The sequence below is a fragment of the uncultured Pseudosulfitobacter sp. genome (assembly GCF_963976325.1).
Taxonomy (GTDB): domain Bacteria; phylum Pseudomonadota; class Alphaproteobacteria; order Rhodobacterales; family Rhodobacteraceae; genus Pseudosulfitobacter.
The window spans coordinates 57,672-142,521 of record NZ_CAXBJW010000006.1 but is presented as its reverse complement, the minus strand read 5'-3'; the positions used below and the strand labels follow the sequence as shown (position 1 = coordinate 142,521).

80 protein-coding genes, 1 pseudogene and 1 other annotated feature (1 of these 82 running past the window's edge) are annotated in these 84,850 nt (G+C 59.7%); of the genes and pseudogenes, 43 read left to right on the top strand and 38 right to left on the bottom strand.

The annotated features are described in order from the left end of the window. Positions 1-85 precede the first annotated feature (85 nt). Positions 86-1,132: a tyrosine-type recombinase/integrase gene (locus AAC077_RS15280; RefSeq protein ID WP_339771105.1), complete on the top strand. Its 1,047-nt coding sequence runs from the start codon at positions 86-88 to the stop codon at positions 1,130-1,132. Positions 1,133-1,137: 5 nt separating this feature from the next. Here the strand turns inward: AAC077_RS15280 and AAC077_RS15275 are convergent, their stop codons facing one another. After that, positions 1,138-2,262, bottom strand: coding sequence for a ParB/RepB/Spo0J family partition protein (locus AAC077_RS15275; protein ID WP_339771096.1), 1,125 nt, complete (start codon positions 2,260-2,262; stop codon positions 1,138-1,140). 3 nt (positions 2,263-2,265) lie between these two features. Beyond that, positions 2,266-3,561: an AAA family ATPase gene (locus AAC077_RS15270; protein ID WP_339771094.1), complete on the bottom strand. Its 1,296-nt coding sequence runs from the start codon at positions 3,559-3,561 to the stop codon at positions 2,266-2,268. Positions 3,562-4,090: 529 nt separating this feature from the next. On the opposite strand from AAC077_RS15270, the gene AAC077_RS15265 reads away from it, so the two are divergent. From AAC077_RS15265 to AAC077_RS15245, 5 genes are all read left to right on the top strand, one after another. After that, on the top strand, positions 4,091-4,771 hold the full coding sequence (locus AAC077_RS15265; RefSeq protein ID WP_339771092.1) for a DnaA N-terminal domain-containing protein: 681 nt from the start codon (positions 4,091-4,093) through the stop codon (positions 4,769-4,771). Positions 4,772-4,832: 61 nt separating this feature from the next. Further along, positions 4,833-5,075, top strand: a complete 243-nt coding sequence (locus tag AAC077_RS15260) for a type II toxin-antitoxin system ParD family antitoxin (protein WP_339771090.1) — start codon at positions 4,833-4,835, stop codon at positions 5,073-5,075. After that, positions 5,065-5,373: a type II toxin-antitoxin system RelE/ParE family toxin gene (locus AAC077_RS15255; protein WP_339771088.1), complete on the top strand. Its 309-nt coding sequence runs from the start codon at positions 5,065-5,067 to the stop codon at positions 5,371-5,373. The genes AAC077_RS15260 and AAC077_RS15255 overlap by 11 nt, the downstream gene beginning before the upstream one ends. An 88-nt stretch (positions 5,374-5,461) precedes the next feature. Continuing rightward, positions 5,462-5,731, top strand: coding sequence for a hypothetical protein (locus tag AAC077_RS15250; RefSeq protein WP_339771086.1), 270 nt, complete (start codon positions 5,462-5,464; stop codon positions 5,729-5,731). Beyond that, on the top strand, positions 5,731-7,074 hold the full coding sequence (locus tag AAC077_RS15245) for a hypothetical protein (RefSeq protein ID WP_339771084.1): 1,344 nt from the start codon (positions 5,731-5,733) through the stop codon (positions 7,072-7,074). Before AAC077_RS15250 ends, AAC077_RS15245 begins: the two co-directional genes overlap by 1 nt. Here AAC077_RS15245 and AAC077_RS15240 read toward each other — a convergent pair. Genes AAC077_RS15240 through AAC077_RS15220 form a run of 5 tightly spaced genes read right to left on the bottom strand, consistent with a single transcriptional unit; the run spans position 6,972 to position 12,528 of the window. Further along, positions 6,972-8,144 (bottom strand): hypothetical protein, encoded by a 1,173-nt coding sequence (locus AAC077_RS15240; protein WP_339771082.1) that lies wholly within the window; start codon positions 8,142-8,144, stop codon positions 6,972-6,974. The two genes, AAC077_RS15245 and AAC077_RS15240, sit on opposite strands and share 103 nt — an antisense overlap. Continuing rightward, complete coding sequence (locus tag AAC077_RS15235; protein WP_339771080.1) at positions 8,141-9,460, bottom strand: oligosaccharide flippase family protein; 1,320 nt, start codon at positions 9,458-9,460, stop codon at positions 8,141-8,143. Before AAC077_RS15235 ends, AAC077_RS15240 begins: the two co-directional genes overlap by 4 nt. Further along, complete coding sequence (locus tag AAC077_RS15230) at positions 9,457-10,473, bottom strand: acyltransferase (RefSeq protein WP_339771078.1); 1,017 nt, start codon at positions 10,471-10,473, stop codon at positions 9,457-9,459. The genes AAC077_RS15235 and AAC077_RS15230 overlap by 4 nt, the downstream gene beginning before the upstream one ends. Further along, the gene (locus AAC077_RS15225; RefSeq protein WP_339771076.1) at positions 10,460-11,833 is read right to left on the bottom strand and encodes a hypothetical protein; all 1,374 of its coding nucleotides are present in this window, start codon (positions 11,831-11,833) and stop codon (positions 10,460-10,462) included. The genes AAC077_RS15230 and AAC077_RS15225 overlap by 14 nt, the downstream gene beginning before the upstream one ends. Further along, positions 11,830-12,528 carry a sulfotransferase family 2 domain-containing protein gene (locus AAC077_RS15220; RefSeq protein WP_339771074.1) on the bottom strand — a complete coding sequence of 233 codons (699 nt, stop codon included), beginning with the start codon at positions 12,526-12,528 and terminating at the stop codon, positions 11,830-11,832. Before AAC077_RS15220 ends, AAC077_RS15225 begins: the two co-directional genes overlap by 4 nt. Before the next feature lie 169 nt (positions 12,529-12,697). On the opposite strand from AAC077_RS15220, the gene AAC077_RS15215 reads away from it, so the two are divergent. The 4 genes from AAC077_RS15215 to AAC077_RS15200 all read left to right on the top strand — a co-directional run bounded on the left by AAC077_RS15215 (position 12,698) and on the right by AAC077_RS15200 (position 15,766). Further along, positions 12,698-12,946, top strand: coding sequence for an AbrB/MazE/SpoVT family DNA-binding domain-containing protein (locus AAC077_RS15215; protein WP_339771073.1), 249 nt, complete (start codon positions 12,698-12,700; stop codon positions 12,944-12,946). After that, positions 12,943-13,344: a type II toxin-antitoxin system VapC family toxin gene (locus AAC077_RS15210; protein WP_339771072.1), complete on the top strand. Its 402-nt coding sequence runs from the start codon at positions 12,943-12,945 to the stop codon at positions 13,342-13,344. The genes AAC077_RS15215 and AAC077_RS15210 overlap by 4 nt, the downstream gene beginning before the upstream one ends. Before the next feature lie 104 nt (positions 13,345-13,448). Continuing rightward, positions 13,449-14,630 carry a glycosyltransferase gene (locus AAC077_RS15205; RefSeq protein ID WP_339771070.1) on the top strand — a complete coding sequence of 394 codons (1,182 nt, stop codon included), beginning with the start codon at positions 13,449-13,451 and terminating at the stop codon, positions 14,628-14,630. Next, positions 14,627-15,766: a glycosyltransferase family 1 protein gene (locus AAC077_RS15200; RefSeq protein WP_339771068.1), complete on the top strand. Its 1,140-nt coding sequence runs from the start codon at positions 14,627-14,629 to the stop codon at positions 15,764-15,766. Before AAC077_RS15205 ends, AAC077_RS15200 begins: the two co-directional genes overlap by 4 nt. 145 nt (positions 15,767-15,911) lie before the next feature. Here AAC077_RS15200 and AAC077_RS15195 read toward each other — a convergent pair whose 3' ends face one another. Continuing rightward, complete coding sequence (locus AAC077_RS15195; protein ID WP_339771066.1) at positions 15,912-16,667, bottom strand: metallophosphoesterase; 756 nt, start codon at positions 16,665-16,667, stop codon at positions 15,912-15,914. 140 nt (positions 16,668-16,807) lie between these two features. Here AAC077_RS15195 and AAC077_RS15190 point away from each other — a divergent pair, with 140 nt between their 5' ends. The 3 genes from AAC077_RS15190 to AAC077_RS15180 are packed head-to-tail and all read left to right on the top strand — an operon-like array spanning position 16,808 to position 20,897. Beyond that, positions 16,808-18,880 carry a YjbH domain-containing protein gene (locus AAC077_RS15190; protein ID WP_339771064.1) on the top strand — a complete coding sequence of 691 codons (2,073 nt, stop codon included), beginning with the start codon at positions 16,808-16,810 and terminating at the stop codon, positions 18,878-18,880. Continuing rightward, a complete protein-coding gene (locus AAC077_RS15185) occupies positions 18,877-19,506 on the top strand; it encodes a YjbF family lipoprotein (protein WP_339771062.1) in 630 nt (209 codons plus the stop codon). The genes AAC077_RS15190 and AAC077_RS15185 overlap by 4 nt, the downstream gene beginning before the upstream one ends. A 32-nt stretch (positions 19,507-19,538) precedes the next feature. After that, positions 19,539-20,897 carry a polysaccharide biosynthesis/export family protein gene (locus AAC077_RS15180; RefSeq protein WP_339771060.1) on the top strand — a complete coding sequence of 453 codons (1,359 nt, stop codon included), beginning with the start codon at positions 19,539-19,541 and terminating at the stop codon, positions 20,895-20,897. A gap of 227 nt (positions 20,898-21,124) precedes the next feature. Here AAC077_RS15180 and AAC077_RS15175 read toward each other — a convergent pair whose 3' ends face one another. Next, positions 21,125-22,189 (bottom strand): HWE histidine kinase domain-containing protein, encoded by a 1,065-nt coding sequence (locus tag AAC077_RS15175; RefSeq protein WP_339771058.1) that lies wholly within the window; start codon positions 22,187-22,189, stop codon positions 21,125-21,127. 401 nt (positions 22,190-22,590) lie between these two features. Here AAC077_RS15175 and AAC077_RS15170 point away from each other — a divergent pair, with 401 nt between their 5' ends. Then, positions 22,591-23,304, top strand: a complete 714-nt coding sequence (locus tag AAC077_RS15170) for a phosphatase PAP2 family protein (RefSeq protein ID WP_339771056.1) — start codon at positions 22,591-22,593, stop codon at positions 23,302-23,304. A 135-nt stretch (positions 23,305-23,439) separates the two neighbouring features. Here AAC077_RS15170 and AAC077_RS15165 read toward each other — a convergent pair whose 3' ends face one another. The 13 genes from AAC077_RS15165 to AAC077_RS15105 all read right to left on the bottom strand — a co-directional run bounded on the left by AAC077_RS15165 (position 23,440) and on the right by AAC077_RS15105 (position 38,263). Beyond that, complete coding sequence (locus AAC077_RS15165; RefSeq protein ID WP_339771055.1) at positions 23,440-24,210, bottom strand: tetratricopeptide repeat protein; 771 nt, start codon at positions 24,208-24,210, stop codon at positions 23,440-23,442. A gap of 82 nt (positions 24,211-24,292) precedes the next feature. Then, positions 24,293-26,071, bottom strand: a complete 1,779-nt coding sequence (locus AAC077_RS15160; RefSeq protein ID WP_339771054.1) for a pilus assembly protein TadG-related protein — start codon at positions 26,069-26,071, stop codon at positions 24,293-24,295. Then, entirely contained in the window at positions 26,061-26,483 is a 423-nt protein-coding gene (locus AAC077_RS15155) for a TadE/TadG family type IV pilus assembly protein (RefSeq protein ID WP_339771052.1), read from the bottom strand. Before AAC077_RS15155 ends, AAC077_RS15160 begins: the two co-directional genes overlap by 11 nt. After that, positions 26,480-27,439 (bottom strand): type II secretion system F family protein, encoded by a 960-nt coding sequence (locus AAC077_RS15150; protein WP_339771050.1) that lies wholly within the window; start codon positions 27,437-27,439, stop codon positions 26,480-26,482. The genes AAC077_RS15155 and AAC077_RS15150 overlap by 4 nt, the downstream gene beginning before the upstream one ends. Further along, entirely contained in the window at positions 27,432-28,400 is a 969-nt protein-coding gene (locus AAC077_RS15145; RefSeq protein ID WP_339771048.1) for a type II secretion system F family protein, read from the bottom strand. The genes AAC077_RS15150 and AAC077_RS15145 overlap by 8 nt, the downstream gene beginning before the upstream one ends. Then, positions 28,397-29,941, bottom strand: a complete 1,545-nt coding sequence (locus tag AAC077_RS15140; RefSeq protein ID WP_339771046.1) for a CpaF family protein — start codon at positions 29,939-29,941, stop codon at positions 28,397-28,399. Before AAC077_RS15140 ends, AAC077_RS15145 begins: the two co-directional genes overlap by 4 nt. Beyond that, positions 29,934-31,175, bottom strand: coding sequence for a hypothetical protein (locus AAC077_RS15135; RefSeq protein ID WP_339771045.1), 1,242 nt, complete (start codon positions 31,173-31,175; stop codon positions 29,934-29,936). Before AAC077_RS15135 ends, AAC077_RS15140 begins: the two co-directional genes overlap by 8 nt. 1 nt (position 31,176) lies before the next feature. After that, a complete protein-coding gene (locus tag AAC077_RS15130) occupies positions 31,177-31,737 on the bottom strand; it encodes a CpaD family pilus assembly lipoprotein (protein WP_339771043.1) in 561 nt (186 codons plus the stop codon). 2 nt (positions 31,738-31,739) lie between these two features. Then, positions 31,740-33,011, bottom strand: coding sequence for a type II and III secretion system protein family protein (locus AAC077_RS15125; protein WP_339771041.1), 1,272 nt, complete (start codon positions 33,009-33,011; stop codon positions 31,740-31,742). A 105-nt stretch (positions 33,012-33,116) separates the two neighbouring features. Continuing rightward, positions 33,117-34,037 (bottom strand): Flp pilus assembly protein CpaB, encoded by a 921-nt coding sequence (gene cpaB / locus AAC077_RS15120; protein WP_339771039.1) that lies wholly within the window; start codon positions 34,035-34,037, stop codon positions 33,117-33,119. A 25-nt stretch (positions 34,038-34,062) separates the two neighbouring features. After that, entirely contained in the window at positions 34,063-34,257 is a 195-nt protein-coding gene (locus AAC077_RS15115; protein WP_339771037.1) for a Flp family type IVb pilin, read from the bottom strand. A gap of 459 nt (positions 34,258-34,716) precedes the next feature. Beyond that, positions 34,717-35,733, bottom strand: coding sequence for a GSU2403 family nucleotidyltransferase fold protein (locus AAC077_RS15110; RefSeq protein WP_339771035.1), 1,017 nt, complete (start codon positions 35,731-35,733; stop codon positions 34,717-34,719). A 379-nt stretch (positions 35,734-36,112) separates the two neighbouring features. Further along, positions 36,113-38,263 carry a polysaccharide biosynthesis tyrosine autokinase gene (locus AAC077_RS15105; protein WP_339771033.1) on the bottom strand — a complete coding sequence of 717 codons (2,151 nt, stop codon included), beginning with the start codon at positions 38,261-38,263 and terminating at the stop codon, positions 36,113-36,115. A 198-nt stretch (positions 38,264-38,461) separates the two neighbouring features. On the opposite strand from AAC077_RS15105, the gene AAC077_RS15100 reads away from it, so the two are divergent. The 5 genes from AAC077_RS15100 (at position 38,462) to AAC077_RS15080 (ending at position 42,617) form a co-directional block, all read left to right on the top strand. After that, the gene (locus AAC077_RS15100; RefSeq protein ID WP_339771031.1) at positions 38,462-38,755 is read left to right on the top strand and encodes a hypothetical protein; all 294 of its coding nucleotides are present in this window, start codon (positions 38,462-38,464) and stop codon (positions 38,753-38,755) included. A 213-nt stretch (positions 38,756-38,968) separates the two neighbouring features. After that, positions 38,969-39,484 carry a hypothetical protein gene (locus AAC077_RS15095; protein ID WP_339771029.1) on the top strand — a complete coding sequence of 172 codons (516 nt, stop codon included), beginning with the start codon at positions 38,969-38,971 and terminating at the stop codon, positions 39,482-39,484. Between the two features lie 293 nt (positions 39,485-39,777). After that, the gene (locus AAC077_RS15090) at positions 39,778-40,755 is read left to right on the top strand and encodes an NAD(P)-dependent oxidoreductase (RefSeq protein ID WP_339771027.1); all 978 of its coding nucleotides are present in this window, start codon (positions 39,778-39,780) and stop codon (positions 40,753-40,755) included. A 139-nt stretch (positions 40,756-40,894) separates the two neighbouring features. Then, complete coding sequence (locus AAC077_RS15085) at positions 40,895-42,145, top strand: WcaI family glycosyltransferase (protein ID WP_339771025.1); 1,251 nt, start codon at positions 40,895-40,897, stop codon at positions 42,143-42,145. A gap of 232 nt (positions 42,146-42,377) precedes the next feature. Next, positions 42,378-42,617, top strand: a complete 240-nt coding sequence (locus tag AAC077_RS15080; RefSeq protein WP_339771103.1) for a transposase — start codon at positions 42,378-42,380, stop codon at positions 42,615-42,617. A 151-nt stretch (positions 42,618-42,768) separates the two neighbouring features. Here AAC077_RS15080 and AAC077_RS15075 read toward each other — a convergent pair. Beyond that, positions 42,769-43,313, bottom strand: a pseudogene (locus AAC077_RS15075) (transposase); the annotation flags it as partial. Next, positions 42,910-43,026, bottom strand: a sequence feature (AL1L pseudoknot). (Overlaps the previous pseudogene by 117 nt.) Positions 43,314-43,768: 455 nt before the next feature. Between AAC077_RS15075 and AAC077_RS15070 the strand changes: the two are divergent. From AAC077_RS15070 to AAC077_RS15040, 7 genes are all read left to right on the top strand, one after another. Continuing rightward, positions 43,769-45,040, top strand: coding sequence for a hypothetical protein (locus tag AAC077_RS15070; protein WP_339771023.1), 1,272 nt, complete (start codon positions 43,769-43,771; stop codon positions 45,038-45,040). Continuing rightward, positions 45,033-46,376, top strand: a complete 1,344-nt coding sequence (locus AAC077_RS15065) for an O-antigen polymerase (protein ID WP_339771021.1) — start codon at positions 45,033-45,035, stop codon at positions 46,374-46,376. The genes AAC077_RS15070 and AAC077_RS15065 overlap by 8 nt, the downstream gene beginning before the upstream one ends. 170 nt (positions 46,377-46,546) lie before the next feature. Next, complete coding sequence (locus AAC077_RS15060; protein ID WP_339771019.1) at positions 46,547-47,509, top strand: glycosyltransferase family 4 protein; 963 nt, start codon at positions 46,547-46,549, stop codon at positions 47,507-47,509. Positions 47,510-47,753: 244 nt separating this feature from the next. Then, positions 47,754-48,656 carry a glycosyltransferase gene (locus AAC077_RS15055; RefSeq protein ID WP_339771017.1) on the top strand — a complete coding sequence of 301 codons (903 nt, stop codon included), beginning with the start codon at positions 47,754-47,756 and terminating at the stop codon, positions 48,654-48,656. Further along, the gene (locus tag AAC077_RS15050; RefSeq protein ID WP_339771015.1) at positions 48,653-49,888 is read left to right on the top strand and encodes a polysaccharide pyruvyl transferase family protein; all 1,236 of its coding nucleotides are present in this window, start codon (positions 48,653-48,655) and stop codon (positions 49,886-49,888) included. Before AAC077_RS15055 ends, AAC077_RS15050 begins: the two co-directional genes overlap by 4 nt. Next, on the top strand, positions 49,885-51,051 hold the full coding sequence (locus AAC077_RS15045; RefSeq protein WP_339771013.1) for a glycosyltransferase: 1,167 nt from the start codon (positions 49,885-49,887) through the stop codon (positions 51,049-51,051). Before AAC077_RS15050 ends, AAC077_RS15045 begins: the two co-directional genes overlap by 4 nt. 736 nt (positions 51,052-51,787) lie before the next feature. Beyond that, entirely contained in the window at positions 51,788-52,702 is a 915-nt protein-coding gene (locus AAC077_RS15040) for a glycosyltransferase family 2 protein (protein ID WP_339771011.1), read from the top strand. 535 nt (positions 52,703-53,237) lie between these two features. On the opposite strand, the gene AAC077_RS15035 is transcribed toward AAC077_RS15040, so the two are convergent. Continuing rightward, on the bottom strand, positions 53,238-53,918 hold the full coding sequence (locus AAC077_RS15035) for a sugar transferase (RefSeq protein ID WP_339771009.1): 681 nt from the start codon (positions 53,916-53,918) through the stop codon (positions 53,238-53,240). A gap of 1,007 nt (positions 53,919-54,925) precedes the next feature. After that, a complete protein-coding gene (locus AAC077_RS15030) occupies positions 54,926-55,591 on the bottom strand; it encodes a TetR/AcrR family transcriptional regulator (protein WP_339771008.1) in 666 nt (221 codons plus the stop codon). A gap of 118 nt (positions 55,592-55,709) precedes the next feature. Between AAC077_RS15030 and AAC077_RS15025 the strand changes: the two genes are divergently transcribed. From AAC077_RS15025 to AAC077_RS14995, 7 genes are all read left to right on the top strand, one after another. Then, positions 55,710-56,588: a shikimate dehydrogenase gene (locus AAC077_RS15025; protein ID WP_339771006.1), complete on the top strand. Its 879-nt coding sequence runs from the start codon at positions 55,710-55,712 to the stop codon at positions 56,586-56,588. A gap of 9 nt (positions 56,589-56,597) precedes the next feature. Continuing rightward, positions 56,598-58,481, top strand: coding sequence for a TIM barrel protein (locus AAC077_RS15020; RefSeq protein WP_339771004.1), 1,884 nt, complete (start codon positions 56,598-56,600; stop codon positions 58,479-58,481). A gap of 102 nt (positions 58,482-58,583) precedes the next feature. Further along, positions 58,584-59,579, top strand: coding sequence for a TRAP transporter substrate-binding protein DctP (dctP, locus tag AAC077_RS15015; protein WP_339771002.1), 996 nt, complete (start codon positions 58,584-58,586; stop codon positions 59,577-59,579). A gap of 82 nt (positions 59,580-59,661) precedes the next feature. Then, positions 59,662-60,177 carry a TRAP transporter small permease subunit gene (locus AAC077_RS15010; RefSeq protein ID WP_339771000.1) on the top strand — a complete coding sequence of 172 codons (516 nt, stop codon included), beginning with the start codon at positions 59,662-59,664 and terminating at the stop codon, positions 60,175-60,177. Continuing rightward, entirely contained in the window at positions 60,174-61,469 is a 1,296-nt protein-coding gene (locus AAC077_RS15005; RefSeq protein WP_339770998.1) for a TRAP transporter large permease, read from the top strand. The genes AAC077_RS15010 and AAC077_RS15005 overlap by 4 nt, the downstream gene beginning before the upstream one ends. Positions 61,470-61,487: 18 nt before the next feature. Continuing rightward, a complete protein-coding gene (locus tag AAC077_RS15000; protein WP_339770996.1) occupies positions 61,488-61,931 on the top strand; it encodes a type II 3-dehydroquinate dehydratase in 444 nt (147 codons plus the stop codon). Beyond that, a complete protein-coding gene (locus AAC077_RS14995) occupies positions 61,885-62,709 on the top strand; it encodes a hypothetical protein (protein ID WP_339770995.1) in 825 nt (274 codons plus the stop codon). The genes AAC077_RS15000 and AAC077_RS14995 overlap by 47 nt, the downstream gene beginning before the upstream one ends. Before the next feature lie 39 nt (positions 62,710-62,748). Here AAC077_RS14995 and AAC077_RS14990 read toward each other — a convergent pair whose 3' ends face one another. From AAC077_RS14990 to AAC077_RS14980, 3 genes are all read right to left on the bottom strand, one after another. After that, the gene (locus AAC077_RS14990) at positions 62,749-63,402 is read right to left on the bottom strand and encodes a GntR family transcriptional regulator (protein WP_339770993.1); all 654 of its coding nucleotides are present in this window, start codon (positions 63,400-63,402) and stop codon (positions 62,749-62,751) included. Between the two features lie 200 nt (positions 63,403-63,602). After that, positions 63,603-64,223, bottom strand: a complete 621-nt coding sequence (locus tag AAC077_RS14985; protein ID WP_339770991.1) for a TetR/AcrR family transcriptional regulator — start codon at positions 64,221-64,223, stop codon at positions 63,603-63,605. A gap of 91 nt (positions 64,224-64,314) precedes the next feature. Further along, positions 64,315-65,259 carry a nucleoside hydrolase gene (locus tag AAC077_RS14980; RefSeq protein WP_339770989.1) on the bottom strand — a complete coding sequence of 315 codons (945 nt, stop codon included), beginning with the start codon at positions 65,257-65,259 and terminating at the stop codon, positions 64,315-64,317. A 108-nt stretch (positions 65,260-65,367) separates the two neighbouring features. Between AAC077_RS14980 and AAC077_RS14975 the strand changes: the two genes are divergently transcribed. The 5 genes from AAC077_RS14975 to AAC077_RS14955 all read left to right on the top strand — a co-directional run bounded on the left by AAC077_RS14975 (position 65,368) and on the right by AAC077_RS14955 (position 70,361). Then, complete coding sequence (locus AAC077_RS14975) at positions 65,368-66,375, top strand: 2OG-Fe(II) oxygenase family protein (protein ID WP_339770988.1); 1,008 nt, start codon at positions 65,368-65,370, stop codon at positions 66,373-66,375. Between the two features lie 56 nt (positions 66,376-66,431). Beyond that, positions 66,432-67,289 (top strand): ABC transporter substrate-binding protein, encoded by an 858-nt coding sequence (locus tag AAC077_RS14970; RefSeq protein ID WP_339770986.1) that lies wholly within the window; start codon positions 66,432-66,434, stop codon positions 67,287-67,289. Positions 67,290-67,346: 57 nt separating this feature from the next. Next, positions 67,347-68,297: an amino acid ABC transporter permease gene (locus AAC077_RS14965; protein ID WP_339770984.1), complete on the top strand. Its 951-nt coding sequence runs from the start codon at positions 67,347-67,349 to the stop codon at positions 68,295-68,297. After that, positions 68,290-69,096 (top strand): amino acid ABC transporter ATP-binding protein, encoded by an 807-nt coding sequence (locus AAC077_RS14960; protein WP_339770982.1) that lies wholly within the window; start codon positions 68,290-68,292, stop codon positions 69,094-69,096. The genes AAC077_RS14965 and AAC077_RS14960 overlap by 8 nt, the downstream gene beginning before the upstream one ends. Positions 69,097-69,164: 68 nt before the next feature. After that, positions 69,165-70,361: an aminotransferase class I/II-fold pyridoxal phosphate-dependent enzyme gene (locus AAC077_RS14955; RefSeq protein ID WP_339770980.1), complete on the top strand. Its 1,197-nt coding sequence runs from the start codon at positions 69,165-69,167 to the stop codon at positions 70,359-70,361. 244 nt (positions 70,362-70,605) lie between these two features. Here AAC077_RS14955 and AAC077_RS14950 read toward each other — a convergent pair whose 3' ends face one another. From AAC077_RS14950 to AAC077_RS14915, 8 genes are all read right to left on the bottom strand, one after another. Further along, on the bottom strand, positions 70,606-70,959 hold the full coding sequence (locus AAC077_RS14950; protein ID WP_339770978.1) for a cupin domain-containing protein: 354 nt from the start codon (positions 70,957-70,959) through the stop codon (positions 70,606-70,608). Positions 70,960-70,979: 20 nt separating this feature from the next. Beyond that, on the bottom strand, positions 70,980-72,089 hold the full coding sequence (locus AAC077_RS14945; protein ID WP_339770976.1) for a mandelate racemase/muconate lactonizing enzyme family protein: 1,110 nt from the start codon (positions 72,087-72,089) through the stop codon (positions 70,980-70,982). 6 nt (positions 72,090-72,095) lie between these two features. Then, entirely contained in the window at positions 72,096-73,697 is a 1,602-nt protein-coding gene (locus AAC077_RS14940) for a GMC family oxidoreductase N-terminal domain-containing protein (RefSeq protein ID WP_339770974.1), read from the bottom strand. A 4-nt stretch (positions 73,698-73,701) separates the two neighbouring features. After that, positions 73,702-74,520: an ABC transporter permease gene (locus AAC077_RS14935; protein WP_295512411.1), complete on the bottom strand. Its 819-nt coding sequence runs from the start codon at positions 74,518-74,520 to the stop codon at positions 73,702-73,704. Beyond that, a complete protein-coding gene (locus AAC077_RS14930) occupies positions 74,520-75,404 on the bottom strand; it encodes an ABC transporter permease (RefSeq protein WP_339770972.1) in 885 nt (294 codons plus the stop codon). Before AAC077_RS14930 ends, AAC077_RS14935 begins: the two co-directional genes overlap by 1 nt. Continuing rightward, positions 75,405-76,490: an ABC transporter ATP-binding protein gene (locus tag AAC077_RS14925; protein ID WP_339770970.1), complete on the bottom strand. Its 1,086-nt coding sequence runs from the start codon at positions 76,488-76,490 to the stop codon at positions 75,405-75,407. 66 nt (positions 76,491-76,556) lie between these two features. After that, positions 76,557-77,597, bottom strand: a complete 1,041-nt coding sequence (locus AAC077_RS14920) for an ABC transporter substrate-binding protein (RefSeq protein ID WP_339770968.1) — start codon at positions 77,595-77,597, stop codon at positions 76,557-76,559. Between the two features lie 50 nt (positions 77,598-77,647). Further along, positions 77,648-79,024, bottom strand: a complete 1,377-nt coding sequence (locus AAC077_RS14915; protein WP_339770966.1) for an FAD-binding oxidoreductase — start codon at positions 79,022-79,024, stop codon at positions 77,648-77,650. 123 nt (positions 79,025-79,147) lie between these two features. Between AAC077_RS14915 and AAC077_RS14910 the strand changes: the two genes are divergently transcribed. From AAC077_RS14910 to AAC077_RS14890, 5 genes are all read left to right on the top strand, one after another. Next, positions 79,148-80,050 (top strand): LysR substrate-binding domain-containing protein, encoded by a 903-nt coding sequence (locus AAC077_RS14910; RefSeq protein ID WP_339770964.1) that lies wholly within the window; start codon positions 79,148-79,150, stop codon positions 80,048-80,050. Positions 80,051-80,290: 240 nt separating this feature from the next. Continuing rightward, positions 80,291-81,433, top strand: coding sequence for an SRPBCC family protein (locus AAC077_RS14905; RefSeq protein WP_339771101.1), 1,143 nt, complete (start codon positions 80,291-80,293; stop codon positions 81,431-81,433). Next, positions 81,430-81,846: a RidA family protein gene (locus tag AAC077_RS14900; protein WP_339770962.1), complete on the top strand. Its 417-nt coding sequence runs from the start codon at positions 81,430-81,432 to the stop codon at positions 81,844-81,846. Before AAC077_RS14905 ends, AAC077_RS14900 begins: the two co-directional genes overlap by 4 nt. Next, positions 81,843-82,517 (top strand): DUF1028 domain-containing protein, encoded by a 675-nt coding sequence (locus tag AAC077_RS14895; RefSeq protein ID WP_339770960.1) that lies wholly within the window; start codon positions 81,843-81,845, stop codon positions 82,515-82,517. Before AAC077_RS14900 ends, AAC077_RS14895 begins: the two co-directional genes overlap by 4 nt. Before the next feature lie 46 nt (positions 82,518-82,563). Next, on the top strand, positions 82,564-83,490 hold the full coding sequence (locus AAC077_RS14890; RefSeq protein WP_339770958.1) for a LysR substrate-binding domain-containing protein: 927 nt from the start codon (positions 82,564-82,566) through the stop codon (positions 83,488-83,490). On the opposite strand, the gene argE is transcribed toward AAC077_RS14890, so the two are convergent. Both argE and AAC077_RS14880 read right to left on the bottom strand, forming a co-directional pair. Continuing rightward, positions 83,487-84,641: an acetylornithine deacetylase gene (argE, locus tag AAC077_RS14885; RefSeq protein WP_339770956.1), complete on the bottom strand. Its 1,155-nt coding sequence runs from the start codon at positions 84,639-84,641 to the stop codon at positions 83,487-83,489. The two genes, AAC077_RS14890 and argE, sit on opposite strands and share 4 nt — an antisense overlap. After that, a protein-coding gene (locus AAC077_RS14880) for an NAD(P)/FAD-dependent oxidoreductase (RefSeq protein WP_339770954.1) crosses the window boundary here: on the bottom strand, positions 84,628-84,850 show its 3' end. It continues 1,040 nt past the right edge of the window; the window shows 223 of its 1,263 coding nt (coding positions 1,041-1,263); its start codon lies off the right edge, out of view; it ends in the stop codon at positions 84,628-84,630. Before AAC077_RS14880 ends, argE begins: the two co-directional genes overlap by 14 nt.

The window sequence follows — 84,850 nt, the reverse complement described above, 5'->3', positions numbered from 1 at the left end:
GGCAAAGCCTTGAAAACAAATGGCACGCAGTCTCAAGAATTCCAACAGTCCGACACCGCGCTCGGGCGCATCCAACGCCGCGTCGATGTCTCGGGACGACACGCGCGACCCACATGCGGACCAAACCCTCAGCCTGCCCTCTGATGTTGCCGGGTCCGGCGCGCTTGACCGGCTGGTCGATACAGCGCGTGACTATGCCCGCGCGGCGGCGTCGGACAACACGCTGAAGGCCTATGGAAAAGACTGGGCGCATTTCACACGCTGGTGCCGGATGAAGGGCGCCGATCCATTGCCGCCCTCTGCCGAGATGATCGGGCTTTATCTGGCCGACCTCGCCGCCGGGTCGGCCAAGGCCCCTGCCCTCTCGGCTTCGACGATCGACCGCCGCCTGTCGGGTCTGACCTGGAACTACGCCCAGCGGGGGTTCGCCCTGGACCGCAAGGACCGTCACATCGCGTCGGTGTTGGCCGGGATCAAACGCAAACACGCGCGCCCGCCGGTGCAGAAGGAAGCGATCCTGGCGGAAGATATCCTTGCGATGATCGCCACCCTGCCCTTTGATCTGCGCGGGCTGCGGGATCGGGCGATGCTGTTGTTGGGCTATGCAGGCGGGCTGCGCCGTTCTGAAATTGTCAGCCTTGATGTTCACAGGGACGACACGCCAGACAGCGGCGGCTGGATCGAGATCCTCGACAAGGGGGCCCTTCTGACCCTCAACGCCAAGACCGGCTGGCGCGAGGTCGAGATCGGGCGCGGATCGGCAGACCACAGCTGTCCGGTCCATGCGCTTGAGCAATGGCTGCACTTTGCGCGCATCGACTTTGGCCCCGTCTTTGTACGCACCGCGCGGGACGGCACGCGGGCGTTGCAGGCGCGGCTGAACGACAAACACGTGGCGCGGTTGATCAAGCGCACGGTGCTGGACGCGGGCCTGCGCAGTGACCTGCCCGAGGCGGATCGGCTGGCGCTGTTCTCGGGGCATTCGTTGCGGGCCGGTCTGGCATCGAGCGCTGAGGTGGACGAGCGTCACGTGCAAAAGCAACTGGGCCACGCCAGCGCCGAAATGACCCGCCGCTACCAGCGCCGCCGCGACCGGTTCCGCGTGAACCTGACCAAGGCGGCAGGGCTGTAAGGCCCCTACCCGTCCCCGTCCAGCGTCGCCAGAAATGCCTCGATCCCGGCCTGAAGGCGCGCCCGTGGCACGGCGGAAAAGTCGCGGTCAAGCCGCAGTTCGACCTTGCCGTCCGATGCGGTCACCCGCGCCTCGCCCTCGGGGCGGCCCAACCGCAGCGATGTTTTCGACACTGATTTCTGAACCAGAGGCTTGGCCTTTTTCTGCGGCACAAGGCTGTCGCGCAGCACGCGGGTCTCGGCGGCGGCGTCGCGGTCGGGCATGTCCATTAACGCGTTCATGATGCCCCCCGCCCTGTCCGGCTCGGCCTCCAGCAGTTTGTACACGTCCAGTCCCAGCGCGCGCGGGATCGCCTCGGGGTGGCGCACGGTGCCATCCAACGCTTCAAGAACGCGGGCGAACTGGCGGATGTAGGTCCGCTTTTGCTTGAGCGCCGACGCATAGAGCGTCGACACAGCCTCGCCTGACGGGATGCTTTCGTCGCGGGCATAGGACAGCGCAAGCTGGGCCATTTCGCCGAACGACAGGTCTTTGCGGATCAGGTTTTCGTCGACCATCTTGCGGTACAACGCGACCAACGGTTCCCCGCGGGGAACCATCGCCGCCGGAATGCGGGTGTACCGCGGATCGCCGGTTTCCTCGGCCAGCTCGCGGAAAGCGGCCAGACGGCGAAAGCCCTGGATCAATTCGAAACCATCCGAAGTCTGTTCCACACGGATCGGATTAGAGAGACCAACCGCCTTGATAGACTCTTTCAGTTCGGCCAGTTCGGGGTCTAAATTGGCCGACCTGTCGCGCGTCAGTTTCGACGTCAGCACATCCGCAGTCTGGATCAGATCGGTGATCAGCCCCAGCTTTTTCAGCCGAACATGCTCGTGCGCCAAGGCGTCGTTTTCAGCGCGAATGGCGGCTTCGGCTTCGGCGCGCTCGGCCGTTGCGTCCGCCGTTTCGGCAATTGCGCTGGCCATCGGACCACGGCGCGGCGCGGACAGATCGGTGATCCGCGGCTGCGCCGACACATCAAGTGACTTGGTTTCCGGCGCACGCTGGTTCCCCGCGGGGAACCCTGCGGCGTCTTCCTCGTCCTCCAGTTCAAAGTTGATATCAAAGACAGAGCGTTTCTTAGCCATTCATCAATCCTCCAGCTTATCCCACGCAGCAACCAGCGTGGCTTGGAATTCATCGTAGGCGCGGTCGAACGACATGCGCGCCCGACGCCAGGTTTCGCGGGTCATCTGGCGGTAATCCATTTCGTAGATCGACGACAGAAACCGCCCCGACTGTTCAACCGCACGGGTCATTTCGATCGGGTGCTCGGCAACGTGTGACTTAAAAACCTGACCAAATGCTGTTTGCATCGCACGGTGCAAATCGTTGTTCGGCTCGAACCGGGTCAGCAGAAACCGGATATCGGCAAACACTTTGTCAGGGTTGGTGCCCGACGGCAGCCGTCCGCGAAAACGACCCAAGTCCTCTAGCGCCTCGGAGAGCTGACCGATGAAACTGGTGGTGCTGTCATATTCCCAATAGCCGGGGCCCGAGGGGACATACAGAACGTCAGCGGCGAACACCGCGTTCATCGACTGATAGCCGATGGCAGGGGGGCAGTCGAAAATAATCATGTCATAGGCGTCTGGCGGGATCTGATCCAGATAGCGCGACACCGCCGCAAAGAACGACCATTCGGGGTTCAGGTGCCGGTACTGCGCGCTGGCAAATTCGACAAAGGCGGCGTTGGCACAACTGGGAATGATGTCGATGGTGGGCCAGCTGGTCGGCTTGATAAAGTCGGTGACGCGCAGATCGTTCAGCCCCATGCCGGTCACCGACGCGGGCAGTTTGCGCTGGGGCAGGGCGGCGCCGCTTTCGGCACCGGCGGCGGCGGCGTTCATCCGCTCGGTCTCGCGGATCAGGTCGCGGGCCATGATGCCCCAGACGGTCACCTCTTCCGAGACATCGGACAGTCCCATCGAATGGCTGAGCGTCGCTTGGGGGTCGAAGTCAACGGCCAGCACACGGTAGCCGTCCAGCGCGGCGGCGTGGGCGAAATGCAAGGCGACGGTGGATTTGCCGGCACCGCCCTTGAAGTTGGCAATCGCCGCGCGGATCGCCCGCTTGCCCGCGGGGCGTTTGGGCATCAGCGACTTGCCTTTGATCTTCAGCTTGCGCCGCAATTCGTTGATCTCTTCCAGTGTGTACCACCGCTGGCGGCCGTCTTCCTCGACCAGCCCTTCGGGCAGCGACGGGTCGGCGGCAAGGCGTCCGCGAAAGGTCGACGGGTTGATCTTGAGGATCAGCTCGGCGACCTCCCAGCTTGAGAACCGGCGCAGGGTTTTTTCCAGCTCGGGGGAATATGTCTGCTTGCGGATGAACCCCTGCATCTTCAGCGACTGCGCTTGCAGCTTTGCCAGATCGGTGTGCGTGTACATTATAGAGACCTCGGATTGTCGGTTGCTGCCCGGTTGAGACACGGGTTCCCCGCGGGGAACCGATGCGAAACAACAAACAGAACGCTAATTCTTGTTCTTTCTTGGTTTAAGCTGAACTTGCATCGTAAAGAAAGTGATATATTCTGATTTCGGGAAATCTGTGTTCCTGCGGGACATGATCCTGCGGCAGAGATTCGCGGCCGCATCTAAGAACACGGCGGGGCTGCGCATAATCCCACGATATAGCGGGACACCATCTGGCCCCCAGCTAAGTATTGGGGGACAAAAGTGGCCCATTGGGGGACGCCCAGGATGACCCCCAATACCTATATACCAAAAATTCTATTTTGAATGATTGGGTTTGAAGGGGGGACCGAGAAACTGCCCCTTGACAGAATCGCATGTTTGGACGCAAATCAGGGACGAGGCCGGAAAGGCGTTGTCGCCATTCTACCCAACACAGGGTCCGCCAAGAGATCCTACGTCGAGGCACAGTATACCTGCGCGCTTTGCGCAGGAAAGGGCATCCATGCACATTGTCAAACCCGCACGTCAACGCGACGCTGCGCGCAAATATGATATTATCACGGCCCTGGGCGCATATGCGCTGGCGCGTGACAAACATGACCAACGGTTGGTTCTGCGGCTGATCACGCTGATCACCGCACGCTATAACTGGGCGCGTGACGAGCTGGCCGTGGGCCAACGCGAGATCGCGCGGATGTGGTCGGTGGATGAACGCACGGTCAAGCGCGAGATGGCCAAGCTGCGCGGCCTTGGTTGGCTGGTCGTCAAGCGTCAGGGTGCGCGGGGGCGGGTGACGGAATACGGCATGGACTTTGACCGGATGCTGGCCATGACGGAAAGCGATTGGGCAAATGTCGGCCCCGACTTTGATCTGCGCATGAGCGGCAAGCCCGAGGAGACGCCGGTGGTGTCGTTGCCGCTGAAAGGGGATGTGCCCGCACCCGATGTCAGCGCAGGGACGGAATGGGTGTTGGCGCAGGCGATCCTGCACGCCGAGGCACCGGACCTTTACGGCAGCTGGCTGCGCAATCTTGAGCGCGTCGGCAGGGCAGGGGGGCGGCTGACCCTGAAAGCGCCCAGCCGGTTTCACGGCACCTATGTCCAGACGCATCTGGCCCGGCGGGTTCTGGCGGCCTGTCAGGCGGTGGATGCGGATGTCACAGATGTGGCGATTGTGGTCTGATGGGGGGGGCGCCTTGATTGTTGGCAATCTTTGCCATAGTTTCACGATAAAGGAGCCGCCAATGGTCACCATGAATATATCCCTGCCTGATCCGATGAAATCCTGGGTCGAGGAACAGGCCAGATCCGGGCGTTATGCCAATTCGAGTGACTACGTGCGCGACCTGATCCGGCGCGATCACGCCCGCCAGGACGCCATCGCAGAAATTCAGGGCGCTGTGGATGCAGGGCTGGCGAGTGGGCCGGCAGCCCCGTTTGACCGTGCGGCGTTCAAGGCCGGGATGCGCGCGAAATATGGCAAGTAGCGGTCGTTGGTCGCTGCGTCCTGCGGCGCAGGCCGACATTGCGGACATCTGGCAACATGGCGCTGCAAACTGGGGTGTCGATCAGGCGGATCGTTATGCCGATGGTCTGTTCGCCGTTTTTGACCTGATTGCCGATTTCCCTGAAATGGCCAGCGAACGTGTGGAATTCACGCCGCCGGTGCGGATACATCCGACGGGCGCGCATCTGGTGATTTACCGCGCGGACGGGCAGGGCGTCGAGGTTATCCGCCTGCGGCATGCCGCGCAGAACCTGACGGCATTTCTGCTTGACCGGTAAGCGCCTGCCGGGGCCACCGCACGGTGTATTCTGGTTCGGTTAACGCCTGCCACGGATGCTAAGGCCTCATTGTTCAAAGGAGGCCGCGATGCCCATTTCCGATTCTTTCACGAGCTATCAAGACGGGCTGACAGGCCCCATCTGCGACGGTTTTGACATCACCCCTGCTGATGCCACGGACCTGAGCGATGTCACGCGCGCGGTCATGGTGGGCTCTGCCGGCGATCTGGCGGTGGTGTTGAAAAACGGCAGCACGCTGACCCTGCCCAGCCTGGCGCCCGGGGTGATTTATCCGGTGCGGGTGCGGCGTGTGCTGGAGACCGGCACCACGGCGGCGGGCATCAAGGGGCTGTTTTGATGCTGGGGCTGGCGGTGGGAATGACACCGCAGTACCGCGGCAGGGTTCCGGTGCCCTTTCCCGCCGGCTTTGGCTGGGACACGGGGCGGTTTGATTTCGACATCTCGCAAAGTGGCGGGCGGTATCAGGCCGAGATCAACCCCCGCGATCTGGTCGATCCGGCGATCTGGACCGGGCCCGCGCTGCATGTGGACGGGGCGACCGGCGATGACGGCAACAGCGGGCTGGGTGCGCAGGACGGTGATTTTTCCGATGCCAAGCGGACGATTCACGCCGCCTTTGTCGCGGGCAATGCCACGGGCGCGCCGTATCGTGTGCTGGTCAGGGCGGGGATTTACGAGGAATCCGCCTTTACCCGCAACGGCAATGACGAACCCACACAGGCGGTTGCGGTCATCGGCTGGGGCGGGGCGCTGCGGTATCGCACGGGGCCGTTTTCGGTGGTCTGGACGGATGCGGGCGGCACCTTTTCCGCGCCGGAAACCTCGGTGCGGCGGGTGTTTCGCTGTGACGTGCAAACCCCCGAGGGGCTGCATTCCGAGCTGACACAGGTGGCGGATGTGGCGGCCTGTGCCGCCACGCCGGACAGTTGGGTGCAGGACGGATCGCTCGTGCATGTCAACATCGGCGGCGCGCCGGGGCCCGAGGATATTGCCGTGATCCGGTCGTTTCACGGGGCGCGGTTCATGTCGCATGACAAGGATTTCTACCTTGAAAACGTCCATGCCGAAGGCGGGATCACCGGCGCGCTGCATTTCGATGCGGTGGCGGCGCGCAATATTGTCGGGGTGAACTGCACCTTTCGGTACAGCGCGCCGTCGAACCCCACAGCGCCAAAGGATGCGGTTCAGGTGCGGCGCACCGACGGGTTGGTGGCGTTTTTCGGCTGCGACGCGTCCAACGGGGCCAAGGACGGCTGGTCGTTCCACGAGGACGGGGCGGACGGTATGCATGTGCTGTTGCAGGATTGTACCGGCTGGCGCAACGGGATCGACGGCGCGACCTCGTGCAATGGGTTCACCACCCATGACGGGGTGCGGGCGATCCTGTTGGGCGGCGACTATGGCCTGTCGCGCAACGGGACCGAGGTGCATGTGATCCAGTCTACACGGACATGGGCGGCAGGCAGCCGCGCGGTGGCGCGGGATATTGATGGCACTTCGGTCGCGTTCAAATGTTCCAACGACGCGGTCCTGTGGTTGCAGGATTGCGTGGCCGATGCGGAGGGACCTGCGGAAAACTATGCGCTTGAGGCGAATGCGGGGACGGTGTTCACCCGCGGCTTCGTCGTCGTCGCGGGCGGGATCGAGGTGTCGCCCGAAGGGTCCGTCACACCGTTCTGAGACAGCCGCCGCGCCAGATCCAGCCAGTCCGGCACCGCTTCGGCTGTGCCGGACCAGGTTTCGCAGCGCGTCAGGGCGTCGGGGCTGTTGTAGCCGATGATCGACGGCAGCGCCGGATCGCACAGCCGGTCGGGGCCCAGAGTCGGCAAACCGTGATGACGATACAGCAGGATGCGGTTGGAATTGGTCGTTTGGTATTCGACGCCGGGTGCGTCGCGGTAAGGGGCAAGGCCGATGTCGGCGTGGGCGATATGGGCCAGCGTCGTGGCAAAGGGTTGTTCGCCATGCCAGGTGATGTTGGGCAGCGCGGGGGGCGTTCTGCGCAGCCTGCCCAGAACGTGGATCTGCCAGTCGGGCCGTTGCCGTGCGATGCGGATCAGCGCCGGAATATCAATCAGGGTCGTGCCGGCGCAGACGGCGACGGGGCCACGGCGCGGCGTGGGGTAGGGATCGGGCGTGCGGATATCAATCTGGTCGTGCGGGATGCCAACGGGGTCGATCGTGACATTGGGGTGGCTGGCAAAGCGGGCGGCGATGCGCGGGCTGGCGGTGCTGATGCGGGTGAAATGATGGTGCGCCTGTTCCGCGCGCAGCAGCGCATCGGGCGCGTTCAACAGGCGGATGTCATCGGACACGCGGTAGATGCGCGCGGCCTGCGGGGCCTGCTTGGCCAGAATGGGCGCCAGCAGGACCGGCGGGCCGCTTTCGCATATGACCAGATCGGCGCGGGCCAGCGGGGTGCGCAGACGGGGGCGCCAGTGGTTAGTGAACAGGGGATTTGCAGTCTCTAACAGGCGATTCGCGGCGCTGTTTCGGGTTTTCACCGGATGGATCGGGGGCAGGCTGTAGATCGACGTCAGCGTCGGGCTGCGCTGGTAGGTGCCGCGATGGGGCGGGTTGTCTAGCGCACGCAGGCGGACATCGCCAAAGAGCGCGGACAGCCAGCTATAGCCGACCGTGATATGCGTCATGTGCCAGCCTGCCGCTTGCAGATGGTCGGACACCCACAGCATCGAGGGGCGGCGGTGTTGGTGGGGAAAGTGGCCTGTGATCAGGACGGCGCGTTTCATGCGGGGCTTCTTTTGATGGGGGGCAGGAGGATGGCGATATAAAGCGTGCTGCCCAGGGCGATTTCGATGAACAGGGGCAGGGGCGGGGTAAGCGCGAAGGCGCCCAGCATCAGCGTGCCGGCGAAAAGGGGCGCGCAAAGTGGGCTAAGGTCGCGCAGGCCGAGGCCAAGGCGCGGCAGCGCGCGGGTGAGGTGCCACAGTGTGGTGAGCAAGGCCGCGCTGCTGAGGGCGACGGCGACGCTTGTGGCAGAGAATGCCAGCGCGGGCAGGGTGCAGAGCGCCCCCAAGGCAATGAGCATGGCGGCGCGTTTCAGCATCAGGCCGGTGTGACCCTGCGCGGTCAGCGCCTGATGGATCGGCATCGTCAGCGCCGAGAGCAGGCCAAACCCGCCAAGGCCGATAAGGACCGGCGCGGTGGTGGCGGCGTGGTCCGGTCCGATCAGCAGGGCAAGGATCTGCGGTGCGGCGACACAGGTGCCGGCCCAGATCCAGACAGCAAGGCTGGCCGACAGCCGCAGGTGATCGGCAAGGGCGCGGCGGAAGTGGGGGCCGCGCAGTTGCGGCAGGGCGATGAACCGCAACGGTGCCAGCGTAAGCGCGTCGATCAAGGACAGCACGCGGGTGGCGATCTGAAACGCGCCGGCGGCGGGCAGGCCAAGGGCAAGGCCGACGGCGAGTTGTGTCAGCGGGATCAGGGCGGCGGTGAGGAAATCCCGCGCCGCGATCTGGGCGGTTTTGGGCCATATCAGAGCCTGATACCGCCAAGCGGGCAGGGTGGCGGGCCGCCAGCGGGCGAGGTTAAGGGACAGACCCGCCGTCAGTGCCGCATTGGCAATGGCAAAGCCCACCAGTGCCCAGGCCTCCGCCCCGTGCAACAGCATCCACAGGGCGAGGGCGGCGGCGGCGGACTGGCTGGCCAGCGTCCGCAAGGCAAGCGCGCGCAGACGCAAAGACTGGCGCAGGATGCCCTCGGACACCGCGCCGATGCTGTGGATCAGGGGGATCATGCTAAGCGCAAGAAGCAGCGGCGCTTGGGCCAGCACGGCGATGGCCCCGAGGACCAGCGTGACGATCAACCCCGCGCCCACCGACAGCGCAAACAGCGCATCCTGCCTGCGCTGGCTGCGGCCAAGGATGATGACGCTTTCGCAGATCCCCGCCTTGTGCAGCCCCTGGGTCATACGGATCGGGGCAAATGCGGTGGCAAAGGCGCCGATTTCGGCCAGCGTCAGAAACCGCGTGGCGATCAGGAACAGGGCCGCGTTGATGCCCACGCGGGACCATTGCAGGACAAAGGACCATCCCCGCGTGCTCATGCCGGGGCCGCCTGTTTGCGGCGGCTGAATCCGCGCATCAGGGGGCGTTCAATCGCGATATGGGTGAGGATGCCGACGGCCACTGCCAGCGCGCAGACGGTCACCACATAGACCCACGCGCCTAGCGCCGTGGCCGGCAGCAGCGGCAGCAACACCAGCGTCGCGGCCCGCAGGGCAAAGCGGTGCGACAGATACAGTGCATAGGACGCATCGCCCAAAAGCTGACCGGGCAAGGGGCGCTGCGGGCAAAACAGGGTGCCGCCCGCCACGATCAGCGCAGCAGGCAGGCCCGCGGCGATGAAACGGGGCAGGGGGGTCGGGTCAAGCGCGATGAGCAGGGCAAAGCCCATCACCAGTGCCGCGATGCTGAGCGCCATATCAGGGCGGGACCAGCCGCGCTGCCACAAACGGGCGAGCGCAATGCCAAAGAGGAATTCAAGGATCAGCGGATTGGTCCAGAAGGTGAATTGAGCTGTGGTGAACCCGACCACAAGGCCCAGCAGCGCCAGCGCCATCAGCATCCCCGCCACCGTGACCAGCGGGCGGGGCAGGGCAAGGCACAGCGCCATCAGCGCGTAAAAGAACATCTCGTAATTCAGGGTCCAGCCCAGCGACAGAACCGGTGCGATGCGGCCATCGGCGCGGGCATAGGGGAAGAACCCGTAAGAGCTGAGGATCTGGGCGGGGTCCAGGGTCGTATCCTTGGCCCCGCCGGGCAGGACCAGCAGCGCGGCGACCATCAGCGTGGTGAACAGGTAATACAGCGGCACAACCCGCAGGATACGCCGCCACAGAAAGGCCCCCGGCTGGCCGGCATAGCGGCTGGCCGACAGGGTGATGACAAAACCGGAAATCACAAAGAAAATATCGACGCCGCGTGTCCAGGGCACCGCGTCACCGGGCAGTTGCAGGGCAAAGTAATGTTCCGCCTCGGCCAGCACATGGCCGATCAGCACCATGACGGCGGCGACCCCGCGCAGCGCCTGAAGACCAAGGAGCCTATGCGGGTTCATCGTGACGCTCCGGCACAGGGGCCGCGTGGCGGCGTTGGGTGGCAAAGACCGCCATATGCCGCATGACGCTGTCGGGCAGGGGCGGCGGTTGCTGCGCCGGTTTGCGGCGCGACCGGAACAGCGGCAGCGCGGCCGGCTGCCCAAGCGGGGCACTGCGGCGGCGCATCGACAGCAGCACGACCAATGCGATCAGGGCCAGCGAAAACAAGAAATTCTGATGCGTGAAATAGACCGAGTGGCTGGAAAACAGCAACGCGGCCCCGATCTGGGCATAGACCACCGCAAAGCCAAGCGACCGGCGCGCGGCGATAAAGACACGTCGGATGACAAAGGCCACCACCGCGATGAACAGCGCCCCCAGCACCGGACCGAAATCCACATAAGCCGCCGTCAGAAAGGGAAATTCGCCCCCGCCCAGCACCGCGTCCAGCGCGTCGGTGCGCGGGGTCAGCAATCTGGCGAAATAGCCGTCGGTGAAGGTCAGGAACATCACCCCCTCGAAATTCAGCCCGCCCCAAGTGTGGGGAATGTTGACCATCAGCGGGGCAAAGGCGTTCCACATGTCATTGACCACGTAAAACGCCAGTTTTTGCAGCCCGATGTCGAGCGCCGAGCGGTTGAACATCGGGTTGGTGATCGCCTCGCGCGCCAGCCACAGGCCCAGGAACAGCCCCACCGCCAGCACCATCCAGCCAAAGCCCAGCAGCCGCCCGCGCACGAGGCAGGCCACGATATAGGCAGAGAGCAGCAGTTGTAGCAAAAGCAGCCGCTGGCTCATCACTATGGGCAGGACAAACAGCGCCAGCGTGTTGCAGACCAGCGTTGCCACCATCATCACCCGCGCGCGTCGCGGCAGGGTGCCAAGGGCCAGCAGCGCGGCGGCCATGCAGGCGGTTGCAGGCAGGGCGGCGTAGAACAGGCGCATGCCAGTGAACAGCTTGTTTTCCAACAGGATGTCGCGGGTGGTCAGGCTGTCGATATAGGCGGCCGCGGCCAGGTTGATCAGCCCGCCCGCCTTGGCCGCAGCGGTGACAATCCACAAGGCCGTGACCCCCAGCAGCACCATGTTCAGCGCAAAGGTCAGGTGGGCCGCGCGGGTCGGATTCAGGTGGCCGCCAGAGGGGACCGGCCTGCGCCGGGAAAAGCGGCCGGCAGTGTCGCCCACCGCATAGACCAGCAGCGCCAGCAGCAGCCACGCCAGCCCGGCACCGCCAAAAACCGAAGGGTCAAGGTGTTCACGCAACATAAAGGTTTGCACCAGATCCAGACGGTGCAGTTGCGCCAGGGTCACCGCCATGGCCGCGCCGGACAGCCCCCAGCACAGCAGCAGCAGCGTCAGGGGGGACAGCGCATGCCTCATGCGGCGGCACGGCGCGGGTGCAGGGCGCGATACACGGCGATATCCGGCGCGCACAGCTGTTCGATGCGCGCGCGCAGGCTGTCGGGGATGTGCGTCGGTGCGGGGGCGGCGTTGCGTTTCCAGCGCGGCAGGGGCGTGCGGATCAGCCGTTGCAGATCGGCGGCAAAGGCGTCTGGCCGCGCCAGATCGCCGACCACGTCAAAGCGTTCCAATGCCGCCACGGCGCGGGCAATCAGCGGGGCGGGATCGCGGCCTGCGGTCTGGCTGTGTCCGGCGAAATAGAACAGGTATTGCGACGCGATGCGCAGGGCGTCGGGCGTGTCCAGAAACCCCGCCAGCGTTGGGGGACGGACAGGCGACGGATGACGGCGTTGCAGGTAGTTGTAATGCGACACGAAACGCGCCACCGGATCGCGCAGCAGCGTGACAAAGGCATATCCCCGCGCGGGACCGTCGTGCAGGTCCGCATCATATTGCACATGGCCCGCGATCATCCGCACCCCGCGCCCGACCTCGGCGTGCAACTGATCCCGCCGGCGGGCGTAGTCGTCCAATATGCGCACCTCGCCCCGCAGTGCCTGATCGCCCTGACCCAGCGCAATCGTTGTCTGTGACATCAGGTGCCGCAACCGCAGCGCCGCACCAAAGCTGGAGCCGCCGCATTTTGGCACGTGGATGTAGATGATCCGGGCCATGGGTTCCCTTGCGCAAGTCAGGCGGGGGATGCCCCGCGCGTTAGTCCTTTGGAAAGGATTGCACGGGGTGGTTAACGCGGGATTAACGCCGGCTGGCCCCGTGACGCTTGAAAGCAACACTCGAAAGTAATACCTTAGAAATATCATTCCTTACCAACGGGAGGCACCCATGCAAACAACCGTGACATCCAAGGGTCAGGTGACCATTCCCAAGGCGCTGCGCGACCTGCTGGGCCTGCATGCGGGCAGCAAGGTCAGCTTTCGCCGCACAGCCGATGGCCGGGTCGAGCTGGTGCCGCAAGAGGCCGCACCGGAGCAAAGCAGCTTTGCCCGCTTTCGCGGCCATGCCGGGGCGGGGATGGACACCGACGCGATCATGGCGCTGACCCGTGATGTGCCCGCGGGACCGGATGATTGACCCTGATAGACACCAATGTCCTGCTGGATCTGGCGACGGACGACCCGAGGTTTGCCGACTGGTCGATTGCCCAGCTTGAGGCTGCGTCGCTGACCGGACCGCTGCTGATCAACGACGTGATCTATGCCGAGCTTTCGGTGCGCTATGAGACCAAGGAGGCATTGGACGCCTTTGTAAATGGTATCGGGCTAAAGCATGTGGCGATACCGGCGGCGGCGCTGTTTCTGGCGGGCAAGGTGTTTCGCCAGTACCGCAAGGCTGGCGGCACGCGCAGCGGTGTCCTGCCCGATTTCTTTATCGGCGCCCATGCGGCGGTGGCGCAGACGCCTTTGCTGACGCGGGATCTCGGGCGTTACAGGCGCTATTATCCGACGGTCAGATTGATCACGCCAATTTAAGGCAATTCAGAAAAATGTTTCGGGTTAGGGTTTTGGTAACAATTTTGACCTGATGGTTAACCTCGAGGGACCGGTGGTGGGGCACTGACTTTCGAGGAGACCACATGCGTATCATTCACCTTGTGACACGGCTCTTGCGGGCCGGATCCGAAGAAAACACCTTGGACACCTGCCGTTGGCAGATCGCCCAGGGCCATGACGTGGTGTTGATCCACGGCGCGGGCCCCGATCCCTATTGGGACACCCATCTGCCGCCCGGCCTCATGCGGATCGCGCTGCCCGAGATGGTGCATCCGGTGCATCCCTTGCAGGATTTTCGCGCGGTCAAACGGTTGCGACAGGTGTACCGCAGCCTTGGGCCGGACGTGATCCACACCCATCAAAGCAAGGCAGGCGTTCTGGGACGGCTGGCGGCGCGCGCCGTGCCCGATGCGGTGGTGGGCCATGGCATTCACATCGTCCCGTTCGAGGGCGTCAGCCCGGCCAAACGCGCGCTGTATATCGCGGCGGAACGTCTGGTGTCGCGGCAAACGGATGTGTTTATCGGCGTGTCCGAAGCGGTGGGGCGGTCGTATGTGGCAGCGGGCATCACGCGGCGCGGTCGGGTGCATTGCGTGCGCTCGGGCATGGACATCGAACGGTTCCGCAACCCGGCGTTGCCTGCGGACTGGCGCGCGTTGCTGGGGGTTCAAAGCGGCAATGCGCGGCCGCGTGTGGCGCTGATGATGGCCGCATTCGAGCCGCGCAAGCGCCACGTTGCCTTTTTGCGCGCCTTTGCCCGCGTGGCCCACACGATGCCTGATCTGAAACTGTTGTTGGCCGGCGCGGGCCCCGAAGAGGCACGGGTGCGCGCGGCGGTGCGCGGGCTTGGGCTGGATAAGACGGTGGTATTCTGCGGCCACCGCCCGGACCCCGAGGCGCTGTTTGCGCTGGCCGATCTGTCGGTGCTGACCTCGGCCCGCGAAGGATTGCCGCGCGTGGCGGTGCAGTCGGTCGCGGCGGGCTGCCCGATGGTGGTGCAGCAGCTTCCGGGGATCGACGAGGTGATCGACCATGATCGCAACGGTCTGATCGTGGATGCCGACGACATGCGCGGCGTGGTGCGGCAGATGTCGGCGCTGTTGCGCGATGACGCCCGCCTGAACCGTCTGCGCGCGGGCGCGCAGGCCACCGATGTCAGCGCCTGGGCGCTGGATGCGCTGGGGGCACGGACGACGTCGCTTTATGGGTTGCCGGTGCGCCGTCCCGTGGGCCGCCCGGCGTTGGCCGGACTGGAGCCCGCATGACCACCTATATCAACGGCCGTTTCCTGACACAGCCGCTGTCGGGTGTGCAGCGCTATGCCCGCGAGATCACCCGCGCGCTGGACGCCGAGCTGGCCCGGTCGCAGCGCCCGCAACATCAGCTTGGCCCTATCGAGGTGCTGCTGCCGCACGCGGCCCCGATGCCCGACTGGCAGGTGTTGCGCCCCCGCGTGATCGGCGGCGGGCGTGGCCATCTGTGGGAACAGGGCGCGCTGTGGCGGGCCAGCCGCGACGGCGTGCTGATCAGCCTGGGCAATTCCGGCCCGCTGCGTCACCGCGCCCATGTGCTGTGCCTGCATGACGCCAACCTGTGGGAGTTCCCGCAGGCCTATGGGTGGCGCTACCGGATGCTGCACCGCGTCTTGCGGCCCCGTCTGGCCCGGCGCGCGGCGGCGCTGATGACGGTCAGCCGCCATTCCGCACAGGCCATCGCGCGACATCTGGGCGTGGATGCCGCAGGGTTTCGCATTGTCTCTAACAGCGCCGATCACGTGCTGGACCTGCCTGCGGGACGTGACGTGCCCGCGCGCTATGGCCTGACGCCGGGGGGCTATCTGCTGAGCGTGGGCAACCGCAGCCCCAACAAGAACCTGTGCCGCCTGATCGCCGCCCATGCCGAATGCGGCGATCAGGTGCCACCGCTGGCGTTGGTGGGCGGCGGCGTGCCGGGGATTGTCGCCGACACCGCGGGGCCGGGCACGCGGGTCAAGATGCTGGGACGGGTGCCCGATACTGATCTGCGCGGGCTGTATGAGGGGGCTGCCGGTTTCGTCTTTGCCGCGCTGCACGAAGGTTTTGGCATTCCGCCGTTGGAAGCGATGCGCCTGGGCGCGCCGGTCCTGTGCGCCCACAGCGGCGCGATGCCCGAGGTGCTGGGCGATGCCCCGCTGTGGTTCGATCCGCGTAGTGGCGATGACATGCGCGCCGCGTTGATCAGGTTCGCACGAATGGAGAGCGGTGTGCGTGCTGCAATGATCCATGCCGGACACAGGCAGGCGGCGCTGTATAACTGGCGTAAGAGTGCGCTGGCGCTGGCCGAAGTGGTGGGCGAGGTTCAGCGCAGAGGTGCGGGCGATTTGATCGAGGCAGGGGCCTTGGTTCCGGTGGTCCCGTCGTGACGTGCGGGGTGAGAACCTGAACGACAGGCACACAGGTCGCAGATTCGTCAATTTCCGGGGGACATCTTGTCAGGCGACACGGCCCGCGCGGCTATCTGTTGGAAACATGCGCTTTTGACAACACCGGGATTCAGCACCCAAGGGGTCAAACCGCCTCAAACTCCACGCCGTCCTCAGAAACCAGCGCCGCAGTCAGGCGGCCGGTGGCGTAGGCGCCGGTGTCGATCGAGATGCGGCCGCGGTCGGCGGAGGGGGCGTCGACGATGGTGTGGCCATGCAGCACCCAGATGTCGTCCTGGCGGTCGACGCGATCAAAATCCGCGTGGCCCCAGTGCAGGGTCTGGGTGGTTTGCGCGGGCATAGGCAGCTTTGGATCGGCGCCCGCATGAACCACTGCAACGTTGCCGGATTGCCAAAAGGTCGGGCGGTCGCGCAGCCATTGGATCAGGTCAGGGCCGATCGCGGTGCCAAGCGCCTTGGCCAGTTTGACAAGCTCGGCCCCGTTGCTACCCTCGCTGGCGCCGGCGACGCCGAAGCTGGCCAATGTCTGAAGCCCGCCGTAGCGCAGCCAGCGGGGGCCGAATTTTTGCGGGTTATCGAGGAACCCCAACATCATTTCTTCGTGGTTGCCGGACAGGCAGATGATGTCGGGCCGGGCCTGTAGCATGGCCAGAACCTCGGCGCTGTGGTCGCCGCGGTCGATGTAGTCGCCGACACAGACGATCTGGCAATCGGGCACCTTGGCCAATGCGCGCTCCAACAGGTCGGCGCGCCCGTGCAGATCGCCAAGTGCGACAAAGGGTGCCTCGGGCGCGGGGGGCGCGAAGGGGGCTTTGGGCGTGATAAGCCCCTTGATCCAACTGCCCAGCATTTTGGCGCATTCATCCTGAAAGTGTTGCATTGGGACCGCAGTGCGGGACTAATTGCTATGCGTTTCCGCCGGTGATGTGAAGTCCTGTCACGGGCCTGTTATGCGGTTTGAAACATTTGGGTGGCTTTGTTTTGATGCACTACGGCAATAGATTGATCTGCGCAATTATTGTGGCGCTTGGGTGGGGCGGCGCTGTTCAGGCACAGACGTTGTCGACATATGGCACACCGGGTCTGATCGACATGCCGACGGCGCAGGTGCTTCCGGACGGCTATGTGGGGATCACGACCAGCCATTTTGGCAAGGTCAGCCGGAATACGTTGATGTTTCAGGTGCTGCCGCGTGTCTATGGGACGTTCCGGTATGCGATCCTTGATGATTTCGATCCCGGTGGCCCTCAGGATGGAACGCGGTTCGACCGCAGTTTCGACCTGCACTATCAAATTAGCGATGAAACCGCTCGTCTGCCCGGTCTGGCGGTGGGATTGCGCGATTTCGGCGGCACCGGGGTTTATTCCGGCGAATACCTTGTTGCGACCAAAACTTTCGGTTCAAAACTGCGGGTAACCGGCGGCATGGGGTGGGGGCGGTTGGCGCAACGCGGGTCGTTTTCCAACCCGCTTGGCGTGTTTTCGGATCGTTTCGAGAACCGGCCGAACGCGGCTGCCGGAGGCGACACCGGGCAGCTGGACTTTGGCTCGTGGTTTCGCGGTCCTGCTGCGCTTTTCGCCGGGGTTGAGTATCAGGCGACGGACAGGCTCAGCTTTCAGCTTGAGTATTCTTCGGATGCTTATGACCGTGAATCCCGCGTTGGCGTCATCGACATCAAGACCCCCATCAACGTCGGCATGAACTACACATACCCCAGCGGGTCGAACCTGCGCGCGTTTGTCATTGGCGGGTCCGAGATCGGCTTTCAATACAGCCTAGTGCTGAACCCGGCCAAGCGCCGCGCGCCGGGGGGCATGGATGCCGCGCCGGTGCCATTGGTGCCGCGCAGCCAGGCGGTGTTGTCAGGCTACGACCTGCGCCAGCCGGACGCCAAGGCACAGGCAGACCGGACGCTAGAGGCGCTTTTGGCCCAGGAGGGCATGGAGCTTCAGGCGTTCACCGTGAACGGTCGGCGTGCGCAGGTGCGGTTGCAGAACAACCGCTGGGACATCGAAGCACAGGCGGCTGGCCGTGCGGCGCGGGCGATGGCGGTGGCCCTGCCTGCGGATGTCGAGGTGTTCGACATCACATTCCAGACCAATGGCGTGGCCATCAGCACAATCACCGTCGCGCGCAGCGACATCGAGGAACTTCAGACAGATTACGATGGCGCCTGGACCACTTTGGCGCGGTCGCGCATCACCGATGCCGTGCCCGACGGACGTGCGGGCGAGCTTCCCGATGCCTTTCCGAAGTTCACTTTCGGGCTTGGCCCCTACCTTGCCCTTTCCCTCTTCGATCCCGACAGCCCGGTGCGCTATGACGTGGGGGCCGAACTGACGGCGGCCTATCGCCCCAGCCCCGGCCTGACCTTCGCGGGCACCTTCCGTTATCCGCTGGTCGGCAACATCGACGAGGCCACGCGGCGGTCCAACTCGGTCATCCAGCGTGTGCGCTCTGACGCTGCGCTTTACGCCATTGAATCAGAGTTTGAGATCAACAGGCTGACTGCCGAATACATGTTCCGCCCCGGCCAGGATCTGTTCGGGCGCGTCACCGTGGGCTATCTGGAAGACATGTACGGCGGCGTCTCGGGCGAGCTTTTGTGGTTCCCGGTCGCCAGCCGTCTGGCTCTGGGGATGGAGGTCAACTATGCCAAACAGCGTGATTTCGACATGCTGTTTGGGTTCCAGGATTACGATGTGCTGACGGGCCATGCCTCGGCCTATTACGATCTGGGCAACGGGTTCACCACGCAGGTGGACGTCGGGCGCTATCTGGCCAAGGATTGGGGGGCGACCTTTTCCGTGGACCGGGAATTCAACAACGGGTTCAAGATTGGCGCTTATTTCACGCTGACCGACGTGTCCTTTGACGATTTCGGCGAAGGCTCGTTCGACAAGGGCATCAAGGTCAGTATACCGCTGTCCTGGCTCACCGGTAAGCCGTCGCGCAAAACCGTGGACCGGACCATTCGGCCCGTGACCCGGGACGGCGGCGCGCGCCTGAACGTGGACAACCGGCTTTATAACGTGGTGCGTGACTATCGCGCGGACAAGCTGAGCGACGGTTGGGGGCGCTTTTACCGATGAAATCCTGGTTCCTGATCCCCGTTCTCGCCCTGCTGATCGGCTGTGGCACCTCGCAGGAAAACGATTCTCTCTTTGACCAGGCTTTGGGTGGACTGCGCGGCAGCGAATTCGTTCCGCGTTTTACCGCGCTGCTCAAAGCCGAGGCACCCGCTTTGCAGATCGGCTTTGTCGAACGTCAGGAGGGCGGCACGCTGCTGCTGGAACGGCGCGATGGCGGTTTCGACTACTGGCTGTCCCCCGACGGTGTGCAGATTATCCTGCAAAACGGTATGCTGCATGGCACGCGTGGTCTGGGCGAGGGGTTGCTTGCCTCGGAGCTCAGCCAGCCGCTGAGCCATGTGCGCGGGCTGACATCCGGCTATTCAGACCGGTTTCACACCTATCTCGATGGCAATGATCAGGCAGAAACACGCACCTATCGCTGCCTTTTCACGGTCGGCAAGCAAAGCGAAGTTGCGCTTCGCAGCAAGACCGTGCAAACCGTCCAGATGCGCGAAAACTGTCGCAGCCTGGATCAGGAATTTACAAATATCTATTGGGTCACGCCCGAAACGCGCCGCATCGTACAGTCCCGACAATGGGCTGGGCCGTTTGTTGGGGCGCTGTCGACACGGGTTGTCGAATAGGGACCGCACAAAGCAATAAGGAGACTGGGGTGTTGAAAAAACTTATCATGCTGGTGGCACTGACCGCCGTTGCGGGCTGTGGCGCGGTCTATCGGACGTCGTCGGTGGTGCCGGGGGTGGGTGATGGCACCAACGTCCGTGTCGTGCCATTGACCGCCGAAACCGTGGTGCAGGCCAACCGCGCACCCTTCGAACCCAAGACATTGCCCGCTGTGTTTTCGATGACAGCAGGCGGCGGCTCTGGTCTGCGCGGGGCCGGTGCGTTGCCCGAACCGACGTTCGACCTTGAATCGCGCCCCGGTGCATTGGCCCTGCGGGCGCCACCAGCGGCCAATCCGGGCGCTTATGAAATTGGCGTCGGTGATGTTGTCCTGTTGTCCACGCCCAGCACCGGATCGACGGTTGAACAGCTTTCCGGCCTTCTGGCCGCCCAGAACGCCCGCCAAGGGTATACCGTGCAGGATGACGGTTCGATCAACATTCCCAACGTCGGTCGCGTGCGCATTGCCGGGCTGACCATCGAAGACGCCGAGGCGGCGCTGTTCCAGAAACTGGTAGAGAACCAGTTTGACCCGACCTTCAGCCTGGAAATCGCCGAATTCAACTCGCGCAAGGTGTCGATCGGCGGCGCCGTGGGCACCCCTGGCGTGGTGCCGGTTTCGCTGACCCCGCTGTATCTGGGCGATGCGCTGGCCGCTGCGGGCGGTGTTTCGGTCGAGGATCAGGATTTTGCCTCGGTGCGTATCTACCGCGATGGCACGCTGTACCAGATCCCGCTGACCACCCTTTATGAACGCCCCGACCTGCTGCGCACCCGTCTGATCGACGGCGATGCGGTGTTCGTGGATACCGAATACGAACTGGGGCAGGCGCAAAGCTATTTTGAACAGCAAATCACCCTTGTTGGCGCACGCCAACAGGCCCGCGCGGCGGCCCTGAACGAATTGCAACTCGAAGTGGACCTGCGCCGCAGCGAGCTGAACGAGGCGCGCACCAACTACCAAAGCCGGATCGACCTTGGCGCCGATAATCGTGATTATGTTTACTTGACCGGTGAAGTCGGCAAGCAATCACGCTTTGCGCTGCCTTATGACCGCAAAGCCAACCTGGCCGATGCCATGTTCTCCGAAGCCAGCGGCGTGACGGTTGAAACCGGCGACGTCTCGCAGATCTATGTCCTGCGCGCCTCTTCGGACCCGCGCGAGTTCGGCGCAGTCACCGCCTGGCACCTCGACACCCGCAATGCGGCCAACTACGCGCTAAGCACCCGTTTCGAACTGCGCCCCGACGACATCGTCTTTATCGCGCAACAGCCCATCACCAAATGGAACCGCGCCGTGGCGCAGCTTGTGCCGTCGCTGATTAACATTACACGTGCGGCAAGTGATTAAGGCGGCGTAACTTGATTTAACGGTAATGCGGCCCTGAATGCTTCGCCTATATTTGGCCCGTGGTGTGACAGATGCGGGCGTGCATACCGCTTCCGCATCGGGTGCTCGCACAGTGTGAATCGCCCCGGGTTTGTCGGAGACCATCAAATTTAAGTAGGGATGATGGTCTTCGACAAAGTGCAAAATGGCACATCGTTACCCGCCTTAGGTCCGCGCCCGCGCGGACCTTAAATCTTGCCGCGCAGGCGATAGCTCACACCCTCAGGACAATATTCGATGTTTCCGGCGCCAAAGAAATAGCCCGGTCCAACCTGATGAAGCAGTTGAGAGCCAAACCCGCGCGAAGACGGCGGGCTGACGGTTGGTCCGCCGCTCTCCTGCCAATCAAGCGTGAATTGTCCGTCGTCCGCGCAGTTCCAGCAGATGCTGACGCGACCTTCTTGCAGGGACAGGGCACCATATTTGAGCGCGTTGGTTGCCAGTTCGAACAGGATCAGCGACAGGCCAAGGGCTTGATCCGGTGCCAAAACAATCGGCGGACCCGTGAGAGAGAGCCGCTCGTCGTGATCCAGGTGCGCAGTCAGGGAACGATTGATCACCTCGGTAATGTGAATCGCCGCGTCCGCTTGCAGCAATTGTTGGGCCTCTCCAAGCGCCCTGATCCGCGCCGCCACGGTTTCACGCGCGTGCTTCAGGTCCGGCGAAGCGCGCAGGCTGGACGAGACGACAGAGGATGTAACAGCAAGCATGTTCTTCATGCGATGGGACAACTCTGTCCGCATAGCATCCTGAAGCGCCCGTCCCTCGACATTCTGGGTTTCGTCGAGAGCAACATTGATCATCCCGCAAATCGTACCGTCATCGTCGTGAAGCGGGCTGTAGGAAAATGTCCAATAGGTTTGCTCATCATAGCCATTTCGCGTCATGGTGAGCGGCAGTTCCTTGAAAAATGTCCCCTCACCGTCCAGTGCCTTTTCGACGAATGGCAGGATATCTTCCCAAACGTCCGGCCACACCACTTTGGCAGGTTTGCCAAGCGCATCGGACTGGCGCGCCCCGAGGATGGGGGCATATGCGTCGTTGTAAAGCAGCGTCATGTCCGGACCCCAGAAAATGCAGGACGCATGCTGTTGGCCAAGCATTATGCGCACCGCTGAAAGCAGCGATACCGGCCAGGTCTGGATTGGGCCCAACGGCGTCGTGCGCCAATCGAACGCAGAAATATGACGCGCCATCAAGCCGGTGCCGATCACCGGCAAGGATTGTTCAGAAGGCCGTAGGTCGTGTGACATTTTTCCAGCCATTTCATGTGACAACGTCCCGTTTTATCCGCATTTTCGACCGGTTGAAAAGGCACTTTCTAAGGCCTTCTTTTTCCGCCGCGAAGCGTGCCGCATCAGTCTGCCGAGCGGCGCACGCTAGGTGTTTGTTCCCACGGCTTGACGGTGCGGTCCTTTCTTCGAAATGGAAGGGAGCATTAAGGGACAAGTCCGTCACGACCACGCCCGCCGTCAGAGTGGCGATTTGCCATTTTGCTTTTTTGTCGGTGACCATCATCCCTACTTACGTTGACGGTCTGCGACAAACCCGGGGCGGTTCAGATTTCTGGCGCTCCTTACCTTGCCGGATCAGGTCGGCCGGCTAGGTTAAGAGGTCACGTTTCCACCGCAAATCCCGTTAAAGGCGAGGTCCGATGCCATTTCCAGCAGCGATTGCAGTTCTGTTCCGCCGGGTTGAAGCCGCCACCTTGATCGTCATTCTGGTCATCGGTGCAGCACTCTGGGCCTTTGTCGCCCTCGCCGCCGAGATGCTGGAGGGTGATTTGCATGCCTTTGATCAGGCGGTTCTGCTGGCGCTGCGCACGCCGGGCGATACGGCAAACCCGATCGGGGGACGCGGTCTGGAAATCGCAATGCGCGATATCACGGCGCTTGGGGGTGTTACGGTTCTGACGCTCATAACGGCCCTGGTGCTGATCTTTCTGATCTTGCAGCGCCAGCGTGCCACAGCGATGTTCCTTGGCGTCGCGATCCTTGGGGGGCAGATGCTGTCACATCTGATGAAATCCAGTTTTTCGCGGCCACGTCCCGATCTTGTGCCGCATGGTGTCGATGTGGCAACCGCGTCTTTCCCCTCGGGGCATTCGATGATGGCCGCGGTCACCTATTTGACGCTGGCCGTGATTTTGGCGCGGGCAGAGAAAAAGACCAGCATAAGGGCGTTTTATATCGTGACCGCTGCGTTCATCGCCATCTTGGTCGGCATCAGTCGCGTCTACCTGGGTGTCCATTGGCCGTCTGACGTTCTGGCAGGCTGGTCACTTGGCGCGGCATGGGCGCTGACGGTCTGGATTGTGGCGCGCATGATGGCGCGCCGGGGCCAGATCGAGCCGGATCGGCAGGGGTAGTTTCACCGCGGCGCTGGGACAGGAGCTGGCCGTTTCAGAAATGGGTCAACGCCTCGTAAATTCAACACATCACGAAAACTGGCCCACTCCTAAAATCTCACTGACACGCAGGCAGCGCAGACTGGCCAATCTGTCTCAGGCGAATACCAGCGATCCGATGGGGTTGCCGTCCAGCATCATCCGGCGCAACGCGCCGTAGATCGCGATGTTCTCTTCGATTTCCTGCGCGTTCATATCCAGCGAGAGTGTCGCCCGGGCCTCGTTTTCAAGACCGGCCAGACCGTAAACCAGCGCCAGGTTATCGCGGACATGGGGGGCGGCGTTCGGGTCGCGCACCAGCTCCTGAAGAATGCTGATCGCCTTGGCCGAGTTGTTCGTCAAAGCGAGGGACAGCGCGTAGTTGCTGCGCAGGATGAAGTTGGTGGGATAGATCGACAGGCCGTCCTGATAGACCTTTTGCGCTTTGAGGTGTTGGGACATTGTATCAAGGGCAACGCCCTTGCCAGTGATGGCCGAGATGTTCTTGCCGTTAATGCGCAATGCCTTGTCGTAATACTTGACCGCTTCGTCGGGGCGTTTTTGCGACAGGCTTACCCGGCCGAGAATGTTCAACACGTCGTCATTGCCGGGCGCCAGTTCGTGCGCGCGCAGCAACACGGTTTCGGCGCGCCCGTGCTGACCCATCCGCGAATAACTGTCCCCTGCCCCTTTCAGCGCGGCCACGGAATCCGGGTCACTCGCCAGTACCTTTTCGTACAGCCGCGCCGCATTCACGTGATCGCCCGATTCTGCCGTGGCCTGGGCCAGACGCAGCGTGCTGGAAACGGCCTCGGGGCGGTCGTTCGGATTGCCTTCCTGAGCGGTCGGCACAGAACAGGCGGAGAGGCTGACAACGGCAACCAGCAAACAGACGCAACGGATGTGGGAAAGCAGAGAGGTCAATTTAGGCTCCGTTCGGAATATGTAGGAAAGTATACAGGCAGCGCGGTCATCGAACCAGTACGATCCGCCCGCAGTGGGCTTTGTGAAGGGTCAGGTCCGCCTCGCCGACACCGATGCCAAGTGTCTTGAGTACAGAGTCGAGCAGGCCGTCAACCGGCAACAGAACAGCAGACAGGACGGGGGTCAGCAGGTTCGTGACAAGGGAAAGCGCACTGTCCAGTGCAGTGACAACATTGCCCAGCAGCAAATTGATCACGCCCTCTTTGGGGGCCAGACGTATCTGGGCATTGGCCACAAGCGTGCTTACAGCCGACGTCAGCAGCCCCCCGGAACCATAGGTCTTGGTCGTGCCTTCTTCGACACGGGTGAAGGTTGTTTCAGACACTTCGGACACGCCGACGGATGCATGGGATTTCACCATAACATCCGTGCCAAGATTGATTGGAAGGCCCAGCAGGCTTGTGACGCCGATGTTCAGCCCCAGCAGCTTGGCGTCTGTCAAGTCGTTCTGATCCAGCGGTGTGGTTTTGTCCTCGAACGTGGGGGCGGGAAAGTTGCCCAGGAACAGTTCGGCCACATGTGTGCCTGTCACCCCCGTCAGCGGGTCGGTGCCGGTGTCAAAGGTGGCCAGCGGCTCAGTGTCGCCTGCCCCGCAATCCAGCCCTGTCAGGGTTGCCGTTGCGCTGGCGATTTCCAGATAGACCGGCAGTTCGACCGAAACGATGTTCAGCGTCGTCGAAATGCCGGACAGGATATTGGTATCAAATGTCAGGTCCAACTTCAGACGTACCTGCGCGGTGTGGGCTGTGGCGCCCTGTTCGGCAAATGTGATCCAGGCCGGGCGTTCCCCCACAATCAGTTGCAAATTGGTAGAGGTCAGATTTGGAATACCCAGATCAAGCGGGGTTTCGATAAAGTGGTTCGCGGTGATCACATCGACAGATGACATCAACACATCCAGCGCGGAAACCGTAACCGTGGGCAAAACATCACCCATCTGAATGCCCACGTCATCGCCGTCGATTGCGATCATCCTTTCGGCATCAACCGTGGCACCTGTGGCCGATGCCAGGATCGCATCCAGAACCGCGGTTGATCCCTGAACAGCCCCCGTGTCCAGAAGCGCACCCGCGATGTCCAGCAGTTCAATGTCACTGGTCAGCAGCTCTTCATATGTCAGCGCGGTCAGACCGGCGCGTGTGGCCAGCGCATCCGAAAAGGTCAAAAGGTCGACATCGGCATCTGCCAGCGCTTCGTAGTCCAGAACGGACAGTGACAGCGTGCTGCCTGTGGCCTCGGACAGCAGTGCATTCAGCAGCCCGGCGTCCAGTGAAAGCAAGCGCGACCCCAGGCTGAAAGACGCCAGATCAAACCGCGCGGCTGTCGCGGTGGCGCCCAGTTGGGTTGTGTTCTGTTGCAGGAAGGTGCGCGCGAAATACAGTGGGGCCGCTTCCTGCAACCGGACGGTCGCTGCATTGACGTCCGGTGCGGTCAGTTCGCGGTCGGTCAGCCGTTCATCAATCGCGACCGAGATGTCGCGTTGGTAATGACCAAAAGTGACGCTTGTCATCGCGTCTTCGCCCAGCCCGTTGCCCAGCACGGTCACAAGGGCGTGGTCGGCTGGTTCATCGCGCAGGTTGTTCACGGCGCTGATTGCCGCAAGGTCCGCGCGGGTTTGCAGCGTTTTCTGCCGGAAATACAGCGAACTGAGATCGACGCCCAGGGCGACAAAGCCCAGCATGACGGTCAACACCAAGGCGAAAATGATGATGACGGCGCCCCGTTCGTCGGCCCAGAACGCCAGAAGCTTGTCCTTAATACGCAAGGTAGCTGCTCCGTGTCAGGGTCGAGACATCAAAGCCGACAAAACCGCCTGCCAGATCCACGGCAGAGCCTTGAAGGTCGTAAGACAATGACACCTCTATGCCGTGTGGCTCTGACGCCGACAGCATGGTGATGGTTTCGACGACCTTGTCCGGCCCCAGAAAGGTAAAGCGTGCGCCTGCGTTGGTGATGAATGTTTCGGCAAGTGTCCTGCGCTCGGCTTCGGTGATCCCCATGGCAGAGGAACGCGCGGCTTCTGCGGCCAGTTGTTGCAGGCTGTTGGCGATGGCAAAGTACTGGCCGAAGCAGATGATCCCAAAGATCATGGTCAGCAAGATGGGAAGGACCAGCACGAATTCGACGGCCGTGGCACCGCTTTCGTCCCTGATGAAGGCCCGCGTGAGACGTGTCATCCGAACCCTCCGTCCATGATGTTGTCGAGAATGCTCAGGACCGCGGGGCCGATCAGGACGATGAACAACGGGGGCATGATGAATAGGATCAGCGGGACGGTCATCAGGGCGGGTGCGCGGCCGGCCTGTTCCTCGATCTTCAGCAATCGGCCTGCGCGTTCGTCGCGCATCAGGGTACGCATGGCCCCTGCAAAGGGGGTGCCGTAGCGTTCGGCCTGTATCAGCGCGTTGGAAAAGATGGTGATTTCGGTCATCGGCAGGCGCGTGCTGAAATTGCGCCATGCGGTGTCGCGGTTGGGCAGGATGCTGAGTTCGATCACCAGTTGGTGCAACTCGGTGGCCAGCGGTGGGCAGAAGGCGCGAATTTCGGTCGCCACACGGCTGAGCGAAGGATTGGCGCTAAGCCCGGATTCGCTGGCGATCACCAACAGTTCCAGCATGTCGGGAAAGCTGCGGCGCACCTGTTTGAAACGCCGGTTGCGCAGATGCGTCAGGATAATGTCCGGCGCCATGGACAGGCCAAGGGCCACACCACAGGACCAGATCAGGACCACCCACCAGCGCGTCGTTTCATCGCGGGCGATGGCGAACCACAGTACGGTCAACAGCAGTCCGGCGACGGGCAGAACCAGCTTGAGAAACGCGTGGACCAGTACCGCGTCGCGGCTGCGAAATCCTGCGGCGCGCAGCAAGGCGGCAGAAGCTTCGGCTTCGCCGCCGCGCATGACCGAGACCCGTTCCAGCGTCAGTTGCGCAACACGGCGGAAGATCTGGCCGATACGCTGGGCCATGGTCCGGCGGGCAGCGGTGCTGCGCACGGGCAACCGCCCCAAGGTGCGTCCGATCCGGGCGGCGCGGGCGTTGCGGTCAACAAGGTTCAGCACCAAAAGCTGAAGCGCGGTCAGCACAGGCACGGCAAGGGCGATTTGCAAAAGGATGGGCGGAATATCAAACATCTATGCGTGACAGTCTGTACATGCTGAAAATGCCCATACCCAGGCTGGCCAAAGCGGCCATCGCCATGATCTGCCCGCGCGGGTCCGTGATCAGCGGGTTCAGATATCCGGGGTTCATGAAATAGAGCGTCGCTGCGACCACGAATGGCAGGCTGGACAGGATCACCGCGCTGACCCGGATCTCGGCCGTCATCGCCGCGGCCTTCTTGCGCAGCTTTTTGCGGTCGCGCAGCAGTTCGGCAAGGTTTTCCAGCGTCTCGACCAGATTGCCGCCCGTCTCGGCCTGCAAGCTGGTGGCCACGGTGACGAAATGCGCCTCGGGCGAGCCGATCCGCTCTGCCATTCCGGTCAACGCGCGGATCAAAGGCACGCCCAGCTTCAGCTCTTCGCAGCAGCGTCTGAATTCTTCTTGCGCGATGCCTGACGCGTGTTGGGCAACAACCGTAAGGGCGGCTGGTATCGGCTGCCCTGCCCGCAGGCCACGGGCAAGGATGTCCAGGCAGTCGGGCAATGCCTCGTTGAATTGCCGCACCCGACGTGCGCTCAGAATGTTGAGGAAAATGTTAAACACAAGCCAGCCAGCGCCTGCCCCGACGGCCAGAGCCAGCGGCAGGGGAAACAGCCCGACGCCCCAAATGCCCAAAGCCGCGCCGCCGGCAATCAGCGCGATTACAGCGACGGCGGCGGCGGCTGTGATTTCGATCCCGGCTTCTTTCAGGCGCACCTCAAGCAGACCCATGATCCCACCGCGCGTGCGGCGAAGCCCACCCTTTTCGGCGGTCTGAACCGCCTCGATCCGGCGCATGACCCGTGCCGAAGGTCTGTCGGGGTGATCGGTGCTGAACCGGACCAGGCGCGCGCGGCGGATGCGGCGGGACCGGTCCAGCAAAAGAATTCCGGTGAACCCCAAACAGGTGCAGATCAGAAAGGTCAGCACGAAATATAGGGTGACGGGGCTCATCCGTTGCCCACCAGAATGTCGCGGATGGCATCGTCCAGCCCGTGCTCTTTCGCGCGGTCGATAAAATGCGGCATGGCGCGCGAGCTTTGGAATTCTCCGACGATGTCTTCACCGACCCGCCCGTCGGCGCGTTTGAACACGAACAGCTCTTGCATGCTGATGGTGTTGCCTTCCATGCCCACGACTTCGGCGATCGAGGTCACCCGCCGGACGCCGTCGTGCATCCGCGAAATCTGGACAACCAAGTGCAGTGCCTCTTTCAACTGGTCGCGGACAAAGCCGGTCGACAGTTGCACCCCCGACATCGCAATCAGGTTCTCCATCCGCGTCAGTGCCTCGCGCGGGGTGTTGGCGTGCAGCGTGCTCATCGACCCGTCGTGGCCGGTGTTCATGGCTTGCAGCATGTCCAGCGCCTCGTCGCTGCGCACTTCGCCGATGATGATCCGGTCGGGCCGCATCCGCAGGGCGTTGCGGAACAGGTGCCGCATGGTGATCTCGCCCGTGCCTTCCAGCGTGGGCGGGCGCGTTTCCAGCCGCACCACGTGGGGCTGTTGCAAGCGCAGCTCGGCGGCATCCTCGATGGTGACGATGCGCTCGTTCGCTGGAATTTCGCGCGACACGGCATTCAACATCGTCGTCTTGCCGGCACCGGTGCCGCCCGAGAACAGGATGTTCAGCCGCAGGTAGGCGGCGATGCGCAGCAGCTCGGCCATCTGTGGCGACAAGGTGTTGCGGCTGGCCAGATCCGCCAGCGTCAGATCCTCTTTGGGAAATTTGCGGATCGTGATGGTCGGCCCGTCCACCGCCAGCGGCGGAATGGTCACGTTGATCCGGCTGCCGTCCGCCAGTCGCGTATCGACCAGCGGCGTGCTTTCGTCGACGCGGCGGCCGGCGGCCGACACGATTCGGCTGGCGATGTTCATCACATGCTGGTCGTCGCGGAACGACACGTCCGTCAGCTCCAGCTTGCCGCTGCGTTCGACATAGACCTTTTGCGCCCCGTTCACCAGAATGTCCGAGACATCGTCGTCGGCCAGCAGGCGTTCCAGCGGGCCGAACCCCATCATGTCGTCAACCACATAGCCCACCAGATCGGCGCTTTCGGCGCCGTTCAGTTCCAGCTTTTGCTTGGCGCAAATGCTGAGGACCGCGTCGCGGATGGTGTCACGCTGTGCCTCTACGGGCAGTGCGGACAGGGCCTGAAGGTCCAGCAATGTCAGGGCCTCGGGCAGTATCTGTCGGCTGAGCGCGTTCAGACGCCTGGCAAATCCGGGCATATAGCTGGTTTTGGCAATGCGTTCGTTTGTGAGCTTCTGCGACAGGGTGTCGGCCTGTGCGAGAGGGGCAAAATGCTGCAACAGCTCGCGCTGCATTTCGCGCGGTACGGTCTGGCCGGTGTGCGCCTCGTGCCAGTCAATCGCGCTGCTGATCTCGTGCAGCCCCACGGGACCGCCATCCAGCGCAAGCTGGGACAGCCGCTCTTCGATGCTTGTGCGCAAGCGGATGAGGTTGTTCAGGGGCAGAACCACGCCTTCAGACATGGGGCGTTACCTTCTTTCTGCGCCAGAAACCGCGTTTGGCGTCGACGGGCTGCGCCGTGGTGTTTTCCAGTCGCGTCAGCAACTTTCCGACCGCTCTGGCATAGGTGCCGCGTGCCGACAGCCTTTGCAGGGGCTTGCCCTTGACCGAAGCCCGCGCCAGATCGGCGGCACAGTCCGGCAGGGTCAGGTCGATCTCGCGGCCCAGGGCGGTGGAAATCTCGGATTTGCGCAAGCCTGCATCCCGTCGTGTCTGTGACATGACACAGGAAATACGCGGCCCGTTTGCCCTGTCGCCGATCCGGTGCAGCAACCGGCTGGCGCTGCGGATTGATCCGAACCCCGGTCCCAGGACCAGAACCAGTTCGTCCAGATCATCGGCCAGCCCGGGGTTTTGCGCCAGCACCGTCCGGGGCAGGTCGACGACCACGGTGGGATAGTCTGCCTTGATCTTTTGCAACAGCGCCGGAAGGCCGGCCTCGTATTCCGGCAAACGACCCGCTTCGTTGGCTTCGGCCGAATAAACCGCGAGCCCCATAAGCGGCAAGGACATCGTTGCATTCAAAAACGTGCCGTCCACGCGTTCGGGCGCCAGCAGCGCCTCAAGCAGGCCCGGCGTGGTGTCGATATCAAGATCAACCGCCAAAGACCCAAAGCTAAGGTCCGCATCTATCAAAGCGACATTGCCGTGATTGTCGCGTGCCAGTGTGCCCGCATTGGCACGATCCAGAAAGCCGACCGCCAAATTGGTCGCCAGAACACTGGCGCCGACCCCACCGGTGACACCGCAAATGCCGATCACCCGCGAACTGGCCGCTGTCGGTGTCCGCGTCACCTGTGTTTGCCCCAGCCCCAGAGCCACCTGAGTGTCAGGTTCGACCGGCAGCACCAGATAGTCGCGCGCGCCTGCGCTGATATAGCTTCTGTAGGTTTCCACGTCATTCTGGCGGCCCAACAGGATCACCTTGACCCCTTCGGCGGTCAGCTCGGCGATCTCTGCCAGATTGGCCGCCTTGTCCCCGGACCCCAGTTCCGCCACCAGAATATCGCCAAAGCTTGTCATACCCGCCAGACGCGCCGCCGTGGACAGCGTGCCGGAGTGATAGTTGACAACACCATCGCGTCCGATCTGGCGCTGGATCAGGTCAAGGGCTGCTTTGGCATCCGTGGAATTGATGAAAGCCTCGACCTTTATGGCGGTGTTGCGGGTCAGGACTGTGATCAGGGGGCGGTTCACATCACTCTCCTTGGTCGGGCGTCCAACGCGGCGCCGTTCTGGCAGTTTCCGCCGGGGCCAGAACGTCGCCGGGTTCGTGGATCATCACGGCAAGATTGATGGCGTTCGCACAGCCCAGATCCTCGACACCCGGCTGGCAATCGACCTGAACACCCTTGGCCCGGACGACACGGATCAGGCCGGTTTGTTGACGCACGGTGGGATATGGCGAAAAGCTTTGGTCCATCCCGATGCGAATACGCGACGGAACGCGCGCAAACACCGCGTGCATCGTCTGGACGCGCTGCGTGTCGGTCTTGGGCGATCCGCTGGTGGGAATGGTTACGATCACCGCGTCGCCCCCGCGCAGCGCATGACGGGCCAGAAAGCTGTTGATCGCGGCACGTTCCGACCCCGACAGGGACGGCGATTTGGCCGCAAAGCGGTATTGATGCTGTGCCTCGACATAGGGCGCGGACAGCCTGTCAACGACACCGACGGTTGGCTGGGGCGTACTGCACGCCGACAGGACGGTGCTTGCGGCAAGCAGGGCGGTTGCGACGGCACGAAGGGGAAATTGCATGCTCATTGAAGAAGAAGCCCCGCTTTTCCGTTGATGCCCTTGACCGAAACCGTCGCGCGGCCGTCGTCAGGTGTGCCAAAGGTCAACTCGCCTGCGATGGCGCGGCTTACGCGGTCCGCAGGTGCGAATCTGTCCAGCGGCGTCTTGAACTTGCCCGGCGCACCCGGGGTCACCAGATAGGGGGTGACGATGATGACAAGCTCGGTCTCGCCCTTCTGGAAGCTGGTAGAGCGGAACAGCGCCCCCAAAAGGGGGATCTCGCCCAGTCCGGGGATCTGTTTGATGTTCTGTTGCGATGTCGCCTTGAACAGCCCCGCAATCGCAAAGCTCTGGCCGCTGCTGACCTCGATCGTCGTGGCGGCACTGCGTTCGAGGATCAGGGGCAGGTTCTGCAGGTCTGTCGTGCTGCCCTTGGAGAAATCCAGTTCGCGGATCTTTGTGTTTACGACCAGCTTGATCTTGTCCGAGCGTTGCACCTCGGGTTCGAAATCCAGCTCGACGCCAAAGGGTTCAAAGACCACGCGCACCTCGCCATCACCTGCCTGGGTTTGATAGGGGAACCGCCCGCCGGCCAGGAAGGACGCCTTGTCACCCGAACGCGCGGTCAGGTTCGGCTCGGACAGGATGGTCACAAGACCCTCGTTCATCAATGCTTCGAGCGTCACACCCTGAAGCGAGCTGCCGACGTTGAACTGCGACGACAGCGAATAGCCCCCCGCCACCGACGTACCGCCGGTCAGCCCGTTGCCTGACAGCGATGTCCAGTCTGTGCCCAGATCCTCGGTCACGGTGCGTGAAACCTCGGCGATCTTGACCTGAAGGTTGACCTGCGGCGGGGTGTTCAGCGACAGCCCGTTGACGACCGGCACCGCATCACCCGCCAGACGTTGCACGACATTTTGAACCTGTTCCGCGTCGCTGATGGTGCCGACACGACCGGTCAGGACCAGCGCGCCATCAACTTCAAGAACCGAAAACGATCCACCCTGAACCGATGCATGGGCGGCGCTGTTCAACGCTTTGACATTTGTTGAAACCTTGACCGAGCTGGCGACAGACACGTCGTCATTTGCGTCAATCACGAACAGGGTCGTTTCGCCCATGGCCTTGCCGTAAATGTAAAGAAGGTTTGGCGATTTGATCTCGACGTCCGCGATCTCGGGGTCGGCCAGAAACACCGTTTGCGACGGGGTATCAAGCTTCAGCAGCTTGCCTTCGCCTGCAAACAGGCTGACGGGGCGGCCGGTGGCTTCGATCATTGTCTGTGCGGGCATCGGGGTGGGCAACGCCGTGGCACCGAAGCCGAAAAGGAAAATCGTCAGATACTTGGAGGGTGAGGGCAGCACTCTTAAAAGCATGGGGGTCCTAGTTAAAATTGGCTACGGATTGGCACCTGCCGCAGCTGGAGGACGATTCTGCGCGATCGGCTCTTGCGCCGATATGATCTGATCCTTGCGGCCGGAATTGCCGCGAATGATACTGACGCTGGGCGGCGTGGGCGATGGTGCAGCACGTTGTGCCGGAACACCGGAAATCTGGGTGGACAGCATGGGCGCATCGTCGGCGATGACCGGCATATCGTCGTCATTCTGATCGCCGAGCACCAGGATAAGATCCCCGGTATGTTTGGCCAGCGTCAGCATTTTCGCGCCCTCGGGGTGCAGTTCCAAGGTGATCGTGCGCGGCAAGGCCGTGCTGGATTGTCCGGCCGGCTGATCGGTGCCAATCACGCGCACATTGCGCAAAACCGTGCGGACGGCGCGGACACCTTCCGAACTGTTGTAGGACACCATCACATCAATCTTGTCCCCCGTGCCAATAAGCCCCGCAACGGCTGTTTCACCGCTTACGGGCAGGGCGATGGCGCGCATACCCGGTCTGAGAGAGTCCGCGGGACCAACCGGTTCGGGGGCCGCGACGATTGGATCGGGAACAACCTTAACGGGTATTTCTTTCGCGGGGACAAGGTCCGCTTTGACAAAAGGCGTGCCGCCGGGAATGATCCGATTGGCGGTTGCCTTGATTAAAACGGCCCTGTTTTCCGGGGTGTCGATAATAAGCTCTTTCCCGGCCTGTTCTGTTTCTATTTCCACCGGTATTAGAATATCTGCGGAAATAGACGTCCCCAATTCTATTGTTTGATTTGAGAACAAATAGGCCTCTTTTGGCACAACAGGAACAACCGTTGCAGCGACCGCTTTGGGGGGCGTTGGTTCAGGCGTATTGTTCGCCTGAACGCCGACCCACGCGACACCGGAAGCGATAGCAAAGGAGATCAATATCACAGCAAAAGTGCGCATTTAGATCACCATCAGTTGTTGAGGCTCATTCAGGGATAGTGATTCCCGCATCCGTAAACTCGGTACTTACTGTCGTGAAGCCCGTGTTAATCTGAATGCCAAGCCCTGCGACTGTTCCAACAATCACCGCCGCAACCAAAGCCGCAAACAGACCGTATTCAATTGCTGTCGCGCCATCTTCGTCGCGCGCAAATCTTTTCAGGAATTTAAAAGTCTTCATGATCATTAATCCTTACTCTTTAGGTTTCTTTAAATGACCGGCTCGTCATTTTGCAGATCATTATATGTCGGCGGCGATCCGCCTATACCCATGTAGCGCACAACCTAAGCGGTCTCGCAACAACTAATGAGAACAACTTAACGGAATTTTAACTTTAGTAGATACTTTCACTGAATGGTGGCAGTACTGCTACATTAATAAGTATATTAAGCATTATACTAAAGTGGTGTACTATATCTTTAAGTATGTACAAGGATCGCCCTCGAGCAGTGCGATTATGCGAAACGGATTCATTTTCGAACCGCATCCGCTGCCCGGCAGCGTCTGTCTACATGCGCGAGAGGTGAGATGCCGAACCCGTGTTGTCGCCGAAATGCGGACCCGCCCCTTAGAACGCTCGCACGAAGAAGGGCAGCCCAGAGATTTCTGGCTGAGGGTGGAAACAGCCAAATGCCACGTTTAGCTGTCAATGTTGTCCAATATGGCCTTTGTGTTCGGCATCCGCGCCAACGAGTTCGCTATGCGTTCACGCCACCGTGGGCCAACCTTTAACGCGGCAGCGTAGGCCCCGGACAAGTCATCAGGCCGGTCCTCGGCCAGGGCTTCGATCAGAAACGCAGCCTGTTCCCTGTCCTTCGACGCCTTGAGGCTGCCCGACCCGTCGCGCCGCCGGTCGGCAACGATCAGCTTGTGAATCGCAAATCGCTCGGGCCGGGGCACTTGAACAAGTACGCCCGACCGATAGAGAGCCGCGGCATGGATCGGTTCCGCGATCAGGAAGTTGAGGTAATTCAGCGCCTGCGCGTTGACCCCTAACGCTGGCAAGTCGCGGATGGATTCATCTCCAAATGCAGGTGTCAGGAACTCTACCAATTGACCACTGCCACCTTGCACCCACCGCCATGTGCGCCCCCGTTCCAGTCCCGGCACTGGGGCAAATTTCAGCTCCGAGAATGTCTCGGTCAGGCCCGGATCGACCTGGTCCTCCAAGGCGACGCTGAGTTTTTCAAACTGGGCAATGTCGATGTCGCCGGTGTTTGCCATTCCCCCCAAGGGCAGACGAATGCCAAGTTCGCCTTCATACAGCCGAAACGCATTTGTCCCGATGATGGTGCCGCCCAGCCGAAATGTCCCGGCCGCCGCCATGGCGGACAGGATGGACCCCGTCGCACGGTCGGTCGGCGTCAAACCCTCTGCACGCAACAGCCGGACCAGCCGCGACCGCACGGCCTGCCGTTCTTTGGCTGTCTCACGCAGTTCCTCGATACGATCAATGCGCGCGCGCATCTCGTCGGTGTCTTCGCCAATATAGATGAAACGCATCTCGGTTCCGATGCGACGCGGCGCATACCAATAGGCTTTGTCACCGCGCCGTTTCAGTGTCGGCTTGCCGGTGACACCGGACAGGGCGTCGTCCTTCAGAAGCCTTACCAGATCGGTATACGCGCTCATTGCAATGCTGCTAAGGGGGGTCATGCCTATCGTTTCCAAGTTTTGCTAGGCACGGATATACCTATCAAAAAGATAAATTGCTAGGCATAAAGCCTCCGACCGCAACACTGGCTTGGCAACGGCCAATCCATCCGGCGCCAATCCGGTGAACCTTGGGATCTGTTCCGGAAGCGGTCCAAAGCAGCACTTCGGTCAGACCTTTGTCAGGCGACCCGGGGCGGCGAGACTGCTTCTTGGCGCAGTCGCGTGGGCAAGGGGTTATGCTTTGATCCGTTGACCTGTTTTGACCGACGGCGGGGAAAGAAGGCGGGGGCACTTGTTCGTCTGCACCCTGCCCGTTCCATCAAACCATTATCCAAACGCCAGCTTCGGCCCCCGATGCCCGCAGGCCGGGGCCGCTGCTCTAGTTCGTATAGTATTTGGCGCCATACCCGGCGTATGCGCCATAGGTCCCGCCATAGCCGTAGCGTTTCATACCCTTCGCGCTGATCTGGCTCAGCACAAGGCCGGTGATCCGCTGGCCCGAGTTGTGGAACATCCGCAGGGCTTCTTCGACCTGGGGTTTGCTGGTCTGGTCCCATTGAACCGTAAAGACAATCGCATCGGCGACTTCGGCGATGATGCGGGCATCGGGCACGACCAGGACGGGCGGCGTGTCGATGATGATCATGTCATAGCTGGCGCGCGCCTCGTCGATCAGGGCCCGGAAACGATCCGACGCAAAAAGGTCGGCGGCGTTTGTGCTTGATTTTTCACCGCCCAGAATGTCCGCGCCAAAATCAGGGGTGCGATGCACCGCCTCTTCCAGCGTCAGTTCACCGCTCAGCACCGAAACGATGCCCTTTTCCGGCATGTTCGCGAAATACTGGTGCAATGTGCGGCGGCGGATATCGCCCTCGACCAGCAGCACGCGTTTGCCCAGCCCCAGAAGGTTCTGCGCAAGGGCAAGTGAATTGGTCGTTTTGCCTTCACCGGGTACGGAGGACGTTGAGATAACCACCTTTGGCGGGTTGTCCACATTCGACAACATCAGCGATGTCCGCAGGTTGCGCACCGCTTCGGCGGCGGCAGAGGTTGGTTTGTCGTGCAGATATTGCAGCACCTTCGTCCGCGATCCGGCTGGCATCGCAGGGATCTGGCCCAGCACGGTATAGCCGGTGGTGCCTTCCAGCTCGCGCGCCGTGCGGAAGCTGTTGTTGCGCATTTCGCGCAGCAGGATCAGGCCGACGCTGAGCATCAGCCCAAGGATTGCCGACATGGCAAGGATCAGCGATTTGCGCGGTGCAGAAGGGACGTTCGGGACGACAGCGTCGGACAGGATGCGGCTGTCCGCCTGTTGAATGCCCTGTTGGGCAGATGTCTCGTTCAGGCGCGACAGGAAATATTCGTACAGCACGCGCGTGGCCTCGGCCTCGCGGGTGAGCTGTTGGAGGGTAATCAGATCTTCGCCCTGTTTGGCAACCTGCCGGTTCAACTCGGCTTCGGAGTTGCGCAAAGCCTCAAGCTGTTGATCCGCACGTATCAGGTCCTGCTGGTTGCGCTGAAGAACAATCTGCAAGCGCGTGTCAAAGGCGGTGGCCATATCCGGGTCTGTTTCTGCCCGTGGCAGCAAACGTGTCAGCGTGGCGTCATTGGAAATCTCGGCCTGCGCCGCTCGGTCTTCAGCGGACTCAAGCGTTGCGATGCGTGCAGCCAGTGCGGCGCGGCTGGCTTCGGCGGATGCAATCCGGTCACGCAGCTCCTTGATCTGCCGTTCAAGCGCGCGCAGCCCTTCGACAGAGACAAGTTCGGTCGAGGCATTGAATTCCGACGCTTTCGCTTCGGCGGTCTCAAGCTTGCCCTGAAGCGCCGCAACCCGCTCGCTCAGCCAGATGGTCGCCTGTTCGGTGGCCTCGAATTTCACTTCGATCTGGTTCAGGATGTAGAGGTCAACGATGGTATCCGCGATCAAGGCGGATTTCCGGGCGCTTTCGGTTTCGACTGTGACCTGAAAAACCAGGCTGAGTGGCACGTTGCGCACGGTGACGGCATTCAACAAAGACGAAATGACGGCGTCACGCGTGCGCTTTGCCTGTTCCTCAGGCGGCAGCTCAACCTCGTTGGCGCCCAGCCCAATCATCGACTTAACAGCAGCCTTCGATCGGTCTACAAAGGAAGGCGACCGAAGCGCCCCGTTAAACTCGGGATCTTTGGTCAGATCCAACCGCTCCACCACTTTGCGCATCAGGCTGCGGGCGCGCAAAACCTCGACCTCGGAATTCACTTCAGAGGTGTCGCCGGACAGCCCGCCAACCACGCTCTGTAGATCAACAATCTGGTCCTGATTGGTCTCCAGAATCACCACTGCGGTTGACCGGTACATTGGTGTCGCCACCACGTAGGCGTAGTAGCCGCCGATCAAAATCGCGAGGGCAACGCCAAGCGCAATGAGCCACTTTCCGCGCCAAATGGTGGCAAAAAGGGCACCAAGATCAATTACGTCGTCTTCCACAGCCTGGGCGGACGGTGCATTCTGATTGCCTGACTCCCGCCCTATTCCCCGTGAAATTTCCATAAAATCAATACCCTAAGCCAATGACAACACGCGATGCCGCAACGCGGCGTGCAGACTATATCGGCCACACGCACGGGTGATGCAACAATCTTGGGCATCATATGCGATTTTTTCTCATTCGCCACCAATTGTCAAAGACACGGCTTCAACTTGATGTCGAATTGTGCCATACCGGAGAAAATTCATTTGGAGGCTATCATGTCCATCACGAAAATACTTTTCATCGCAGCGCTGGCGGTTTCCGCGCAAAGCGCGATGGCGCAAGACAATGTTGTCATCACGCCCAGCCAAGACAATGTTGGCGCCACGCCCAGCGTCAACTGTGAAGATCCGGCAAACGCGGCCAACCAGGCTTGCCTGGGCCTGCCCAACCCGAACCAACCCATCACAAACTTTCTTCCGATTGCTGGGCCCATCTTGGGCGCTGGTGTGCTGGCAGGTTTGGGTGGCGGATCGACACCCAGCACGACGAGCACGACGAGCACCAACTGATATCGTCGCAGACATTTCAGTCACCTTTCAAAGCCTCCGCGAGTCGCGGGGGCTTTTGTCGTTGTGGGACCGCTCGGAAACGATTTGTACTGAATTGAAGCAATAGCGCCAGCGCCCGAAAACCAGCTGTTAATCCCGATATGTTTTTCTGCTCCTGCGTGGGGGTCACGCCGCACAGCCAACATCTGGCCGTGCGTTGAATGGAGTGGGAAAATGATCAACCGGAAAAATGGCGCGCTGCGCCAAATAAAGAATTGCGTCTTTGGCCTGGCGATTGGGGTGGCGGCATGCCTCCTTTTAGCGTCGGCAGCATCGGCACAAGCGCAATCACAGACGCAAACGTGGGTTTCTTTGCAATCTACCAGCCCATTGGTGGTCGGAAACGACCGCGGCGGGCGGCTCAGGGTGCGGCTGACCCAGTTGGGAGAACTGCGCAAATCCCGCCGCCCGGTCAAAATCACAGGCGCCATTTGCTATTCAACCTGCACGATGTTTCTTGGCCTGCCGCAGACCTGTATATCCCCGAACACGACCTTCGGCTTTCACGGACCAAGCTCTTATGGCCGCGCATTGGACCCAACCACCTTCAACCGCGCCTCACGGGTGATCGCCAGCTACTACCCGCAGGCGCTGCGCACGTGGTTCATGGAAACGGGACGCTACAAGATCAACAGTGTCTACAAAGTGAAGGGACGGGAAATCATCAAGATGGGCATCCGGGCGTGCTGAGGTGCCGCAAGCCGTGATCACACGGCTGCGACCTGAAGGTGGGGCGCACGGTTTGGCAATGGGTTCGTGGAGAAAGGGGCGGCCGAAAGGCCCTGCCCTGATGCCCGGCACCCAAAGCACCCAACCATGGCCCCTGCCCTCCCCGGCAGGTTAAAGCGGCTCAATTAAAGGGCGAAGTTTCTCTATATGGCTTAACAACGCAACGGGTTCCAAATATCTCTTCCGCGTCACTTGCGTCCGTGATGCAATTGCAAGAGTAGTACGCGCGAGCGTCTGGCGATAAGGAGACAAAGTTGGCTCAAGTTGCAATAGTATTCGGCGGAGCCGGGTTTATCGGGACGCATCTGCTGCAAAAACTCTCGGACTCCGGCAATTACGCTAAACTGATTTCATGCGATATTTCCGCACCGCGTTGGGAAGTCGACGGCGTCGACTACCGGCACATCGACATCTGCCAACCCATCGACATCAAGCTGTCAGAGCCGGTCGACGAGATCTACAATCTGGCGGCTGTCCACACGACACCTGGGCACGAAGATTGGGAATATTACTGGGCCAACGTCTTGGGCGCGACCCACGTTTGTGACTTTGCGCGGAAGGCCGGATGCGAAACGATCGTCTTTACCAGTTCGATTGCCGTCTACGGGCCGTCCGAAGACCCGCTGGATGAAAATTCGCCGCTGCAACCCGAAAGCGCCTACGGCAAGTCGAAGTTCTGCGCCGAACAGATACATCACCAATGGCAACGCGAAGCCCCCGAGCAACGCAAGCTGGTGACAGTGCGTCCCGCCGTGATCTACGGACGAGAAGAGCGGGGCAATTTTACCCGGATGGCACGCATGTTGGCGAAGAAACGGTTTGCCTTTCCGGGGCGGACCGACACGATCAAGTCCTGCGGATACGTCAAAGATCTGGTGTCAAGCTTTGCCCACGCGCTCGCGCGGGACGAAAAGACACTGACCTATAACTTCGCACTGCCCGAGCGTCACACGGCAAAGGACATCGCAGACACCTTTGCCGAAGTGGGCGATTACGACCGGGCAACGCGCGTCATACCGCTTAAGTTGATGCTGACGGCAGGTATGGGGTTCGAAGCACTCAGCGCCGTAGGAATGCGAACTTCGATCAACCGGGCGAGAGTGATGAAGCTGAACCGCTCTACCAATGTCCTGCCGCGGAAGTTGCAAGAGATTGGGTTCGAATATGCATTCCCCTTGAAGCGCTCATTGGAAGATTGGCGGGCGGAAAGCACAGCGGCTGATTTTGACTAACGTCTGACCCAAGGTGTCGTGCCAGATGCCAACCTGGGGCTTGCCTCCGCCGCGTCGATGGTGCTTTCTGCACCGCAGCGTGGCTGGCTGATTTAAAGATTTCGATTTAATGCGTAATTTGAAGAAGTAAGGTACATAGATGAGACTGTTATTCCTCGGCATCAATTACGATCCCGAGATTATCTCAATCGCGGTTTATTCGTCAGGACTGTGTGAATACATGGCCCGCAATGGCGTCGATACCAAAGTTGTGACGGCAAAACCCTACTTTCCCCAATGGCGCGTCTTCGAAGGATGGCGCGGTCCGTTCTGGAAGCGGCGCAAGACAGCAGCCGGCGCGGATGTCGTACACTGCCCTCTCTATGTTCCGCGCATTCCCAGCGGGGCAAAGCGGATCCTGCACCACGCCAGTTTCGCACTGACAGCGGCCCCCGTTACCCTATGGCGTGCCTTGGTCTGGCGCCCTGATGTCGTGTTTGTCATCGGCCCCTCAATGGTTGCAGCCCCAGTTGGCTGGCTGGCCGCACGCATCGGCGGTGCAAAGGCTTGGCTGCACATCCAGGATTTCGAGGTCGAAGCCGCATTCGCAACCGGGTTGATCCAGGAAGAAAGCCGCACAGGTCGCGCCGCCATGGCATTCGAACGATGGGTGCTGCGGCGCTTTGACAAGACAAGCTCGATTTCCCGGCCGATGCTCGACAAGTTGCGCAAAAAGCAGGTGCCCGAAAAAAACATCTACGAACTGCGCAACTGGGCGAACCTCGAAAAAGTCACGCCGATCAAGGGCGTCTCCCCGATGAAAGCGGCACTTGGCATCGAAACGCCCTACGTGGCGCTTTATTCTGGCAACCTGTCGAACAAACAGGGTCTGGAAGTTCTGCCAGAGATCGCGCGACACCTGGCACACCGTGACGACGTGACATTGCTGATCTGTGGGGATGGCCCGATGCGCGCGGAGCTTGTGGCCAGCGCCGAAAGTTTGACGAACATCCGGTTCCTGCCCCTGCAACCGCTCGAAAAACTCAGCGAACTGCTGGGTGTGGCCGATGTCCACCTTCTGCCCCAAATCGAAGGCGCGGCCGACGTCATGCTGCCGTCAAAACTGACAAACATGCTCGCCTCGGGCCGTCCAGTGGTGGCCACCGCGCATAAGGGCACGGCCCTGGGCGACGAGGTGGAAGGCGCCGGCGTCCTCACCCCGCCGGGCGACGGCAAAGCGGCGGCGTCGGCAGTGGAGGCTTTGTTGGACAACCCCGATCTGCGCTCGGAATTGGGTGACGCAGCCCGAGTTCGCGCACTCGAACGCTGGGATATGGATGCGATCTTGGGAAATTTGCAACTAGAATTTGAGGTTTTGGCGAGGGAGCGAGAGGCTGTTGTTGGGGGGTAATCCCCCTATAACTCCTTTATTCCCCTTACTACCAATGCCTCGCAGAACCAATTTGCATAATAGCCACAGTACCCAGAAACCAATCCGCTGATGGCAAGCTGCTCATCAGGGTTCTGCGGTGAGCGCGTTTAGCAAGTCCATGTTCGACGATGGCGTCCAGAAAAGTAAGCCTCCGATGGCGGCCGACTGAATTTGAGTTGGCTGCGATGGTAAGTCCGAACTTAAGTCCGGCATTATCAAGCGCCCCCAAATTGAAATTCTTTTCGCCACTGAAGGTGGTCTCCGCCGGTATTGGTCGGATGATGACAAACTGCGTTTTGTGGAGGAAAGCTTTATTGTCAACCGCCAGGCGACAGCCATGGCGCGGCGGCATTGTATCTGCCAATCACTTCTGACCAGTTGGCGGCGACAGTATCGAAACAGCGAGCTTGGGGCTTCACGGGCGGTGTCGCCGATATGCGGCGAGGCATGAACACGCTGGCGCTGCAGGTGTAGGAAGGGCTCGGCCGCAATCCCCATGCGGCGAGATCTTCTGCTTCCGGGGCCGTAAGGGCGATCTGGTTAAAATCCTGTGGCATGATGGTGTGGGCATGTCACTTTACTTGAAGCGCTTTTGGAAAGGGCCACGTCTTACGGACGCAGTTGACCTGATAGTTGGTATGCCAGCCCCGTTTGATTTCTGGACGCAGCTCCACATCCCGCTGATGCCACATCGAAGCTTTGGATGAACCAGCGAGGCAAACCAAACGGTGGTAATATGTTGACGGTGCAATCGGCAGCTCTCTGCAGATCGAATCGACACAGTAAACAGCCCCTTGATCGTCGATGAAGCCGATCATCGCTTGAGTAGTTGGTCGAGTTCCGCCTGCGCAACATACGCGCTTGCCTTGTGCAAAATCTCATTTGGTTGGCGCAGTTCACGGTTCTCTTGTTCCAAGATCTTGATGCGATCAAGTCCCTCGGTCGTCACGCCATCCCGCATGCCGCTGTCTTTTTCGGCCTGCCTACACCATTCGCTCAATGTCTGGGGAATACAGCCGATCTAGGGTGCAATGGCCTCGATCGCGCCCGCCTGCCTCTCATAGGAGTCTTGGTGCTAAAACACCATACGGATCGCGCGGGCGCGGACTTCAGGCGAGTAGCGATTTGCCTTCTTGCATTTTGTAATAACCATCATCCTAACTTGAGTTGATGGTCTCCGCAAACTCGGAGCGATTCACAGTAACTTCAGGGGCGGTTACACCATCAACATACAATATTTAGCTATCTCTCTTTCAGGAGCCCAAATATGCCGCATAGGGCCAGCTAGACCTAGCCAAGTGATGTGATTTCCGGCAAACGGGTTGTGCTTAATCTGGTCTGGCCTTAGCAGTACCTTAATTTGGTGCTTATCAAATTAAGGAAAGTTCATGGCTTCAAAATTGCTGCACCCCATATGCTGGAACAAGGTCCAGTTACTGGAAGAAGAGAGCGCGGATGTGGATTTTCTGAGCTGGGACCGCGGGGACTAGTCGGATGACTTCGCGCTTATCCCATCGGCATGTTTTGTCCTCGTTGCGTACATCCCGCGATGAGATGCCCACAACTACCGCGCGCGCGCGGATACTTCGGGTGGCGGGGTCAATGCTAGTCAGCAATGGCCTAACTGTGGGGTTGCAGATCGCGATGGTTCCAACGTTGATCTGGGCTTGGGGTGCAACGCTTTACGGTGAATGGCTGATCCTTTATACAATTCCAGGCTACCTGACACTGAGTGACTTTGGCATAATTGCAACGGCCAACAATAGGATTGACGCGCAATGTGCGCGGGGCCAATTTGGGGCGGCTAATCGCACTTACTTCAACTCCGTTCTATTGCTGGCTGGGCTCCTTGCTGCGATCGCAGCGTCGGCAGTTGCCGTCGGGGCGACACTCGGAGAGCAGTTTACTGCGCTGTTTGTGACACTTACTCCGATGGACGTGGCGGTTGTGGCTGCGGTGCTGTTCGCCGATTCAATGGTGCTTCTAGTGTTCAACCACCACTCTGCGCTTTATCGGACGTTGGGGCGGTTCAACTGGACTGTGAACTGGCAAGCTGTTGGCCGCGTGGTGCCTATCATTGCGCTGATCGTCGTCGCCCTTTCTGGGGCGGATATTTTCATTGCCGCTTTGGTGATGCTAGGCTTTAGATGTGTACTTTTAGGAGCTATGGCGATCGACCTTTGGGGGCGCATAAAGTGGCTACGCCGCGACTGGATGCGTTCAAGCCGCCTTGAGACTGTCAGGTTAGTGCGAGGCGCGCTCGGTTTCATGACATTGCCGCTGTCGAACATGCTTTATCTACATGTCACGACCCTGATTGTTGCAGCTGTTAGTTCTCCAATCGCGGTTGCCGCCTTTGCCACCCTGCGAACTTTCACACGGATGATCCCCCAGATCGTAAGCATATCCGGTCGCGCTCGTTGGTCTGAAATTGCGCAGGCCGAGGCTCGTGGTGAACATGATGCCGTTCGGGCCATGCGAAGTCTAGTGCTGCGTCATACCTTAGGATTGAGCGCTTTGGCCGTGGCCGGATACTTAACTTTCGGCGAGGTCTTCTATGGTCTGTGGACAGGTGGTAATCTACCATTCGACAGGCTGCTGTTTTGGGCCTTCCTTGCCAATGCGGTGGCTATCGCACTCTATACGGCTCTTGAAGTTTTTCTGCTTTCAGTGAATCGGGTGGGTAAATACGCGACAGTCTTCTTAATATTGACTGTTACACAGCTCGTGGCTGGGTGGCTACTGATCCCACATTTTGGTCTGACAATTTTCCCGATTTTGGGTGCTTTAGCCGGAGTGCTCATCAGCGGCTACCTTATCACTGACAGTTTACTGAGAAGATCAGGCGAAGTGAAAAGAGGCAGCCATGATTGACGAGACAATGATAGAATTGGTCGCGTTTGCTGGCTTGTTAAATGCTTGTGTATGGATAGTAATCGCTGCCTATAGTTTTTTTAAACTATCAGTTCCGATCTATCATCCATTTACGCTGATGATTTTCTACCATCTCTTGGGATTCGTATTGCGTCCATATTATGTATCAAAGAATGGCTATAGCAAGTTGTGGCAGCGCATTGGATTTTCACCTGAAGCAATCGATATAGTTCTAACTTGCGTTGTCGCAAATACAGCTTTTATAGCAGCTTTTATTGGATTTGCGCTCACAGCGAGAACGGTTAAAGGAAAGATTCCGACTGCTACTCCGTATCACGTCGAAATTGGAAAGCCTCACCTATTTACTCCACTTCTTTTTATCTTCATCGCCTTGGGAATTTATGCAAACTTTAGAATATTTTATGGTGCAGGACTTGAAAGTGTGTTGGCGATAGAGACCCAAATGGATGGAATGGCAGGTCAACAACTTAAAGGTATTTCTGGGTACACGACAGCCATGGCGGAATTTTTGCCATCGATACTTCTGCTGTTGGTAACTGTGCCTAAACTTCGCAAGCTAGCGTTTATGCTAATCGCAGCGTATGTTTTTATACGGCTACTCGCAGGCGCGCAGAGACTATCATTTATTGTAGTTATTCTGGGTGTCAGTTTTTACTTTCTTGTTGCTGCTCGGCGACGATACCCGAGCTTTAAAGTAGTTTTGCTTGTTTTTGTATTTGCTTTTCTATTTAATATTATAGGCGGCGATCGGTACGCTATGCGTCGTTTGGTGATGGGCACGGCGACGATAGGAGAGGTTGTATCTGACTATTTCGACAATCGGGGTGGCGAAGGGCTAACGAACGATACCGTCGAGTTTGATGTTGCAGCGGCCACACTTTCGGCAGTGACAACGCATAATGATTACACTTACGGCACTCAATATTTGCGGATTTTAATTTGGCCAATTCCAAGACAGATATGGCCTAGCAAGCCAGTTTATACCTCCATTGTTAACTTGAACGACTATGGAGATTTTCGATACCTGACAACTGGAGTTTATGCAGACACCTTCATGGCTTTCTCTTTTATCTCTCTTATTGTAATGATGGCCCTTCTGGGTGTGTTTTTTTCAAAAGTGTATGAACTTCTATTGCGGAGCAATAACGTTGCCTGTGTGATGTTTTTTTGGATTGTTTTTATCTTCTCAAAAACTATTCTTAGAGATGGAGGCGTCACAGTATTTTACTTCTGGATTTTTTCGATGTTTCCAATTGTAATCCTTACATATTTAGGAAAGCTAAAACTATGCCGCGATACTCACCAGTCAACATAGCAGTTTGCGGCAAGTTCCATATGTTAAATTACTTGCCCGATCTTGTAGGTCGGGGAGTTGTTCAGCGATTTTATATGTCGCACAAACCTTCTACAGCGCGATCTCTCGAGCTTCCTAGTGAAGTTGTGCGTAATTTTCCCGCAAAAGAGTACTTGCTACGTGGCTATGGGATGGCATTCAAAACGTGGAACCAAGACGCTGCTATAGTCGCCTTCCATCGCCTTTGGGAAAACCAAGTTCTGCGCGATTGGAAACCTTCAGAACAACTGCATTTGCTCGCTCAAGGCGCTACTGTTCGTATCGGAAAGCGGGCACGAGCTGAAGGTAGCCGCGTCTTATGTGAGGTTGTCAATACGCATCCTGAGCACCGGCTCAGACTGATGCAGCTGGAAGCCAAAAGATGGGGCCTAAAGGCTTGGCGGCCATCCTTGTTGCGGCGCGAGAAACTTATCTTGGAAGAAGTTGCACAGGCAGATGCTTTGCTGGCACCGACACAGCATGTAGCAAACAGTTTCCGACAGAGTGGCTTCACAAAGCCGATTCATATCCTACCATATGCCGCAAATGTCGAGCGCTTTGAACCACTGGAGGGGCCGGAAAAGCGACTTCGTCATGGGCCTCTGCGCATCATCTCAGTCGGTCAAATTGGATTGAGGAAGGGCCAGTTGCACTTACTCGAAGTTGTCTCGCGGTTGAACTTTGACATTGAAATCACCCTTGTCGGAGATATTGACCCAGAAGTGATTGAGCTGCTCGCGCGGCATTATCAACGCTTCAAACATGTAGCACGCGTAGCTCCGCCAGAAATGCCAAAGCTACTGGCCAACCACGATATTTTTGTTAGTGCTTCACTAGAAGAGGGGCTCGCCGTCTCGGTCTGCGAAGCAATGGCCATGGGGCTGGCGGTTATTGCAACACGAGAATCTGGTGCATCCGAGGTTATGGATGATGGGGTTCACGGACTTCTTTTCGACGCGACAGACCAGGAGGCCTTGGCCGAGAAGATTGCATGTCTCAACGACGACCGCGATATGCTTTCGCAAATTTCGGCTGCTGCCTTCATGCGAACGCGGCTTCTCGTTAACTGGCGCACTTATGCTGACGGTTTGGAGCATATTTATGGAACTAGATAGTTGGTCGTCAGATGAATCAAAGAGTGGGAGCGTTGCCTACCTTTCCAGGTGGATCGGCGATTATCATGCTCCTCGGCTTCTGGCACTTCAATCCTTGCTTGCAGTTCAGGGGCGGCAGCTTTCGGTTGTGCAGTTCGGCGCCAGATCATATTTGTATATGCACAAACAAACGCGGCGGAACCACCTCGTATCCAAGCTCCATTTTGCTAATCGGCCTTGTCAAACAGGCTGGCAAGAAGGGTGTATGACATGGAGCGAACTTAACAGGATTCGGCCCCGTGATATTTTAGTGCTTGGTTATAATGACCCTATCTCGCTCACTGCAGCTCTTTGGGCTCGAAGCCATGGCGCGCGCGTGCATTTCCTGTCGGACAGCAAGGCTGACGATCAACCACGGCGCCAAATAACTGAAGTTCTCAAACGGATTATTTTGAAAATATTCGATGGAGCGTTGGTGGCTGGGACCCGTCACGTAGAATATTTTCGTTCACTCGGATTTAAGGGGCCTATTGAGACGCCTTACGATGTGATCGACAATAAATTTTTCGCTATAAGATCGCAGAAATATCGCCGCCGCGCCGCACCGATTTTACAACACTCTCTTCCTGCGCACTACGTGCTGTGCGTTAGCCGACTTGTGCCGCGTAAGAGAGTAACTCTTGCCCTCGATCTTTACGCTGCTTCAGGCCTCGCTGCGCATGGTGTGGCCTTTGTTTTGGTTGGTGATGGTCCTGAGCGTGGCGCCATCTACGCGAAAGCTGCCAAACTTGGCCTCGACAAGTGTATTCACAACTTCCCGAATATTGCAAACCATCGAATGCCTGCTGTCTATGGCGGCGCCAGTGCACTTATTCTCGCCTCGGAATACGATCAATGGGGGTTGTGCGTAAACGAGGCCATGTCATGCGGCGTACCTGCATTTGTTACGCCACGTTGCGGGGTGGCAAATGAAATTGTAACTGAAGAGACAGGCGTCATCTTTACGCCAGAAACCCTTGAAGTAGCGGGTTTGAAATTGCGCCGCTGTGCGCTTGATCCACTTTGGCGAGCCTCCCTTTCGAACTCTTGCCTCAAGAAGATGACTACCTGCAACGTCGAAGACTTCGCGCAAGCCGTTATGCGTCTCACACAGGAGCCCTCCGAATGAAGATTATGATTGTCAACGCCTACGGCCGCTCGAACCGCGGGGACTCTGTCTTGCTCGATGAATGCATTGCCGACGTAATGAATGCGGTGCCGGGCGCGCAGATAGGGTGCGCCGTTTTCGAGGAGTTAGACAAAGCACGCGCGGCGCATCCTAATGTGCGCTTCTCGGAACGGATCGGTAATACGGGGCAAAGGGGAGCCATAGCTAAATTGGTGACATTGGGGCGCATGATCCTAGCCAGTTTGGCGCTAATACCCAGTCTTGGTTGGATAGTTCGCAGCTTGCCCTTGTCACAACAGGAGAGCTGGCGGATGATACGCAGTGCCGACATCGTGATCAGCGCCCCGGGCGGCTATATCCACGACACCAATTTCGCCTATTACGTTGCTCTCTTTCACATTTGGCTGGGGCAGCGGCGCGGAACGCGAGTGATACTTGCACCACAAAGCATCGGGCCGATTGACGCCGCGTTTGCACGTCGCATAGCCCGCGCAGTGCTGTCGTGGAGTGATGCGGTTTGCGCGCGAGAAAGCTACTCGTGGGACTTCTTGCGCAACACACTTAACCTACCGAAGCAACTGCTGCGCCGTTCGGGTGATAGCGCTTTCTGGAATACTGATGTTAGCGAAGACACTGCCGCCTCGCAGGCAGCCTGGTCAGAGATCGGTGTTGATCCCGAGGTAGAGCAAGTCCTCGGCTTGACCGTCGTGGACTGGACTTTCCCAAAATCCCTAAATGTGTTGGCGGCGCAGGACGCTTATGTGCAGGGCCTAGCGCGGGTGATCCAGCACATGAGCCTGCATCACGGGCTTCGTTCAGTAATCTTTAATCAGGTCTCTGACGATCTGAGCATGGCAGAGCGTGTCGCCGCAGCCTGCACCGTGCCCGTCCTGATTGACCGCACTTCACGCGAGCCTGATTTACTGCGTGCGTTGATCTCACGCTCAACCTTATTTCTTGGAACCCGCTTTCATTCGTGCATCTTTGCAATGATGGCAAGCCGCCCCACTTTCGCTGTCGCTTACCTGCCCAAAACCAGCTTCATCCTCCGCGATCTTCGTCTGGATGCGCGCCAGGCGCCGATCACTGAGTTCGACCCAGACGCTGTAATTAGCGCACTGGAGTGTGACCTCGCCGATCTACCCGCAGCCCGGGCCGAGATTGAAACGGCTGTGACCCATTACCGTGACACCCACACTCGCCTACGCGACGTGCTGGAAGAAATCTCATGAAGCCGCGTGTGATGGTGCTGACTCCCGCCATAGGGCGGCGTGGGGGCGGCGTGTCCGAAGCGGCCCGGTTGTTCGTGACGGCATTGGTTGCTGAGGGTCGCTTCGCACCCGAAGTAGTCACGCTAAACGATGACAGCTTTGCAGCGGACCGCGCGAACTGGCCCGCAGTGCCGATCCACGGGTTTCGTTCCTATGGCCCTTCGAACTTCGGCTTTTCGCCGGGTATGTTACTGCACGTCCTGAGAAACCGTGACGCCGCGCTAGTGCATGTCCATGGGATCTGGATGTTCCACGTGTTCTGCGCTGCGCTCTGGTGCAAGCTGCGTCGACGGCCAGCGGTGGTGACGCCTCACGGAATGCTGGAAACTTGGATTTTGAAACGTTCGCCGCGGTTAAAAGCAGCAGTCTCGCGATTATATCAGGCTAGATTTCTGGCAGGCGCTGCCGCGATCCATGTGCTTACCGGCAAGGAAACCAATGATGTCGCGCAGGCGGGTTTGCCCACTGCGCGCTGCCATGTGATTCCAAACTATGCCCTACCCCCAGCAGACGATGCCGCCATGCCTCGCTGGTGGCAGCCAGAATTTGCCGAGCGTAGGATCTTTCTTTTCTTCGGACGTATCCATGACAAGAAAGGCTGGCGTGAACTTTGCGCGGCATGGACGCAACTCAGCGCCTCAGACCCATCTTTCTGCCGCAGCGCTCAACTCGTGTTCTGTGGGTGGCCCGACTCCTGCCCCGATTTCGAGCCAACCGTCGTCGCGCTAGCGGAACGCTTTGGGAACATACTGTTCGCCGGACCACAATTCGGCATTGAGCGTGACCACAGCATGGCTGCGGCTGATATCTTTGTACTGCCCTCCAAAAGCGAGGGCTTGCCTATGGCCGTGCTTGAAGCTTGGGCTGCAGGCGTACCCTCCCTAATGACCCGGGCTTGCAACCTTGATCAGGGGTTCGGAGCTGGTGCGGCCGTGGAAGTAGGTAAGGACGCAACGACAATCGCAGAGGGGATGGTTAGGATCATGGCCTGGTCCGATGAAACGCTGGACCAGGCCCGCACCAGCGCACGGACGCTAGTAGCAGCAGAGTTTTCACAGGATGGGGTAGCAAAGCGTTACGCAGACCTGATCGCGAGCTGCATGCCCATGAAAAAAAGTCAGTAAATGGTATCGCCGCTAAAATACAATCAAAAGGGCTTCGGCGCCTAATCGGCTTTAATAACTTGTTTTTCACTGAGAACCCACAACGGGGATCGACGCCGACAATATCTTGAACCCTGACCATACGACTGCTTACTGAGTCTTGTAACAAAAAGAGAGTGCATGTGACTGAACCGCTAGACTCCGCCCGGACCAGCCCTTTTGCTGGCGCGCCTTCTTTCTCCCTGCAAAATCGCCTTGAGCGGGCTGCCTTTGCTCTTGTCTGGCTAATGTTCGCATCTTGGACCCCACCGCCGCTTCGAAGCTGGCGACTTTGGATATTGCGTCGGTTTGGAGCAAAGTTGGCGTCCACCGCGAACGTTTATGGCAGCACCCGCATCTGGCTGCCAAGAAACCTTACGATGGCTGCACATTCAGCCCTCGGCCCCGGAGTTCACTGCTATTGCATGGCGCCTATTCGCCTCGGGCACCACGTTGTCGTCTCACAGCGGGCCCATTTGTGCGGCGGAACCCATGATATCCGCGATACGTCCTTTCAACTACGCGCACTGCCTATTGAGATTGAGGATGATGCCTGGATTTGCGCCGAGGCCTTTGTCGGCCCTGGGGTGAAGGTTGGCAAAGGTTCCGTTCTAGCCGCTCGCGCCGCTGCCTTTTCCGATCTCGACAGCTGGACCGTCTATCGCGGCAACCCGGCCACAGCGGTCAAGCCCCGCCCGCAATTTCGAAGGTCCAGATGATGCCTGATATGCTTACCGCCCTGATCCTGACCTTCAACGAAGAGCAGCATATCGAGCGTTGCATCCGCTCGCTTGCCGGTGTCGCCGACCGGATCTGCATCGTGGACAGCTATTCGAGCGACCGAACGGTTGAGATTGCAATAGGGCTTGGGGCCGAGGTGTTCCAGAACTCTTGGCCCGGTCACGCGGCACAATTCCAGTGGGGCCTTGATACCGTGGGCATCAGTAGTGATTGGACACTAAGGATTGATGCCGATGAGTATTTGGATGCGAAACTTCGTAAAGCTATGCAAGAATGGATTTCGAATCCGGAGCCCGATATCAACGGGCTTTACCTGCGGCGCCAAATCGTATTTCTAGGGCGTCCAATCCGGCACGGCTTCTTCTATCCCGCACATATCTTGCGGCTTTGGCGTAGCGGTGATGGCCGGATGGAGCAGCGACGAATGGACGAGCATGTGGTATTGCGATCGCCAAAAATCAAGACCCTTCAGGAAGGGGACCTTGTCGATCATAACCTTAATGACTTGACGTGGTGGATCGCGAAGCACAATGGATACGCTACCCAAGAAGCCTTTGCGCGCATTGAGGCACGACATAGCCAAAATTCTTCCACGCATATCCTTTCCGGTCAAGCTGCGCGCAAGCGGTTCTTGAAAGAAAAAATTTATGCTCGGCTGCCCTCTGCCCTGCGAGCCAGCTTTTACTTCTTCTACCGCTATTTCTTAGGGCTGGGTTTTCTTGACGGCAAGTCTGGCTTCTTTTTTCATTTCCTTCAAGCCTACTGGTATCGCATGCTTGTCGAAGCCAAACTCTACGAACTGCAGATGCGCGCAGATTCTGCCAATCTGTCGCCTTACGAATTGCTATGTCGTGAAGGGGTATTTCCTCAATCGACACAGTCCGAAGCCTGACTTGTAAATAGGGTGACAGTTGCGTTATTTTTGCCGCGGTCAGTTTGTTTTTGGCTGATGGGCTGGGTCATGTTGTGACATGCTTCCCTGAAAAGGCCGGCGTTTTGAGTTAGCCTGCTCTCCAAGAAGGAGACAGAAGAAGAATATGAAACCCCAACCCGCAAACTCTCGTTATGAATGAGGGAGCCTCAGGGGCAGGTCACTCCCTTTCCAGCCGTGTCTTGGTCCTCCTGAACATGGGATAAATCTATCCCAGTTGGTGGACCACTTCAGTGGGGCACTCCAGAGATCGATTGCCCTCCCTCTTTTTCCGCGCTGCCACGGCTGCACTGGCCTTGAAGCGGAAGCTGTCGTTGCCGGCCTCAAGGATTGCGGCCGTCCATGCTATGCCGTCAATACTGCGCATTTTCATGACGGCTGTTTCTAAAATCAAGCGCTGTCTTTAGTAAGCCAGACAGTTCTTCGACCAACGAAGGTACCGAAACAGATTCACCACTACCCAATAACTAACTTGCGGGCGAATCTAATTCCACCATCACTTCCCTGTCAGCCCAGCAACCGACGTCGCGGTTTTAGCCACGATCCGCATGTCCTCGACCAGGCTCACGTTTCGCGCATAGTAGACGTCCATCGCCACGCGCTCATCGTAGCTGACGTCGTTGCGGCCCGAGACTTGCCACAGGCCGGTCACGCCGGGGCGCAGGCTTTCGTAGGTTTTCTGGCTCAGACCGTAACGCTCCAACTCGTCGCGCACGACCGGGCGGGGGCCGACAAAGCTCATCTCGCCGCGGAAGACGTTGAACAGCTGGGGCAGTTCATCCAGGCTGCTTTTGCGCAGGAACCGGCCCAGGGGGGTGATGCGCGGGTCATTCTCAAGCTTGAAATTGCGCTGCCATTCGGCGGCGGCTTCGGGATTGTCGATCAGGTGCTGTTTCAACCGCTCCTGGGCGTCCACGACCATGGTTCTGATCTTCCAGCACCGGAATTCGCGGCCGTCTTTGCCGATCCGCCGGTGGCCAAAGACAGGCAGACCACCATCCAGCGATGCCAAGGCGCAGAGGATGGCAATGACCGGCAAGAGGAGCGGCAGTAGCAGCAGGCCGAAGGCAACGTCAAAGACGCGCTTGCCCCAACGGGAATAGAAAGAAACCTCGCTGGAGAATTCGGAAGGTTCGTGTTCTGCCGCAACAAAACTGTTTATAAATTGATGTTTCAAACCAAGAGCGCCCCCCAGCGCGAGCTATAAAATGGTCTCAAAATAGAGATTAAGGACTTGGACCGTGTCAAATTCCAGTGATGGATACCGGAGTAAACAATTCCTGACCAGACCTGCAACACAACTTTTCCATTTTCCAGGGTCACGGAGACTTTTAGGAAAAATCGCACAAGAATGTAACACAATGGTTAATGAGTCACCGATCGGAGAAACATCCGCGGCCCAGGCCGGCGCGGGTTGGGGCCGGTATGTTTCTGCTGTGGCGGGTCTTGGAAACGACGGTTCAGACCAAGATGACCAAAGCCGTTGACCGTCCTGAACCTACTGGAACGTGCCTGGGCCCGCTGCCCTGCCGCGGTACAGATGTCGGGCAATGGTCCGCAGACAACCCGGCAATGAAAAACATAAGCATATGTAAAATAAAACGATTTCAGTTTTTCAGCCGACAACCTGACCGATCGCATCGTGCCGCCAGCGTCGCAAAGAGGGAAAGCCCCCCTGCCCGCGCGATTTGTATCAACCGCCGCAGACAAGCGCCCAGGCTTCGGACAGTTGCCGCTTTCTCAAGCGGGCACAAGACGGTCACGGCTGCGGCCTCCAGACCCGAGACGCGTTTGGCATCTGCCTGATCGATTCCTAACATCGGGGACGACCTGATTACTGATTCTTATCAAATCTCTCCATTTCATCTGCGTCTTGGGAAAATAGGATTTGAATCCGGTGCTACAGCGGAGCAGCTGAGCGAATGCGATTCGGCTGTCTTTCCGGGCATCGGTATAAGCAGAGGCATTAGCCGTTTCAAAATGAGGCGGTATTGTTTCGTTGACCTATCAAGCTTGTTAGGAGTCTCGTCGCCGTCTAAGCGTTTTCGATAAGCGCACCATCTGGCAGGCCCCGCTTAAAGTTTGCCGCTTCCCACGCGCGATCGTCGCCTATGCGGTCCGGCGGGCACCGGGTCATTGTGCCAAGCACATTATTACGGACAACGGGTCATATTGACCTTCGTCTTACGGTTCAAAAGTTGCCTGGCTGCGCGCAATGGCAACAATCGCTTTGACCGTCTGGCTGCGCAGGTATTGCTGGCCTGCTTCGCCAAACAGAGTGCCACCAAACAGGGCCGTGAATGTGGGTTGGTTCGATACGTTGAAAAAGCTGGCCGCGCTGATTTGCCAATGCAAAGCCACGGGATCAAGCCCGCTGCGGAACACGCCCTCTTTTTCGCCACGCACGCAGATTTCGCGCAGCTTCTCGATAGCAGCAATGTTCAGGTCGCGGATTTTGTCAGATGCGATCAAAGCTTCGGCCTGATGGATGTTCTCGATCATCACCATGCGGATGAAATCGGGGTTTCTGCGGTGATGGTCAAAGGTGAAAGAGACAAGTTTCTCAAGCGCCTCCAAGGGGGGTAAATGATCCAGATCCAGCGATGCCTCGCCTTCGCGCACCTTGTGATAGGCGGCCTCTAGCGCCTGGGTGTAAAGGCCCATTTTGTCGCCGAAATAGTAATAGATCATCCGCTTGGATGTGCGGGTGCGCGCTGCGATGTCGTCGACTTTTGCGCCTGACAGGCCGCGCTCTGCGAATTCCGATACGGCTGCTGCCAAAATATCGCGCTTTACCCCCTCGGGGTTTTGCGTCCAGCCGCGCCTGTCTTCTGCCGTCGTTTTTGCCATGCAGCCTCCTAGGCGAAAACCATAGCAAGAGGGAAATGTTCTTGTAAGTACAATTCCAGTTGACAGATTGTACCGCTAAGTACATTTTGTCCGGAACAAGCTTCAGGGAGGTCGGAGCGTGGAGACGAAACAGCAGATTCGAGATGCCCGCACCATCCCGGCGACGCCCTTGCAGTTGGGGCTGGTGGGCCGTGGCATCCAATTGTCACGCACGCCTGCGATGCACACGGCCGAGGCCGAACGTCAGGGGCTGGTCTGCCGTTACGACCTTATCGACACCGATGGCCAAGCCGACGTGCGGCTGGCTGAAATCCTGGATCAAGCCGAGACAGACGGTTTTGCGGGGTTGAACATCACCTATCCCTATAAACAGGATGTGATCCCGCTGCTGGATGAGATTTCGGCGTCGTCTCAGCGCGTAGAAGCGGTGAATACCGTGGTGTTTCGGGACGGGCGCCGGTTTGGTCACAACACCGATTTGTGGGGTTTTCGCGAAAGCTTTCGCCGCGGACTGCCCGATGTGAAACGCGACATTGCGTTGCTGATCGGCGCTGGGGGCGCTGGCGGTGCCGTGGCGCATGCCCTCAGCGATCTGGACGTTGGCTGCGTCCTGATTGCAGACACCCGCACCGACGCCGCAGAGGCGCTGGCCGTTGCGATCCGTTCCGCTGGTGGCCAAGCCGAAGTCGTTCACGATCTGGCACAAGCTGCTGCACGTGCGGATGGTATCGTGAACGCAACCCCGATGGGCATGGCCAAACTGCCCGGCACCCCGCTGGACATGTCGTGCCTGAAGGCGCGGCATTGGGTGGCCGACATCGTTTATTTCCCGCTGGAAACCGCTTTGCTGAAAGCAGCCGCCGCCACCGGGTGCCGCACCTTGCCCGGTGAGGGCATGGCGATTTTTCAAGCGGTGCGGGCGTTTGAATTGTTCACCGGGCACACCGCCGACCCCGATCAGATGCGGGCCACCTTTCGCAGTTTTGGAAAAGGGTAAGGCGCAGCTATGAAAACCGGCATCGCAACCGTTTCCATTTCGGGCAATCTCGAAGAAAAGATCGACGCCATTGCCGCCGCTGGCTTTGACGGTATCGAGATTTTTGAGCAAGATTTTATTGCCGACATTCGCACGCCCCGCGCGGTCGGTGACCGCATTCGCGCCGCGGGTCTTGAGGTGATGCTGTTCCAGCCTTTCCGCGATTTCGAAGGACTGCCGGAGCCCTTGCGCGCCAAGGCGTTTGATCGCATGGAGCGCAAATTTGACGTGATGCAGGAACTGGGCTGCGATCTGGTTCTGGTCTGCTCCTCCGCCCACCCAAAGGCACTTGGCGGGATTGACCGCGCGGCGGCGGATTTTGCCGAACTGGGCAGCCGTGCCGCCGCAAGAGGATTGCGCATTGGCTACGAGGCGCTGGCATGGGGCACCCATGTCAACGATCACCGCGACGCGTGGGAAATCGTACGCCGCGCGGATCATCCCAACGTCGGGTTGATCCTTGACAGTTTTCACACGCTGGGGCGTGGAATTGACCCCGAAACCATTCGCCGGATTCCGGGTGACAAGATTTTCTTTGTGCAACTGGCTGACGCGCCGCGCATCGACATGGATCTGCTGTACTGGTCCCGCCACTTCCGCAATATGCCCGGCGAAGGCGATCTGGCCGTCACCGCGTTTATGCAGGCTGTCATGGCAACGGGGTATGCCGGACCGATCAGTCTGGAAATATTCAACGATCAGTTTCGTGGTGGCAGCCCGGGAACCATCGCCAAGGATGGTCACCGGTCGCTGATTGCGCTGATGGACGACGTGCGCCGGGCCGAACCCGAAGCGTCCGTCGACCTTCCCGAGCTGCCGCGCCATGTTCCGGTGAAAGACACGGCGTTCATCGAATTCGCCGCCCGCGGTGAAGGTTTGGCAGCCCTTGAGAAGCTGTTGCTTAGCATGGGGTTTCAGCAGGCCGGGCGGCATGTGTCCAAACAGGTCACGCTGTGGCAGCAGGGTGACATTCGGATCGTGCTGAACGCCGAAACCGTGGGACATGCCGCGACAGCCTGGAATGGGCGCGGCACCACCGTGTGTGACATCGGCCTGTCGGTGGCATCTGCCCAGGACACTGTAAAGCGGGCCGCGGCACTGGGGGCAAAGCCGTTTTCCCAACCGCTGGGGCCCGGTGAAATGCCTATTCCTGCGATCCGCGGATTGGGTGGCAGCGTCATGCATTTTATTGATGACGGGAGCCTTGCCGACGTTTGGGATGTCGAGTTTCTTGCCGATGCCCCGGCAACGGCTGGTGCAGGTCTGAAACGAATTGACCACATCGCGCAGACCATGACCTATGACGAAATGCTGTCGTGGTCGTTGTTCTACACCAGCCTGTTCGACATGAAAAAAGCGCCGATGGTCGACGTGGTCGATCCTGATGGATTGGTTCGCAGCCGCGCGTTGGCCACTGATGAAGGCAGTTTTCGTATCACCCTGAACGGGGCCGAAACGCACCGCACTTTGGCGGGGTCTTTTCTGGCCGAAGGGTTGGGTGCGACGGTCCAGCACATCGCGCTGGCCACCGATGATATCTTTGCCACGGCGGCCAGTTTGCGGGCCGCTGGTTTTCCAGTTTTGTCTCTATCGCCCAATTACTTCGACGACCTGGCCGCGCGCTTTGACATCGCGCCCGATATGATGGCGCGGATGCGCGCAGAAAATATTCTCTTCGATCAAGATGACACCGGGGCGTTTTTCCAACTGTATTCGCAACCTTTCGCAGGACAGATGTTTTTTGAAATCGTGCAGCGGTGCGACGGGTATGCAGGGTATGGCGCGCCCAATGCACCATTCCGGATCGCAGCACAGAAAAGGTTCCAGAAACCGAAAGGCATGCCAGCCGAATGAGATTACACCCATCACAAAAAATGTAGGACATTTTGCACTTAGTCCTATAGAACCATCAAAGACCCAGGCCAATAAAGGCCGCCGTCATCAGGGAGGAAACCAATGACACACTTTACTCGCCGGGCCGCAATCGTGGCCACACTTGCTGCAACAACTGCGCTTTCGGGCTTTGCAGGGGCTGCGTTTGCACAGGACAAACCAACCCTGCGCCTCAGCTCGGTTGTTTCTGAAAACGACATTCGCGCCGAAGCCTTTGCTGAAATCGCCGCTGCCGTGTCCGAGCAGTTCGACATGCAGGTTTTCAACGGTGCAACGCTGGTCAAACAGGGCACCGAGATGACCTCGATCCAGCGTGGCAACCTTGAAATGGGTCTGATCGCCCCGCAAACCATTTCCGAGCAAATTCCGGAATGGTCGATCCTGACCTCGGCGTATCTGTTCAGCGACGCTGACCACCTTAAGGCAACTTTCAACAGTGAAGCGGGCGCACAGCTTCTTAAGTTGACAGAAGACGCCGGCATTCACGTTCTTGCACCTGTTTACTTCGGCACACGGCAGGTGAACCTTGCCCCTGAAAAGGAAATCATGAAGCCCGAAGACCTCAGCGGTGTGACCTTGCGGATGCCCGGTGGCGATGCATGGCAGTTCCTGGGTGAATCCATCGGCGCAAATCCGACGCCGCTGGCCTATGCCGAAGTGTATACGGCCCTGCAAACCGGCGCGATTGATGGTCAGGACAACCCGCTGCCCAACGACTACAACATGAAGTTCTACGAAGTGACCAGCCAGATCGTGCTGACCGGCCACCTTGTCGGATTTGACGTGCTGGCGATCAGCGCGTCGCTGTGGAACGACTTCACCCCCGAACAGCAAGAAGCGCTGCAATCGGCCGTCGACACCGCCATCGACAAAAGCACCGAACGCCACATCGCCCGCGAAGAAGAGCTGATCCAGTTCTTCAAGGATGAAGGTCTGAAAGTATACGAACCCGACCGGATCGCGTTTCGTGACTATGCCCAGAAGAAATACCTGGAATCCGAATTCGCGCAAAGCTGGCCCGAAGGCATGATCGACGCGATCAACGCGTTGGCCGACTAAACGCTTTACCAAGTTCCATCATGGTGGCCCGCGCTGGCGGGCCGCCTATGATTGCATATTGCGGAAAGAACCAATGCCCTCTTTGACCCGTTTCAAGCATGTTGCGCGCGTGCTGGCCGATGCGATCCCTGCGGTCCTGCTGGCCGCGATGTTCGCCTGCTTCATCATTCAGGTGCTGATGCGCTATGTCATGAACAGCCCCGTCGGTTGGACCGTCGAAGTCTGCGTAATCGCGTGGCTGTGGATTTTGCTGTGGGGGCAATCTGTCTCGGCGCGCGAAGAGGATGAAATCCGCTTTGACATCCTGTACGGCAGCGTATCGCCCGCGACGCGCCGGTGGTTCCGCATGGTTTTCTCTGTTTTTCTCGTGGGCATCTACGCATGGTCGTTGCCTGCGCTCTGGGATTTCGTGACCTTCATGAAAATCCAGAAAACCTCTTATCTCGATATTCGTTTTAACTGGGTCTATTCCATCGCACTGGTGTTTTCGGTCGTTTCGATCTTGCGCTATGGGTGGGTGTTCTGGACCGCTGCCGCCGGACGCGACGCACCCGAAGCCGGGATCGACTCCGTCGTACGCAAGGATCTTACCGAATGAGCTGGGAATTTGGAGCCTGCGTTGCTGTCATTATGATGACCGCAATCATCGGCCTGCCGATCGGACACGCCATGCTGGCATCGTCTGTTTTTTATCTGCTGTTGCAGGGCCATGATATGTCCATCGCATTCGAGCAGATGCTGACAGGGCTTTACGGCTCTTACGTGCTGCTCGCGATTCCGCTGTTCATTTTTGCCGCCGACCTGATGAACGTGGGGTCGTTGTCCGACCGGTTGCTGGATTTTTGCCGTGCGCTGGTTGGGCGGTTCCGGGGCGGGCTGGGGCATGTGAATGTCGTGTCTTCGCTGATCTTTTCCGGCATGTCCGGTTCGGCCATTGCCGACGCTGTCGGTATGGGGCGGATCATCATCAACCTGATGACCAAAGATGGCAAATATCCTGGATCTTACGCAGGGGCGATCACGGCGGCCTCGGCAATCATCGGGCCGATCATTCCGCCGTCGATCCCGATGGTGCTGTTTGCGCTGGTGTCGGACACATCTATCGGCTTCCTGTTTCTGGCCGGCGTCGTGCCAGGTTTGATCCTTGGTGTCCTGCTGATGGTCATGAACGCCTGGCAGGCGCGCGTCCACGACTATCCGGTTGATGATCCCGTGCCGCTGCGTGAACTGCCGCGCATCACCTTGCGGGCCATTCCGGCGCTGCTGATGCCTGTTATTCTGCTGGTCGGCATCTACGGCGGCATCACCACCCCGACCGAGGCCGCCGCACTGGCCGCGCTTTATGCATTCCTTGTCTCCACGGTGTTCTATCGGTCGGTGTCGCTGCGCACAGCCTATGTGACCGTGCGCAACAGTGCGCGTTCAACCGCTGGTGTCGGCTTTCTGATCGCCGGTGCGTTGGCGTTCAATTACGTCGTGACCATCGAACAGGTGCCAAATGTCATCCGTGACGCGCTTGGTGAACGGGAACTGACATTCTGGTCGTTCCTGCTGATGGTGAACGTGCTGCTGCTGTTGCTGGGCTGCCTGCTGGAAGCGAACGCCATCCTGCTGGTGATTGTCCCGATCTTTTTGCCCACGGCTGTCGCGCTTGGCGTTGATCCGGTCCACTTTGGTGTGATCGTGGTGGTCAACACCATGATCGGATTGGCCACGCCACCCTATGGGTTGCTGCTGTTCGTGGTGACATCCATCACCAAATCCCCGATCCGCGACACCATCCGCCACCTTTTGCCTTTTCTCGCCATCATGATCGCAGGGCTTGCGATCATCACCTTTGTCCCCGACCTCGTGCTGTGGCTGCCACGGCTGTACGGATACAAAGGCTGACACTGAACCGGAGCTTCCATGACCAAAACAATCCTGATCATCAACGGTCCGAACCTTGATATGCTGGGCACCCGCCAGCCCGAGGTTTACGGACACGATACGCTGGCCGATGTCGAAGCACTTTGCCAGCGCATCGCCAAGGAAGAAGGCGTAGAGATAGACTTTCGCCAAAGTGACAGCGAATCCGAGATCATGGGCTGGATCAAACAGTCGCGCGGCAAGACCGCAGGTTTGCTGATCAATCCCGCCGGCTTCACCTCGACCTCGATTGCCATTCTGGACAGTCTGCTGATCTATGATGCGCCCATCATCGAGGTTCACATATCGCCGCTGTTCCGCCGCGACGAATTTCGCCACTTGTCCTATGTGTCCAAGGCAGCGACCGCAAAGATCGAAGGCTTTGGCATCCGGGGCTATGATTTTGCAATCCGCAAGCTGGCAGAGCTGGCAAACGCACGATGATGGGGCAAAGCCGCTGGTGGCGGTCCAGATAGGCAAAAAGATGTGCTGCGGCGTTCCCGCGCATTCCAGGAGATGGACTATGGCACTTTCCAGCGATGCGACGATGGTGCTGTTCTACGATTTTGAAGGCGACACCGCAGATCACGACGACTGGCATAGCAATCAACATTTCCTCGAACGGCTTTCTGTGCCCGGTTTTCTACGCGCGACCCGTTGGGTGGCGCGGACAGGGTCACCCAGATACCTTGTCACCTATGAGGTAAGCGACACCAATATCGGAACGTCCCGACCTTATCTTGAGCGTCTGAATGATCCGACATCATGGACGGGTCAGGTGATGCCACGGTTTCGCGGCATGACCCGTGGGTTCTGTGATATTATCGCAAGCCATGGGATTGGCCTTGGCTCGACGGTATTGGTGCTGCGGTTTACACCTCGGACGGACTCTATGGATCATTTGGTTGATGCCCTGACCGATGATGTGCTTCCCGCTATCGCCGCAACGGCGGGGATTGTCAGTGCGCTGTTGATGCGCCCGGCAGCGCCCCCGCCGATGACCCGCGAACAATCCTTGCGCGGCCCCGACAAGCCGATGCCATGGGTGGTCTTGGTTTCGGCCTACGATCCGGCGCCGCTGAACCGGGTTGCATCCGTGCATTTCGACAAGGCGCATCTGTGCAACATAGGCGCGTCTCCTGATCTGGTTTTGAACCAATATACGTTGGCGCATACAGCCACGGCAGCGGATGCTGCGCGGCAGATGGCGCAGTCGGGCTAGCTGAACCTGGCGGCAGACCGCACCGCGATACCCGCAGCCCTAGTCGAAATGCCCAGCCCCCATGACGTGCGCGACGCCGCTTTGGATGTGGCGCGTCAGCAAGGCCACTGCTCCCTTGGCATCGCGTCCTATCACCAGATCGCGCAGCGCGGTGTGGTCGTCAACCACGCCCTGACCCCGGAAATTTTTGGCAAGCATGTGATAGCGCGCGAACCGGTCGAAAATCGACGAATGGGTCTTCATCAGAACCGGTTGACCGCAGGCCGAGATGGTTGCGTGATGAAACCCCCAGTCGCAGGACACCCATTGATCCACCCCGCCCTGTTTGGCGGCCATCAGATCACGTTCAGCCACGGACAGCTTGTAATGCGCCGCCACGACCGAGGCTTCCCATTCTATGTCACCCTGCGCGATGGACGTCCGCAAAGCGTGTGTTTCAAGCAATATCCGCAGGGCCGCCAGTTCATGAAACTCTGCGCCACTGACCCCTGCCACCCGAAATCCGCGTTGCCCTTCGGCTGTGACCAGCTCCTCAACCGCCAGTCGGTTCAGGATTTCGCGCAACGTGGTGACACTGGCCCCGTAAACTTCCCTCATCCGGTCCAGCTTTAGCTTGTGGTCCGGCAAAAGCTGGCCATTGACGATATGTGACCGGATACGCCGATAGGCGACCTCACCGATGGTATCGCCCAACCGCTCGTTTATTTCAAATCTGACGTTCTCCATAGGACCGGAGTATATGAGGTTATTTTCGCGGCTGTTAGACCGAAACTGGGGAAGCGGGTCGTGTTGCAGGGATAATCTGCAGGTTCTGTCGCAAGCGCTCAGGCCAAGAAGCGACTGACAGCCGTTTCCTGACGGATCGAAGTTCCACAGGTCAATTGTCTGAACACCTAGCTTTTCTTCAGGTTCGGATCACGCACCAAGGGACCCAACAGAACAGAGCCGAACAGGGGCTGGTATTGCTCGCGGATGTCGCGGGGTTCCTTGAACGACAAGGCGTATTGGCCGATCTGATGAAAATAGGTGATGCGCGCGCGCACAATGCTTTCATCCTGATCATAGCCCATTTTCTGAAAGGCCTGCGTCAGAAGATCCATGCGCAGATTGTCGTTCTCCTCGACCTCGGTTGCCAGTGCTTTCGAGGTGCGCGACCAGTCGCGGGTGGCCAGATCAAGCGCGGGGCTGAACGGTGCTTCGTCCACCCAGACATGCACGATGTCGGTGAACAGTTGCAGGCCATCGTCATGGTTCGCATCGCTCAGGGCATGGAACGGGGCACAGTTGGCGCGGCGCCATTCGTTCAAAAGCTCTTCGTGCAGGTCTTTCAAGCTTTTGAAGTGGAAATAGAAACTGCCACGGGTGACCTTCAGTTTCCGGGCAAGCCCGTCGATCTTGACCTCGGCAATGCCGCGTTTCTCCAGCACCTTTCGTGCCGCCGCAACCCAGGCATCGCGTGACAGGTTCTTGCGGGGGACCCTGGTGGGCTTATCTGTTTTTACAGGTTCACTCACGTGCCAACAGGGCCTTGCTTTCATTGTGATTTCCACGCCCGAAGGTCGCGGCAAAAGCTGTCATGTTTGCCCGTCCATGTCCATAGACCGGTCACGGCAGCGACCCGATACGTTCCAACATCAGGGCAAAGAATGCATCCGCATCGACCCGCCGCAGAACATTGCAGTTCTTGTCGTTGCCGGTGACACCCCACCAGTCGACAACGGTCATGCCAATGGTCACGGGCGACGATATATCAACTGTGACGTGACACATGCGCTGTTCGTAGATTTCTGGCGCCAGAAGATATCCGGTGACACAGGCATCGTGAATCGGGCGCGCTTCGGTCGGGAATTTGTGCGATCCGTACTGGCGGAAGAAATCGGCCAGATTGGCGGCTTGAACGGCGGCGTGGCTGCCGGTGTTGCGCAGCTTTTGCAGCCATTCCGGCGTCATCTGTGCGGTATAGGTGCAGTCAATGCCCGCCATCGTGACCGGCACACCGGATGCGAACACTTTGTGCGCGGCATGGGGGTCGACGAAGATGTTGAATTCGGCGGCGGGCGTGGTGTTGCCCCCCTCGAAAAAGCCGCCGCCCATCAGGACGACCTCGCGGATGCGCGGGATGATACGCGGCTCCATCGTCATCGCCATTGCCACATTGGTCATGGGGCCAAGGGTGCAAATCGTGATCTCGCCCTCGGGTGCTTCCATCAGTGTGCGCACGATGAAGTTGACCGCATGTTCAGTCTGCAAGGGGGTGACAGGGTGCGGCAGATCGGCCCCGTCGATCCCGGTTTCACCGTGGATATGTTCGGCGGTCAGCAGCTTTCGCACCATGGGCGCGGCACAACCTGCAAAGACCGGCACATCGGTGCGCTTTGCCAACTCGACAACCTTCAGCGCGTTCAGAGAGGTCAAAGGCAGCGGGACGTTGCCTGCAACGGTGGTAATGCCCACAACCTCCAGTTCTTCGGGCGACCCCAAAGCGAACAGGATGGCAAAGGCATCATCATGCCCTGGATCGGTATCTATAATGATTTTGCGCGCACTCATCCGCGTGACCTTCCTTTGTGACAAAAAACTATTGCTGTTTTTTGCGCTTCGTGAATACAATACAGTACTGTATGTAGATGGCAAGATCGACAAGACTGGGAGACTGCGATGAACGGGGCTGAACGGGGCGATTTTTCTGAAATCCCGAAGCTGGATGTATCGGCGCTGTATGGCACGGACGACGGCGCGATTGCCGCCACCGCCGCCGAAATGCGCGGCCACCTTGAGACGACCGGTTTCCTTTATGTCGTCGGCCATCCCATCACCACGGGCCAGATCGAAGCGGTGCGTACGATGGGCAAACGCTTTTTTGCGCTGTCCGAGGACGAAAAAGCCAAGATCCAGATCGACAAGAATTTTCGCGGCTACCTCAAATTCGCGGGTTCGACCATCGTGACGTCGTCAGTCGAGCAGGTGAGCAAGCCCAATCAAAGCGAATCCGTTTTCTTCATGCACGAGGTTGCCGAACACGATCCGCGTGCGGTTCAGGGTCTGCCGTTGCAGGGGCCGAACCAATGGCCGGACGCGGAAGTGCTGCCGGGTTTTCGTGAAACGATCGAAGCTTATGTCGAGGCGATGACGGTGCTGGGCCGCAAGATGGCCAGCGCGATTGCAATCTCGCTGGGGCTGCCCGCCGACAGTCTGAACCGTTATTTTGAAGATCCGACAACATTTCTGCGTCTGCTGCACTACCCCCCGCAACCACCCGAAGACGGTTTGTTCGGCTCGGCTCCGCACACCGATTACGGGTTTATCACGCTGCTGGCACAGGATGACGTGGGCGGGCTTGAAGTGCTGAACAAGAATGGCGACTGGGTCGCGGCCCCGCCGGTTCCCGGGGCATTTGTGATGAACGTGGGCGATATCCTGGCGCGCTGGTCCAATGATCTGTTCGTGTCCACCCCGCACCGGGTCATCAACAGTTCGGGCCGCGAACGGTATTCGCAACCGTTCTTCTTCGATCCGTCAATGGACGAGACGATCAAGGTTCTGGAACCCTGCATCGGACCCGACGGGAAAGAGAAGTACGAGCCGATCCTTTACCGCGACTACCTGATGGAACGGATCGACAAGAATTATCATTACCGCAAGAAAGCAGCCGAACAGGCGACATAGCCGGCGGCTGTGTCACTTATTGGGCTTATCAACCAATACCAACTTGGAGGGATATCATGAAAAAAACCAATAAACTGATCGCACCCATCGCGGGCGCATTGTTTGCGCTGAGCACAGGCAGCGTGTCCGCAGCAGACATCACGGTGTCACCGGATGTGGCCGAAAGCGGTGTGCTGACGATTGCGAACACGCTGGATTACGCGCCCTTCGAATATCTGGACGAAAACGGCGAACAGGCCGGTATCATCGTCGAGCTGGCCAATGCTGTTGCCGACGCCATGAACGTCGAACTGGAAATCCAGCGCACGCCGTTCCCGTCGATGATCCCCGGCCTTGCCGCGGGCCGCTTCAGCGTCGCATGGGAGACATTTTCCGCCACGCCCGAACGTCTGGAGCAGGTCGATTTCGTGATGTTCCTCAAGGCAGGTGTCGCCGCATCAACGCTGCCCGCCAAGGTCGAGGAATTTTCCGGCGAATACCCGTTGTGCGGCAAGGCCGTTGGCGTGTCGGCAGGCAGCCTGGCCGATTTCCTTGTTGAAAAGCTGAATGCGGAATGCACCGCAAACAGCTTGGACAATGTAGATAAATCGGTGTTCAACACATCGACCGACATCGTGCAGGCCGTTCTGTCCGGTCGCATTGATGCCCGTCTGGACGATGCCACCGCCTCGAGCTTTTTCGAGATCGAGAGCAAGGGCAAGCTGGTCGTTTTGCCGACCCTCTACGAGGTGTCGCCACTGGGCATGGCCATCGCCAAGGACGACCCTGACACGGCCAACATGATGCAAGAGGCACTGGCAGCCGTATTCGAAAACGGCACTTACAAGGCCGTTCTGGATAAATTTGGCATGGGTGCCTATGCGATCAACGAACCCTATCTTGTCAGCGCGATGGACGATCTGCGTCAGGACTGATGACAACAGGCGTCCGGTTGTTCCGGGCGCCCTGCACACACCAAAGGACGTCTGCCGATGAGCGCTCATGACGCAAATAACAACGCACAGGTGCAGACGGCCTCTGAGACAGTGGCGTCCCTGAAGGTTGTGCCGCAAAAGCAGTACGGGCTGTGGATCGGAACGGCGCTGGTGCTGGTGTTGATGTATTTCATCATCCGCGCCTTTGCCGTCAATCCGGCCTTTGAATGGGACGTGGCGCGCAGCTATATGTTCCATCCTTCGATCATGCGCGGACTTTACAACACGCTGCTGCTGACTGTGATCATCATGGTCGTGGCCACGATCCTGGGCACGATTATCGCAATCATGCGGGTGTCGCGCAGCGAAATCCTGAACGGGTTCGCGGGCGTCTATGTCTGGTTCTTTCGCGGCGTGCCCGCGTTGATTCAATTGATATTCTGGTTCAACCTGTCCTTGCTGGTCAGCAATATCTCGATCAGCCTGCCGTTCGTGGGCGAGGTGTTTTCCGTACGCACCAACGACTTTATGACCCCGTTCTTTTCGGCGGTTGTGGCGCTGGCGCTGTGCGAAGCGGGTTACATGGCCGAAATCATCCGCGCAGGCATCAAATCCGTGCCGTCCGGTCAGGCCGAAGCGGCGACAGCCCTTGGCATGCCGTACCGGATGATCCTGAAACGCATCACGCTGCCCCAAGCCATGCGCTTTGTCGTGCCACCCACCGGAAACGAGGCGATCAACCTGTTGAAAATGACGTCGCTGGTGACCTTCATCGCCGTGGATGATCTGTTTTACTCGGCCCAAAGCATCTATGCCCGCACGTTCGAGACGATCCCGCTGCTGATCGTCGTATCGACCTGGTATCTGGCCGTGGTCAGCATCATGTCGGTTGGCCAATACTTCCTCGAGCGGCATTTCGGACGCAGCGACAAGCGCAACCAGACGCTGTTCGACACGTGGGTCCGCGCGATCCTTGGCCGCAAAAACCGGAGCAATGCCGATGTCTGAGGCACAAAAGCTGAACAGGGCACGGTTTGACGTGCCCGAAACCTCGATGATCTTTGCACGTGGCGTGCGCAAAAGTTTTGGCGCGATTGAAGTCCTGAAAGGTGTCGACGTGGACGTGGCGGAAGGGTCCGTGACCTGCATCATCGGGCCGTCGGGATCAGGCAAAAGCACGTTCCTGCGCTGTATGAACCATCTGGAAAAGCTCAGCGGCGGCGTCATCCTGATCGACGGAAATTTTGTGGGTTACGATCTGGTGGGTGACCGTCTGATCGAGCTGAAAGACAAGCTGGTTTGCCAGCGGCGTGCCGAAATCGGAATGCTTTTCCAGTCCTTCAACCTGTTTTCACATATGACGGTCATGGAAAACCTGATCGAAGCGCCGGTGCGTGTGCGCAAGTTGCCAAAGGCCGAAGCCGAAGCCGCTGCCCTGACGCTTTTGGCGCGCGTGGGGCTCAGCGACAAGGCGGCCAGCTATCCGCGCGAGCTGTCCGGCGGCCAGCAACAACGCGTGGCGATTGCGCGCGCACTGGCGATGAAGCCCAAGGCGCTGTTGTTTGACGAACCCACATCGGCGCTGGACCCCGAACTGGTTGGCGAGGTGCTGAACGTCATGCGCGATCTGGCGAAAAGCGGCATGACCATGGTTGTGGTGACGCACGAAATCGCCTTTGCCCGCGAAATCGGGGATCAGCTTATTTTCATGGATGACGGCGTGGTCGTCGAAAAGGGCGATCCCAAAGAGATGATCGAAAACCCGCAATCGCCGCGCACCCGCGAATTTCTGTCGCGCGTTCTGTAACGCGGCGACGGCCTGACACTCCCACAATTTTCGCTGACCCCGCGTGTCAGCAAACAAAGGTATCCAAGATGGACAAATCCGATCTCGACTTTGCCAGCCTCGCAGTCTTTTACGAACCGGAAGAGCATTCGCAATCCATCAACTACCCGCTGTATATGTCCGCGAACTTTGAATACGGCGGCGATACCTATGACCGCATCACCCAAGGCGCGCGCAAGGATGTGAACATCTATTCGCGCTGTGGCAATCCGACGGAATACCAGTTCGAGGAACACGTCGCCCGGCTTGCGGGCGGCACTGCCTGCCTGGCGACGGCGTCGGGGATGGCCGCGATCTCGCATGCTCTGTTCGGGGTGATGAAAGCGGGCGATCACGTGATTGCGGACCTGACGACCTATTCCAGCACACATGAATTCTTTGACCACCGCGCATGTGATTTCGGTCTGGACGTGACGCTGGTGGACTGCACCGATGTGGCCCGCGTCCGCGCCGCAATCCGCCCCGAAACCAAGGTTCTGTATTTCGAGGCGATTGCCAACCCGACAATGAAGGTCGCGCCGATGGCCGAACTGGTGGCGCTGGCGCATGAACATGGCATCGTGGTGATCTGCGACAACACTTTTGCCTCGCCCGCAATATGCCGGCCGCATGACTTTGGCGTCGATGTGGTCGTGGAAAGTGCCACGAAATTCATCGGCGGGCACAACGATGCGGTGGGTGGTGTCATCACGCAGAAATCCGACATCCTGCCCGCCGACTGGCTGGAAGACGTCCGCTGGAACACGCTGAACAAACTGGGCGCGCCAATCTCGCCGTTCAATGCCTGGCTGCTCTTGCGTGGGGCGCAGACCCTGGCCCTGCGCGCCGAGCGTCAATGCCAGAGCGCCGCCAAGATCGCCGCATGGCTGGACACCCATCCCCAGGTGGAACGTGTGTTCTATCCGGGATTGGAATCGCACCCCAACCATGAAGCAGCAAAGATCCAGTTGCGTGATTTCGGCTGCATGATGTCGTTCAAGGTCGCCACCGAGGAAATGGGCGTGCAGATCCTGAAAAACCTGAAACTCTGCGCCTTTGCTGCCAGCCTGGGCGGGGTCCGCACCACCACCCAGATGCCCGGAACGATGGCGTTTCTGGACATCCCTTTGCAAGAGCGGATCGCCATGGGGATCGAACCGGGTCTGGTCCGCGTATCCGTGGGCATTGAGCATGTGGACGATATCATTGCCGATCTGGATCAGGCGATACAGGCGGCTTTGGCTTAAGTCTCAGGGGCCGCGACTGTCCGCTGCACCATCGTCATGAAATCATAGCTGTTGCCGTATGGTCGTACCAATGCTGCACGCTGACCGGGACGCCCTGATCGACCTATCCCCGGTTCAGGACGTCACGGTGGCCACAGGCAACCGGCACCGAAGAACCATTGGTTTTGCGGCGAACTAAGGAACAAAAAGCTGCACCTGGGCACATCACTGCCGTCGGGGGGCGGTTACATCATCAAGGGCGCGATTAACCACCGATGACGTAAAGCTTGCGCATGTGTTCGTGGATGGTCCATTCCCCCTTCCAGCCTTTCGGAAGGATCAGCAAGTCACCGGGGCCGATCTCGCGGGGGTTGGAACCGTCCTGATTTTGCACGGTCGCCCGACCGGCGATGATATGGCAATATTCGCCTGCCGCCGTGCGGTCTGCGGTGAACCGGCCCGGCGTGCATTCCCAGACACCGATGTTGGTCTGCCCATCCTCCGATGCCCACAGATTGACGGCCGCTTCGGTCTGGCCGGGGGTCAGCGTGGTCGGTTTCGCGGCGAAAGCGCCCACATCTACTGCGGAAAGATCGGGAAAGCTGTTCAGGTCGATCATTGTCATTTTTCCTTTATCACTCAAAGCTGGTCGGCGCTGGATACGCTATAGTGGGCGCGGGCCAGCCAGTCAGGGCAAACTTCGATCCCCCAGCCGGGGGCGTCCGTCACGATGGCTTGCCCGTCATCAATGCGGTAGGGGTCTGTTGTAAACAGCCCGTCCTGCCAGGGATAGTAATCGGCCCCCTCGATCGAAAATTCCAGGTATTTTCCCGCGTTGGGAATGGCGCGCAAAAGGTGCATCGTGAACAGCGTGACCAGCGACAGGTTCGCACAATGCGGCGTCACCGGCAGCTTCGCGGCCTCGGCCATACGGGCAACGCGCAGGGTCCGCGCGATCCCTCCAAGATACAGAATGTCGGGCTGCACGATGTCGACGGCGCGCATGTCGATCATGCGCTTCCAGATCGTCAGATCGCAATCCTGTTCGCCCCCCGTCACGTCGATGTCCAGCGTGTCGGTGACCTGTTTTGTCTGCTCCAGTTCCCAATAGGGGCAGGGTTCCTCGAAATGGCTAAAGCCGTTCTGTTCCAGCATCCGCCCGATCTCGATGGCACGGTCGGGGGAATAGCAACTGTTGGCGTCGATCAGCAGGGTGGCCGTGTCGCCCATCTCGCGGTGCATGGTCGTGATGATCTCTTCGGTCCGGCCCGGCCATTCATCGCGGTTGCGTCCCACTTCGGCACCTGCCCGAACCTTGAACGCGTCGAAACCGTGCCGGTCGCGCAGCCGCTTCATCCGGTCCGCCTCGTCCGTCGGTGTAATGTCGCGCTTCATCGAACTGGCGTAGGCGCGGATCGGGCCTGGCGTCCCGCCCAGAAGTTCGGCCACGGATTTACCCGCCTGCCGCCCTCGCAGATCCCAGACCGCCGTGTCGAAACCGGCCATGGCTCGGCGCAGGTAGGAGCCGGGGAATTTGTGCTCGCGTTCGGTGACAAGGTCGAGCAGGTCGTCCAGATCGCTGGTGTCCCGGTTCAGAACCCAACGCGCGACCTGCCGGTGCAGGACCTGGCATGTGATGTCGGAATTGTAGGTCGACACCTGTCCCCAACCGATGCTGCCGTCTTCGGCGGTGATGCGTACGAAGCCTACGTATTTGGTGTCGAAAGTCTCGATCCGGGTGATCTTCATCCTGCTTTATCCTTGCGTCATCAAGTCATATGCACGCTCGCCCACCATGACGGCGGCGGCGTTTGTGTTGCCCGTCGGGATGGTCGGAAAGATCGCGGCATCCGCCACGCGCAATCCGGCGATCCCGTGAACCCGCAGGTGCGGGTCCACGACAGAGGTTGCGGCATCGGTGCCCATCCGGCAGGTGCCGCACTGGTGAAAGACGGTGCCAGCCCGGTCGCGCACGAATTCAAGGATATCCGCATCGCTCTGGTAGCCCGGTCCGGGTTCAAGCTCGGTCTCTATCAGGTTTTCCAGCGCAGGCATGGACGCGATGCGCCGGATCTCGCGCACGCCGCGCACCATCAGGTCGCAGTCATATGCGCTGGTCAGGTAGCCGCCGCGCAAAGCGGGCGGCGCGAAGGGGTCGTTACTGGTCAGGCCGACACTGCCCCGGCTGGTGGGTTTGCAGGGGTTGAAGCCCATGCGCATCGCGGGAAAGGCATCCGGATTCATCAACGGGCGTTTGCCCTTGGGCGCGGTCGAATAGCTGAGTGGCGAAAAATAAAGCTGGGTGTCGGGCACGCCAGCACCCTTGGCAAGCCGCGTGAACCCACCGCCCTGATTAAGGCTCATCGCCAACGGACCCTTCTGCATCGTGACATATTGCATCCCGGCCCAGGCTTTGCCCCACCAGGGGCGCAGGGTCTGGTTCAGACTGGGCCTGCGGGTTCTGTACAGCAGATCATAGCCCAGGTGGTCCATCAGGTTCGCCCCCACATGCGGGGCGTCCAGCACGACATCAATCCCGTGCTCGCGCAGATGCGCCGCAGGTCCGATCCCCGACAGCATCAGAAGCTGCGGTGAATTCAGCGCCCCGCCGCACAGGATTACCTCGTTGGCAAAAGCTTTTTCGCGGCAGCCCTTCTTGACGTATTCCACCCCGGTCGCGCGCTGCCCTTCAAGCAGGATGCGCGTCGTCATGGCGGCGGTTTCGATCCGGAAGTTTGGCAGATGGCTGGCGCGACGCAGGTAGGCCTGCGCCGTCGATGCACGGCGTCCACCTGCGGTCGAGATCTGGTAGAACCCCGCGCCGTTCATGTCGGCACCGTTGTAGTCCGCGTTGGTGGGGATGCCCGCCTCTGCGGCAGCGGCGATACAGGCATGGGTCAGCGGGTGCATCTGCGCGCTCATGTCCGTGACGGACAATGGCCCGTCACCACCGCGCTCGGGGCTTTGCGCGCCCGACCAGCGTTCGATCCGCCGGAAGACCGGGGCCACGTCCTTCCAGCTCCAGCCGGGGGCAAGCGCGCCCCATTCGTCGAAATCGGCGGGATGACCACGCACCCAGACCATCGCGTTGATCGCGGACGATCCGCCAAGAACCTTGCCGCGCGGCCAATAGACCTGACGGCCGTTCAGCCCCGGTTCGGGTTCGGTCGTATATTTCCAGTTGAACCGCGCGTCGTGAAATACCTTGCCATATCCCAGCGGAATATTGACCCAAGGGTGTTTGCCCGCGCCGCCCGCCTCCAGCAGAAGCACGCGCCGCCCGGCCTCGGCCAGCCGCGTTGCGAGCGGGGCGCCGGCAGAGCCGGCACCGACGATGATGTAATCATATCGTTCCATGATGTCAGGTTTTGCCCCGTCCGAATATCGCCACCAGCACCATCATCAGCGTCGTGATCAGGATCATGATCGTCGAAATCGCGGCAATCGTGGGGTCGATCTGGTCGCGCAGGGCATTGAACATGTTGCGCGTCAGGGTCGGATTGTCGCCGCCCGAAATAAACATTGCGATCACCACCTCGTCGAAAGAGGCAAGGAACGACAACAGCATCGACGTCACCACCGCGAAGCGGATTTGCGGCAGCGTGATCGTCAGGAAGGCACGCCATCGCGGCGCACCAAGGGACCGCGCCGCCTGTTCAAGATTCATGTCGAACCCCTGCAAAGCAGACCCCGTCACGATAACCACCAGCGGAATCGCCAACAGCGAATGCGCCAGCACCAGCCCGGTGATCGTATAAAGGATCTGAAGCTTCACGTAGGCATAGAAGGCACCCACCGCGATCAGCACCACCGGCACCATCATCGGCGTGATCAGCAAGACAAAGGCGGCGCGGATATAGGGCAGCCTGGAGGCGTGAAGCGCATAGGCGGCCAGCACCCCGATCGGTGTCGCCACCAGCATGGTCAGCACGGCCGTTTTGAGCGATGTCGCCGTCGCCTGCATCCATTCGGCCGATCCGAAATAGTTCCTGTACCAGCGCAGCGACCAGGTTTCAGGAGGGAATTCGAGATATTGCGAGTCCGAGAAGGACATCGGGATCACGATCAGCGTCGGCAGGACCAGCAGCATCATGATGATCGCGGCGAACGCATACAGCCACAGGCGTTGGCCATGCGTCACCTGTGTTTCGGACGCCGGGGATTTAAGCCAGTTCAACATCAGTGACCTCCCCCCGCCATCTGCTCCAGCCGGGTGAACCGCGACGCGATCCACAAGACGATGACGGTCAGAACCAGAAGCACGACACCGAGCGAGCTGGCGGCCCCCCAGTTCACGAAAAGCTCGATATTCGAGACGATTTTCATCGACACCATGATAACGCGCCCGCCACCCAGGACCGCAGGCGTGACGAAAAAGCCCAGACACAGCACAAAGACCATCAGCGAACCCGCGAACAGGCCCGGCGTGGACAACGGAAAGAAGACCGTCCAGAAAGCGCGGCGCGGGCTGGCGCCAAGGTTCGACGCAGCCTTGAGGTAATCCTTGTTGATCGCGCGCATCGCGCCATAAACGGGCAGGATCAGAAACGGCAGCATGATGTGTACCATACCGATCAGCGTGCCGGTCATGTTGTGTACGAATTTCAGCGGTTCATCCCAAAGTCCCAGGCTGATGGCCCATTGGTTCACCAGACCCTGTTTCTGCAACAAGACCAGCCATGCGTAGGTGCGCACCAGAAGCGAGGTCCAGAAGGGAAGCAGCACCGTCACCAGACACAGGTTGGCCCAGCGTGTTGGCAGCTGTGATATGAAATAGGCCAGCGGATAGCCGATAACGATGCACAGCGCCGTGGTCAGGATACTGACCTGAAAGGTGGTCACAAATATCCGCAGATAGGACTTGCGCGACACCATCCGCTCGTAATTCTCAAGCGAGAAATTCCCGTCGGCCCCGACAAAAGACACGTAGAACAGCCAGCCCACCGGGATCACCAGAACGACCAGCACCAGAAGAATTGCGGGCGATGCAAGGCCGAACAGCTTCCACCGTTCCAGCCGTTCGTCCCGGCGCAGGCCTGCGGCATGAAGATCGGTCACGGACATCTACCTCTCCCCATCTGCGATAACGACCGTATCGGCCTTGTGCAGTCCCAGCTTCACCGCATCTCCCACCTGCGGCAGCTTGCCGAAAGTCCCTTCGCGGATCGCCCCGCGCACAGCGATTTCGCTGCCGTCCGGCAGGCGCGCATACAGCAGATAGCTTTCGCCCTGATAAACCAGCTCGGTCACCTTGGCGTCGAAGATGTTCGTATCACCGGGCAGATCACCCGTCAGCAGCCGGACCCGTTCCGGCCGCACCATCAGCAGCAGGTCGTTCCCGTCAGGCATCGCACCGTCCATCTGAAGCTTGGAACCGGCAAAGCTGACACCCGCACCCTCGCGCAACACGGGAAGGAATGACGAATCCCCGATGAAATCGGCGACGAACTTGTTGGCGGGCCGGTCGTACAATTGCTGGGGTTCGGCAAGCTGCATGATGCGACCGCGGTTCACCACCGCAATCCTGTCCGACATGGTCAGCGCCTCGCGCTGGTCGTGCGTGACATAGACGGTCGTCATGCCCAGCTTTTCATGCAAATGCCGCAACTCGATCTGCATCCGGTCGCGCAGCTTTTTGTCCAGCGCGCTCAGCGGTTCGTCCATCAGCAGGATGCGCGGTTCGAACACGATGGACCGCGCCAGCGCCACCCGCTGTTTCTGGCCCCCCGACAGCTGGTCGATCCCGCGATCCCCGTAGCCGCCAAGCTGCACAAGCTCCAGCGCCCTGTCGATCCGGTCCCGCGCCTCGGCCTTGGGCACATTGCGCAGTTTCAGCGGATAGCCGACGTTGCCCGCCACGGTCATATGCGGAAACAGCGCGTAATTCTGAAACACCATGCCGACGCCGCGCAGGTGGGGCGGCGTGCGGATCATCTCGTCCTCGCCGAACTTCAGGCTGCCGTGATCCGGGCGCGTGAACCCTGCCAGGACCATAAGCAACGTCGTCTTGCCCGACCCGGACGGGCCCAGAAGGGTGAGAAACTCGCCGCTCTTCACATTGAGCGATACGCTGTCCAAGGCATGGACCGAACCATAGGTCTTGGTGACGTCGCGGACGGTGATTGGCAAGGCGCCGGTTTTCGCTGTCAATTTTTCACTCCCTCAACTGCAAATCGCAGGAGGCCGGCAAAGACCGGCCCCCGATGGTGCATGGACTTATTCGGTCAGCATTTCCTGGTACATTTCCGCCGCCGTGGTTTCCCACTTGGCATACCATTCCAACGAGATCGGAAGCTGCATCGCCATGTTCGCAGGCGAAGAAGGCAGATTGGCCGCCACCTCTTCGGTGATTTCGCCAGTTTCGTAAGCCGCGCCGTTGGTCGGTCCGTAAGTGATGAACTTGGGCAGATCGTCCTGGTATTCGGCCTTGGAAATCTCGGCGATAAACGCCATCGCAAGATCCTTGTTCGGCGCCCCCTTCGGGATCGCGAAGCAATCGTAGTCAAGCAGACCCTGATCGAAGTTATAGGAAACTGCGGCACCATCAGCGGCGGCATTGTCAAAACGGCCGTTCCAGCCCGTGGTCATGTCGACCTCGCCGTCCTTCATCAGCTGCGCATGCTGCGCGCCCGAGGTCCAGAAAACCGCAATGTTCGGCTTCAGCTCGCGGATCTTGTCCAGCGCGCGTTCAATGCCTTCTTCGCTGTCCAACTCGGTATAAACGTCCTCGGGGGCGACACCCAGCGCCATCATCGCAGGCTCAAGCGCGCCTGCAACCGTGCCACGATAACCGCGCGAACCGGGGAATTTCTCTGTGTCAAAGAAATCGGCCCAACCACGGGGTCCGTTGTCGCCATAGGTCTTGGTGCTGAAGGCGGGCACGACCGAAAAGACGTCTCCGCCAACGCAATATTCACTGTAGAACGCGTCGGGAAAGCGGCTGACGTCGATCACGTCGTAGTCGAGCGGTTCCAGAAGACCTTCCGCACCGGCGCGCGCCGCTGATCCCGATCCGCTGGCCACCACATCAAGCGTGACCTGCCCCGATGTGACCTGCAAACGGACATCCGACATCCCGCCGTAGGATTCCTGTTTCACTGTAACGCCGGTCGCGGCTTCGTAGGGTTCAAAAAGCGCTTTGCTCTGTGCATCCTGATAGGACCCGCCCCAGCTTGCGACGGTCAGCGACTTGTCTTGCGCCAGCGCCGTTGTGGCCAAAAGGCTCGCGGCAATTGTAAGTGCAATCTTGTGGTTCATATTGTTCTCCTCTGTTGGTTGCTGGCCCCGGTTTTCCGGTGACCTGTTGATTATACTCGTGCCGGTTCCGCCCGATCCCGCGTGCCCTGCCCTGCCCTTTTGCGTTGCTGGCCGTCCCGCCAGCGATACCAGGCGACGGCCGCAGGCAGAAACCAGGGCCGCCCCGTGTAAAAGGGCCGCGTCTGAAAGGGCAGGTCGTCAAAGGCCGTGCGCCCCTCGGCCAGCCCCAGCACCTTCTGACCCATGCGCATACCAAGATAGGACGACATCGCAACGCCCGACCCGCAGTATCCCATCGCGTAATGCACGCCGTCATGGGTGCCGGTGTGGGCAAGCTCGTCAAAGGTATAGGCGACGGTGCCGCTCCAGCTATGGCTGATCCGGGCGCTGCGCAATTCGGGAAAGATCTGGCACATCGCGTTGTGCAGCCGCGGGCCGCTGACCGCAGGATCGGTTTCCCCGGCGGACACACGCCCGCCGAACAGCACGCGCCTGCGGTCAGGCGAGGTGCGATAGTAATAGATGACCTTGCAGGTGTCGGTCACAACCCGACCTGTGGGAAACAGACGGTCGATCAGGGCCGGGTCCAGCGGTTCGGTCGCGATAACATAGCTGCCGATCGGGATGACCCTGCGTTGATGCCAGGGGGTCGCACCACCGGTATAGCCGTTGGTCGCAACGATCACTTCCCGCGCCCGCACCAAGCCTTTGGATGTGCGCACCTCGTGTCCCTGCAAACCGGACGCAATATCCAGCACCCGGGTCTGCGCCAGAACCTGCGCGCCGGCATTCAGCGCGGTTTGCAGCAATCCCCGCATGTATCGCGCCGGGTCCAGCGCGCCATGTGCCGCAAAGACGGCGGCCCCATGATAGGCATCCGTCCCCAGTTCGGACCGCTGTTCCGCGCGGGAAATCACTTCGACATCGGTGTTCTCGGTGCGCCGCAGCAGGTCAGCCTCGCGGGCCAGCACCTCATAGGCTTGCGGTGTATGCGCCGCGTGTACCCGCCCGGACCGCTGGAAATCACAGCTTATGTTTTCGGCAGTGATACGATCCTCGATCCACTGAAGCGCCGCATCTCCCTCCGCACGAATGGCCTTCGCCCTGTTCGCGCCGTGGCGCGATGTCAGCTTGGCCAGGGACGGCTTGATGCCCGTCCCAACCTGTCCCCCATTCCGCGAACTGCACCCCCAGCCAGGGGTCTCGGCGTCTACCACCAACGTGCTGCGCCCGCCGCGCGCGGTTTCTATCGCCGCGTTCAGACCGGTGTAACCGGAACCGACAATCAGGACATCCACCGTTGGCGGCAGGTCGACCTGCGGCACATCGGGCGGCGACAACCCGTCCAGCCAATAGGACGTGTCCGACCAATCCTGCGTCCACAGACTTGGATCGCGGTCTTCGGCATTTCGCCCACCCCTGTTCATGTGGCTCGTACTCCCGTTGAACCCAGATTTTCATCGAGACTAGGAGGCACTCTTGGATTTAGCAATTTAATGTGTGTAATAGTATATTTCGATTTCTTTATACAAGAAGAGGGCGTTCCATCCATGTCTCTGAAGTTGCGACATCTCGAAGTCTTCAATGCGGTGTTCGAAACCGGGTCGATCAGCAACGCCGCGCTGCGCCTGAACCTGACCCAGCCTGCGGTCAGCATCGCGCTTGGCAATCTGGAAGACGAACTTGGTTTTCGGCTCTTTCACCGCAAGCGCGGGTTTTTCGCCCCGACGGGCGAGGCGCTGCAATTGCGCGGCGAGGTCACGCAGGGCCTGATGGCGCTTGGCCGGATCGAAAAGCGCGCCGACGAAATCCGGCGCGGATCGGCACGGGGCCTTAGCCTTGCGACCAACGGTGCCCTGTCGATGAATTTCCTGCCGCGCGTCATCACCGAATTTCAGGCGCTGCATCCCGGCACGCCGATCGAACTGCGGGTTCATTCCTCGCGGCAGATCGCGGATTGGACAGCCAGCGGCCAGATCGACATCGGCCTGATCGACTCCCCTGTTCCGGTCGCCGGGTTAAAGGCTTCGGTCTTTGCGATGGAATGCGTGTGCATCATGCGCCAGGACGATGACCTGGCCAGCCGCGATGTCATCACCCCCGCTTGCCTGGCCGACCGCGAGATGATCGGTATCAACGGCGATCATGCGCTGGACCGCCAGTTGAACCAGATGATGTTCGAGGTCGGCTTGCCACTGCATTTCCGTGCGTTCAGCTACTATTATGCCATCGCGCGCAACATGGTGGCCACCGGCGGGGGGCTGGCGATCATTGACCCGATCAATGCCAAGGCAGATCTGGGCGATGGCGTGATCTGGCGTCCCTTTGCCCCGCTGATCCTGCACGAGACCGTGATGATCTCGTCCAGGGACCATCCCGCCGCAGAGATCCGGGAACAAATGCAGGATTTCGTACAGCAAAGCATCGCGCCGTTCACCTTGCCAGGGGGGTGACGCGGCCGTCGTTCAGCTTCAAAAGCCCGTGGTTAGCTTTTTCCAAAGCATGACTGCGAAAGAGGTTGCTTTATTTACCCTCGATCTCTCACGATGTGTAGGACGCGACGGAGTGGCTGTTCATCTGCTTTCTCCGCCCTCCGACCCTGTGCCGCGCGGGTGTATTGCAAAGCAAGGGGACACTCTCAGACACGGCGGCCAAGAGTCCCACCCAGCACGATCGTCACAAAAGGACACAGGATGAAAGACGCAGCCGAAGAACTTCTTGAAAATGTGGCGCTTCCGTTTGAACAGGCCCGTGCGATGCCGCCGTCGGTTTATACCTCCGAGGCTTTTCTGGCGCGCGAAACCTCGTCAATTTTCGCACAAGACTGGTTCTGCGCAGGACGCGTGGACGCGCTGGCCAATCCCGGCGACTACATCACCTTGGACCTCGCGGATCAGCCGATCATCCTCTTGCGCGACCAGTCCGGTGCTTTGCGGGCGATGTCGAATGTCTGTCGTCACCGCATGTCGACGCTGCTCGAAGGCCGTGGCAACACGCGCAGCATTGTCTGCCCCTACCACGCCTGGACCTACAATCTGGACGGATCGTTGCGCGGGGCACCGGCGATGGATCAAAACGATGGATTTTGCAAATCGGACTACAGTCTGCCGGATATCCGCTGTGAGGAATGGCTGGGCTGGGTCTTTGTGACGCTCAACCCGGACGCCCCGGCTGTCGCGCGCCAACTGGCCAAGGTCGAGGATCTTGTCGGTGACTATGACATGGCAAACTACACCGAAACCTTTTTTGAAAACCACATCTGGAATACCAATTGGAAGGTGCTGGCCGAGAACTTCATGGAAAGCTACCACTTGCCGGTCTGCCATGCCGGGACAATCGGCGGCTTGTCCAAGTTGAATGATATGATCTGCCCGCCGGGCGAAGACGCCTTCAACTACCACACCATCCTGAAAGACGACTCGCTGAGGATCGCGCTGGCGCATCCCAGCAATACGCGCATGCAAGGCGACCGTCGCCGCACGACCTTTCTGCTGGCCATCTACCCCAGTTTGCTGATCACTCTGACGCCGGGGTATTTCTGGTATCTCGCCCTGCATCCGCACGGCGTGGGCCAGGTCCGCATCGGCTTTGGCGGCGGGATGTCGAATGACTACAAGGACGATCCCGACGCGCAGGCGAATTTCGTTCAACTCAAGACCTTGCTGGACGAGGTGAACGTAGAGGACAAGGGATGCACGGAAAAGGTCTATCGCGGGCTGCGGTCGCAAGCGGCATCGCCGGGACATCTGTCGCATCTTGAACGGCCAAACTATGATTTTGCGCAGTATATCAATGCCCGCATACAGGCGGCGGACAAAAGGCAGGACCGGACATGACCCATCTTCGCATCCGAAAGTTCAACACCAGGGACACCTATCCGGAACAGTCGCTGGACAACGATCTGTGTCAGGCGGTGGTGACGCAAGGTGGCAAGACGGTCTATCTGCGCGGCCAGTGCCCGCAAAGCCTGGATGATTTCAAGAACATCGACAGCCATGATCCTGTGGAACAGACCCACAAGGTCATGCAGAACATCAAGCAGCTGATCGAAGAGGCGGGCGGCCAGATGTCCGATCTGGTCAAGGTGGTCGTCTATATCACCGACGTGCGGCACCGCGAGGCGGTTTACCGCACCATGGGCGAATACATCAAAGGTGTGCATCCCGTGTCGACCGGGCTGGTCGTACAGGCCCTGGCGCGGCCGGAATGGCTGGTGGAGATTGACGGCACCGCGGTGATCCCGGCATGACTTTTTCCTTGGTGGCGCGCTGCGCTGATACGGGCATGTTCGGCACGGCAATCGCCTCGTCCTCACCCGCCGTCGCGGCGCGATGTTCCTATACCCGCGCAGGTGTCGGCGCGGTCTCTAGCCAGAATATTACCGATCCCAGACTGGGGCCATTGGCGCTGGATCTGATGCAGGGCGGCTTGTCCGCAAAGGCCGCAATTTCCAAAGTTCAGGCGCAGGGCCAGTTCATGGAATATCGCCAGGTGCTGGCGATTGATCCGAACGGCAGCACGGCGATCCACTCCGGGCCGCGGTCGCTTGGCATCTGGACGCAAGCAAGCGGGCAGGACGTGATTGCGGCGGGCAACCTGCTGGCCAATGCGCAGGTGCCGCAGGCGATGGTGGCGGGGTTCGAGACCGCAACGGGCCATCTGGGCGATCGCCTGATCGCGGCGATGAAGGCCGGCCTTGCGGCAGGCGGAGAGGCTGGCCCGGTTCATTCAGCGGGACTTCAGATCTGCGACACCGTGCCCTGGCCGGTGGCCGATCTGCGGTGCGACTGGACCGACGACTGCCCGATTGCGGCGCTGACAGAAGCATGGGCCGTATATTCTCCGCAGCTTGACGCTTATGTGCAACGGGCCATCGACCCAAGAGAGGCGCCGTCCTATGGCGTCGCAGGGGATGAGTAACGCCGCTTGAATTTGCGGGCACCGAAAGCCACTGTTGCACATGCCTTTGCGTTTTTCATTCAGACAACTGGAATATCTGGTCGCCGTTGGCGAAGCTGGCACGATTGCCATGGCCGCACAGCGCGTCAACGTGTCGTCGCCGTCCATTTCCTCTGCCATCAGCCAGTTGGAAACCGATCTGGGCCTGCAACTGTTCGTGCGCCATCATGCGCAGGGTCTGTCCCTGACGCCCGGCGGGCGGCGGGTGTTTATTGCGGCAAAACAGATCCTGTCCGACGCCAATGGCTTGACCGATCTTGCCAACGACATCCTGGAAACGGCACGGGGGCCGATCGCGATTGGCGCACTGTCGACCCTCGCCCCCATCGTCAGCGCCCGCTTGCGCCGGTCGTTCGAGGCCGCCTATCCGGACGCATCGGTCAGCCTGAAGGACGGCAGCCAAACCCATCTGCTGCGTATGCTGAGCCAGGCCGAAATCGACGTGGCGATCACCTATGATCTGGACATCCCCAAGGATATCCAGTTCGAGCCGGTGGCGACCCTGCCGCCCTATGTCATGTTGGCCAAGGATCACCCGAAGGCCGCCCAACCCGCGTTGAACCTGGCAGAGCTGAAAGACGAGGCCATGATCCTGCTCGACCTGCCGCTAAGCCGCGACTATTTCCTGTCGTTGTTTCACGATTGCGGTCTGCGCCCGAACATCGCCGCGCGGACATCCGACATGTCGATGGTCCGCAGCCTCGTCGCCAATGGCTTTGGGTTCGGTCTGGTCAACCTGCGCTCACGGTCTGATCTGGCACCGGACGGTGAAACGCTGGTGACGCGGCCACTTGCCGGGCCGGTCCGGCCCGTGGTGCTGGGATTGGCCACCAAGGGGTCTGATCATCGGTCCGGCATCGTCACGGCCTTCTTTCGCCACGCCAAGGACCAGTTGGGCCGCGGCGAACACCTAATGCCGGACGACCAGCCCTAAATTCCCGCGACAAGCCGCTTCAGAAGCGTGTCCATCATTTGATCGCATTTGACCAGTTGCGCGCGACTGACAAATTCGTCGGGCCGGTGCCCCTGTGCCATGGACCCCGGCCCGCAAACGACCGTCGGAATATCCAGTTGCGTTGAAAACAAACCACCTTCCGTGCCAAAGGCGACTTTGATCGTCGCATTGCCACCGGTCAGGGATGTCACAAAGCTGACCACATCGGCATCGCGCCCCGTGGCAAGTGGCGGGTAGCTGCCGGTGGTTTCGATCTTGATGTCGGCCTCGGCAAAGGTCTGATGCAGCGGTTTCAGGATATTCTGCGCGGCCTCTTTCAGCCGATCCAGAATGATCTGCGGATCATCGGCCGGCAGATTGCGGATTTCAAACAGGAATTCTGCCGTATTGGGCACGATATTCAATGCGACACCGCCACTGATGCGCCCGACATGCAGCGTGGAATAGGGGACATCATAATCATCATCCGGCAGTGACGTGCGGCTGATTTCGGATTGGATCGCGCGAATTGCCGCGATCATGTCACAGGCCAGGTGGATGGCATTCAGCGCCGTTGGCGCCAGCGCGGAATGTCCTTCGCGACCTGAACACAGGACGCGGCACGCTGTCTTGCCCTTGTGGCCTGTGGCAACCATCATCTCTGTCGGTTCCCCCACGATGCAGAACATGGGCCGAAACGGCGCAGCAGCCAGCAGGTCGATCAGCGACCGCACCCCGATGCAGCCGATCTCCTCGTCATAGGACAGGGCCAGGTGCAATGGCGTCTTCAAATCCATCTTCGCGGCGCGCAAGGCCGCGGACAGTGCGCAGGCGACAAAACCTTTCATGTCTGCGGTGCCGCGCCCGTACACCTTGCCTTCGGACTCTGTCAGCACGAAGGGGGGCACCGACCAGGTCTGGCCCGTCACGGGCACCACATCGGTATGACCTGACAGCAGCACCCCTGCACGGTCCAGCGGACCGATGGTGGCGTAAAGGTTCGCCTTGGGCTGCACCGGGTCCTGGATCACCGTGACATGCGCCCCGGCCTCGCGCAAAAGGTCCGCGCAATAGGCGATCAGATCGTCATTGGGGTCGGCGCTGACTGTCGGAAACCCGATCAGCGCCTTTAGAATATCAACCGTTTGCATGTGCAGCCTGCCCCGCCGCCTGTCCATGCCTGTCCGCGATGTGCTGTGCGATATGTTGGGCATCGACCCAGACACCCCAGATAAACGCCGATCCCCGCATCGACAGCCACGGCAAGCCGATGAAATAGACGCCGGGGACCGATGCCACGCCGCGATCATGCTGCGGCTTGCCGGTCGGCGCGAAGGTATCGACATGCAGCCAACTGAAA

Coding starts and splice junctions, on each gene's coding strand:
- AAC077_RS14910 (WP_339770964.1), top strand. CDS start 79,148: ATGTCTCTGAAGTTGCGACATCTCGAAGTCTTCAATGCGGTGTTCGAA.
- AAC077_RS15065 (WP_339771021.1), top strand. CDS start 45,033: ATGATTGACGAGACAATGATAGAATTGGTCGCGTTTGCTGGCTTGTTA.
- AAC077_RS15270 (WP_339771094.1), bottom strand. CDS start 3,561: ATGTACACGCACACCGATCTGGCAAAGCTGCAAGCGCAGTCGCTGAAG.
- AAC077_RS15005 (WP_339770998.1), top strand. CDS start 60,174: ATGAGCTGGGAATTTGGAGCCTGCGTTGCTGTCATTATGATGACCGCA.
- AAC077_RS14920 (WP_339770968.1), bottom strand. CDS start 77,597: ATGAACCACAAGATTGCACTTACAATTGCCGCGAGCCTTTTGGCCACA.
- AAC077_RS15140 (WP_339771046.1), bottom strand. CDS start 29,941: ATGTCTGAAGGCGTGGTTCTGCCCCTGAACAACCTCATCCGCTTGCGC.
- AAC077_RS15155 (WP_339771052.1), bottom strand. CDS start 26,483: ATGACACGTCTCACGCGGGCCTTCATCAGGGACGAAAGCGGTGCCACG.
- AAC077_RS15175 (WP_339771058.1), bottom strand. CDS start 22,189: ATGTCACACGACCTACGGCCTTCTGAACAATCCTTGCCGGTGATCGGC.
- AAC077_RS15250 (WP_339771086.1), top strand. CDS start 5,462: ATGCCCATTTCCGATTCTTTCACGAGCTATCAAGACGGGCTGACAGGC.
- AAC077_RS15095 (WP_339771029.1), top strand. CDS start 38,969: ATGATCAACCGGAAAAATGGCGCGCTGCGCCAAATAAAGAATTGCGTC.
- AAC077_RS15225 (WP_339771076.1), bottom strand. CDS start 11,833: ATGAGGCATGCGCTGTCCCCCCTGACGCTGCTGCTGCTGTGCTGGGGG.
- AAC077_RS15260 (WP_339771090.1), top strand. CDS start 4,833: ATGGTCACCATGAATATATCCCTGCCTGATCCGATGAAATCCTGGGTC.
- AAC077_RS15045 (WP_339771013.1), top strand. CDS start 49,885: ATGAAGCCGCGTGTGATGGTGCTGACTCCCGCCATAGGGCGGCGTGGG.
- AAC077_RS15240 (WP_339771082.1), bottom strand. CDS start 8,144: ATGAAACGCGCCGTCCTGATCACAGGCCACTTTCCCCACCAACACCGC.
- AAC077_RS14975 (WP_339770988.1), top strand. CDS start 65,368: ATGAACGGGGCTGAACGGGGCGATTTTTCTGAAATCCCGAAGCTGGAT.
- AAC077_RS14955 (WP_339770980.1), top strand. CDS start 69,165: ATGGACAAATCCGATCTCGACTTTGCCAGCCTCGCAGTCTTTTACGAA.
- AAC077_RS15275 (WP_339771096.1), bottom strand. CDS start 2,262: ATGGCTAAGAAACGCTCTGTCTTTGATATCAACTTTGAACTGGAGGAC.
- AAC077_RS15145 (WP_339771048.1), bottom strand. CDS start 28,400: ATGAGCCCCGTCACCCTATATTTCGTGCTGACCTTTCTGATCTGCACC.
- AAC077_RS14945 (WP_339770976.1), bottom strand. CDS start 72,089: ATGAAGATCACCCGGATCGAGACTTTCGACACCAAATACGTAGGCTTC.
- AAC077_RS15105 (WP_339771033.1), bottom strand. CDS start 38,263: ATGGAAATTTCACGGGGAATAGGGCGGGAGTCAGGCAATCAGAATGCA.
- AAC077_RS15110 (WP_339771035.1), bottom strand. CDS start 35,733: ATGACCCCCCTTAGCAGCATTGCAATGAGCGCGTATACCGATCTGGTA.
- AAC077_RS15055 (WP_339771017.1), top strand. CDS start 47,754: ATGACATGGAGCGAACTTAACAGGATTCGGCCCCGTGATATTTTAGTG.
- AAC077_RS14895 (WP_339770960.1), top strand. CDS start 81,843: ATGACTTTTTCCTTGGTGGCGCGCTGCGCTGATACGGGCATGTTCGGC.
- cpaB (WP_339771039.1), bottom strand. CDS start 34,037: ATGCGCACTTTTGCTGTGATATTGATCTCCTTTGCTATCGCTTCCGGT.
- AAC077_RS15200 (WP_339771068.1), top strand. CDS start 14,627: ATGACCACCTATATCAACGGCCGTTTCCTGACACAGCCGCTGTCGGGT.
- AAC077_RS14930 (WP_339770972.1), bottom strand. CDS start 75,404: ATGTCCGTGACCGATCTTCATGCCGCAGGCCTGCGCCGGGACGAACGG.
- AAC077_RS15205 (WP_339771070.1), top strand. CDS start 13,449: ATGCGTATCATTCACCTTGTGACACGGCTCTTGCGGGCCGGATCCGAA.
- AAC077_RS15115 (WP_339771037.1), bottom strand. CDS start 34,257: ATGAAGACTTTTAAATTCCTGAAAAGATTTGCGCGCGACGAAGATGGC.
- dctP (WP_339771002.1), top strand. CDS start 58,584: ATGACACACTTTACTCGCCGGGCCGCAATCGTGGCCACACTTGCTGCA.
- AAC077_RS15125 (WP_339771041.1), bottom strand. CDS start 33,011: ATGCCCGCACAGACAATGATCGAAGCCACCGGCCGCCCCGTCAGCCTG.
- AAC077_RS15130 (WP_339771043.1), bottom strand. CDS start 31,737: ATGCAATTTCCCCTTCGTGCCGTCGCAACCGCCCTGCTTGCCGCAAGC.
- AAC077_RS15100 (WP_339771031.1), top strand. CDS start 38,462: ATGTCCATCACGAAAATACTTTTCATCGCAGCGCTGGCGGTTTCCGCG.
- AAC077_RS15020 (WP_339771004.1), top strand. CDS start 56,598: ATGAAAACCGGCATCGCAACCGTTTCCATTTCGGGCAATCTCGAAGAA.
- AAC077_RS15235 (WP_339771080.1), bottom strand. CDS start 9,460: ATGAGCACGCGGGGATGGTCCTTTGTCCTGCAATGGTCCCGCGTGGGC.
- AAC077_RS14965 (WP_339770984.1), top strand. CDS start 67,347: ATGAGCGCTCATGACGCAAATAACAACGCACAGGTGCAGACGGCCTCT.
- AAC077_RS15185 (WP_339771062.1), top strand. CDS start 18,877: ATGAAATCCTGGTTCCTGATCCCCGTTCTCGCCCTGCTGATCGGCTGT.
- AAC077_RS15060 (WP_339771019.1), top strand. CDS start 46,547: ATGGCATTCAAAACGTGGAACCAAGACGCTGCTATAGTCGCCTTCCAT.
- AAC077_RS14900 (WP_339770962.1), top strand. CDS start 81,430: ATGACCCATCTTCGCATCCGAAAGTTCAACACCAGGGACACCTATCCG.
- argE (WP_339770956.1), bottom strand. CDS start 84,641: ATGCAAACGGTTGATATTCTAAAGGCGCTGATCGGGTTTCCGACAGTC.
- AAC077_RS15030 (WP_339771008.1), bottom strand. CDS start 55,591: ATGGCAAAAACGACGGCAGAAGACAGGCGCGGCTGGACGCAAAACCCC.
- AAC077_RS15070 (WP_339771023.1), top strand. CDS start 43,769: ATGCTAGTCAGCAATGGCCTAACTGTGGGGTTGCAGATCGCGATGGTT.
- AAC077_RS15280 (WP_339771105.1), top strand. CDS start 86: ATGTCTCGGGACGACACGCGCGACCCACATGCGGACCAAACCCTCAGC.
- AAC077_RS14905 (WP_339771101.1), top strand. CDS start 80,291: ATGAAAGACGCAGCCGAAGAACTTCTTGAAAATGTGGCGCTTCCGTTT.
- AAC077_RS14980 (WP_339770989.1), bottom strand. CDS start 65,259: ATGAGTGCGCGCAAAATCATTATAGATACCGATCCAGGGCATGATGAT.
- AAC077_RS14915 (WP_339770966.1), bottom strand. CDS start 79,024: ATGAACAGGGGTGGGCGAAATGCCGAAGACCGCGATCCAAGTCTGTGG.
- AAC077_RS14995 (WP_339770995.1), top strand. CDS start 61,885: ATGATTTTGCAATCCGCAAGCTGGCAGAGCTGGCAAACGCACGATGAT.
- AAC077_RS15245 (WP_339771084.1), top strand. CDS start 5,731: ATGCTGGGGCTGGCGGTGGGAATGACACCGCAGTACCGCGGCAGGGTT.
- AAC077_RS15230 (WP_339771078.1), bottom strand. CDS start 10,473: ATGAACCCGCATAGGCTCCTTGGTCTTCAGGCGCTGCGCGGGGTCGCC.
- AAC077_RS15265 (WP_339771092.1), top strand. CDS start 4,091: ATGCACATTGTCAAACCCGCACGTCAACGCGACGCTGCGCGCAAATAT.
- AAC077_RS15085 (WP_339771025.1), top strand. CDS start 40,895: ATGAGACTGTTATTCCTCGGCATCAATTACGATCCCGAGATTATCTCA.
- AAC077_RS15255 (WP_339771088.1), top strand. CDS start 5,065: ATGGCAAGTAGCGGTCGTTGGTCGCTGCGTCCTGCGGCGCAGGCCGAC.
- AAC077_RS14940 (WP_339770974.1), bottom strand. CDS start 73,697: ATGGAACGATATGATTACATCATCGTCGGTGCCGGCTCTGCCGGCGCC.
- AAC077_RS15195 (WP_339771066.1), bottom strand. CDS start 16,667: ATGCAACACTTTCAGGATGAATGCGCCAAAATGCTGGGCAGTTGGATC.
- AAC077_RS14935 (WP_295512411.1), bottom strand. CDS start 74,520: ATGTTGAACTGGCTTAAATCCCCGGCGTCCGAAACACAGGTGACGCAT.
- AAC077_RS15215 (WP_339771073.1), top strand. CDS start 12,698: ATGCAAACAACCGTGACATCCAAGGGTCAGGTGACCATTCCCAAGGCG.
- AAC077_RS15050 (WP_339771015.1), top strand. CDS start 48,653: ATGAAGATTATGATTGTCAACGCCTACGGCCGCTCGAACCGCGGGGAC.
- AAC077_RS15040 (WP_339771011.1), top strand. CDS start 51,788: ATGCCTGATATGCTTACCGCCCTGATCCTGACCTTCAACGAAGAGCAG.
- AAC077_RS15170 (WP_339771056.1), top strand. CDS start 22,591: ATGCCATTTCCAGCAGCGATTGCAGTTCTGTTCCGCCGGGTTGAAGCC.
- AAC077_RS15000 (WP_339770996.1), top strand. CDS start 61,488: ATGACCAAAACAATCCTGATCATCAACGGTCCGAACCTTGATATGCTG.
- AAC077_RS14960 (WP_339770982.1), top strand. CDS start 68,290: ATGTCTGAGGCACAAAAGCTGAACAGGGCACGGTTTGACGTGCCCGAA.
- AAC077_RS15220 (WP_339771074.1), bottom strand. CDS start 12,528: ATGGCCCGGATCATCTACATCCACGTGCCAAAATGCGGCGGCTCCAGC.
- AAC077_RS14970 (WP_339770986.1), top strand. CDS start 66,432: ATGAAAAAAACCAATAAACTGATCGCACCCATCGCGGGCGCATTGTTT.
- AAC077_RS15150 (WP_339771050.1), bottom strand. CDS start 27,439: ATGTTTGATATTCCGCCCATCCTTTTGCAAATCGCCCTTGCCGTGCCT.
- AAC077_RS14950 (WP_339770978.1), bottom strand. CDS start 70,959: ATGATCGACCTGAACAGCTTTCCCGATCTTTCCGCAGTAGATGTGGGC.